Origin of the sequence: Edaphobacter sp. (assembly GCF_028283685.1) — a bacterium.
GTDB lineage: Bacteria > Acidobacteriota > Terriglobia > Terriglobales > Acidobacteriaceae > Edaphobacter.
This window is the reverse complement of the sequence record NZ_JAPWKF010000001.1, coordinates 346,029-461,371: the sequence shown is the minus strand read 5'-3', so window position 1 is coordinate 461,371 and position 115,343 is coordinate 346,029. Positions and strand designations below refer to the sequence as shown.

Below are 115,343 nucleotides of genomic sequence, written 5' to 3'. Positions count from 1 at the left end.
CTTTTGTGCCGGCTTGGAACCAAGGAGAGATGCGATGAGGCTGTACCAGATGGCGGACCACGTCCGCTACGGACTGATGAATACCGAGGAGTTGCGCGAGACATTTCTAATTGAGGAGCTCTTTGAGCCCGGCGAGATCGAGTTCGCCTATGTCGACCTCGACCGCACCGTCATCGGCTCGGCTGTGCCGACGGCCTCTCCGCTGAAGCTTGAGACAGATCCCGATCTGCGTGCCGATTATTTCCTGGAGCGCCGCGAACTGGGCATCTTGAACGTCGGCGGTGCAGGCAGCGTGACCGTCGATGGGAAGACCTTCGACCTCGACAAGCTCGACTGCCTCTACGTCGGACGCGGCGCCAAAGACGTTGCCTTCTCCAGCAAGGATGCCGCAAATCCCGCCGCCTTCTATCTGCTGAGCTACCCTGCCCACGCCGAGTATCCGACCGCGATGGTCAAGTTCGCCGACATGAAGCCGGTCGAGCTGGGCGCGGTGGAGACCTGCAATAAGCGCAAGATCTACAAGGCCATCTTCAAAGACGGCATCAAGAGCTGCCAGCTGGTCATGGGCTTCACCATGCTGGAGTCCGGCAGCAACTGGAACACGATGCCGCCGCACACCCACATGCGCCGCAGCGAGGTCTACTTCTACTTCGACGTAGACCCGGCTCACCGCGTGCTGCACTTGATGGGACCGCCGGATGCAACCAGCCACCTCGTCGTCGCCGACAAGGAGGTCGTGGTCTCGCCGGGCTGGTCGATCCACGCCGGCGTCGGCACGAAGAACTACACCTTCTGCTGGGGCATGGGTGGTGAAAACCAGGCCTATGACGACATGGACGGCGTTGCTATCGCCGAGTTGAGGTAAGCGGCGTTGAGCGAGTCTGGTACAGCAGGGCTAAACATTAAGCCGAAGAATGCGTGTCGCTGGGATGAACTGAGTCTTGGCGAAGTGATGGTCAGGTTCGATCCCGGCGAAGAACGTATCGCTGTGACGCGCAACTTTCGCGTCTGGGAGGGCGGCGGTGAGTACAACGTCGCACGCGGTCTGCGGCGATGCTTCGGTCAGCGGACGACGCTGGTCACTGCGGTCGCAGATAATCCGGTCGGTCGTCTGCTCGAAGACCTGATGCTGCAGGGCGGCGTCGATCTCTCCCACCTCAAATGGGTCGAGTACGACGGCATCGGTCGCGCGTCGCGCAACGGCATCTACTTCCTTGAGCGCGGCTTCGGCAATCGCGGCGCAATGGGAATGATGGACCGTGGACATACCCCGGTCTCGCAGATGAAGCCCGGTGACATCGATTGGGATGCAATCTTCAACACCGAAGGTGTGCGATGGTTTCACACTGGCGGGGTCTACTGCGCTCTCTCTCCGAGCACCGCTGAGGTCGCCAAAGAAGCAATGGCCTCCGCCAAACGGCATGGCGTTGTCGTCTCGTTCGACTGCAACTACCGCCCGTCGCTTTGGAAGGCCTCGGGCGGACGCGCCGCAGCCTGCAGACTCAATCGCGAACTGGCGCAGTACGTTGATGTTCTCTTCGGACACGAGGGAGACCTTCTGGACACCTGCGCTGCTGCCTCCGGTCCACCGTGGTACGACAGCGAAAGCTATGAGGCGATGTCCAAACGCATTCAGGAGAGCTTCCCGGCGATCAAGGTCATCGCAACGACGATCCGTCGTCCCCGTACCGCGAACCGTAATGACTGGGGAGCCTTTGGGTTTGCCGAAGGAAATGTCTTCGAGAGCGTAAAGTTCGACGATCTGGAGATCTTCGATCGCGTCGGCGGCGGCGACTCCTTTGCTGCAGGCCTGATCTACGGCCTGATGGAGCACAAGGGGCTGAAGTGGGCGCTCGACTGCGGCGTGGCGCATGGTGCGCTGGCGATGACGACTCCCGGAGACAGCTCCATGGCGACGCTGGGTGAGGTAGAACGGCTCATGGGCGGTGGTTCAGCGGCGGTACAGCGGTAGGATAGAGAGACTATGAAGAAGGCAGAAGTTCTAAAGAAGATGCAGGAGATCGGCCTGGTTCCGGTCTTGCGGGCCGAGTCGGTCGAGAAGGCGCTGGCACTGGCCGAGGCAATCGCAGCCGGCGGTGTGACCGTGCTCGAGATCACGATGACGGTTCCAGGTGCGATCCAGGTGATGCGCAAGCTCTCCGAGCAGCGCCCCGACATTCTCATCGGCGCCGGCACCGTGCTGGACCCCGAAACTGCGCGCGCATGCATCCTTGAGGGCGCGAAGTTCGTCGTCAGCCCGGCGCTCAACCTCAAGACAATCGAGATGTGCCAGCGGTACTCGATCGCCGCACTGCCCGGCTCTCTGACGCCAACCGAGATTGTCACCGCATGGCAGGCAGGCGCCGACGTTGTGAAGGTCTTTCCGGCCTCAGCAATGGGCGGAGCGAAGTACCTCAGCTCCCTGAAGGCTCCGCTGCCTCAGGTAGAGATGATTCCTACCGGTGGTGTCTCGTTGGCGACCGCCAGGGACTTCCTCGAAGCTGGAGCCTTTGCTTTAGGTGTCGGCGCTGACCTTGTGAATACAAAGGCGATGGCCGAAGGCAAGCCCGAGATTGTCACTGAGAGCGCGAAGAAGTACCTCGCGATCGTGAAGGAGTTTCAGGAGAAGGCCAGCTAATCTGCCTGAGTCCTCAAATCTAAATGGCCCGGAAAGTTACCTCTCCGGGCCATTCTTTTGTTTACAGCAGACAAGTCCTCCAAAGAAGCTAGTCGGCACTGAGGGGCTGAAGAGGTCCCGCGAGATCAGGCCTGACATCGAGCTCCTGATCTTTGTACTGCAACTCGTACAGCTTCCAGTACAGACCGCGTTGAGTCAGTAGCTGCTGGTGAGTGCCTCGCTCGCGAAGCTTTCCCTTGTGCATGACGAGGATGGTATCGGCGCGCTGGATGGTCGACAGCCGGTGAGCGATGAGGATCGAAGTCCGGCCCGTGATCATGCGCGACAGAGCCATGCGAACACGCAGTTCGGTGTCGGTGTCGACCGAGCTGGTAGCCTCATCGAGGATGAGGATGCGTGGAGCGTGCGCAAGCGCCCGGGCAAAGCTGATCAGCTGTTTCTGACCAGTGGAGAGTGTCGCTCCGCGTTCGCGGACCGGCTCCTGAAACTGTTGCGGCAGGGTACGAATGAAATCGCCTACGTTGACCTCGTCGCAGGCACGTTCCAGCTGCTCGTCGGTGATCCAACTGGAGCCGAGACGTACGTTGTCGGCGATCGTTCCTGTGAACAGGAATGGGTCCTGCAGAACCACCCCGAAACGCTGCCTCAGTGTCTTGAGATCCTGCCGGCGTACGTCGACGCCATCGATGAGAATCTCTCCGCGCTGGATGTCGTAGAAACGCATCATCAGCCCGGTGATGGTCGTCTTTCCTGCACCCGTGTGGCCGACGATCGCAGCCGTCTCGTCGGGCTGGATTTCGAAGGAGACGCCGCGAAGAATCCATTCGATATCGGGGATCGCTTCAAGCTCTTCCGAGGTGGTGGCGGAGGCGATCTGAGCCTGCTGATCCGGGTTCAGGCGCTGGTAGGTAAACCACACGTCGCGAAACTCGATGCCCCCTGACCCATCGCCTGCGACGGGGGCCGCAGGCGAGACGATGTCGGAGCTGGTATCAAGCAGCTTGAAGACGCGCTCGGCGGCAGCCATCGCCGCCTGCAGAATGTTGTACTTCTCACTCAGATCCTGGATAGGACGGAAGAAGCGCTGGGCATACTGGATGAACGCTATGAGGACGCCGAGCGTTACGGTTCCGAACAGACTGGTCTGCACTGTGCCATCCGGGCCGTTGAACGCATGCGCAGAGAGCCAGTGAAAGTGTTCTGCGTTCAGCACGCTGATGCCGCCGCGCCAGATGACAAGCGCAATGGCGGTTGAGCTAAGCAGCTCGACGATGGGATAGTAGAGCGCATAGGCAAAGATGGCGTCCGACCACGCCTTCTTGTTTTCGGCGTTGACCTCGGCAAAGTCATCGAAGGCGCGGCGCTCGCGGTTGAACAGCTGCACGATGGCCATGCCCGAGACGTACTCCTGCGTAAAAGAGTTGATACGCGCCGTGGCCGAACGCTGGCGTCGGTAGCTGTCTCGCACATGCTTGCGGAAGATCTTGGTGACGTAAAGAATGGCCGGAATCACCGAGATGGTGATCAGGGCCAGTGGCCAGCTCATGCGCAGCATAATGATGATGATGAAGGCAAGAACGAAGACGTCTTCGAAGATCGCCAGCACGCCAGAGGTAAACATCTCGTTGAGGGCGTCGACGTCCGACGTGACACGGGTAACCAGGCGCCCTACTGGATTGTGATCGAAGAATGCAGGCGACATGCGCTGCAGATGGCGGAAGATCTGGCTCCGAAGGTCAAACATAATCTTCTGGCCGGTCCACTGCATAAGGTAGGTCTGGATGAACTCAAGGATGAAGTTGAGCAGCAGCGCGCCCAGGTAGATCGCCGCAATCTGGGTAATGCCGACCATCGGTGAAGGATCAAGATGCCGCGCGAGCCACGAACGATTCCCGGCGACCGCACCGCTCATATAGTTGTCGACCGCAACTTTGACGAGAAACGGTCCGGCAACGTCGGTAGCTGCCTTGATCAGGATCGCAACAGCGGAGAGGACGACCTGAAGCTTGTATGGCCTGAGGTAACGGAGCAGGCGGCGCATCAGGCGGCTGTCATAGGCCTTTCCTGCCACCTCGTCGTCCTGCTGCGGCTTCTTTGCAGGCTCCTTCTTTGCGGATTTCGCTTGGTCGGCCATCTTTCCATTCTAGATGCTGGCTGGCGGCTGCAGATTCAAGCGGTTTCGTCGAAGTGAGCAGGGAAATGCCGTACCGGAGCGCTCAGGCATGAAAAAATAGAAGGGAGGCTATTGTGGACCCGAATCATCCGGTGGGACTCTATCTTGCGGTACCGTTCTGCAAGGCGAAGTGCAGCTTCTGCAACTTCGCATCGGATGCCTTTGCGCCTCAGCGTATGGATGCCTACGTCGATCGCCTATGCACAGAGGTCTCTCTGGCGAGAGATGCAGCAGCGGCCAAATGTGCGATTCTCGCCAGGACTGCCGACTCCATCTACTTTGGCGGAGGCACTCCCAGCCTGCTTTCGTCCGAACAGTTCCGTAGAATCTTCACGACTCTTGGCGGCCACTTTGATCTTGCCGACAATGCCGAGACAACGATCGAGTGTGCCCCCGGTCAGCTGAGCGATGAGACGCTGGACGAACTTCTGCGGCAGGGCGTCAACCGCATCAGTCTTGGCGTCCAGTCGTTTCTCGACAGGGAGGCCGCAGCCGTAGGTCGCCTGCACACAGGCAAAGAGTGCGAATCCGAGATACAGCGGCTACGTTCGGCTGGTATAGCGGAAGTCTGCCTTGATCTGATCGTCGGCCTTCCTCATCAAACGGAGAACAGCTGGCGCGAATCGTTGCAGCGTGCCATTGCCAGCGGAGTCACCCATATCAGTGTCTATATGCTTGAGGTCGATGAAGACTCCCGGCTCGGCCGCGAGGTGATCGAAGGGGGCGCACGATACGGTGCGGCAGCTGTTCCTGATGAAGATACGGCTGCCGCATGGTACGAACTGGGCTGCTCGCTGCTCGAAGCAGCCGGAGTGCATCAGTACGAGATCTCAAACTTCTCACGCACAGGGCACGAGTCGAGGCACAACAGCAAATACTGGCGCAGGCAGCCCTACATCGGCTTTGGGCTGGATGCCCACTCCATGCTGCTGACAGATGGTGGCGCGGTGAGGTTTCAGAATACGGATGACCTCGACTCGTATTCTCAGGATCGCGGACCATTAACTGTCATGCCACGCAGCAAAGTGCCCACGGCAGAGTACCTGACGCGCGAGGCAGCCTTTGAAGAGTCGCTGTTCTTAGGGCTAAGGATGAGTGTTGGAGTCGATATAGCTGTCCTCCGGCATGATTACGGCGACTTGCTGGAGCGGGTTATACCTTCCGTGAAAGAGATTGAAGCTGCCGGATTACTTACGGTAAAAGATGGCTGGATGCGTCTGACACAGAGTGGCCGTATGGCCTCCAACGAAGTCTTCAGCAGACTGTTGATCGCTGAAGCGGTGGAAGCATGAAGGAGGATTGTCGAATGATCGATCTGCGAAGCGATACGGTAACCAAACCAACCGAAGCGATGCGACGGGCGATGGCCGAGGCGGAAGTCGGCGATGATGTCTACGGTGAAGACCCCACGGTGAACCGGTTGGAGCAGGAGGCGGCAACGGTCTTCGGCCGCGAGGCTGCGATCTTCGTGCCCACAGGTTCAATGGGAAACCAGATTGCCATTCGCTTGCACACGCAACACGGCCAGGAGGTCATCTGCGAGTCGCGGTCGCATGTACTCGATTGGGAGATGGCCATGATGGCGGCCTTCTCCGGTTGCCAGGCGCGCATGGTGGAGGGAGATAGTGGCATCCTCACCTGGGACAGGATCAGCCGCGCCTTCGGTCCAAAGATGTACTTCCGGCAGACGACCGGATTGATCTGCATGGAGAACACGCACAACATGGCGGGAGGAACCGTGACACCGCTCGACGTCATGCAGGAGGTATGGAGCGGAGCCGCGAAAGCAGGCCTGCCGGTTCACCTGGATGGCGCGAGAGTCTTCAATGCGGCCACGGCGTTAGGTATCGATGTTGCGACGTTGACCGAGGGATTCGACACGGTGATGTTCTGCCTGTCGAAGGGGCTGGGAGCGCCGGTAGGGTCGATGCTTGTCGGCAGCAGTTCTGCAATTGAAAAAGCCCGAAGCATCAGGAAGGCGCTTGGCGGAGGAATGAGGCAGGCCGGTATTCTTGCTGCTGCCGGCCTGATCTCCCTCAACGAGATGCCGAAGCGGCTCGCGGAGGATCATGCCAATGCACGTCTGTTGGCGAAGTCCGTGGCAGATACGGCTTCGGCCATTATTGATCTCGATCGTGTGCAGACGAACATCGTCATCTTTACGCTCAAGGACGATGGCGATGCTGCTGCTTTCACCGCCGCCCTCAAGGCGCGTGGAGTGTTGGCAAGCGCGATTGGACCACACACCGTCCGCTTCGTAACCCACTACGACGTAAGCCGCAAGATGTGCGAGGAGGCTGCGGGGATCGTCTCGCAACTGCTGGCGCAGCCGGTCATGGCATAAGCACAGGCGAAGACGGGTACGGCCTGAGGTTGTGCCTCAGGCTCGTATCGACATCGCGTGGTGGAAGATGTTGTTCGGGTCGTAGGTGCGTTTTACGTTCTGCAGGAACGGATAGAGTTCGCCCGTTCCGTAGTAGAGCTGATGCCAGAAGTCGTGCTGCACCATGTCCGCGTCCGGGTAGTTGATATAGCAGCCTTCATAGCGATCCCCCCAGAACGGTGTGCCCGCATAGCGTGCACGATCCCCGATAGCGGGGTAGAGATCGGTATAGAAGTCGCGGATCCATTGAAACTGACCGGCATCCTGCTTTGGGTCCCGCCATGACGCGATGAACTGCAGCTTCATGATGGAATTGCGTTGCGGGGAGCTGGTCTCTTCGTACTTCACCTGCTGGTTCACTGCTGCCCCGAAAGAATCGCAGAGCACCGTGTTGCTCGAAAGATCGACGCCGGGAATCTCGCGTGTGAGGTGCTTATAAAAGCACGCGGCCTCATCTGCGGAGAAGGCTCGCTTCATAAATGTCGATTTGTATTTATGGCGTTCCGTGCTGGGCGGACCACCGGAGCGGCCGCCGCCACCGTGCGAGTCGATCCAGGCGATCTTCGAGACGTTATGCTTTGCCAGGCAGACGGTCTCGCCGGGATGATCCGGCTCGGCGTGATGCAGCGCCATCGCCGGATGCTTTGAGATCTCGGCGATGGGCTTGCACTCGTCGAAGACAGCCAGGAACTCGTCGAGAACTCGCGTGTCTTTCACGGTCCCGTCAGGATTCGTGAAGTTGACCGACATCGAGAGGTGGCCTGAGCTGCTATGCGAAAGATTGAAGATGGAAAAGAGGCCCCAGGTGTCCTTATCCTGACCACGCGTCTCCCAGTAGTTGCTGAACAGATACAGCAGGCGAGTAAACCGCTCCTGCGTCATGCTGTCCCACGAGAAGCTGATGCCTCCCCGGAGAACCTCGACGGGAGCCTTGGGAAGCTCTTCGAAGTGAAAGTTGGTGACGATACCGTAGTTTCCGCCCCCGGAGCCTCGGCAGGCTCGCAGCAGATCGGGGTGGTTCTTTTTGTCCGCGCGAAGGATCTGCGCCTTGCCTGCATGATCGACGGTGACGATGTCGACGGCCGATACCCAGTCCGGGGTAATGCCATGAAGCCGCGAAAGAAGGCCGAAGCCGCCGCCAGAGATATGTCCACCGGCACAGACCGGCGCGCAGGTGCCGCCCGGGATGGTTACCAGGTCACGCTTATAAAGATCGGGATAAGCCCGTCCGAGTGGAGTACCCGCTCCCAGACGATACTTCAGGCCGTTCGGCAGAGGATCCGTACCAGCGATGAAGCTGATATCGATGATTGCGCCGCCGGGGTTGTTATCCGTGAAATCTTCATAACAGTTGCCACCGGAGCGGATCGTGGGACGTATGCCCGCATGCACGAAGCGTTCGAGGGCCTCGGCAACATCCTCGCTGCTATCGCATAGAGCGATACGGCTGGCGCGATCGGCAACCGTTGCAGGAAAGCGTGCGTTCTGTCCGTGGCTGAGCCTTTCGAATCGCACGTCGTCAGGCGAAACAATCTCAATGGACATGGAATGATCCTTTGATGAAAACCATAGCAGGTGTGAAACAGAAGGGTGAATAAGGCAATCGCCCTAGAGAGGGAAACGCGCTGAAGGCTACAAGAAAACGACAGCGCCACACATACTCGTGTGACGCTGCCATTGGTCGTTCGTTAGATTAGCGGTTTGCGGCGTGGGTGTTGGAAGATACGCGAAACTGCTGGTGCAGCGTAGCCTCGGAGCTGTCCCCCATCCATAGGTCGAAGCTTCCCGGTTCAATTGCCTGGGTCTTGGTCTGGGGGCTCCAGAAAGCAAGATCTTTGGTGTCGAGCAGGATTTGAACCCGGCGGTGCTCATGTGCCTTTAGAACGATGCGCTGAAAGCCCTTCAACTCACGCACAGGACGCGAGGCGCTTCCGGCCCGCTGATGCGTGTAAAGCTGAATGATGTCGCTGCCTTCGCGGTCGGATGTATTTTCGACATCGACCGAGGCCGTCAGGCTTGCACCCGCGACAACATCAGGCTTATCAAGCGTGAGCCCCGTGATGGAGAAGGTTGAGTAGCTGAGACCGAAGCCGAAGGGATAGAGCGGTGCGCTCGTCCCATCCCAGTAGCGTGTCTCCGGATGATCCGGGATCTGGGTCAGCTGGCGTGCGTAGAAGATCGGAACCTGTCCGACGTCAACGGGCCAGGAGACGGTAAGCTTGCCGCCTGGATTGGCCTCGCCAAAGAGAAGGTCGGCGACAGCATTGCCTCCTTCGGAGCCGGGATACCAGATGTTGAGAATGGCAGGTACATGCTGCGAGGCCCAGGTGATGTTTAGAGGGCGCCCGGTCATCAGGAGCAGGACGATCGGCTTGCCCGTGGCGACAGCCGCCTCAAGCAGCTTTTCCTGTTCACCAGGCAACACCAGGGTCGAGCGCGAGGCGCGCTCTCCATTCATGTTTTGCGCCTCCCCAAGAGCCAGGACTGCCACATCCGAGCTCCGAACCAGATCGATGGCGTGGTCGAACTCCTTCTTGCGTTCTGCTTCTGTCGTTAGCTGTGGCTTCGGGCTGGGAAACTGCGAATCAAAGATGGAGGGCTGTACCCGCTCAATCTCAACTCCTTTGGTGCTAAGCAGTTTTGTCGTCGACGGCAGAGCATGCTGCAGGCCGTCGAGCAACGTGACGGTCGATTTGACATCACCTGCCAGGCTCCAGGAGCCGAGCGTATCCGGCTTGCTGTCGATCATAGGACCGATCAGCGCGAGGGTGCGGACGTCCTTCTTCAGCGGAAGAAGGTTGTTGTCGTTCTTAAGCAGAATGGCTGTCTGCGTGGCCGTGTGCCGCGCTTCGGTACGAATCTCAGGCGAGCCAATGACCGTCCTGGAGCGATCCACATCAACGTAAGGATTCTTGAAGAGACCAAGGTCGTATTTGGCGATGAGGATTCTTCGTGTCGCATTGTCGATGGTCGTGAGCGAAACCTTGTGCTCGCGTACTGCCTGCGCCAGGTGATCGCGGTAGGTGTGACTGGTCATCTCCATGTCGACGCCTGCGTTGACGGCGCGTACGGCAGCATCCTCGTCATCAGAGGAGAAGCCATGCGTCGTCAGGCTCTTAATGGAATCCCAATCGCTGACGACAAACCCCGGAAACTTCCACTGTGTACGCAGCGTGTCGGTGAGCAGGAATTTATTGCCGGTTGCGGGCACGCTGTTGAGGTCCATATAGGCGCTCATCACTGAGCCTGCACCGGCATCCACGGCTGCGTGATATGCCGGCAGATAAACGTTGTACAGCTGGTTATCGGAGATGTCGGACGAGTCATAATCACGTCCTCCAACCGCAGCACCATAGCCTCCAAAGTGCTTGACGCAAGCGATGATCGAATCGTTCGAGGCAAGGTCCGTGCCCTGAAAGCCGCGAACCTGCGCAGCGGCGATCTTTGAGCCAAGAAAAGGATCTTCTCCCGCGCCTTCCATGATGCGTCCCCAGCGCGGATCGCGGGCGATGTCGACCATGGGAGCAAAAGCCCAGTCCACTCCCACGGCCCGAGCCTCTCGCGCGGCGAGCGATTGCGCTCGCTCGATCAACGCAGGATTCCACGACGACGCCATTGCCAGCGGGACAGGGAAGATGGTGCGGAAGCCGTGAATGACATCAAAGCCGACGATCAGAGGGATATGTAGCCGCGACTGCTCGACAGCGATCTTCTGCAACCGGTTCAACTCAACCGGATCGGTGACAAAGAGCAATGAGCCGACCTTGCCTTCGGCAATCTGCTGCTCAACACCGGTGCCGCCGTCAGAGTTCATCGCGACCTGGCTCATCTGGCCGACCTTTTCTTCAAGCGTCATCTTCGCCAGCAGCTTGTTGGCAAATGCAATAGCTGCGGCAGGCGGCGCTGGCGGAGCCTTCTGGGTAGATAGGCCCTGCGCCGGCAATGAAGGCACGGCAAGAACTGCAAGGAGAATAGCCGCGGTTGCGGACTCAAAGAACTGCTTTGGAGAATGGTGAGGCAGATTTAGAGAATGCATGGACCTCTCGAAGAGTTATGGCGTTGGCTGCCAGATATAAGTCGCCAATGTAGACGGCTTGAGCGACGTGGTGAAGGTTCGCCCAGCCCAAGTTACACGGAACGATGTATTTTGTGCGAGGTTGTTGAGGGCGATCAGCACGATGGTGCGATCGGGATTTTGATAGGCAACGGTTTCAAGACTCTTATCCCCGTAGGAGTTGGAAGCAATCCGAACTGCTCCTGGCTGGACAAACTTACTCGCGTGCCCCAGCGCGTAGAAGTCGCCGGTATAGGTCACCTCAGCTGGCGATACGTGCAGATCGAGTGTTACGAGAGCACGACAGGTTCCGCAGCCGCCGGAGTGCGGTCCATGATCGGAATCCAGCACCAGCCCCCACAACGAGACTGCTTTCGCCCAGTTACGGGTCGATTCGATCAGCAGATGCGACGTCTTGATCAGCGCAGGCTCGCGATCCCATGTGCCGCCGGAGCACTCCGTCAGCCAGATGCCTTTTTCCGGAAACTCCTGATGAATCTTCTCCTGTGCCGTAACCTCACCGCCATAGCAGTGAAGCGCCGATCCAGCGAGATAAGGGGAAACCGATGCATCGGAGAGCAGCGAAAGAGGATACTCCGGATGATCCCAGTTGTGGTCGTAAGCGAGAATCGCGGTCTTGAGACCGTCATGCTTCAGCTCCGGGCCAAGATATTTTCCGATGAGCACGGCAGCCTGCGTCGCAGGGAGAAAGGTCCCCGGATAGTTCTTCGTCTCGTAGAGCGGTTCATTCTGCACGGTGAGATAGCGAATGGGAACACCGGCCTTTTGATAAGCCTGAATTGCTCGCGTGAGGTAGTTTGCGTAGAAAGGTAACGCTTCATCCCGTAACTGCCCGCCGTCAAGCGATCCCTTGGTCTTCATCCACGCTGGTGCGCTCCACGGACTGGCCATGACGGTGATCTTCGGATTCAGAGCAATCGCCTGCCGTGTGATCGGCAGGATCGATTCCCGATCGTGTTCGATCGAGAAATGTTCAAGGTTGCGATCTTCGCTTCCTGCAGGTACATCGTCATATGTCGATTCAGAGCGCGACAGATCGGTAGAGCCGAACGGTTGACGCAGGAAGCTGAGACCGATTCCTCGGTGAGGATCGAACAGGGCTGACATGACCTTGTTACGCGTGGCCGGTGATACCTGCTTGTCCAAAAGCCATGCTGTTCCGTCAGTAATCGATCCGCCAAATCCTTCCATCGTCTGGAAGCGCTGGTGATCGTCGATGGCGATGGTCATCATGTTGTCAGCGGATAATTTTTTTTCGGAGGCAAACTTTGCAGCTGGCTGCGGCGCCAGTTTAGTGTGAAGGTCGGCTGAAGTCTGATAGGAAGCGACCGTCTGCGCACCGGCTGCGGGCACAAAGTAAAACAGGAAAGCAACGGAGAATATTTGATGTCGGAGCAGCACAAGACCTCGAAACGCTGAACGAAATGAAAGAAGAGGGCTCCCGTTGTGTTGGGAGCCCCATGAAATTGCTCTTGCTGCTTAGAAGTAGAGCTTCGCGGCAAGTTGAATAACGCGAGGTCCACCCGGTCCGGCAGGATTGAAGCTGGAGGTCGGCTGCCCCCAGTTCGAGTCCTTGGAAACCGACAGCGGAGTATACGTGCCGTTGCCGCTATAGCCGGGCAGCGTCACATTCGCGTTGTAGTCGCGGGATGCGAAGTTGGGGTGGTTGAGGATGTTGAAGAACTCGCCACGGAGCTGGAGATAGCGTCCTGAACTCTCCGGACCGATGTTGAAGTTCTTGAAGATGGACTGATCCCACGTGACGAGTCCGCCCTGGCGCAGGCTACCTCGGGCAGAGAGTGTGGGGTGACCGATGGTTGGCTGGATCAGGTTGCCGCGATCGTCCACACCGACAAAGGCCGGTGCGACTTTGCTCCACTGTGAGCCGCCCGTAAGCTGGTTGGCAGGGTACCAGAGCGGGTTGATGACTGGAGCGCCGCTCTGAATGCTGGCAAGGCCGGAGAGCTGATAGCCATCGGTAATATACGATGCCCAGTGTCCGGCATGAAGGGCCTTCGAAAACTCCGGCAGGCTGTAGACATAGTTGATAGCAGCGACGTGGCGGCGATCATAACCGGCAACACCATAGCTGTACTTGCGCGGGTTGAACGGATCGACGAAGCTCTCGTCTGCCGTCGAGGTTGTCAGAGACTTCGACCAGGTATAGAAGCCGCCGAAGGTCAGGCTGCGGTTGTAACGCTTCTGCACGGAGACCTGAAGCGAGTTGTAGCTGGAAGTGCCGTCGAACTTGTAGTACTCCAACTGGCCATAGCCCTTATACGGGGAGAGGTAGTTCTGCGGATACGCGTACTGTCCGCTGAAGCTGTAACCGGCCGCAGCATACTCGGGCGGAAGATTCGGTTCGACGGTCGGGACGACACCGCCCGCGAAGTTCGCAGGATTCTGCGCTGCTCGGGTGAATGTCGTTCCGTAAGGAATGGTGTTGAGGTCGCGTGCCGTAACCTGGTGGCGTCCCACGTTACCGACGTAGGCGACGTCCAGCGTCACTCCGTTAGCCACCTCGCGTTGTATGCCGAGCGAATAGCTGTAGGTGACCGGCACCTGCCCGGAGACATCGGCGCCATAGATGCCGTTAAGAACGCCAGTGTTCGCCGCGACTGCAGACGAGGAGATCTGCGCGATGGTGCTGTTGTAGATGTTGGGGGTTGTCACGACTGCGGGATTGCCGAAGACGGTGTTGAAGACCAGGTTGCCCTGTGAGCGATCGTGCGATGTGCCGAAGCCGCCGCGAATAACTCCCTTGTGATCGCCATAGAAGTCCCACGCGAAGCCCACGCGAGGCTCAGGCATGATGCCCTGGGCGTTCCAGCCACCCTTAGGCAGCGTGCCATTGTTGGAGTAGGTCATTCCGTTCAGCGGATTGCCGCTTCCAGGAACGACGTTGCCGGTGGTATCGATTGTGACAGCGCTGGCCGCGTTGTAAGCGGACGGCGTAAACAGGGCGATCTGGTTGTGAGCATCGTACTGCGGTGGGATATAGACAAAGCGAACGCCGTAGTCGAGAGTGAAGCGTGGAGTTACCTGCCAGGTATCCTGCGCGTAAAACTCGACCTGGTTATAACGGAAGTAGCCGACAGGACGTGCGCTGGACTGGTCGAAGTTCTGGAAGTAGCCCAGCAGAGCGCTGGCAATCGGAGAGCCCTGGTTCGAGCTGACACCGGAGACGCATCCGCCCTCGCCGGTGGAGCAGTTGCTGAAGCTGAACTGACCGTTCGAATTTCCCCATGCAACCTGGTCCTTGCGCGAACGCTGGTAGAAGGCGCCGAACTTGAGGGTATGGCTGCGGTAGATCCAGGTCAGATTGTCGTTGACGTTGATCGTTGTCGCAGCCTGATGCCAGGGGGTCGCTCCAAAGTAGCTCGACGCATAGTTGGCGCCGTTACCGCTGAACCCCAGATCGGGAATCGAGGTGTCGGGCGTTACCGAGTAGAGCAGCGGCAGGCTGATGTTGTTTGCACCCACCGACAGGTTGCCGTTATTGCCTTGGACGCGCGAGCTATAAACGCTCGGTCCGATACTGACTTCGTTCAGCAGGTTGGAGCGCAGAGTGCTGGTCAGGTCAACAGACAGATTCCAGCCGGGCTGCTTGTTGGTGCAGCCGCCGGGGATAATCAGCGTGCCCGAGCAGGGAAGACCGAAGCTGCCGATGGGGCCATCCTGCATGTCACGGTTATTGATATAACGGGCAAAGATGCGCTCGTTCGGGCTGATCTGGTAATCGACGCGGCCAATGTACTCGGTACGTGGATGTGTTGAAGAGAGCGGGTCCTGCCGGTTATAGCTGTTGTTGCCGGTCACGTTCGGCAGAGGATACAGGCTGTAGATCTTCTGGATCTGGGCGAAGGCAGCCTGCTCGTCTGCATTCATCTGCCCCGCGGTGATCCTGTTGCCCGCAAACTGGGCTCCCGTGGCTGGGTTGTAGATCTGGAGCGGATTGCCGCTGCTGTCGACGCTCTGCGAGAAGTCTCCCGTACGTTCGGCGGAGGTCGGCGTGCGGTACTGGATAACGCTGCCGGGAACCAGCTGCCGGTAGTACTCGTTCGAGAAGAAGAAGAACAGCTTGTCCTTAATGATCGGACCGCCGATCTGGTACCCGAAGGTGTTGTAGCGGAAGAGCTGCTTGGCCGTGTCGTTGTGATTGCTCACCCAGTCATTGGCGTTCATACCTTCGTTGCGATGAAAGAAATGAAGGTTTCCGTGGAAGTCGTTGGTGCCGCCGCGAGAGGTGACCACAATCGATCCGCCTCCGGCCTTGCCAAACTCAGCCTGGAAGTTAGAGGTCAGCACCTTCACCTCTGCGATGGCGTCGGTGTTGATCGTGACCTGGGTGCCGCCGTTGTTGCCGGTGTCGACGTTGGATGCTCCATCCACGTTGAACTCGTGTTGATTGGCGCGGGTACCGTTAACCGAATAGGTATCGAGGCCGCCCGTGCCCGAAGCACCGAACGCGCCTACTCCCGAGACTCCCGGGATAACCCGAAGAATATCGAGAACATTGCGGCCATTGAGAGCGATGTCGTTCATCTGTTTGCCGGTAATCAGGTCGGACCGCTCACCGGAGTTGGCCTGGATCTGCAGTTGGCCGCTATCTGCGTTGACGTTCACTGTGGTGGCTTCAGCTCCAACCGCCAGGACGAGAGAGCCGGCATTCAGCCGATCCGTCGAGTTCAGAACCACACCATCCTTGACCAGGGTCTCGAAGCCCGTGGCGATGATGGTGAGTTGATACGTGCCGGCAGGCAGGTTCGGAATAGAGAAGGTGCCGCTATCGCTGGAGACAACGGTTCTGGTGACACCGATGTTCCGGGCTGCAGCAACGATCTTCGCCTTGGGAATGACGGCTCCGGACGAATCCTGCACAGAGCCGAGGATCATACCCGAGGTGACCTGAGCACCGGAAGGCAGGCAGATACCAAAAACGAATAGAATAAGTGCGGCCCATATAAGGTGTGCCGAAGATGCTGTTCCGAGTCGGACGGCAGATGCTGTTCTCGGCTCGGATGTTGTTGTTTTTATGCTTTCCAATATGGCCTCCAAATACGTGAAACAAAAGCGTCTCGAACAGTAGGTATCGCGGTATACGATAGTCCCGATGATTGACCGATTATTTCGGTGATGGTTTTCTGATGGAAGCTAAGTTGTTTACCCTTGGCAGTTTAGATGGTTAGATGTTTGTGATTGGGCAAGAGAAAAATACGCCTTTCCGGGCCGGAGAATGGCTCATCATCCCCGAAGCAAATGTCCTCAGGAAGGACGGGGACCAAGAGCGCCACGTCGAGCCAAAGGTCATGAAAGTGCTCCTGACGCTGGCAGCACGACAGGGCCATGTCTTTACCAAGGAAGAGCTCATCGCCGCAGTTTGGCCGGACACCTTCGTCAGTGACGATGCACTGACCCGCTGCATCTCCATCCTGCGTCGGGTCACGGAAGACGATCCGCACGAGCCGCGCTTCATTCAGACGGTCCCAAAGAGGGGGTATCGCCTGGTAGCCCCTGTATCGGAGATTGAAGAGCCGCAGATCGAGTCGGCTCCGGGACACACGGCTGCTGATTCTGGCATGGATCATGCCCTGACGGATGATGCTTCCACGCCCGGTTCAGCTATCGCACTGGAGCCGCAGCCGATTGCGATAGCTCCATCTCCGTCTGCACATTCGAAGCAATACGTCCTGTTGGCTTTGGCCGCATGTATGGTCATCGGAGCGGGAATCGTCGCCTGGTGGTTGTGGCAGCGGTTCCATCCATCACAGGTGGATGCCGCCATGCTGAAGACGACGGCCTTCACCGGCGATGCGGGCGAACAGACGCAACCGGTCTTTTCGCCCGATGGAAGATCCATTGCTTATGCCCGGACCTCACCCGGCGACGGATCAAGGCATATCTATATTAAGGAGATAGGCGGCGAGACCTCCCAGGAACTTAGCCGGGATGAGGTGGAGGAGTTTAGCCCGGTATGGTCGCCCGATGGCCGAGAGATTGCTTATCTTGGGCGATCGGATACGGGGTTGGGAATTTATATCTCGGCGCTCGGTCCGTCAGGCCGGCCGCGGAAGGTTTTTATCCCGCAACAGGCCAGCAATTGGGAGCAACGGGCACTCTCCTGGTCGCCGGATGGAAAGACGCTGGCGTTCCCCGATCATATGGGAGATTCAGCCAGCTCCTCGATCTATCAGTTGGAACTGGCCAGCCTTCGCACGCAAGCCATCACGACGCCCCCACCGGGCTCTGAGGGCGATCTCGCTCCAGCCTACTCTCCGGATGGGAGGTATCTGGCCTTTATACGAGCAAGCGAGACGGCGGTTCGCGATATCTACTATCGCTCTCTGCCCGACGGTCCGGTGCATCAACTCACCAGCGACCGCATGAACATCGATAGTTTCGCCTGGGACCGAGATGGTCATCACATCATCTTCTCCTCCAACCGTGTGGGACGGTTTTCGCTTTGGCGCATAGGGCTGAAGGATTCAAATCCGGTGCGCATGCCGGTTGGAACAGAGGATGCAACCGAGCCTGCCGTGGGGCCTTTACCTGCGCAACTGGCCTATACACGTGGATCGGCGCTGTGGAGCGTCGATCGAATCCGGCTCGGAACGGATAATGAGTCTCCGCAGGACACGGTGCTCTCTTCCACCCAGGAGGACTCTGCGCCAACACTGTCGCCGGATGATGCGTGGTTCGCCTTCCAATCACGCCGCTCTGGAAACCAGGAGATATGGATCTCGTCGATCGCGGGCGATCAGCTACGCCAGCTGACTTCAGCGAACGGACCAGTGACAGGCAGCCCGTCATGGTCCCACCACGGTGATCAGATCCTGTACGACTCGCGCCCGGATGGACACTCGCACATCTTCGTGATCGCAGCAAAGGGCGGAGCGGCGAAGCAAATTACCTTTGGCGGGGTCAACGATATCGTCCCGCGCTGGTCTGCGGATGATCAGTCCGTTTATTTTCGCTCGAATCGAGGCGGCCGCTGGCAGGTCTGGCGCGTTGCGGTAACGGGAGGAGAGCCGCAGCCGGTAACACGCGATGACGGGATGGCTCCACAGGAGTCGCCGGACGGGCAATGGCTCTACTTCACGCGCGGCGATGAATCCGGTCTTTGGAGGATGCCTGCAAAGGGCGGGGAAGAGACATTGATCTCATCGGCACCTGTAGCCGGCTATTGGGGATACTGGCAAGTGATGCCGCAGGGAGTGTTCTACCTGGATACGCGGGAATCTCCTGCGGCGATTCGCATTCTCGATCCCGATACGCGCCAGTCAAAGACCTTTGCCGTATTGCGCCTCACGCCCCCTCCTTATCAGGGCCTGACGGTCTTCAAGGATGGCCGATCGATTCTGCTGACTCGTGAACGAGATATCGGCCGCCATATCACCTTGGTGGAGAGTGTTCGTCCTTGAGCCAGTTACTCGCCGATTGGGGGAGTCGCTGCAAGCCAGCCTGAGAGAAACAAAATTGCGACCATGATCAGTGACTCGTAACGGATGGTTCGCTCGAGCTTCGGTGCAATAGTCGCATCTGCTTGGAGCCGGTCAATCAATCTCCGATTGGCAAAACCCAATCCGAGTACAACAAGAACAAGAACAAGTTTGGCGATCAGGATCCGTCCCCATCCGCTGGCAGGGATCTGTCCGATCGCACCACCTGATCCCAGCCATATGTTCGCGACGCCGCTGAGTAGGACAAAGCATAACGCCACCGTTGCCTGACGCGAGAGACGTGTTGCTGGCCGATGCGATATCGTTACGCGGTCCTGCGCCAGCGACAGTATGCCTGCAACAATCACACCGCCTGACCACATACCCATCGAGACAAGGTGCATCCATTGCACCCATTCGCGCAAGGCAAAATCGCCGTCTGAAGATGCATGACCCGTTGCAGCGCGGAAGACGGACAGCAGCAGGAAAGAGACTGCACTCGCGCCAACAAGATATCGGCTCGCGCCTGCGATAGAGAGGATCGCGATCAGTAATGCAGCCCCGCACTGCGGGATAAGGATACGTCCCGCATGAGTCGCAAACATGACATCACGCAGCTGCTGCCTTACGGAGGATAAACCTGCGTCTCCAGTCATGGTCGCGGTCAGCAGATAGCTCTGCACCAGCAAGATGACGCAGAAGAGACCGGCAGCAAGGGCAAGCAGCTTTATGAGGCGCTTACAGACAAAAGAGCTGTGGCCTCCCCATAAGGCGGCAAAGAGACTACCGCAGATCAGGCTGAAGGCGAGATCTGCGCTTCCGTTACTAAAGACGGTTAGACGCAGTATCCATGTGCTGCCTTGGATGCTCATTTCACGCTGAACTTATACTCTCCCTGCATACGGTGGCCATCAGGAGCGACGGAGACCCAATGTACGAGGTAGCCCCCCGCAGAGAGTGCCGGAACCGGAAGCGTGAGCGTCTTGGCGTCTCCGGGATCACCCTGCGAATGTTCCGTCTTGATGGCCACGCCAGCTTCACTCGTAAGCGATAGTGAGCTGAACTTAGGTTCGACTGCTTCGGTGAATGTAACGACGATCTTCTGCGGAGCTGGTCCAGTCGATTCCGCTGCTGGCACCATCGCCTTGGGACGAGCATGCGCCCAGCTGAGAGAGGAAGTGAATAGCAACGCTGTGGTGAGAGCGTAAGGCCGAAACCGAAATGACATGGTGCATTCCTTTCAGAAGTGTTAGCTGGCAAGCATAGTGAATTCGGCGATGTACAGCTGGTTGTTCGCGCCACGAAATTGAAGCCACAGCTTATAGGTGCCTGCTTCTTTGATTGAAACATGCAGCATCATCTCGGGTGGAGATGATGCGCTGTCGGGAAGTGTAGCCACGGGTTTGGACATATCCATGTCGCCACCCATCGCCATGGGATGCACATGGACGTAGGAGAGGTCCTTGTCGTTGAGAAAAACAGCGTGAGCAGGCACGCCTAGGTATGGATGAAGGTCCTTCGCCGGCTTGCCGTCTTTCAGGATCTCAACGTCGATCATCTCCATCTGACCGGAGTGAAGACGTACGGTCGAGAGGTCGACCTCATACGGCCCCACATGCACTCCCATACCGGTTGGCGGCAGAACGCGAGCACCAGCGGGCTTGTCGTTGCCTACTGGAAGATCGAAACGGAAGACCTGATGGTTGAGGTTATTTGGCTCTCCGTCCACGTATACGTGATAGATCGCAGGCGTGGCGAACTTCTGCGTGATGGTGAAGTGGCCGTTAGGCCCCAGTTGTGGATGAATATGCAGAAATGTTCTGAAATCGTCGCTGACAAGAACGACGTGCAGCTTTTGGGTCATCTCCACCTGGTAGCTCTTAATGGGCACAGTGGAGTGTTGCGGGGTCATCCAGAAATCAAGTTTCTGTTCGAAAGGGTTGGTTGCGAGATGCGTAACCCTAAGAAATCCGTCTGTCTGGGGAGCCTCGCCCTGCAGTGCGGAGATACCTTTTATGGTCTCAGCCCGAGAGATGGAAAGGATAGAAACAAAAACTACAAGACACTTCGACAGCAGCGCTTTCATGCAGTACTCCGCTAAGGACCCTGATGGATGTGTTGACTTGCGTGTGAGGTCTGCGCCATGCAGAAACAGCGTGAAGCACGAGGTTCGCCGCTGTTGATTTGGCTCGGTGAGATTCAATATAAGCAAACGCTAGCTTCTTGTCGAATAAGAAGATGCAGTAAGTCAGTGATGTAGATTGTCAATCGAATGATCGAATTTATTGATGATTGCTGACTCTTGACATGGCATGGAGCAGCACATACGCTGAAAATCATCACGCCGCACAATTCATAAGACTCATCCCTGCTGATGCTGTCTTTCTCTTATTCCGCAGGCGCTTCAGTCTCCGTGGATCAGACCTGTTTGCTGTAGCTACTAATAACTCAACAGTTCGTCATTGCGTGTGTAATACCTTATTTTTTATCGGAAATAGTTTTGGAAGCCCACTCGTTTTTGTGGAACAGCTACGAAAAATCATTAGGAGTGCTGCGACTGGATGCGATCTGGATGGATGTCCTTGTGTGTGATGGGCCTTCTTGTGGGAACGGCCGCGTGCAATAAAAAAGAGACGAAGACGCCTTCTACGACCACAAAGGCCAAACTTGGAGTGAATCCGTACGGAACCTCGGGGCAAAAGCCCGACATGAGCAAAGTGCCGGCCGACCTGCAGAAGGTCTTCGCGTACATCGATGGCCATATCGATGATCACGTCGAAAATCTGCAGAAGTGGATCCAGCAGCCTTCGATCTCTAACAGCGGAGAGGGAATTCCTGAATCGGCAGAGATGGTGAAGGGCTTCTTCGATAAGCTGGGATGTCAGACGACGCGTGTGTATGACGTCGGCATTACGGAGTATGGCTCCCCAGGAAACCCTGTCGTTTATGCCAAGTGCGATGAAGGCGCGCCGAAGACGGTGGCCTTCTATTGGCAGTACGATACGATGCCGGTGACGCAGCCTGACCTCTGGATCTCGCCACCGTTCGATGGAAAGATCGTCGAAGGTAAGGTTGCTGGTCTGCCGGATATCCCGCGGGTTCTGATTGGCCGCGGAGCGACGAACTCCAAAGGGCCGGAGATGGCGCAGTTGAACGCCTTGATGGCTTACAAACAGGTGATGGGCAAGCTTCCCGTCAACCTGATCTTTATCGCCGAGGGAGATGAGGAGCGCATGGATATTGGTCTGCGCAAGTTCATCTCCGATCACTCTGACCTGTTGAAGGAAGCAGATGCCCTGTATGCAGGCGGTCCCTCCGAAGGCTGCGTCTATGTCGAACTGACGACAAGTGGAAAGAGCTGGGGTCGCGGTCCGGTGGAGAGCGACGTCCATGGCGTGATGAAGCGCACGACTGACAGTCCCGCATGGCGCCATATTCATATGTTGGCGTCGTTGACCTCTCCCGACGGAAATACGCCGCTGATCGATGGCTTCTTTGACAATATGGAGAAGCCAACGCCGGAGCAAATGCAACAGCTGCGTGACCGTGCCGCCAAGATGGATCTGGCGAAGATGGCCAAGGCTCAGGGCGTTGCACGCTACATGTCTGATGATCCTGTCGAGGTCCTGAAGGACGGGCGCTTCGGAACCAGCTTCAATCTTGACGGTATCTGGGGCGGCAATATGTACGCTGGTGGCGCTGGCGCGATCTTGCCGAACAAGATCACGTCAAAACATAACTTCCGATACGTACCAAAGATGAGTGGTCCTGATCTAATCAAGAAGCTTCGAGCCCAGCTGGATAAAAACGGCTACAAGGATGTCGAGATCAAGCTGATCGGCGATGTCCCCTGGTCGCGAGGTTCGTCTCTGGATACAGACATTACCAATGCGCACAAGAAGGCTTCGGTGATGCTCGGTCTGTCAGGCGACGACAACCGCTTCATGATGGCCTCTCACTACAACCACATGGGTGAAGATAAGCCTCTGGGTGTAGCTGAAGCCGAGGCGACTGGTGGTTACTGGCCTTCGTATCTCTTTGCCGATGGTGAAGTAGGTCAGAAGGTTGGCACCGTATCGATCCCGATGGGCATGGGAGCCCGCGGAGGTGCCGGAGGACGGGCGCACGCCGCAAACGAATGGTATGCCATCGAAGGCAAGAAGTGGGATAACGGTATGGCGGGCGCGGAAAAGATTGTTGTTGCCAGCATCTGGGAGTATGCGCAGACGACGACGGTTGCTCCAAAACCAAAGACGACGGCTGGCAAATAGCCCAGCGAACGTGGTACCCGGCGCAGAAAGATTCGCGCCGGGATTCCGCTCCTTGAAGGGATGGCGATCTTCATGAACCCTGTGATCTCAGTTCGAAATCTCACGAAGACTTACCACGTGGGCGAGCATCAGGTTAACGCTCTGCGCTCGATCTCCCTGGATGTTCAGGCAGGCGAGTTCGTCTCGGTTATCGGCCCCTCTGGTTCAGGTAAGTCGACGTTGATGCATATCCTCGGCTGCCTCGATCAGCCGACGAGTGGCCAGTATTTTCTGGATGGACGAGATGTCTCGCATTTGAGCGACGATGAGATATCGCTTGTCCGAAATAAACAGATTGGCTTTGTCTTTCAAGGGTTCAATCTGCTGACCCGTACCTCGGCTCTTGAAAACGTCGAGCTACCTCTCTTATACGGAACCGGAAACATTACGGCAGCTGAGCGCCGCAAGCGTGCGATGGCGGCCCTCGCATCCGTAGGTCTGGAGTCGCGCTACGATCACCACACCAACCAACTCTCAGGCGGCCAACAACAGCGCGTGGCAATTGCACGTGCCCTGTTAAACAATCCCTCCATCCTCCTGGCGGATGAGCCCACGGGAAACCTCGATAGCAAAACAAGCATTGAGGTGATGGAGATCTTTCAGTCATTGCAGAAAGAGCGTGGCATCACCATCGTCCTCATCACCCACGAGATGGATGTGGCAGAATATGGATCGCGCATCATCAGCTTCAAGGACGGCAACATCATCTCTGACGTTACAAATGAGAGCCGTCGTCATGCGAAGGGGGAACTCGATGTGCTGCCTTCCGTTGCGGAAGGAGTCGCCTAGTGTCCCTCGGCAATAGCTACATCATCGCGTTAAAGGCGCTGCGTCGAAATAAGATGCAGACCGCTCTGACGATGCTTGGTATGACGATTGGTGTTGCGACCGTGTTGACCATGATCGCACTCGGAAGCGGCGCGCAAAAAGCGATCCAGGACCAGGTCAAAGCCGCAGGAATGAACATGCTTGTCGTCACCGCAGGCAACTACCAGGCGCAGAGAGAGAAACCGCCGGACGATGCGATTGAGATGGGAGCCGTTCGCAACCCGGAGGTGAACGGGCATCCTCATCTGCAATTGGCCCTCTTTCACCCGGAGGATGATCCATTCGCCATTCACGATCACCCAACCGCGCGCCAGAGGCTCGGGGACTCCGAAGCTGGACTCGGTGCAGCAGCCACACTGACGATCGAGGATGCGAATGCGATCCGCAAGATCAACGGTGTGCAGTATGCCTGCGAAGGCATTCACGAGAACGTCCATGTCGCTGACGGAGATACGCGCTGGTTCACTCGTGTGCATGGAGATGACTCGTCGCTGCCGAATATCCGCCGCGCCTGGAGCTTCGTACACGGCGACTTCTTCAGTGCCCGTCAGCAACGAAAGAATGAGCAGGTCGTGGTCCTGGGCAACATCGTTGCCGCGAAGCTTTTTGGCGATGTAAACCCGGTTGGCAAGACGGTTACGCTCTGGAAGCAGCCATTCAAGATTGTTGGCGTTGTGACCAGTTCGAGCTGGATGGTGACTCCGGAATCCGGGGATGACCAGTTTGACGCCGTCTATATTCCCGTGACGACAATGCAGAAGCTTCTGAACCTCTCAAAGCTGAACGATATTACGGTCACCACGAGCTCTACCGGCGATGTCACTCGTGTCTCGAAGACAATCGTTACCCTGTTACGTTCGCGTCACAAGATTGGTGGTAATACGCCGGATGATTTCACCGTGGCCAGCCAGGCTAGTAAGGCCTTAACCAAGGGAGGTCTGCGGCCGGATGTTGCCTCCGCCGTAACGGGCAATGCAGCTGGGCTGGAAAAGGTCACGCTCGATCAGCTAGGAAAGACTCTGGATAAATCGAGCAAGACCATGACCGCGCTTCTTGCAAGCATCGCAACTGTGTCCCTAATTGTGGGCGGCATCGGAATTATGAACATCATGTTGCTCTCCGTGACGGAACGCACGCGCGAGATTGGTATCCGCCGCGCTGTTGGTGCAAGGGCTACGGATGTCTTGCTTCAGTTCATTCTTGAATCGGTCACGCTTAGCGTCGTTGGGGGCCTTCTCGGCATTCTGATCGGCGTTGTAGCTGCCATCGCCATCTCCCATGCCGTGCAGTGGTCGACCAGCATCTCACCTCTGGCCGTCGCCCTCTCGTTTGGTATCTCGGCTGCTGTCGGCATCTTCTTTGGCTACTATCCGGCACGCGAAGCCTCTCGCGTTGCGCCGCTGACTTCGTTGAGGTTTGAATAAATGCTCAAGAAAAGTTTCAAGATCGCCGTCAAAGCATTGCGAGCGAACAAGCTGAGAACAGGACTGGCTATGCTCGGGATGACAATTGGCGTTGCCGCTGTGTTGACGATGTTCGCCCTTGGAACCGGTGCACAGCAGAGTGTATCTAAGGACGTAAAATCCGCGGGTACGACTCTCATCAATATTCGTGCAGGCAACTTTACTCGTGGCGGGGAAGAATCAAAGATCGCGACGGGGCTTGGTTCTGCGACAACATTGACCACCGAGGATGCCGATGCCGTGCGTGCGGTCAGTGGCGTGGCACACGTATCGCCCGTATCTCGCATGCGCGGCTGGGTGGCTGGTGGCGGTGACAGGAGTTACACGCAAATCTATGGTGTCGGTTCAGAGTATGCCGAGATGTATGACTGGGGCTTTGAGAAAGGGAAGTTTTTCAAGCAGTCCTCCGTAGACTCTGCCGAGAATGTTGCCGTAATAGGAGCTGCACTTCGCGACACACTCTTCCCGGACTCAAATCCGATTGGGGAAGAGATAGAGATTCACGGTGAGATCTTCAAGGTCAGGGGCGTGTTCAGCACCAGCGACGAAGAGCAGTCTCAGATGGCGGTTGTGCCATACACCAAACTGCAAAAACTGCTGGGTGTGAGCTATCTTTCAAACATCATGGTCTCCGCGGACCAGGCGGGTAATTCTTCACAGGTCGCAACGGACGTCATCCCGGTCCTGCGGTCGAGACATCACCTTGATACAGCTCGCCATTCAAGTGCGCCTGCAGGTCTTGGCGGTCTTCAAGGTGGTTCTATGGCTGGCGCAACACCTGATGACTTCACTGTTAAGACGCAGGCCTCCGAAGCTCTGACAAAGGGACTTAATACTTCTGTTGCCGCATTCATCCTGGCGAACATGCCGCAGATGGATCAGGTCAATTTACAGGAGATGTCCGGCACGCTAAGCCGCGCGGGGCAGACGATGACGGCCTTGCTGGCGGCCATCGCAACGATTTCGCTCATTGTTGGTGGAATTGGAATTATGAATATTATGTTGGTCTCTGTAACAGAACGCACACGTGAGATTGGCATCCGAAGAGCCGTAGGCGCGCGTTCTTATGACGTGCTGATGCAGTTTCTCGTTGAAGCTGTCACGCTGGGGATGGCTGGCGGTGTGCTCGGCATCATACTGGGCTTTCTTGCATCCTTTGCTATCACCAAAACGCTTGATTGGGATGCGACCGTGTCCCCTCAGGCTGTTGCTCTTGCATTTGGAATCTCTGCCGCAACAGGAGTCTTTTTTGGTTTTTATCCTGCTCGTCGTGCAGCAAAGCTTAACCCTATCGAAGCACTGCGTTTTGAGTAGAACGTGACAGAGATCTCGTCCATCCAGAAGAGCACTTCGATCGCATGGCGTTCGCTGCGCCGAAATAGGTTGCAGACGATTCTGACCATGGTCGGCATGACCATCGGCGTGGCTACGGTGCTCACCATGATCGGATTAGGGGCGGGAGCCCAGTCTGCGATCCAGGACCAGGTCCGCGCAGCCGGTATGAATGTCATCGTCGTCACGTCCGGGAACTACAAGATGCAGCAGCAGTGGACAAGCCAGGGAGAAGCGGAAGAGCCCGCAGCCTACAGACCCGAGCACGATAAAGCACACATTCAGACGATGGAATTGCGCTCTCTGCCCAGACCTCAATTTTATCTCCACTACGTCTGGCAACCCGGGACGAACCCAACAATGGGCCTGGCCCAGCGTGGAGAAAATGCAGCAGGTCTCGGAGCCTCCGATAAGTTGACGCTCGCTGACGCTGATGCTGTCACGAAGCTGCAGGGAGTGCAATATGTCTCTGCGGGAGTGGCGGAGAACGAGCTAGTGACGGCCGGCGACCGCACGTGGTTTACGAGACTGCATGGTGAGGGAGCCGACTTGCCACGGATACGGCGATCGTGGATCTTCGCCAAAGGGAAGTTTTTCAGTGAGTCGGATATTGATCAAGCTAAGCCCGTGATCGTACTCGGCAGCATTGTGAGTGAAAAGCTCTTCGGTAAGACTGACCCTATTGGGAAAGAAGTCTTATTTCATAAGGCAACATTCAAGGTTATTGGTGTCGTCGGGAGCGGTAGCTGGATGGTACCGGCGGCCCCAGGAGACGACCAATTTGATGCGGTGTACATCCCCGTGACCACTGGACAGCATATTCTCCAGCGGAAGAGCCTTGCCACGATCACAATCTCTACGGCATCCACGGGCGAAGTCAATCGTGTCACCAAGGCGATTATGGTGCTCCTACGGGAGCGTCATCAGATTGCTCCCAATGCAGCCGAGGATTTTATCGTATCGAGTCAGGCGAGAAAGTCGCTCGCGAAGGGGGGCATGCGAACTGATATTGCGCGGGCTGTTACAGGGAACGTCAATAATTTAGATAAGGTAACGCTGGAACAGCTAGGGAAGACGCTGGACCGAGCAAGCCGAACGATGACAGCGCTGTTGGCAAGTATCGCTTCAGTCTCTCTGATCGTCGGTGGCATCGGCATCATGAACATTATGTTGCTGTCCGTAACAGAGCGCACGCGGGAGATTGGAATTCGTCGCGCTGTTGGAGCGCGCTCCAGCGAGGTCATGCAGCAATTTCTTATGGAGGCGGTGACGCTCAGTTTGACAGGAGGACTTCTCGGGATCGTCATGGGTATTATGCTCTCCTGGATCATTACAAGAATGATTCAGTGGTCGACTAGCATCTCCATCTTGGCCGTCGTGCTCTCCTTCGGTATCTCTGCTGCTGTCGGAATTCTCTTCGGTTACTATCCCGCGCGAGAAGCGTCCCGGGTTAGTCCGATGACGTCATTGCGTTATGAATGAATTCAACTCCAGCCAAACGATGAAAGGCGCGGTGACAGATCTTTTACCACCACGCCTTTGACTAATTAGTAGGCTTTGTAAGTGTTGGATACTTGATGCCGAGCTGCTCGAGATAGGTTCCATACTTCGCTGAGTCGTAATAATACTTCTGCATCTCGGGACGATATTTTTCCATGGTTGTCTTGTTCATCCATATTGCAGGCTTGTCCTGTGGCCGCACCAGTGGCTGGTACTTCGCGTCTTTTGTCTCTACATTGGCAAAATAGTCTTTCGCGGCAGCCAGTAATTCGGGATGCGTCATCAGGTCATAGAGCGTCATGGCTTGCACCTTTGCTCCAGAGATAACTCCCTTATGAGCAATGGGAGTTGCCATGGCGATTGCATTGGACCAGTTATGTCCTGGAAGATTGGGAATGTTGGCCGGATAACGCAAAACAATTGTGGGCGCATTCCAGGAGATATCGCCGATATCATCCGAGGCTCCTCCCATGGCGGCATTTGGACTAGGGGCGCCCGGGGTTTTCACCTCGGTATCGAGGCCGACCTGAGGCACGCCTAGCTCTTTCTGTACTGCTTTCGCGAGGGCTTGATCGTCATCAGACCACTGCGGCATCCCGACGGCTATAGCGTTAGCGTTCAGATCGTCAGCTATGGGTTTGCTAAAGTATCCAGGCCACGCCGATCCAAGAACGGTAGCATCCCACGTCGTCTGAGTCATCGTTGCGGCTCCTGTCGCCATGCGATCGCCATCGTTCCAGAGCCCCTTGATGTGCTCATAGTCGAGCTCTCGAAAGTAATACCAGACTGAAGCATTCGGCGGAACCACGTTCGGCTGGTCGCCTCCATTTGAGATCACATAATGCGAGCGCTGTTGCGGACGCAGATGTTCGCGGTGAAAGTTCCAGCCGGTGTCCATCAATTCAACAGCATCGAGGGCAGACTTGCCCCTCCAGGGCGCTGCTGCGGCGTGAGCGCTTTCTCCGTGAAAGTTGTATTGCACCGAGATGAGGCCAGTCATGCCGCTTTCGCCCCATGATGTCCCGAGGTTTGTCGCGACATGTGCAAACAGCACTGCGTCGACATCTTTGAAGTAGCCGCTGCGAACGTAGTAAGCCTTGGTCCCCAGGAGCTCTTCCGCAACACCCGGCCATATCTTGATGGTTCCATGCAAATGATTCTTGACCATCATGTCTTTTACTGCGAGCGCCGCAAGGATATTCAACGGTTCGCCGGAGTTATGGCCCTCACCATGGCCTGGTGCGCCTGGAACGATCGGATCATGCCACGCCACGCCAGGCTTCTGGGATGCCTGGGGAATGCAATCAATGTCAGAGCCTAACGCGATTACCGGTTTACCTTCGCCCCAGGTTGCCATCCAGGCTGTTGGTATTCCTGCGATACCGCGATCAATCTTAAAGCCGTTCTTCTCGAGAATGCCTGTGAGATATTTCGATGTTTCAACTTCCTGAAAACCCAGCTCACCGAATGAAAAGACGGTATCAACCATCACCTGAGCCAGCTTGGCATTTTTTTCTACGTTCTGAGCGAGAGCCTGCTTTTCTGGAGTCAAAGAGGTCTGGCCGGGGCAGATGCCCACGGCCAGAACAGGAAGTAGCAAAAGCGTTGCACCGATAAACTTCACTACGTTTTCTCCCGTTGCGATGATTGATGGCTAGAAGAGAAGTCGGAGGCTGAACTGCAAATCTCGGGGAGTGTTGGCCTGGGTGATAGCGCCAAATCCCGTTGCTCCGTACTGAACTCCCGTCGTGAGTGGGTTCAAGAAGTTGGGGTGATTGAGAAGGTTGAATGCTTCGGCACGGAACTGTCCACTCAGGTGTTCGTAGATAGGGAAGGTACGTGCAAGTGTAAGATCAAGCTCCGTGAACTTGGGACCGGTGATGATGTTGCGTCCGGCATTGCCGAAGCGGGTAGTCGGCGCCAGGGTGAAGGCATTGACGTTGAACCATTGCTGAACAGTTTTCGGGCCGGCATTCGGATCTTGCCCCGGCACAATGTTCGGACGATCAGCACTGGCGAACGAACGGCTGTTGTTGCTGGAGCTATCCGTGATCGTGAAGGGGCGGCCGGTTTGAAAGGCAAAGATACCCGAGACCTGCCATCCGCCGAGAGCTGCGGCCCCCAGACCATTCTGCAGCCAGGGCTTGCCCTTGCCGAACGGAAGCTGTGCAACAGGGCTGAAGGCGACGCGGTGAGCAACGTTGAAGTCCGACAGTCCGCGCTCAGCTTTTAAGTTATAGATATTTTGCGGTGAGCCGGAGGAGTTGGAGCCGGAACCAATACCGCCTCCGCCATCGATTGACTTGCCCCAGGTGTACGAGAGGATGAACGTCACACCGTTCGCATAAGTCTGCTTAAGACTGTTCTGCCAGGAGTGATATTCAGAGTTCGAACGTGTGTCTTGATTCGATACCGTAGAGAAATTCGGGTACGGGCGCATTGTCTGAGTCGTCGTTGCGCCCACCGCGAGATTGTTGACATTGATCTGATTCAGATTAATGCTCAGCGGAAGCTTGGTTCCCTTTGAACCAAAGTACGTTGTCTCAAAAACCATATTTTTCCCGAACGCCTGCTGCACCCCCATGCTCCACTCCGTGATGTATGGTGTGCGGTAGTTTGGATTCACGCCGAGAGGGGACAGAGATGGACTGCAGTTCGTCTGTCCGCCGTAAGAGCAGGCCGTTGCGGCACCAGCGAATGGAGCATCGAGCGAAACGGTGTTGATGCTGCTTGCAGTGCTGGCAGTTGAGGTCGAGGTGCCGACGATGCGGTACGGATACTGCGTCCCATACGTCAGGAACTGGTTGTAGAGAAGCGGCGTGTTATAAAACGTTCCTGCTGCAGCCTTAAGAACTGTCGTGTCCGTCTTGAAGGGCTGCCAGGACATGCCCACACGAGGAGCGTAGTTGTTGTAGTCGTAGTTGTAGAGATGTTTGAATGCTCCCGTGTTCGAAGCGAGGAAGCTCTGTGTGCTGAGATCAAAGCGTGAAACGGTGCCATTCGGTGTATAGACCGGCGCATCCAGCTCCCAGCGCAAACCGTAGTTGATCGTGAGGTGCGGTGTTACCTTCCAGTCGTCCTGCACAAAAAGGTGGTTGCCGAAGAAGTTTAGATAAACCGTTCCCGCCGTTGTACCGATGGTTGAGGTGTACGAAAGGCCGAGAAGAAAATCGGCCATGGAGTCGCCGGTCGAGCCAATATGCGTATTGCCATTTACCGACATGATATTGGCATCGTTGACGGAAAAAGCGCCGCGGCCAGATGACGTAATCAGATTGATTGAGCGTGCGAGCAGAAGATCAATGCCTGCCTTGATCGTGTGAGCTCCCTTGCTCCAGGTCACGGTATCCACCAGTTGATAGTGGTTATCCCAGCGATTCTGTGGAAGGTTCGTAGCGCCGCCGATTGTCGCAAAGCCGGAGATTGCAGTATTCGGCAAACCGTTATTGTTTTGATAGCCGGGCTGACTGAAGTAAGGACCTCCAGGCAGACCGGTATACGCCGCGCCGATGGCCGTGTTGTCCTCCTGGATACGAGGCTGCTGCAGGCGCTGAAAGCCTGCACGGAATTCATTCAGTAGGGTGGGTGTAAGGATGCGATCGTAGGTGACGTTGATTAGCGTCGAGATCTGGTTGGTAAAGCAGCCGAATTTCGGAACAACGTACGACGAACAAAGTGAGTTGGACGGCTCGAAGGCAGGATCCTTGAAGAGATTGAAGCTGCCGTAGATGTTGTCCTTGTCTGAGATCTTATGGTCGACACGTGGCCGAAAACTCATTCATGTTCTCAGTGCGCGTCTCCTGGAAGTTGTAGTTCAGCGCGGGGTATTTGCCTGCAAGGGTATTGAGCGAAGGCACAGGGAACCCAAGGTTGGCAATCGTTTGGCCGGCGACTGCACCAACGGAGCTCCACTGTCCGCGCGTGTTTCCGGCGAGGGCGGTCGTTAGGTTGTAGCATCCAGTGCCGCAATTGGGGGCGAGTGCAGCTCCGGTGCGTGGGTTGTAGAGAGTCTTGCCGACGTTGAAGATGCCATTCAGCATATCCGTGGTAGGAACGGTTGACTGCGCCGTGAATGCCTGACGAATGCGCTGACCCTCATAGCCGAAGAAGAAGAACGTACGATCCTTCCAGATTGGCCCGCCAACGGTGCCACCGAAGGTGTTCTGCTTGAAGGACGGTTTATCTGCGCCTGCAGCGGTAAAGTAGGGGCGAGCATCTGTCGCCTCATTTCGAATAAATTCATAGGCCGAGCCATGGAAGCTATTCGTGCCTGACTTGGTGATGACGACAACCTGGCCGCCAGCCATTCGGCCATACTCTGCGGGATAGACGCCAGTAAGTAGACGAAATTCCTGAATCACTTCGACCGATGGGCGAAAGGATGGTTGCGCTACACCCATGTCGTTGTTGAAGATGCCGTTGAGCGTGAACTGATTGGAGATCTCGCTTGCGCCGGCGATATTGATGCCGCCACGGAAGCCGAGCGTCGAGTTTTGTGCCGGCTGATACGCGGCAGGAGAGAGAAGTGCGAGCGAGTAGAACTGCCGGTTTGCGAGAGGGAGTTCTACGATCTGCTTGTTGTCGACCAGTGTTCCGTTAGAAGAGGTCTGCGTCTGAAGAAGAGGCTCGCTTGCTTCGACATTCACCGTGTCGTTCGCGCCGCCTATGGTCAAAGAGACAGGAATCTCTTTCGTATCACCTACGTTGAGCGTAATGCCCGTGAGATTCTTCGTGGCGAAGCCGCTCATGGTCGTCGACAGTTCATACTCTCCGGGCTGGAGATTGGTGATTGTGTAGAGGCCGCTGCCGTCTGTCGTTGCTGTGCGCACTGCGGCTGTGCCCGTATTCCTTGCGGTCACCGTTGCGCCGGAGATTGCGGCGCCCTGGATGTCTTCGACGCGGCCTGTTAGCGTCGCATTGACGGTCTGTGCAGAGAGCGGCTGGACGTATGCCACGGCACACAATAGAAGGAGAAATATAGAAATAGACCTGCAGCTTATGCGTCTAAGTGACGACATCGCGGATGCCTCCAGATTGTTGAACGTGAATCAAAAAGAGGTCTATCGACCGCTCGTGTTTTGTGCGGATTGCAAAAAATACGACTGCGATTTCAGTGACAGCAGATACAGCTACGGCGAACGCCTGAGTGACAGGCTGAATAGGCTGCGACAACGAACATCAGGGTTCGTTGTATGGCGAGGTGCCATGAAGAGGTATGGTTTAGCTTCCGAGGGTTCGGAATATTTATAGCTATAACAAACGCATTACGATCCGTAAAGATATATTCATCAAGTATTTCCAGATAGCTTCATTGATAGAAGAGCTCATGCATATTGATAAAAAAAATAGAATGCGCAGCGTTGGTTCTGTCTTCATATTGCTTCTGCTGACAGACTGTAGGCATGCGAAGCAAAGTGAAATCGTCGTCGACAAGTACCTGCGCGTAGCTGTAGCTCTGAGCGAGCGGGATCCTGATGCACTTGATTACTATGTCGGGCCGAAGGAGTTGTTGAAGGCCGTGGAGAAATCTCCTCCAACATTGAGCGATATCGCGCTGCAAATCACTCAGCTCCAGAAGGAGCTTCCTGCCAGTGGAATGGAGCGCGCCCGTCGCGATGCATTGGCAGCACAACTCAATGCGATGGCCTTGCGGGTGCAGGCTCTACAGGGCAGGTATGTGAGCTTCGATGCAGAGAGTCGTGGATATTTTGATATAGAGGCGACGCCGTATGACAAGCAGCAAGAGCGAGTGGCTATTCGGTAAAGAAATCGGCGAAAGAATTGGATATGGAGCAGGGAACTATGCAGCGTACGATGCCCGATTCATCGTCTCACCAAAGCGTGTTCCCGCAGTCATGAAGGCAGCGCTCGCAGAATGCCGTAGGCTGACGCTGCAGCATATAACGATGCCGCCAGATGAATCTGTCGAATTGGAGTACGTCGTTCATAAGCCGTGGAGCGCCTTCAGCTCCTATAAAGGAAACAATCACAGTGTGATCGAGGTTAATCTTGAACTTCCTCTGACCGTCGACCGACTCCTGGATCTCGCTTGTCACGAGGGCTATCCGGGGCACCACGTCTTCAACACGTTGCGCGATCAATCTGTAGTAAAACGAATGGGCTTTCGCGAAGGGCAGGTGCAGCTGACATTCTCCCCACAGTCCTTCGTTTCAGAAGCTGCAGCGAGCTATGCCCCCGAGATGGTTCTCGACGAACCGACGAGGATACAAATCGAACGTAACCTCTTATTTCCGGCTGCGGGCCTCAAGACTGATGATGTCGAGCGGTATATACATGTGCAGCGGTTGATTGAAAGTCTGCACTCCGCAGAGCCGGGCATCGCTCGTGAATATCTCGACGGTCGATTAGAGTTTGTTCGGGCACTCGGGGCACTAGAGCATGAGTTATTGATGGAACATGGTGAGTCTACACTCCTCTATCTCAATGAATATCGTAGCTATATGCTTACCTACACCGTCGGCAAGGACCTAGTAGAACGATGCGTTGAGCAAGGAGCAAAAGAGCCAGTCAGTAGATGGATGCGATATCAGAAATTGATGACGCAGCCGGAAAATAACCTCAGCTATTGTGCACATCATGTTTGACTCCATGCAGTAAGTCGAAATAGAGTCAAACTCACTTGACCGTTTCCATTCATCCTCACGAGGACAATTCATCATGCCTGCTAAGCGCGCGCCGTTGTGTCTTCTAGCATCTCTTGTTGTCTTGACTGGGTGTTCCAGGAAAAGCCCATCACCTGCTAACGTTACGACCCATCCGAAGTTAGGAATACGGGCGCAAGCGGACGAAACAATTCATCCCGATTTGACTAAAACTGCTCCAGATCTGAAGAAGGTTTACGACTACATTGATCAAAATATCGATGATCATGTAGTCGATTTTCAGCACTGGATTCAACAGCCATCGATCTCCAATAGCGGAGAAGGAATTCCCGAGTCCGCGGAGATGGTCAAGGGGATGTTCGATAAGCTCGGATGCCAGACAACGCGTGTCTACGATGTCGGCATAACGGAATATGGATCGCCGGGCAATCCGGTGGTCTACGCCAAATGTGATGAAGGCGCACCAAAGACGCTGGTCATCTACTGGATGTATGACACTATGCCGGTGACGCAACCTGACCTCTGGATAGCACCTCCCTTTGAGGGCCGTATTGTGGACGGCAAGACTGCAGGCATCGATCCTTCTTTCAAGAAAGTCCTCATCGGTCGCGGCGCGGTGAACTCCAAGGGACCGCAGCTAGCACAGCTTGAGGCCTTCATGTCGATGCGAAAGGTGCTGGGGAAGCTGCCGGTCAATCTGATCTTTGTGGCCGAAGGCGACGAAGAGCGTATGGACATCGGTCTACGAAAATTTGTGAAAGACCACCCGGAGCTCTTCAAAGGAGCGGATGCGATGCTGCGCTTCTCCGGCCAGAACAACGGTGGAGGCGCAAATATATCCGGTGGCTCAGAGGGGTGCGTCTACGTCGAGCTGACCACGAGCGGCAAGAGCTGGGGACACGGTCCGACAGTCTCTGATATCCATGGCTCATGGAAGCGTTCCGTCGACAGCCCTGCCTGGCGTCACATCAAGATGTTGGGTTCTCTGATCTCCGATGACGGCAACACACCGAAGATAAATGGCTTCTTTGACAATATGGTTCCACTCACAGCGAGTGAAACTGCACAATTGAAGAGTGCATCCTCCAGGTTGAACCTCAAGTCGGCAGCAGACAATCTTGGTGTCGCCAGATTCATCTCCGATGATCCATTCACCATGATGAAGATGTCGCGATTCGGAACAAGCTTTAATCTCGACGGCATATGGGGAGGCAATATGTACGCTGGCGGGGCGGGAGCGATCTTGCCGAACAAGATTACGTCAAAGCACAACTTTCGTTACATCCCGAATATGAAGGGAACGGACATCGTGAAGAAGCTCCGGGCCCAGCTTGATAAGAACGGTTACAAAGACGTCGAGGTAAAGCTGATCGGCGATGTGCCATGGGCAAAGATGGGCTATGACACTGACATCGCAAGAGCCATTACGCAAACGTTCGATGATTTCGGCATCCCATACGCGCAGCCGTCACCGGAGGAGACTATTCTCGGCGGCTATTGGCCTGCATACCTGTTCTCAAATCAGGCTGTAGGCGAGCGCGTCGCTACGGTCGAAATGCCCATCGCTGCGGGCGGTGCAGGAATGGGAGGACGGGCCCATGCGGCGAACGAATATTACATACTTGAGGGCGCCGGCAAGGTTTATGGGTTGGCCGGGGCAGAGAAGTCTGTTGCCGCTACTATTTGGCATTTTGCAAACATGCCCACGAAAACGGTCACTCCTCAATGAGGGTGACCGCGGTCATCTGACGATGGTCCGCAGTTTCGTTTTTAGAAATTTAGACGCTCCGCTCTAAAGCCTAAAAAGGCACTTAGCGCTTCTATCTGGTATCGGCCGGAAGTCAGGCATCAACGTGAGTTGTCGCTCGACGGCGATAAAATCTGTGGTCGCATGCACCACAGCGAAAAGCGCAGATATCCAGCAATCGGAGGAGGTTTTCCCAGCTTTTGCGATGGGAACGATAGACCTTATCACGGTGGCAGAGTGGGCAGAGCATCGGTGACTCCAAAAGTACAGGCAATAAGTTGCGAAAGGAGATACAGGAGGAAATAACGCTTCCTTTCGCCAATGTTACTCCAGCGCAAGCATTTAGCACCATCAATAAAATGAGCAGCGGCTAAACCGCAGAGGCAGGATGCTCATCTCGGGCTTCAAGCCTCCGTAAATGCATAACTATTAAATGCCTGTAGTCCTCCAGTGGATGCAGATATCGCCGATCTTCCAGTCTTCCATGTTGAAGACCTCACCATGGGAGAAGAGAAGAAGCGAAGACCCTGCGGGCGACGAAAAAGGAAGCCCCGACCGGAAACACGGGGCTTCAGGCGGGGGCTGCTCTTGCTACCGAAGTAGGATGCGTTTTTCATCCATAAGGAAACCCTGTCTCCTGTACTGGAGCATGGAGTTGAATGGATACATATCCATTGACGGTCGACTGATAAGCCGTTTCATCAACCGGCTTATCAGTCTTGGTGCTAGGCCAAAAATTTACGACGCGCTATCTGAGCAATTCCGAGTAGACCGGTGCCGAAGAGCGCCAGGGTGCTGGGCTCAGGTACCGGGGACGCAGTTGCGGCAGTTGACGCGGAGAAGGTGGTTACAGTTGTATCCGGCTGCCCAGCCACATACTGGGAAGAGAACGTAAATGTGGCCGGCCCTGACTGGCCATCAAACACTCCAGTGCCAGTGAAGTAGCCGATACCCGTGAAGGTCAGGCATGTGCTACCTAAGTTGCACCCGGATGTGCTTGAGAGACTATTTGCCACATACCCGGCGTTGTACTGCGTCATCTCAAGTGTGAAGGTTTCACCGTTCCCCGTCACCGAGAAAATAGGAACTGTGCCCGACGGAAAGAGATTGGCTGGTGGGGTGTTTACGCCCATCTGGTAAGGCAGTGCTCCAGGAAGAAACGTGATGACGTCGCCCTGAGAGAGATAGTTGGCGAATGTCCCGCCAACCGTGCCGGCAACGGCTGCATCCCCAAAAGTGATGGAGGAAGAGGTGAAAGAATCGGTTCCGTTCGAACTAAAAAACCCACTAATGGGGTCTGCATGGGCGACAACGACACTGCTGATCGCCAAAGCGGAAATTACCACAAGCCGCTTTATCATGAGCGCTCCTAATACTGATTGATATTTGCGTCCGAGAGATGCTCTCTCGCGAAGGTATAACGCAATTGCAATGCCAAATCCCGGCCGCAATAAAATGCACTGCGCGTTCTACCTAAAGGCGGCTATTTGGTCCTCTACAATCTCGATTGATTGTTTTATGCAAAAAAATGCACAAATTTGAGTATTTACTTTCCTGTCAGCTGCTTGTACAGCGACGAATGGCAGTCCTAAATCTGCTCCAGGGACTCCCAATGTCAGCCCATCATTCTGTTTGTATCGGACGAATACTCGCCGGTGAGACGGGTCTGCTCGCTGCGGTAAGTCCCCACCCGTCACAAGTTTCTATAGCAGCGCTTTCAACCATCATGTGGCTTTTCACCCTGCTGCCCGCGAGATCATGTTGATCAGCATGACCCTCACGTTCTTCCTTTGGTAGCGCAGTGGAGACCTTGCGCTGAATGGTATGAGAGCAGCAGCATCCGGCCCTGGATACGCACAGTATGCAAGACATTGAGCTTGCCCTTGCCGCCGCGCATTGGGATCAGCGGTTCAATTCAGCCCGAGCGACGGGTATGACCAAACATGATCCGTCGCGCTCAATTGTGCTTGGACAAGCCTCTAACGGGAGGTGTATCGTGTCCCGACATAAATCGGAGGAACGAAATGCGGCCCTATTTGCTAACACTTTGCTTGAGTCCGCTCCTTGGTCTGATTGCCGCGCTAATCGTTTTTTCGCGCGATAGAAAACATCATTTGTAGCAAGATCCCTTCGCGCATTTCTTTCAGTTCCACGCAGAGGTTGTGCGCAGCATCGTGCACGTACCTTTAGCGGGACTACCCACTGCACCGTACAAGAGAAGAACCTTGCGCCTGGATGCCCGAAGCGATACGAAGGATAGGTTCGGGATACCCGAAAATAACCGTTTGAGACATAAAGCTCACTAACGGTGCCTTAAAGAAGCTTAAACTCCGATGGCCGCTAATAGCCTGCAATGCAAGCACTTGCGGAATCCTATTCATTCTCGGGGTTTAGAAATTATGGCGGAGAGACAGGGATTCGAACCCTGGATACCTTGCGGTATACACGCTTTCCAAGCGTGCGCCTTCAGCCACTCGGCCATCTCTCCGCGATGGGTGGGCTAAATCAATACTATACGCAAAACGGCTCCGGCAAAAGGGAACACGCCTGGAGAGTAAGCATGAGCCGTTTCGAAGTCTTTATACGAGAGAGAAAGTTCCTCGTGAACGTATCGCCTGCCACCGTGTCTTGGTACACCTCTGCCCTCAAGTGGCTTCCTTCCGAAGAGCCGACGCAATCCGAACTAAAAGAGGTCGTGCTGCGTATGCGAGAACGCGGCCTCAAGGAAACCGGCTGCAATGCGGCCATACGCGCAATCAACTCATACTTGCATTGGGCGAGTGGTGCCGAGAGAAAATGCGGGGCTGGATGTGCCCACCCCCATCTTCTATGGGGTTTGGGCATTGATGTTTTGCGTGATATTGCTTTGGCTGCCAAGGGTCAGCGGTGTCCCTTGAGTCAGGTAACGACGCAGCGTTAATGGGTCATTCCAGTTGATAGTCCAACCATGGTCAACCGAAATAAGGATGTATTGTCCTGGCACAATGCTCTCAAAGTTGAAGCTTCCGTCCGTGTCGCTTTGATCGAGTACGACCCTCCCAAAAGATCCTGGATCATCGAGTCCAGCCGGAACCAGTAGCACGACAGAACCGACACACGGCCTGCCGCCTGAACTGGACTTGCCCCTGACGGATGCCATACCGCTGGCAGTACGCAGCACGAGCGTGACATTGCCGCCGTGCACGTTGAGATAACGCCCGCTGATCTCAGCCCCTTCAGCTGCAAGGCCTGTCAGATAGCGATCGCGGGATTGAGCAGCAATTTCATATCGTCCTGCAGGTACTTGGAGCGAAAAGCCGGAATCCTTTCGGCGCACGCCTTGGCCTCCACGCTGCATGATTCCCATACCCATTCCGGGGATAGTGCCAAATCGCTGTCCGGTAGTCGTATCGATCAACGTCACAAACATCGGCGGCTGACCATCCTCGTCATCATGCCCTTCAAACTTCAGCGTCAGATTCGCCAGATCCGTAGAGTCCTGCCGCAGATCGACTAGATGCGTTGTGCCCTGGGTCAGCTCGACCACGGCATCCTTGGCATCCTGTACGGGACCCGCCATGCGGATGCGGTAGGTGCCTGGAACAAGCCCGTCAACGTCGATCTGGCCCTGCGAATTCAGGCGAGTCGTTACCTGAACAAAGCGTTGGCCCATGCTTTCGGGGTCATCGATGCGCTCGATGAGTGGAAACGCCGCCCGGGACAGATTGCCGCTCTGCTCATCTCCTGAAGGCGCGATCAATTGCAGATGAATCGCCGGTATCGGTGAAAGTTGCACGTCCGCCCTCTGCTCATCGCCAGGGCCCAGGGTGATGAGCTGCGCCTGAGAGGCGTCCGTGACGCCGGGAAACCATGTTCTTTGATAGGCCACATCCAGATCCGCTTGTTGTGTAGACACTGAATTATTCGTTGCGGTCTGTCCAGAGGGGCCCCTTCGCTGCGTGGTCGAGGTATACCAGGGCCGCGCCTGCACGCTGATGCGATAGCTGGTGGGCAGTAAACCGGCGAACTCATAAACTCCCCGATCATCAGTTTGCGTAATGCGGCGGTAGGAGTTGTTTTCGGCCTGAGCGCTGCCTGGTAGAGGCAGTGGACGCGCAGCTAATTCCACCGTGGCATTGCGCACCCCCTCACCTGCTTCATCCAGGATGGTTCCGCTGATACGTCCCTGGGGAGGCAGGCGAAAGGTGAGATCGTAGGTCGGTGCACCGGCTGTCAACACGACCGCGGAAGAGTACATTCCGTGAGCGTCATACGACATCGCCACATAGCCCGTCGCCGATGCCGTCAGATGCCATGCGCCGGAGGAGGGCACCTCCAGAATGAAATGACCTCGTTCATCCGTTGTTGCTGAGACGGAAGAGGACTGGCTACGGCCTAATGTGCGGCCGGATCGAAAGCGGTCCCTAAGCGAGGCCTCAAGATGACACTCGCGCACGGGACTTCCTGTAGCAGCATTCAGAACAACACCCGCGATGCGAAATGACGGTGCCGCTGGCGAGGCCCTCATCATGATCGAAATGGAAGCCAGCAAAAGAGAAAACACGATGCGGCAGGCCTTCATCACGGGTGCATCTCCGCGGCAGGAACTCCATCGATATCGACGGAGGCTTTACCGCCGGTGGTGACCGTAACGGTATTCAGATACGAGGCGTAGGGTTCCAGCATGGCAGAAGAGTGATAGTCCACCTGACTCCTTACCTCAAAAGCGATGGCGCGGTAGCTGCCGGGCGGCAGGGAATTGAGACTGAAGCTCCCATTGCTTGCACTGTGCACGGAATAAAAAGGGGTCGCGGAAGGGAAGTTGGGAATCAGGTAGACCCACGCCGATTGCAGTGTGCCTCCAATGTTAACCGTGCCGCTCAGGCTTCCAGTCTGATTACTGACCGTGACGATGATGGGAGAACTTCCTGCTCCTGGAGCAACCAGCATCTCCTGTTGGAGCAGATCGGCAGAGCCGTAGCTGGCAGATTTAATGAACCAGGTGCCACCGCCGCGGCTAAACAGCCGATAGCGCCCAGGTGTTGGTCGAAAGCTGTCTCCGCTGTACGGCGCCACGCGCATGGTAGACGGAATCTGGTCCGCAGGGCTGAGATGCAGGCCCAGTTGCGCCACCGTAGGGAGTGGCACATTATCGGACGTAGACTGGCTGTCCACCACGAGCTGAACCGGAATAGCCGAAACAGACACAAAATTGAGCGTCACGCCTTGCGAACCTGGACCACTCACCGTCACGGATGCCTGGGCGAATTCTACGCCGTCTGACCGCATCCTCATTGCCGTCAGCACATAGCTTCCGCTCGGCATCTCAATAGCCGAGTTTGCACCGTTTCGGACCAACGGAACGGGAAAGACTGCGCCTGTCTCCGTTGCAGCGGTCAGAGAGGCATATCCGCGACCACTATCAGGCTCCAGTCGAATCGGGATCGTGAATGTCGGAACCGGATCGGCATGGAAGTCCGCATGTTCTTCCTGCCCGGATCCGACATGCAGATATCCTGAGTTTCCACTTGAATTATTCGACGGATACATCTGTGGCAAAATGCTTTGCCCTGAAGTTGTCTGACGTGTGCCGGAGGATGTTTCGAGTCGATAATCTCCTGCAGGAACGACAATCCTGTACTCTCCGCGGGAGTTGGTTTGGCGGGGAGGCATTGGAATCCACTGCTGTCCCTGGTCGGTATAGAGACTGCGCTGCGGCGTAATCAGAACGTCGGGAACCGGCGCGCCGTCCCGGGTTGTGACCGATCCCGTGATGAGGGCCTCCGGGTAGAGCCTTACGGTGACTGGCATCGCCTGCGTTGGCTGAATGGAAAGCGTCGACGCAGACTCTCCGTCAGGAGAACCGTAGAAGCCCGGCTTGTTCACGCGGAGGGTCGTAGCCGTCCCGGCCGATTCCGTATCGAAGTCGAAGTGTCCCTCATGGTCGGTCAGGACCGCCAGGTCATTCATCTGAACCAGGGCACGAAAGACAGGTGATCCCGAACTCGCGCTGATGACCTGGCCTGAGATCGTGACAGGGCTCGAACTCGAAGCTGAAGTGAGTGTCGAATTGGCGGCAGGGGCTGTCTGAGAGCTGGCTGCCTGCGCACAGAGCAGCAGAAGCCACCAGACAGTTTGTGTCCAACGTCGAGCGGAAGGAAGAACCAGTAGCGACATGTTCAATCGCGGTCTAGAGGAGTTACCAGCTATCAGCTATATAGACGCTATTGCCGTCGTTTCTGGCCCATAGCGTTAACAGGTATTTAGATAAAGACTCACCATACAGTCAATGTCCGATAACACATATTATGTACAGTTGGTGTGTAGCTGCAAAGTAGGAATGTCCGGTTTCTGCGGGTGGCGGAGCCAGCGTCATCCATAAGGCCCGAGGCCGCGTTTCGAACAACAAGACTCTGGAAGGCATCCGCGAGTACGCGGTAGAGCTCGTGCGCGCGAAGTATGCTGACTTCGGTCCATCGCTTGCCGCTGAGATGCTCCTCTCTAAGCACGACCTCACGGTCTCCCGTGAGACGTTGCGCAAGTGGATGATGACTGAGGGGCTGTGGCGATCCCGCAAGCAGCGCCGCAGCTTTCATCAGCCCCGGTTGCGTCGTGAAGCGTTCGGAGAGCTGATCCAGATCGACGGCAGCGACCACCGTTGGTTCGAGGACCGTGCTGATGCCTGCACGCTGCTGGTCTTCATCGACGATGCGACGAGTAGGCTGATACATCTCCAGTTCGTGCGAAGTGAGAGCACGGACACCTATCTCAGTAGAGCCTACGGATGCCCCGTGGCTTTTTACTCGGACAAGCACACAGTGTTCCGCATCAACCGGTCTAGCACTCCGGGTGGAACCGGCATGACCCAGTTCGGTCGCGCTTTGGCCGAGTTGAACATCGAGATCATCTGTGCGAACTCGAGCCAGGCGAAGGGGCGCGTAGAGCGCGTGAATCGCACGCTTCAGGACCGGTTGGTCAAGGAACTCAGACTTGCGGATATCTCGAACATCGAAGCCGGGAACGCTTATCTGCCTGGCTTCATGTCGTCGCATAACGAGCGCTTTGCCGTCACTCCTCTCCGCACCGACGACAGGCACCGGCCTCTCTGCATTTCGATCGACAAGCTCACCGATATCTTGTGTCATCGCGAGCAACGCTACGTGGGCAGCCAACTGACATTGACCTACGACCGTAAGCGAATCATCCTGGAACGAAACCCCACGTCCGAGGATCTCGGGGGCAAGTACGTCGACGTCTATGACTTCCCGGACGGCCGATTGGAGGTGCGTTCGAAGGGCCTCCTGCTTCCCTACCGCATCTTCAGCAAGGACCAGAGAGTCAGCCACACTGCGATTGTCGAGAACAAGCGCCTAGGCCATGCCTTGGCCCTGATCAAGGCACGGCAGGACAGCCATTTCGAGGCCAAGGTAAAGACCAACAGTGAGAAGGGCCAGTATCAGAAACGCGGGCGCCAGATATACGGGCCGGACTATGTTCCCAAAATCCCCTCCCAAGCAGAACCAGCGTCCGAAACAACCGCTAAGGAAGCGTAACGTTCGATTCGCGCCCTCTTGTAAATGTGCTCGTTGACAAGACTGACGCTGGATGAGTGCATTGCCCTGTTCTCGTCACTTGAGAACGACTGGCTCGGACGCTTTACTTCCGATATGGCGACTTATCAGGATGGAATGACTAAACGCTGAGAGGCGGCCCAACTCGTTCGAGCCCATAGGCTCTCACAACTTCGGGGTCCGTGGGCAGCTTGCCTGTCTTCCCGAAGTCACGGAAGAACTCCTCCATTCGCCCGGCTGGTGTAAAGGCGATCAGAAGCTTTCCCGGCGTCTCGCCGACCTGTGCCCAAACATGCGGAACTTTTCTCGGCATGAGCACGGAATCGCCGGGCTTCAACGTCAACTTCTGGTCTCCGATCTCGACGCGGAATTCTCCCTCCATCGCGTACAGCCATTCATCCTGAGCCGGATGCACATGGCGGTACGGACCACCTTTCGTGAGGTTGGAATGTTCCATGATGAAGAGACCACCTTCGGTGTCGGCAGGAGAAGCCTTGAAGGCTATCTTGCTGAAGCCCAGTGTGTGCATCTCGCCCAAGCGGTCCGCACCAGCAGCAACCGTCTGTGCTTTCGGTCGCTCCTGCACCGACTGTGCCAGAGCGATAGAAGGTACAGAGAGCACGCCCATCTTCACAAAATCACGTCGTTTCAAGATGCCTCCTAAGAGTCATCGACTTTGATATGAAGCGGAGTCTAGCACCCAACGGGCGTCCGCACCAAGACCGCGCTTCCGATGCAATACTTCCGGATTGGTGACAAAAGCCGATTCATGACTGATAAGGACTAGGTTTGCATTGCTGAGGTGCAACCACCCTCGAAGCCTTTTGGGTGACGCAATCAAAGATCATCTCGCGCCCGCTGCGTCCGTTTTCGCGATTACTCGAAGACTGCATCGCAGTGTGGAAGGAAGCAACTTGCGGTTGCTGTTCGATTAACCGCAGATGCCGCTTCCCCCCTAAACACGCTCGTTGAACTTACATTTCTTGTTCCCACCAGCCGCGGGTGTTCACGTTAGCGGCGTCAGCGAGAGCCTCCAGCGCTACGATTTCCTCGCTAGATAGCGCAATGGCTCTGGCTCGGATCAGGCCACCGATGTAGCTGGGCTTGGTGACACCGATGATCGGCGTCGCGCCCTTGGCGATGGCCCAAGCTGTCGCGACATCGGGAGCTGTCGCGCCCTGCTTCTGGCCGACGACGGCGAGTTTGTTCGTCAGGGCCCTCAGCTGAGACAGCATGCCGTTGTAGGTTTTTGCTCGGTTGCTGCCTTCGGGCAGCGGGTCCTCTGGACTGTATCTTCCGCTCAGAGCGCCCTGTTCGAGCACCATATAGGCGAAGAACGGAATGCCCTGGTGGCGGCAGTAGTCCAGGATCCCAGCGTTTTCTGAGTTGCGGTAAAGGAGGCTGTAGTGGTTCTGGATGGCTTCTACTCGAAACCCGGCTTCTCCGAGGATCCGGTTGGCGAGCTCAATCTGGCCCAGGTTGTGATTCGAGACGCCAACGTGTTTGACCTTTCCGCTCTTGAGCAACGGGATCAAATAGGGAGTCCACCGCGCCACATCTGCTGGGTTGTGAATCCAGTAAAGGTCGATGTAGTCGGTGCCGAGGCGCGCCAGACTCTGCTCCAACATGTCCGCCACCGGATCATTGCCGGTTTCAGCAGCCTGTGGGGTGAACTTCGTCGAGAGTTGGTAGTCGCTGCGGTTGTAGCGCCTCAGTACCTCCCCGAGTACGGTTTCTGAACGGCCCATGCCGTAGACAATGGCGGTGTCCCACAGAGTGAAGCCGGCCGCATGCGCTTTGTCAGCAACTTCTTCCAGACCAGCCCGAGTCAAGGTGCTGCCGAAGTAGCCGTCACCCGTTTCGCCGCTGTCGCCCCAAGCCCAGGTTCCCAGTGCGATAGGGGGGATTTTCAGATCATCGATTGCCATGTTTGCTCCTCAATTGTTCTGCCGCCAGGTGCGCTGTGATCCAAGGCGACGCTGCCATCATGAGGTGCGGCGAAGCCAAACCGTTAGCCTGATGCGCCGGGATTTATGCCCAATCCTCCAGCAGGTGTGTTTTCCATTGCTGCTCCTTTCGCGATTGTGCGAAGGTCGTCTTATGGAGAAAGCGACCGAAATCTCTGCGGTGATTGCCCGACACGTCTCGAAGGATGGCCTCCACGCCACCCCAATTGAACGGCTGACGCTTGCGCGGTCCTCCACGGTGACGATGCCGATGCCGAATGTCTACCGACCGCAACTGTGCCTCGTCGCACAAGGACAGAAGGAGGTCACGTTGGGTGACCGCGTGTTCAGGTATGCGCCGGGTCGATATGGGATCGTGACTTACGATCTGCCGGTCACGGGCCAGGTGGTCGAGGCGACACCTGCTAAACCCTATCTTTGCCTGTTCCTCGATTTCGATCCTGTCATGCTGGGAGAGCTGGCATCACGTGTGCCCGCGCCGCACGGAACCCCTTTCCAACCCATAGGCAAGACTGTGTCCGACGCCGATCCCGATCTCCTCGATGCGGCACTACGTCTGGTGCGCCTGTTCGACGATCCGGCTTCGCTACCTGTGCTCGGCCCGCTTGCTGAGCAGGAGATTCTGTATCGCCTGCTCGCCGGTCCGGACGGCGCCAGGATGCGTTACATCACCACCAGTCAGGGCCGGGTTGCCCAAGTCGGCCGCGCCATCACCTGGATTGGGCAAAACTTCCGAGAACGATTCAGCATGGAACGGCTCGCCTCGGAAGTAGGTATGAGTCCGTCGAGCCTGCACGAACATTTTCGCGCCGTGACGGCTTTGACGCCGCTTCAATTCCAGAAGCAGTTCCGTCTACAGGAAGCGCGTAGCCTGATGCTGGTCCAGGACCTCGACACCTCGACTGCGGCCTTCCGCGTGGGTTACGAAAGTCCATCGCAGTTCAGTCGCGAATATCGCCGCCACTTTGGAGAGCCGCCTGCACGCGACATAGCTCGGTTAAGGGCTTCGCCGGACTTGGCAGTCCTAGCTTGAGTGCAGCTTGCCGAGTTCGGGATTAACGCTTAGCTTCTCTCATTCATGACATGCCGCCGAGCGACTGGCGCGAAGCGCATTGACCAACAAGGATGATTTGCTCGACCCTCGCGGCCCAATCTCCAAAGAACACATAGCTACCAGGAAATGCCGTTCTCGCCAGTTGTGGATTGATGACGATATGCCGACTTCGCGGTACTAATATTTTTGCCAATCGAACATATACTCTGCACATGATTCGATTGGCCACTTCTGTCGTCTTTTCTCTCGCCTTACTCGCAAAGCCATTCTTTGCATCGGGACAAGACCATTCACATGAGGTGGATCAAGTCTTCGCCGCATACGCCCAACCGATGAATCCGGGATGTTCTGTCGGCATAGTGCATGGTGGAAGATTCGTCTATCAAAAATCGTATGGCTCCGCGAGCTTGGAACTCGACGTACCCCTGTCACCTAAATCCGTGTTCTACGTAGGGTCTATCGCGAAGCAATTTACCGCTGCCAGTATCGTACTCGCTGCCGAACAAGGCTATCTCTCGCTTGATGACAATATCAGGAAGTATATTCCGGAGCTCCCCGCTTACGGCCATGACATCACTCTGCGAGAAATGCTTCAACAGACTAGCGGTTTTCGCGACTTCTTCGATCTCATCTATTTATCCGGCCATGACTCGTCCGAGTTCAATACACCAAGCGAAATCTTTGGTCTTATCAAGCGGCAAAAAGGATTGAATAATGTGCCGGGAGCCGAGTGGATATACAGCAATACGAACTACTTTCTTCTCGGCATAGTGTTGCAACGCGCATCGGGTAAGACGCTTGCCGCGTTCGCTGCCGAGAATATCTTTCGGCCGTTGGGGATGAAGGAAACAAGCTTTTACGATGATGCCTCCGTAGTGGTGCCCGGACGCGTGGCCGCATATAACGCCGGACCAAATGGCCGCTTTCTTGTGAATTGGTCCACGAACTACGCGGTAGTTGGTGGCGGGGGCCTGATGACTACAGTCGACGATCTGCTGCGATGGGACAACAACTTCTACGCGAACCATCTCGGGAAGGGGACGCTGCGAAAAGAATTGGAAACTCCCGGTGTTTTGAACGACGGCAATAAAATTTCCTATGGAATGGGTCTTATTCCTGGTAATTATCGCGGACTGCCGATCATAGAACACAATGGCTCGAATTTTGGCTACACCGCCGATCTGTTGCGTTTTCCTAATCAGAGATTCACCGTCATTACTCTGTGCAACGTTTCGAACGCGAACCCCGAAGAAAAGTCTCGTCAAGTTGCTGACCTTTACTTGATGACAGAAATGCAGCCGGACTCCACTCCAATTGACGCTGTTGACAAGCATCTACCGCCTCCCGATTCTTTTGCTGGCCAGTACTTCGATCAGCGCACACGCACGATTTACTCCTTTACTTCATCCAACGGCCATCTGCGAGCATGGGGTTCGGACCTAAGGCGTAAGAATGCAAACCAGTTCTATGACCTCTTTGGAGATCTATTCACATTCGAAGGCTCAGGAACCACAGCAAGGGTCACGCTGGATATGAATGGCGAGAGGTATTTTGCCGGGACACGTCGGGACGAGATTCATCTGGACAAAACAGCCTTGCAATCGTTCGTCGGCAATTTCAAGAGTTCGGAATTGGATGGCGCAGTTCATTTAGCGGTCGAACACAACAACCTAATTTTTAAAGCTGGGACAAATCCTCCAATACCGCTTGCGCCGATTGCTAATGACGAATTTCACGCCGGAAGCAGTTTTTGGGTTGTATTCCGGCGCAACAAACGAGGACAGGTGTCAGGGCTCAGGTTGTTCATGCCATCGGCACGCGGACTTGAATTTGTGCGAAACGATTGAGCCACTCGTTTGAAATCTCAACTCATCGTAGAAATCGAATTAGTCCTGATAAACGCCGTTCTGGGCAGTTGTGGATTGATGACGATAAGCGGACTTGTCGATACTAATCTTGAACTATGGTTACAACTATACCTATCGATGCTGAGATCGGGTCGCCAGTCCTCTTGAGGGTGATGACACACTACAGATGGAAAACGTTCGCTCGTTGCTGCGCTCTGACTTTGTTGTCACTGATCGTTCCGCTGCGCTGCGAAGCGCAGAGATCAACCAGCAGTGCCGCGGACGACGTTCCAAAGCCCGCCATCTCGGCGATCCTGAAACTCTTCACGACATATGAAGTTGTAGCTTTGCCCGCAGCCCATGGAGAAAAGGATGAAGATGACTTCATCTTGTCGCTCATTCGAAGCCCACGCTTCCCGGATAAAGTCAACGACATCGTCGTTGAGTGTGGCAACAGGCGGTACCAGTCGATCCTTGATCGGTATATTGCCGGGGAGAACGTCTCATTCACCGAGGTGCAGCATGTTTGGCGCGACACAACTCAGGCGATGTGTGGGGAGTCCGGCTTCTATGAGGAGCTATATCCCCTGGTCCGCTCATTAAATCAGCGCCTTCCTGCTGGTAGTCGTTTAAGAATCATCGCCGCAGATCCGCCGATCGACTGGACGAAGGTTAAGAGCTTTGAGGACACGAAGCCCTACCTTGATCGAGATGGAAGTATCGCCTCAGCAATGGAAGACGAGGTGCTTTCACGACATCGCAAGGCTCTGATGCTTTTCGGAATCTTCCATCTGCTTCACGTCAGCGGGTCAGGGCAGGGCGATGCCGTCACGAGGTATGAGCGTCATTTTCCCGGCAAGACGTTCGTCATCAGCGGGCTTGGCTATTACGGTCTCAACAACGAACGGCTTCCCATCTCAAAAGCAGCGCTGGAAGTTGGCCCGCTTCTTCTGGAGACAAACAACACCGGTCTAGGCGGTCTAAGCCTGGGTGATTTCCTTCCGACCCTGCCGACCATGGATCGAGAATGCAATGTTGTCGATCTGGCTCACCACCAAACAAGGGGTCTCCTCGATGCGTTCCTGTATCTTGGACCACAGAACTCTCTGCTCAAAGAAACTGTTCCAGCAGACATCGTCCTTGACCAGGCTTATAGAACAGAATGGTTGAGACGCCAACAGATTTCTGGGATGCCGGCCCCACCTACACTTGCGGAAGCAAACGGGGAAATCGTCGAGAGTGCGAAAAATCCTGTGCTAACCCTTCCTCACAGTCCCCCTGTCTCTGAGCAGATGGCGTCTCGGTGGCGCCAGGGATGTTTAGATCGTGCAAGAATCCAGCAAGCCAAGCCGAACTGAACAGCTTCCACAAGCGGTCGCTCATTCCTGGGACTCTAAACGCCCTTCCCGCAAGTAATCCGCCGCTGCTTCCGCGCTCAATGAGTGAGTTGCCCTGTTGTCGCCAGTTGAGCGTCGAAGTTGCGAAAAGCTGATTTTTCAAGAATCACTCGTTGTTGCTGAACAGCAGTGCATTTTATCTTTGCTCACTTGAGAGATAGTGGACAGGGACTGGTGGCGTCGTTCGGCGACATGTCTCGACTATGTCGTCTACTCCGCACGCAGCGCACGCGCCGGGTCCACTGACGCCGCCCGCCGCGCCGGCACCAATCCCGCCAGACAAGCCGCTACCACCAGCGTCCCAACCACTGCGGCAATCACGCTGGCGTCCATGTTTGCTACTTCATAGAGCTGCGACTGAAAGGATTTGATGTAACGCACACACAGCCCAGCCACTGGAATCCCAACGATCAAACCAGCCAACGTCTGCAGCATCGCTCCGCGCAGCACCATGCCGACTACTCCGCCACGCGTAGAACCCAACGCCATGCGTATGCCAATCTCCTGTTTCTGACGCTGAACGCCATACGCGGTCACGCCATACAGACCCACGGCAGCTAAGACCAGCGCCAGCAGCCCAAACAGCAGCGTCAGGTGCGCAATCATTCTCTCTCCGGTCAGGTTCGCCTCTATCTGTTCCGTGAACATCTGATAGTGGTCGACGGATAGGTTAGGGTCTACGCTCGCCAGGGTCTTTCGCACCTGCGCCTCCAGTCCCGGAGTTGTGGCCTTCATCTGCAGCACAATCTGGCCCGCATAGAGCGATGCGTCAAGGTCTTTCGTCGACCGTGAAGGCGACTGCTGCAGCATCGGACTGAAGTACATCGGATCTGGCAGGTCGCGCGCGCTTTGATATCTCGTGTCCTCTACGACGCCCACAATCTCGAAGTCGCCCGCGTTCTTAATATCGTTCGCGCCAAAGTGCTGCCCAATCGGATCTTCACCCGGCTTGAAAAGCTTCTTCACAAACGCCTCGTTGACCACGGCAACTCTCGGTGACGTCGCTGTGTCTGCTGACGTAAAAGTGCGCCCGCGAATCAACCGCTGCCCAATCGCCTTGAAGTACTCCGGGCTGGCCCGGTCAAACGACGTCGTTACTTCCTTTCCTGGCATCGGAGCAGGCTGACCCTGCACATAGACGTACCAATTCCAGTTGGAGCCACTCAGCGGCGTATAGAGTGTCAGTCCTGCATGCTCCACTCCCGGCAGCGCGTGAAACTTGTCCTCTATCTGCTGATAAAGTCCCTCAAGGCGCTCCGGCTTGTACCCAGCCTTCGATGGACTCACATCTACGATCACGCGGTTGTTCGTCACCAGACCCAGGTTTTGGTGTTGCATTCGGTCCAGGCTCTTGCCCAGCAGCCCCGCGCCAATCAGCAACACCACGGACAATGCGGCCTGCAGGACCACCAGAGACCGTTGCAGCAGCGAAGGTTTGTCCCGAGTCGAGCGGTTCGTCCCGCGCATCGCATTCGCAGGCTGTTCCCTTGACCCCATCCATGCGGGAGCGACGCCGAAGATCAAACCTGTCAGCACGGACACGGCAAACGCAAATCCCAGCACAGGCAGTGACGGCAGAGCGCTCACGGGCATCTCCGAACCGTGCGTGAACATCACCTCCATCAGCAACTTCGTCCCCGCGTACGCCAGCATCACGCCGGCCATGCCGCCCAGACATGCCAGGACCACGCTCTCGACGATCATTTGCCGCATCACACGTGCCCGTGCCGCACCCAGCGCCATGCGTATGGAAACTTCCGACCGCCGCGCCAGACCTCGCGCCAGGACCAGGTTGGCAATGTTCGCGCAGGCAATCAACAGCACCAGCCCAGCCAGTCCCAGCAACAGATAGAGGCTGCTCGCAGTGTTATGCTGCATGCTCGCTATGCCCCCGCCACCGGGAGTGAGTACAACGTGCGCCTTCGCCAGCAGCTTCTGCCCACGCACTGTTTGAAATCCCTTCAGCTGGGCAAGCGACTGCCGCAACAGCACGCTGACCTTCTCCTGGAGCGCCTCCTGCGCCACTCCCGGCTTCACCCTTCCAATCAGAAATAGCCAGCCCACATCTGGGCTGTTGCGCACGCCATAGAACCCAAGGGTCGGCTCCTCGGAGATCGGAAGGTACAGGTCCGGCGGAGTGTCGGTCATTCGATCGCCATAGAATCCGGGCGGCGTGATCCCAACAATGGTCACGGGATGCGTGTTCACATAGAAGCTGCTGCCCACAACCGAAGGGTCGCCCGCATAGTCCCGCTGCCATGCCCGGTAGCTCAACATCGCCACAGGCTCTGCTCCATCCGCATCATCGGCAGGCGTCAGCGTGCGTCCTGCATACGATTTCACTTCGAATGTCGCGAAGTAATTGCCCGAAACAAACCTTCCAAAGGACGAGTGAGATGCTGCATCGCCCGATGCTCTCCGCGCCGTCAGATCTGCTAGGCCGCCCTGTGTCGCTGCCAGTTGCTCAAACTCCTCTGTATGGTCGCGAAGATTCTTATATGTCTCATACGGAAAGATGGAGTAACTGTCGGCGCGTGAAGACGAAACCTCATTCAAATAACAGCAGTCTTCATGGTCACCCAGGCGCACCAATGTTTTGGGATTCGCCACGGGGAGATTCTTCAACAGCACCTCATGCACCAGAGTAAAAATTGCTGTATTCGCCCCAATCCCCAGCGCCAGTGTCAAAATAGCCGTTACCGTAAACCCTGGTGTCTTCCAAAGTTGCCGCAGCGCAAACCGCACATCCTGTACCAGACTTTCCAGCCAACCCCATCCCCACCGCTCACGAGTCACGTCCGCAACCAAAGGCACATTTCCAAACTCACGCATAGCCTCTCTCCTCGCATCTTCAGGTGTCGCACCCGCAGCCACGCGGTCCGCCGTCGCCATCCGCAGATGGCCCTCAATCTCGTCCCTTAACTCTCTCTTGCGTCCGTCGAACAGGCTCATAGCGCACGCTCCTTCGCGCTCATAATCGCCTCAATTGTTGCGACCATCTTTCCCCAGCGCTCATAGTCGTTGGCTAGCTGCTTTTTCCCGAGCGCGGTGATCCGATAGAATTTCGCGCGCTGGTTCGCATCGCTTTTCTTCCACTCCGCCGAGACCCAGCCTGCACGTTCGAGCCGATGCAGAGCCGGATAGAGCGACCCCGTCTCCACCTGCAGCACCTCATTCGAACTCGCACGAATTGCCTGGCTGATACCATACCCGTGCTGGTCGCCCCACTGCAGCGTCTTCAAGACCAGCATGTCCAGCGTTCCCTGCACTAACTCAATCCGGTTCTGATATCCGCTCTTCGCCATAGGCTGTAGACCCTCTACATCAAGGATGTAGACAATCTACAGCAACACACGAAAATTCAGCAAGTCGATCATCAAAATTTCAGGGCAGATTTCCGAAAACACCCTTTCGACAACTTGGACCCAAGGTCGCACTCAATGCAGCCTCGGCTGATGACAAATCGCCAATGTGCTCATCGAGGTCGACTTACTAATGGGAAATGGGCTTGCTGGAAGTGATCGCGCTTGATTTCCGTGGGCGGGCGTTTACGGAGACTGATCGCCGATAGACGTCGAATAAGCTCTCGCAGTGAAGGGTATAGCCTATTTCGGGAGCACCACACCTGCTGACCAGGGTGGCACGATGCCGTTCATGCGAGCATAGGCAATCAGTTGCCCCATGTGCTCATTATCGTGACAGATGATGCGCAGGTACATTCCGTCTACGCTTACGGCCTCTCCATATATCTTCACCTTGCGCTGTCGATCGCCAGGCTTCAGTTGGACTCGCGCTGCCTTCACTGCCTCAAGAGACCTCCGCAAGTAGGCCATAACCTCCGGCTTGGACACGATCCTTTTCTCCACATCATTCGACTCAAGCTCGGGTGGCATCTTCGGTCCGGTCACGCTCAGCAGATAGTAGTTCGACTGAGCGATGTGCATAAGCACTTCGCTCACCGAGCGCACTCCCGGCTCCGGCCGCCAACTGTACTTGTCAGCCGGAATCGCCTCCGCGAGCGAGACGAGAAGGCGTGAAACGTACCGCCACTCCCCGTCGTATCCGTGCCAGATACCCTCGTTGGCAGCCGCATCGGCATGGCTTTGGGCTTGTAGTGTGTAGGCGCCAAAAAGAAGAGCAACGAAAGTCAGCCTTCTGAGCATGCCCATACTCTAGCAGGCTATCTGATAGTGGATTGGTCCTCATAGGTCGGCAGGTCGTCAGTGATTTCCAACTCCCGACAAGGGCATTTCTCGGGGCTAATAGTTCTAAGTAAGCTCGAGCCCCTCAATGAGCGCTTTGCCCTGAAGGCGTCAGTTCAGTCCATTGAGATCCAAGTTGCTTTCACTTAGGGCAATATCGGTGAACTGGAACGAAGCATCCGAATTGTCCAATCCGTGTGGGGAATCTTACTCGAGGACAACAGCTCCACTTCTCTGTCGACGCTATAGTCAACTCGCCGAATGATTGGCGTGTCATCGTCCAGGAGTAGATATGACGCTCGTGGATCACCATCGAAGGAAAGACCGACACTTCCCGTATTGATGAGAAGCTTCAGAGTTCCGCTTAGGGACCTGATGGATGGTATGTGTACGTGCCCTAAAACAACAATCGGCCTTTCAAGTCCACTGTAGATCTGACAAATCTCTTCGTTGGATGCATTTGTTGGAGCAGCCTTCCAACAACTCTGCGGTGTCGCGTGAACAATCGCAAAGCCCTGCGCTGCAATTGCGTAGGGAAGCTCCCGTAGCCATGACAAGTGTTCAGCACCAAGAAGATCCCGAGTAGCGGCGGCCATCTCCCGAACGGAGGACCAAAGGGCCGGAGGAGCCGAAGATTGAGTGGCAAATTCCTCTAAACTTTCCGGCCAGCAAAGCATTTGATCGCCGTTCCCCATAACCCCTTGCCAGCCCAGATCGCGAATCTGATCGACTATTTCACTAGGACAGGAGCCGCCATCAGCAAGATCGCCGCCGTGGAACACCAAATCGGGAGCCGCAGTTTTGATGTCCGCCACGACAGCGTCGAATGCGGTAAGGTTTCCGTGGATGTCGGATAGGATTGCAACTCGCATTCGCTCTCCCTATTACCCATGATCCCCTACAAAATACCCTATTGGCTGGCGCTGGTTCACGCGAAGAGTGCGTCGGTGAGAGCATTATCGCCAATGCGCTCATTGACACTGGAATAGTACCGATATGTCATAGTGCAAGTCGGCATATCGGAATTAATCGTCATCGTTGACGCAAGATTTTTCGCGCGGCCCGTGGCGGATGGAAATGTGGAAATCGCCAAGGAACAGCGATTCCACACATTTCCACCGCACGACGACTACTATTGATCTTGGACAGTTCTACTTTGTTCCCGCTGAGACAAATCAACTTTGCAGCAACATGATGTTCGGCGGCGTAGATTGGCAATCCCCACGTGCCTGTAATGAGTTCCCCACGCCAATCAATGAGTTGTCCAACGAAACACCGTCATCGAGTACGGTGGCAATGCATACGGTACCCCAGGATTGAAATTGCCCAGCGTTGAACCGCTGATCGCCACATTGGCCCTGGTCTCATTCGTGTCCGTAATCTGCTTCGATGTGAGCTGGCTCATCTCAACTTGCCCGCTCGGTGCTCCCGTCCCCGAAAAGCTGACCGGTAGACTTCCAGTACGGCTCAGGTTGAAGACGATCAAGCTGCGGTGCGTCCCATCCGTGAATGCAAACGATTGCAGGAGATGCGCCTCATCGAGCTCCGCGTCATCATTGGCGCTCTTTGGCTGGTGCCACGTCGGATTCGCTCCGTTGATCTTCGTCGTCAGCATGGTCGGCAGAATCGCCTGGTTGGCAAGCTGCTCCGCAAGAAACTGCGGCCGCCTCAGATTGGTCGCCCCACCGATGTCAACGACTGTACCGAACAACGGTGTCGTCTGATCCTGACCCGTAGCCGAGTTCTTCAAGGAATTCGAGTATCCGGTCAGCGCCCACACCGACTGCGTCTTCACGCCAAGATCGCGCATCATCAAAAGCATATGGTCAACCAGGGCCAATCCAGCTCCAAGCGACGGAATCGCCTTGTTGAAGCTCGCCTGGTCTGCTGATCCTCTGGTCGTGTGCAGATTGACCTCATAGACAACAACCTTTGCCGGCTTCTTTGCCTGGCCTGCAGCCTTCACCTGCTGTGCCATATATCCCTGCTGCGTGCTGTCGACCATCTCGGGCTGAGCGAACATCGGGCCAAAGATCGCTTCGTTGCTCGCCGCGTCGTTAAACAAAGTAAACAGGTATGGTGCCAGGGCGATACTGTCGTAGCCGTCGCTGTTGGAGAGCTCCTGCCCTGTCAGCCACGTGTTGACGGCCTGTCCTCCTATAACGAGGTCAAACTTGCCGGACTGATAGCTCGGTGAGCTTCGCGCTGCGAGAAAGATCTCCTTAGCCCGCTTACCGTAGGTCGGCCCGTCAGGGATGGAGGAGCCCGGAAAGATCGGAGCATTCCACTGCTCATTTCCCAGCTCCAGGTGTATGACCGGAAACACCGATGTCCACGGAGCCGTCTGGCCGCGTGCCGCACGCTTCGCGCCATAGGGGGTTGTCGAAGCTCCGCCTAGGTACTCGATCAGGTGGCGAGCCTCGTCCGGCGAGATTCCCGGTGGCATGTTGTAGTAGGGCTCGGCACCCACAACCTGGCACAGCTGCAGAAACTCATGCAGGCCAATTGCCAACTCTTCTGCCTGCTTGCCGCCGGTGCTTGCCCCTGCTCTCTGGCGAGCCATCGGAGGAGCGATCAGGTTGTCGATTGTGCTGCCCATGCTGGCTTCATCGTTATAGCGAAGCACTCCGGGATGCAGATCCTTGAGTGTTGCGACTACCTCATCGCGAAAGACCGTCGGATTGTCCTTCGACGTCGATGCCAGACTGACGTCGTCCAGCAGGATGCTGGCACCGGAGATATTGAACTTCAACGCCACGTTTCCTGGCTCGTCACCGGAATCGTTCGCATTGAAATCGAAGCTGTAATCGTTCCACTTGTTCGAGAGCTTGACCTCTTTCGAGAAGAACGTTGTGCCCTTCTTCGATTGTCGCCCCAGAGATAGATGGAGCTCATTATTTCCTTCAACGCCCTTGGCTCGAAACGTGAGCCGATACGCTCCATTGAGGCGAACAAAAGAATGGTCGGCGGAGGTATCGAAGTACGAATCGATCTCGGCGAAACGCCCTGGGCCATTCGCCGAGATCCTCAACGCCTGCTTCCCTTGCGTCGACGGTGAGAGGTCATTCGTCTCCGCGGAAAAGACGCCGCCGCCTGATGTATTCACCCACCACCCTGCCTCGGGTTCTCCCGGAATTGTCTTGCGCACGATCACGAAGTCGTCAACTGCCGGTGGATGCGATAAAGGAGCAAAGCCGATCGTCGCCCCCTGGTTTGAGATCTGCGCTTGCGCCGGAAGGCTCATCGTCACCTTGCCGGATTGCCCTGCTGCCGCACCGGAGATGAACTCGAAGTCCGCGCCCTGCATAAAATTCGCCGGCCACGCCCCCCACTGGTTCCAGTCCGTGCAGGTAATCTCCGTCACCGATTTACAGCGAAGGATGCTCTGCCAGATCTCGCCCTCGAACCCCGGGTTGCGATAGATCAGGTTCCGCATCACCTGGCCCGAGTCGTAGTAGTTCTGCGCCGGAAGATTGATGCCCAGACGCTTCACCTCGTTCTGAGCCACACTGCCGTCAATGACGATCGTCGTCGGCCCACTGCTGTTCTTCTGCTCCGTCGAGAAACTCTTCTGAGCCCCCGCATGATGGCATCCCACCGTTGCGAAGACAAACGCCAGTGCAGCTGCGGTCGTAACGGCATCGGACAGAAACGTAATGTCTCCCCGGGGCTTCCACTTGCAGATCTGGGAGACCGTGCTGTTTCTTTGGTGGCCAGTGAGTGAGGCAGACGAAAAGAGGGGCATACGCCTCCAGAGTACAGGCAGAAGAGATTCCGCGCGACAGACTCTTTATCAGACCGGCCACACGCGCTTGACCGTTCCCGACAAGATCCACTGCCTCTCGTCGGCATTTAGAAACGGTGTGTTGACGCTGTCCCGGTACAGGCGAACGCGGTCGGCATACGACACAAGCTCTGGCTTGATCGGCCAGTCCGTCCCCCACATCAGGCGATCGGCTCCAAACGCATCGCGAATCTTTGCCACCATCGCTCCGGCATCGGGGTACGGATACGGCCGATGCGAAAGCGACCACATGTGCGAGATCTTCACGAACACTCTCGGATAGCGCGCCATCGCCATGAGTGCTGCCAGACTCCCCGGGTCGTCGACGGGACAGTCCGCCATGTGATCGATCACCACGGTCAGCTCCGGATGCCTGTCGATCAGAGGCACAACACTCCCGAGCCTGCTGACCGGCAGCAGCAGCGTCATCGGCACCTTCAGCGAGGCGCATCGTCGCCACAGCGGCTCCATCAACGGGCCGCCAATCCAATCGCCGCGAGCATCTTCAGCTGGGCTCAGGCGAACACCATGACATCCGGCCTCCGTCCATCGGCTCAGATCGTCCGGCGCGGAAGGAGCCTCCGGATCGACCCGGCATACGCCTGCGAAGCGTCCGGGGTAGCGCCGCAGCACATCGACAAGATAGCGATTGTCCCACTTGTAATGGATCACCTGGATCAGCACCGTACGCTGGATGCCGTTATCGCTCATCTTCGACAGCAGCGCCTCTGCTGAGGCATCGATCTCCGGAACCGAAGCCCCCGGCGCGAAAGGAAAACTGCGGCTGTCGTTGCCCCAGACATGAACATGCGAGTCAATCGGCACTTGCACTCCGTCAAAACGAAGCGCCAATGCCCCAACTCCCGCTGCACAGAAATCCCGTCGCGTAAGCATGGCCCAGTGTATTCATTCGGCGTGGCCGATGAGAAATGCCTCGGCTAAAAATGCGTCAACGCAGCAATCTGCGTCGCATACTCCGGCCAGCGGGCCGTCAACTCCTCGCGGCCTGCACTCTGATAGTCCTCGTACTCGAACCCCGGAGATACCGTGCAGCCTAACAGCGCCCAGTTCCCTCCTGCCACAAGACGCGATCCCTGCCATACTCCTCCGCGGCACCACCACCTGCGGCCTATGCCCTTGAACCAGATCATTGCCAATGACGAGGATCTCCCCGCTGCCATCGGGCTTCAGTTGCAGCATTTCGACCGGGTCGCCCGCATAAAAGTGGAAGACCTCGTCCGAGATCAGGCAATGCATTTCGCTGAAGGTCCCGGGTTCCAGCAGATAATAAATCGCCGTCGAAGTGCGTCGTGCGCCATGATAACGGCTCTCGGCGAACGCACCTGCCGCCAGCATCTCATCCGCAGCATACGTCTGCACAAACCATCCGCCCTCACGCGGATGCGGCTCCAAACCGAGGAGCGCTTTGACCTCGTTCGCTGTCATCCTTCTTCCCTCGCGTATCCTGAAATTGACTCTCTCATTCTATTCAGGCGGACCAACCACACAGGGATGCGTTCACGACTCGAACACTACTTCGGTTTTGCGGAGCGAGGCACCAACTGGCGGACGGAGATTCTGGCCGGCTTCACGACCTTCATCACGATGGCGTACATCATCTTCGTGAACCCCGCCATCCTGAGCGAGACCGGCATGCCCATCGCCTCCGTCACCGCGGCAACGTGTCTTTGCGCGGCGTTCGGCAGCATCCTCATGGGAAGCATCGCCAACTATCCTCTTGCCTTGGCGCCCGGCATGGGATTGAACGCCTACTTCACCTACACCGTCGTCAAAGGCATGCACGTTCCCTGGCAGACCGCGCTCGGAGCCGTCTTTCTCTCCGGCGTCATCTTCCTGATCCTCACCTTCACCGGCATTCGCCAACTTCTCCTCAGCGCTATTCCGCATCAGCTTCATGCCGCGGTCGCCGGGGGCATCGGGCTCTTCATCGCCTTCATTGGATTCCGCAATGCGGGCATCATCGTTCCCAGTCCCGCTACCACCGTTGCTCTCGGGAACCTGCGCTCCCCTGCCACGGCTCTTGCCCTCTTCGGCCTCATCCTGATCGCCGTGCTGCAGGTCTTACGTGTACGTGCGGCGATGCTGATCGGCGTACTGGGGACGATGGCCGCAGGCATCGCTTTGCATCAGGTGCATTGGCAACCGACGCCCTATAGCCTGTCCGCTCTCCGGCAGACTGCATTCCACCTCGACATCCCCGGTGCCATTCACATCGGTGCAGCTGAGATCGTCTTCGTCTTCCTCTTCGTCGATCTCTTCGACAACATCGGTACGCTCGTCGCCGTCTCCAACCGGGCCGGTCTGACGACACCCGATCATCGCATCCCTCGTCTCAACCGCATCTTCCTTGCCGACGCTGCGTCCACCATCGTCGGTTCTCTCACTGGAACCAGCACCGTCACCAGCTACATCGAGTCCTCAGCCGGCGTCGCCGCAGGCGGACGCACCGGCGTCACCGCCATCGTAGTAGGCCTGCTGTTTATCGTGGCCTTATTCCTCGCGCCTCTGGTCGGAGCGATACCCAGCTTCGCCACCTCTCCTGCCCTGATCCTGGTCGGTGGCCTGATGCTTACCGGCCTCGGCCAGATCGAATGGACAGAACCGGCAATCGCCATCCCGGCCTTCCTCACCGTGACAACCATTCCGCTGACATGGTCCATCGCCGATGGCCTCAGCTTTGGCCTCACCAGCTACGCCGCGATCGAGCTGCTCACCGGCAAAGCAAAGCGATCCAGCTGGATGCTCTATCTGCTGGCGCTGCTCTTCCTGTTGCGCTTCTTCTATCTTCGCCACGGCTAAAAGAAAAAGCCCCGACGCATCGGGGCCTCTCTGTGAGTTGCGAAAGAGTCTATCTCACGCCCAGCGACGGAGCCGTACGCGGAGCGGTTGCTCCCGTGGTAACGCCATCCTCAACCGCCTGGTACGAGATGACGGTCTTCAGTGTCTCGTACGGAATTCCGTTGAGCGGCAGCAGGTGTCCATTCACCGACAGCATCGGAGTCTGCTCCACGGCAGCATCCTGTGCCAGCTTGATGGAGGCCTCGACCGCATTCTTCGCCTCCACCGTATTTGCGCAGGTGTCGATAGTCGCAGCATCGAGTCCGGCCTTTACGACGGCATCTTTCAGCGTCTTGTCGCCCATCTCCGGTGTGAGCGATGCCTGGTTATCGAATACGGCAGAAGCATACGGGAAGAACGCGTCATTCTTCTGCTTGGTTACACAATAGCCATAAGCCGCAGCCTTGAACGCAAACGGGTGAATATCCACCAGGGGAAAGCTCTGGAAGACGATGCGGGCATTTGGGAAGTCCTGTGCCAACCGGTCCATCGTCGCCTGCGCCTCCTTGCAATGCGGGCACTGCAGATCGGCAAACTCCACCAGCATCAGGTTCTTGCTGGCTGAGCCGCGGTACGCTCCGTCGGCGCGTTCCTGCAGCATCTTGCGCGTATCTTCAAACGGCTTGGCGCCAAAGCTGATGACGTTCGCTGCGTCTGCGATGGCATGCTTGCCGTCCGGTGTGACGAAGAAAGAGGTCGACGCAACCTTGCCGGTGGAGTTCTTATCCGTCACAAAGACCACAACCTTGCTCACGCCCGGGGCTGAAGTCGTCTGAATTGCCTCAACGCGCCAGATGCGATTCGGATCATATCCCCAGAGAGCTGTCAGAAAAGAGTTAACCGTATCCACCGTCGGCGTTGCGGCGTTAAAGAACTTCGGATTCACCGGCGGAAACGGATCGGTGTGTCGCGACGAGTCCAGGGTCTGCAGCTCCAGTGGCTTCGCTGCAGGCGCTGCAGGTGCCGCCTGAGCTGGCTTGGTCGCTGCACCGGTCTGCGCCAGAACATATGCAGGCGCACCCAGCACTGGAGCCAGTGCCATCGCAAAAATGAATGCTCTCTTCAAAAGTAACCTTCCTTTACTGCCGCCTCATGCCGGACGGATTGTTTCCTGTTATTAAACCTGAACCTTGACGGCAATGGGAAACCGGCGGCCCATCCCGAAGGACTTCTGCGTCACCTTGAGCACGGGAGCAGCCTGCTGACGCTTGTACTCGCTGCGTTCGACCAGCTTCAGCACCGAACGCACCAGTTCGAGATCGGCCTTGCACTCTGCCGCAATCTCTTCAGCGGACAAATATCGCTCAATGTACGCCGTAAGAATCGGATCGAGCACCTCGTAAGGCGGCAACGAATCCGTGTCGAGCTGCCCTGGCCGCAGCTCAGCCGAGGGCGGCTTCTCCAGCGTGTTGTGTGGAATCATCTCCTTCGTCCGATTGGCATAACGCGAGAGATCGTAGACGCGCGTCTTATAGACGTCGCCGATCACCGCCAGGGCGCCCACCATGTCGCCATACAGCGTGCAGTATCCCACCGCCATCTCGCTCTTGTTGCCGGTCGTCAGTACCAGTGCGCCAAACTTATTCGACAGTCCCATCAACAGCGTGCCGCGTATACGCGGCTGAAGATTCTCTTCCGCCAGGCCGAACGTGGTCCCTTGGAATAGAGGTGCCAGCACCTGCTGAAACTGCGAGAAGATGTCGTGGATCGGCAGCAGTTCGAATCGTATGCCGAGGTTCTTCGCCAGATCGCGGGCATCGTCAATCGATCCAAGCGAAGAGTACTCCGTTGGCATTCCAATGCCCACGACGTTCTCCGCTCCAAGCGCCTCCACGGCGATTGCCGCCACCAGCGCGGAGTCGATGCCTCCGCTTAGCCCGACGAGTGCCTTGCTGAAGCCGCACTTTCTCACATAGTCGCGCGTTCCAAGGACAAGTGCTTGCCATATCTCTGCTGTGTCGTTACACCCCAATGCAGTCGCAGGCTCTGCCTTCGTGATGTCGACCACCACCAGGTCTTCGGCAAAGCAGGCTCCACGCGCCAGCACCTTTCCTTCAGGCGAGATCAGAAGCGACGAACCATCAAAGATCAGGCTGTCATTGCCGCCGACCTGGTTCACCATCAGCACGTAGGCCTTATGTCTCTCGGCGATGGCCGCCAGCATCCTCTCGCGGACAACAGGCTTTCCCTGCCAGAATGGCGATGCAGAAAGATTGACGATGACCTTCGGCAGATCGCCGCCTGTCGTCTCCCCATTCCACTTCTGCATCAGCGTGTCGACTGGGTCAACGGGATACAGCTGTTGCGGCCAGAAATTTTTGTCGTTCCAGGCATCCTCGCAGATGGTCACCGCAATCGGCTGACCGTTCACTTCTGTCAGCGCTTGCGAGGTGGCCGGCTCAAAGTAGCGCTGTTCGTCGAAGACGTCGTAGAACGGCAGAAGCATCTTCTGCTGCGTAAAAGAACGCCGTCCGTCCTTCAGGAGGACAGCGACGTTCCGCACCTGCTTCCCGATATCGTTCTCTGTGGCCAGCACACAGCCAACCAGCAGTGCCGGACGTCCCGCCTCGGCCGTCCATGCCGCAATCTCGTCCAGGGCTTTGTCCGCACGCTGCAGAAAGGATTCTTTTTCAAGAAAGTCAGCAGGCGGGTAACCGCAGACACACAACTCCGGAAATACGGCCAGGTCTGCACCCTGCTCCCCTGCACGGGCCGCATATTCGAGAATCTTCTTCGTGTTGCCGGTGAAGTCTCCCACCGTGGGGTTGATCTGGGCAAGCGCTATCTTCACATCCCCAGTCTAATGCCAGCCGTTGGAATACGGAATCGGGTTAGCTTCCCGTTCCGCTGAAGACCACGCCCACGGTGCGAGCCAGAATCTTCAGGTCGAGCCAGAGACTCCAGTTCTCCACGTAAGCCGTATCGAGCGAAATATAGCTGTCGAACGATGGGTCCTGACGAGCTTCAACCTGCCACAGGCCCGTGATTCCGGGCAGCACATTCAGTCGGCGCAGATGCGTCAGGTCGTACTTCTCTACCTCGTGGGCGATCGGAGGACGAGGTCCAACCAGGCTCATGTCGCCGCGCAGCACGTTGTAAAACTGCGGCAGCTCATCCAGCGAGTACTTGCGCAGCCGTGCGCCGATCCGTGTAATGCGGGGATCGTTCACGATCTTGAAGAGAATGCCATCGCGCTCGTTCATATGCGCCAGCTGTTCCTTCAGCTTGTCCGCATTCTGCACCATCGTGCGGAACTTGTAGCAATGGAAGGTTCTTCCCTTCCGGCCCACACGTTGCGCGCGGTAGAAGATCGACCCCTCGGAGTCGAACCGGACCGCAATGGCGATCGCCAGCATGATCGGCGAAAGGACTGTCAGCGCAAGCGCCGAAAGCGCGATATCCAGCAGTCGCTTGATCAGGAAGGCGCCGATCTGGAAGTCACGGCGATGCAGCGGAATCGTCGGAAACTGCCCGATGTACTCTACCGGTGCATTCCAGGCGAGGCCGTCATACAGGTCAGGAACCACGCGCACATCGATGCCCGCCTGCCGCGCCTCTTCCACCATGCCGATGACAAGTTTCTTGTCGCCCGGAACAGAAAAGAAGATCTCGTCGACAAAGAGCGAACGTGCCAGCGAGAGGCAGTTGCGCACATCGCCGATCACATCGGCATCGCCGCTCTCAGCTTCGCGCTCTGTCAGAGCGACAAATCCCTTGAAGCGAAATCCCAGGTGCTCCAGCGAATCGAGATGATTGCGCAGCGCATGCGCCACGCGTCCCGCGCCGATGATCAGCACATTCCTGGTTTCGATACCCGCACGATAGCGGCGATAAACCACGCGGCGCCAGAAGGCGCGTCGCACGCAGAGCAGTACAGCGGTAAACAGCACCGTCAACATAACGACGGCACGAGAGATGGCCGCACCTTCAAAGAGATACAGGGCTCCACACAGCAGCAGGCCTGCCGTCAGGACTCCCTGAATCGTCATACGCTGTTCATGAAGGCCGCTGCGCAACTGAATCGGGCTGTAAAGCCCATACGAGCGCATGAAGAAGATGACGCAGATCGCGAACCAGCCGAGGAACAACATCAGGGCACGCGTCGTCACCTGGATGTGGTGAGGCATGATCGACCACAACGTAGACCCTGCCGGAACACTGAGATTTAACCGTAGCGCAATAAGGGCCGCAAGCAGAACCGTCATCAGGTCAAGCGAAGCCCATATCGAACTTGTTACAGAAGGACGCCGAAAGAAGCCAAATGTGGTTCGTGAATGATTTCCCCTGCCCGTGGTGCTGTGTCCCGAGACGATAACCTGTTGTAAATAATCTGGTGTCGCCATGAACGAATGCCTTTCAGCTTGCTAGTACCTTGAGGTTTAAACAGTCGGTAAGACGGCTGTAAACGGATACAGACCTTCCCCGAAGACTTTCAGTCGTTCAATATGCATCCAAGGTAAGATTCGAAAGGATATGCGCCGAACTCACCATTTCTCAGGCAGTTGCACCTACACGCATCTCAAGGATAACTGGCTCTTGGGATGGGATGCAACTGGAAATGGTCCAAATTGAACTACAAAATTTACTCATGAGATAACACCTAAGTGTGATTGGAAAGGTGCGCTGAGAGTTGCCAGCCGATCCGGAGCGAGTTGTTTTTTTTCCCGCGCCCTTTCACCTGCAAAATCAAAGACCTGGCATCACCAGCTCATCGAGAGCTAAAAATTCTTTCAAAATCGGGTCTTCACTTTTTTCCATTTCTTCCATCGTCCCGAAGAAATGAGCCCGCCCTCCATGTAAAAACACCACGCGGTCCGCAAGCTTTTTTGCAAAGCGCATATCGTGCGTGACGACGATGCTCGTCAAATGAAGCTGCTCCTTAAGCCGCTCAATCAAATCGCCCAGCAGATGCCCCATCAACGGATCGACCATCGTCGTCGGCTCGTCATACAGAATCGCCTCCGGCTGCGCCGCCAGCGCTCGCGCAATCGCGATCGATCGCTTCATCCCCGTCGAAAGATCCGATGGCAGCAGATTCTCCATACCCGCAACGCCCACCATCTCCAGAAGTCCCTTCACCACCTGCAGAATCTGCTCTTCGGTCATATCGCCGCGTTCGCGCAGGGGAAACGCAACATTCTCCCCCACCGTGATCGAATCAAAGAGTGCGCCGTTCTGGAAGACCATCGTCACCTTGCGGCGAACCATCTGCATCTCCGATTCCGTATAGCCCGCAATGTTGTCCCCTGCCACGCGGATCGTTCCTTTGTCCGGCTTGAGAAATCCCATCAACATCTGCAGCGACACCGATTTCCCCACGCCGCTCCGCCCCAGGATGCAGAGCGTCTCGCCCGGCATCACGCAGAAGCTCACGTCTTCCAGAACAACCAGCTTGCCGAAAGACTTCGACACATGCTCGAAGGAGATATACGACCCAGGCTTATCGCGAACGTCAGGAACGGCATCCGCGGCAGCCTCATTCTGCTGGGCCGCCCGCTCCATGAAATCTTCCACCACCGGCGTCAACTCGGCAGGCAGCTCAGCCGTCAGCGGAACATCCTCCGCTGCGATGTGCTTTGCCCGGTCGTCGGAGATGTGCGCAGAGCCTTCCGCGTCAGTCGATTGCACAACATTCCGCTTGTCCATCTCTGCGGCGCTCTTGGTCGTGCTCTCTGTCGTCTGCCCGACCGACGCGCCTGGTATCTCTTCCCTCATTGCCATGGCCTCACGTTATTGTTGCATCCCCCGGCTCAGGGAGCGAGCAGCTCAGTCGTCTCTTCCATCGCGGCAAAATCCTGCGGCGTATTCACATTCGCAAACCACAGCCGCCGCATCTCCCACTGCCGTTCTGTCACCTGCGACTCCAGCTCCGCGCCACCGCCATCGAGAAGCAGCAACACGTCTCCCGTAGCGGCTCCGCGCATCTCCGCCAGGTCTCTCCCCGCCTCCCGCAGCGCCGGGTACAGTCGCATGAGCGACTGATCGAGAGCCGCGGTGATGTAAGGCGCCACACTGCGATGCAGCAGGCACAACGCCGGTTGGGGAAAGCCCTCCGCCTCAAACAAGGCGACCGCCGCCTGCTCCCGTCTGAGCGTGCTCTCGATCAGCCACCGCAGCAGTCCGGTCGGCACCAGCGGCATATCCACCGCAAGAAACAAACCCCAATCCGTCGTCATCGCCTGCAAGGCAGCTTCAACGCCGCCAAGCGGACCGCAGCCCGCGCGAAGATCGACGACCAGCTCTCCATATCGTGCAAGCTCCGCCGTATCGCTCAGGATGCATACACGCTCCGTAACCGCCGAAAGCTTCGCCGCCGCCCACGCCGCAAGCGGCCGGCCACCGGCTTCAAGCAGCGCCTTGTCGCGCCCCATCCGCGAGCTCTTTCCTCCCGCGAGTACGAAGCCCGTGACGCGGCTCTCTGCCATCAGGCTCCCACGCTGGCAAAGAAGCGAATCAGCGATTCGATGCCGCGATGAAAGTTGGCCAGGTGAAACTTTTCATTCGGAGCATGCAGGTTATCGTCCGGCAGGCCGAAGCCCATCATCAGCGTCGGAATCTTCAGCTCGCGAACGAAGTCTCCCACAATCGGGATCGAACCACCGCCGCGAACAAACACCGTCTCCTTGCCGAAGACCTCGTGCATCGCCTCCGTCGCCGCTTTCACGTAAGGGTTGTCGGTCGAGACGACGATCGGATCACCCGAATGGATCAGCCTCACCTCAACCTCAACCCCCTTCGGCACAATCGACCCCACAAAGGCCTTATAGGCGGCGAAGCTCTCCGCCGGCGTCTGATCCGGCACCAGCCGCATGCTCACCTTCGCAACCGCCTTCGCCGGAATCACCGTCTTGGCTCCAGCTCCAATAAAGCCGCCGGGCATGCCATGAACATCCAGCGTCGGCCGAGCCCAGGTCCGCTCCAGCACGCTGTACTCTGCTTCGCCCGTCAGCTCCCGCGAGCCCACCTCGGTCTTCCGATAGTGCTCCTCGTCAAAAGGAAGCGCCTTCCACGCCTTCAGCTCATCCGCCGTCGGCGCGGCAACCTTGTCGTAAAAGCCCGGAATCTGCACTCGGCCCTGCTCGTCCTTCAGCTTGCTGATGATCTGTGCCAGCGCGACAAAGGGATTCGGCGCCGCGCCTCCGTACATACCGGAGTGCAGGTCGGTCTTCGCTCCGCGCACCTCGATCTCCGTGTAGATCATGCCGCGCAGCCCCACGCACAACGTCGGCAGCTCCGGCGCGAACATCTCTGTATCGCTCACCACGGCCACATCTGCCTTCAACTGGTCGCCATGCTCGCGAACGAAGCTGGCAATTCCCTCTCCGCCGACCTCTTCCTCGCCCTCGACAATCACGCGCACGTTAACCGGCAGCTTGCCGCCATTGGCCGCAAACAGCGACTCCAGCGCCTTCACATGCATCCACATCTGCCCCTTATCGTCGACCGCGCCCCGCGCATACAGGTTGCCGTCTCTCTCTGTCGGCTCAAAGGGAGGCGTCACCCACTCCTCCAGCGGCTCCGCAGGCTGCACGTCGTAGTGGCCGTAGCAAAGCACCGTGACCGCGTCCTTCCCTGCCTTCAGCCAGTCGGCATACACCAGCGGATGTCCACCCGGATGCTGCGCGGACGCGGTCTCAATCAGATGCACATTCTCCATCCCGATCCGCGATAGCTCCTCCGCGACAAACTGCGCCGCAAGCCGCACATCCCCCGCATGCTCCGGCGAAGTGGAGATCGAAGGGATGCGGAGAAGTGCCTTCAATTCCTCCACAAACCGCGCGCCATTCTCACGCGCAAACGCAACCGCTCCTGACTCCGATGCCTGCATAGCCTCATACCCCTCTGGCTGCCGGCTGTGTAGCTTCCGGGCAGCAACCTACCAAGTATAAGCAAGCAGCCGCGTCTTCGCGGAGCGTTCTAGGCCGTCTCTCCCAGGTTGGTCAGGCAGCGTTGCAGCAGCGCATTCAGCGCGGCCATCTCCCTCTCGCTGATGCCCTGCCACATCCTCTCCTGGATCCCCGCGGAAAGGCCATCGACCACCTTGGTCTGCCGCCGTCCTGCCGCCGTCAGATGCGCCGTCAGGATGCGGTCGTTGGTCTGCTCCTTACCGCGCACAATCCATCCAGCGGCCTCCAGCTGCGCAAGAACCGTCTGCACGCTCTGCGGTGTGATGTAGCAGCTTCGCGCCAGCTCCGCGCCCGAACTGCCCGGCGTGTTGCGGATCGCCAGCAGAAGCTGAATCTGAGCCACCGTCACGCCGCGCGGCTTCAGCTCCTCTTCCACCTGCAGGCGAAACTGCATCAGGATGCGTTTCATCCCGACAACCGTCTGCTTCATCAGGGCCCGTCGTGAGTTCGAATTCGCTTTCTTTTTCGGGACAGACATATCAGTCTCCTGATAATATCTCAGGAACCTGATATGTCTACAGCTGTTGCACCCGCCATCCCTTCCGTCTGGAAGCCGAGCCACAACCCGTGGGCCGTCGCCCTGACCGTGACGCTCGCCACCTTCATGGAGGTGCTCGATACCTCCATCGCCAACGTCGCCCTGCCCCACATGGCAGGAACGCTTGGTGCCAGCCAGGAAGAGGCGACCTGGGTGCTGACCAGCTATCTCGTCTCAAGCGCAATCGTTCTGCCCGTCTCCGGCTGGCTCTCCAACCGCTTCGGCCGCAAGCGCTTTTACATGACCTGCGTGGCGCTCTTTACCATCTGCTCCCTGCTCTGCGGCATCGCTCAGACGCTCCCCATGCTCGTCATCGCCCGCATCCTGCAGGGCGCAGGCGGCGGCGGTCTCGCGCCCAGCGAGCAGGCCATCCTCGCCGATACCTTCCCCATCGAAAAGCGCGGCCAGGCCTTCGCCGTCTACGGCATGGCCGTCGTCGTCGCTCCCGCCATCGGCCCGACCCTGGGCGGTTGGATCACCGACAACTTCAGCTGGCACTGGATCTTCTTCATCAATCTCCCCATCGGCCTGATCTCGCTCTATCTCTCCAACCGCATGGTCGAAGACCCGCCGCACCTCAAGGCGCGTATGAAAGAAGCCCGCAACGAAAAGGTCGACTTCCTCGGCCTCGGCCTGGTCGCCGCCGGTGTCGGCTTCCTCGAGTTCACCCTCGACAAGGGGCAGGAGAAGGACTGGTTCGGCTCGCCGATGATCGTCACCTGCGCCGTCCTCGCCGCCGCCATGCTCCTCGTCTTCGCCATCTGGGAGTGGAATCACACCCACCCCATCGTCGATCTCAAGCTTCTTAAGAATCGCAACTTCGGCACCGCCGTCTTCCTTCAGCTCATCCTCGGCATGGTGCTCTTCGGCAGTACCGTGCTCATCCCGCAATATCTTCAGGCGCTGCTCGGATACACGGCGGAACGCGCTGGCATGGTGCTGTCCCCCGCAGGCTTCGTCATGATGATCATGATGGCCATCGCCGGACGCCTGCTGGGCAAAGGCGATCCACGCATGATGGTTGCGATCGGATACCTCATCACCGCGGCGGGCATCTACAACCTCACGCGCCTCGACCTCAACACCAGCTTCGCCACCGCGACGCTCTGGCGCATGCTGCAGGTCATCGGCTTGCCGCTGATCTTCATCCCCATCAGTACGCTCAACTATGTCGGCGTGCCTGCCAGTAAGACCAACCAGATCTCCAGCCTCTCCAACTTCGCCCGCAATCTCGGCGGCAGCGTCGGCACAGCGCTTCTCACCACCTTCATCGCGCGCACGGCACAGGTCCACCAGGTTGCTCTCGCGGCGAACGTGATCCCCGGCAGCGTGCCCTATAACCTCTACATCAACTCCATCAAGCAGCAGTTGCTCTCAAGCGGCATGTCGGCCGCGCAGGCCACGCAGCTGGCCATCGGGCAGGCCTACCAGGATATGCTGCGTCAGGCGTCGATGCTCAGTTACAAGAACGCCTTCTTCGGGCTCTCCTGCATCATCCTCTGCCTCACGCCCCTTCCCTTCATCATGCGCCTGCCGGAGAAGCGAAAGGCCGTGGACCCGGAGCTGATGGGCGGCCACTAGCGGACCGGGCGGTCGTTCATCAGCTTCAGGGCATGCGTAAAAGCGGATGGCTCGACCGCCACCGCTCCCTGATACGGCCGAGCCAGATCTGCGATCGCCGCCAGAGCCGTCACAATCACAAACGTGAGCGCAGCCACCTGGCAGTAGTGCAGCCACTTCTTGTCATTGCCCAGCAGGCAGGAAGAGACGATCGTCGCCGCTCCGCCGATCAGCAGCAGAAGCCACAGCAACCGCGGTACCTCGCTGCTCCGCTGGAGATCCCGCATGTTCTTGCGCTCCGCCAGGTTCGCCATGGCGTACTGGATATGGTCGATCGTGTTCGTTGCGAGCGTGGTCGTCGGCTCGGCCTTCGCCAGCACGCGCCACATCTCCTCGACCACAACGCCTGCCGCGCGGTCATCGCTCATCCGCTGCATCGCCGGCCACTCTTCGTCCACCACAACCCGTTCATAGCGCTGCGCCAGCACCTGAATCTGGTTATTCTGTGGCGACGGCAGGCCGTCCGCCAGCCGGTAGACATTCAGCATCGAGGTCGCTTCCAGATTGGCGTCAATCTGCGCCGCCCGAAATCCCTCCCACACCGTGTACAGCATGAAGCCGAGAATCACGCCGTACGTCGTTCCCAGCACCCCCAGCTGCCAGGCCGTGACCTCATTGATCACCTTGCGATTCGTAATCGGCCATATCCGATTGAGCAACGAAACCAGCAGCAGCGATGCAGCCACGGAGGAGCAGATCAGGAGACTGTTTTCGGTATAGCTCAGCATCGGTTCCGTTCACCCGTCGAAATCTATCCGCAAGTATGCCTGATGCCCTCGCGCAGCCGGGCAACAATTCTTCCCGTGGCAGTCTACTTCGCCGGATGCGGTCGTGCCGCAACCACCATCAGCTCAATGCGCCCCGTTGGGATCACCAGCTGCGCCACCTGCACCGTCGCGCGCACCGGCTTGTTCGGCTGCTCCGGCGTGCCGAAGAACATGCGATAAGCCGCATTCCAGCCATCGAGATCCATCCTGTCGCCCTTGGCCGGGTCGCCCGACAGAAAGGCCTGCATCTGCACGATGTCGCCCAGCCCCAGGCCCACCCCCTTCAGCTGCTTTTCAATCTCCCGGATCGCCGCGATCGACTGCGCCTTGGTGTCCCCGTTGTATCCCGCGGGCGTTCCTCTGGCCTTGTCCGCCGGATAGTCCACCGGAGCCATCGTTCCCGAAAGATAGGCCGTATCGCCCACCCACACCACCGAGCTGATGATCGACTGCGGGCTTCCGATCCGCTGGACCGGACCGCTCTGCGCCACTCCCGCGATCGTGCCGGCAAGCACCATCGACAACGCTGCAAGAACTCTGTTTCGTCTCATGAACTCACCCCGTTGCTTCACAGACTATCGGGCATCACAGACGCCTGCTGTCAGCGTGTCAGCCCGGCAGTTGTTCCGTGACCTGTTCGGCGTGTTCCTCATGATGGCGCCCGTGACGTCTGCGATGAGCAGAGACCGGCTCCGGAATATGAATCCCCAGGTTCTTCGCCAGCTCCTGTGTCGTGTACAGATCATGGGAGACCGGAAAGCCCGCATCCCTCCACGCCTTCAGGCCGCCGTCGAGAATCCACACCCTGCGGGCTCCCTTGCGGCGCATCGCCACCACCACCCTTGCACTCACAATCTGCTTGCGCGACGAGCAGTAGACCACCACGCTCAGATCGTCCGGAAGATCCACCTTCGGCGTGGCGCGCATCCTCGCCGGATCAATCCTCGCTGCTCCCGGAATGCCAGCCATATCGCCGTCGATGTCCTCAAACTCCAGCAGGTCGATGATCGCCAGCCGCTCTCCTGACCGCATCTTCTTGTCCAGCGCTGCCGCGCTCAGCCGATGCGTCCTCAGGTAGCTCATCATCCGCACAATCAGCGCGCCGCGCCAGCCGATGTACAGCAGCAGAGGAAGCCCGATAAACAGGCCCACCAGCTTGCCGAAGTGCTGTGCCGCCGTCACCGCGACATCCAGCTGGTCATGAAAAATCACGCCGATGAGCACATACATCGTCGTCCACAGCAGCGCTCCCAGCCCGTCAAAGAGCACAAACTGCGTGACCGTCGCCCCCTCCGCCCCGGCCAGAGGAGGCGTAATGCCATCCATCACCGGGATGAACTTCGCGATGGCCAGCATGCGCAGGCCCCAGCGCTCGAAGATCTTATGCGCCCGCTTCGAGCTCCTTCGCGGGTCCGAGCTCAGCTTGCAGACGATACGAACCACGCGGCTTCCCCAGCGCCGCCCCAGCCAGAACCACACGCCATCCCCTGCAAGACAGCCCAGGACGCTTGCAATCACGATTGGCGCAATATCCAATCGGCCTTCGACCGCAATCGCCCCCGCAGCGATCAGAATCAGCGGGGCCGGCAGCGGCAGACAGAGCTGACGAGCGAAGACGACGATCAGAATCCATGGGTAGGTAAGCTGGGGAGAGCCCATCATGCGGTTACGCTCATTATAGAAAGCGAAATAGAAAGCGAAGTGCTTATATCGCCTCCGGGAGGCACGAATCCCGAAATGTACCCCTCGCCGCAGAATCGTTGCCTCTGCCGCCGTCATCAGAACCAGTTACACTGTTAAAGGGTCGGAATGCGTACCCACGAAGGACACAGGTTTTGTTCAACTCAGTCATAGCAAAAGTCTTTGGTACCAGTAATGAGCGCGCCGTCAAGCGCCTGATGCCCATCGTCACCCAGATCAACGGACTCGAGCCGGCCATCCAGTCGCTCACCGACGAGCAGTTGCGCGACAAGACCGTCGAGTTCCGTAAGCGGATCGCCGATGCCATCTCCGGCATCGAAGACGCCGACGAGCGCAACACCGCCGAAAAGGCCGTCCTCGAGCAGATCCTTCCCGAGGCCTTTGCCGTCGTCCGCGAGGCCGGCCGTCGTATCGTGCAGATGCGCCACTTCGACGTCCAGATGATCGGCGGCATCGTCCTGCACTCCGGCAAGATCTCCGAGATGAAGACCGGCGAAGGTAAGACGCTCGTCGCCACCCTTCCCTGCTATCTCAACGCCCTCGCAGGCCATGGCGTCCACGTCGTCACCGTCAACGACTACCTCGCCAAGCGCGATGCGGAGTGGATGGGCAAGATCTACGGCTTCCTCGGCCTCTCCGTCGGCGTCATCGTCCACGACCTCGACGACGCCCAGCGCCGTGCCGCCTATGCCGCCGATATCACCTACGGCACCAACAACGAGTTCGGCTTCGACTACCTGCGCGACAACATGAAGTTCGAGATCGCCGACCAGGTGCAGCGCGGCAACTACTTCTGCATCGTCGACGAAGTCGACTCCATCCTCATCGACGAGGCCCGTACCCCGCTCATCATCTCCGGTCCCACCGACCAGACCACCGACAAGTACGCCCGCGTCAACGTCATCATCCCCCAGCTCGAGGCGGGTGAGCTCATCGAGACGCTCGAGACCAAGACCTGGACCGGCGACTTCGTCGTCGACGAAAAGTCCCGTGCCGTCACCGTGACCGACGAAGGCTGGGAGAAGATCGAAGGCCTCCTCGGCATCGGCAACATCGCCGACCCCGAGAACTGGGACCTCAAGCACCACGTCGAAGTCGCCATCAAGGCCCACGCCCTCTACAAGCGTGACGTCGAGTACGTCGTCAAGGACGGCGAGGTCATCATCGTCGACGAGTTCACCGGTCGTCTCATGCCCGGCCGCCGCTGGTCCGACGGTCTCCATCAGGCCGTCGAAGCCAAGGAAGGCGTCTCCATCCGCAAGGAAGACCAGACCCTTGCCACCATCACCTTCCAGAACTACTTCCGCATGTACAAAAAGCTCAGCGGCATGACCGGCACCGCCGAGACCGAAGCCGCCGAGTTCGACAACATCTACAAGCTCGACATCGTCGTCATCCCCACCAACCGGCAGATGCTGCGCATCGAGCACGCCGACGTCGTCTACCGTACGGCCAAGGAAAAGTACTTCGCCGTCGCCGACGAGATCGCCCGTCTGCACGAGAGCCGCCAGCCCGTCCTGGTCGGCACCACCAGCATCGAGAAGTCCGAGCTGCTCTCCGATATCCTCAAGCGCAAGGGCGTCCGCCACGTCGTCCTCAACGCCAAGTTCCACGAGAAGGAAGCCGAGATCGTCGCCCAGGCCGGTCGCCTCGGCATGGTCACCATCGCCACCAACATGGCCGGCCGCGGTACCGACATTCTGCTCGGCGGCAACGCCGATTTCATGGCCCGCCAGGATCTCGTCCGCAAGTCGCAGGCACGCGCCGTCTCCGCAGCCGAGGGAGCCATCTCCCCCGTCGCCGGACCCGGCATGTTCCGCTTCTACTACCAGTCGCAGGAGTTCGAGACGACCCAGGCCGCCTGGGATGCAGCCGTCGCCGCTCACTCCACCGCCGCACAGACGGAGCGTGACGCCGTCAACGCCACCGGTGGTCTCTTCATCATCGGCACCGAGCGCCACGAGTCCCGCCGTGTCGACAACCAGCTGCGCGGACGCGCAGGCCGTCAGGGAGACCCCGGAGCCTCGCGCTTCTACCTCTCGCTCGAAGACGACCTCATGCGCATCTTCGCCCGCGAGTGGGTCTCCACCCTGCTCCAGCGCCTCGGCATGGAAGAGGGCGTCCCCATCGAGAGCGGCATGATCTCCCGCCGCATCGAGGCCGCGCAGAAGGCCGTCGAAACCCAGAACTTCGAGTCCCGCAAGCACGTCCTCGAGTACGACGACGTCATGAACAAGCAGCGCGAAGCCGTCTACGGTCTCCGCAAGCAGCTCATGGAGGGCGTCGACCAGAAGCAGCTCATCACCGACGACTATCTCTCCACCATCCTCTCCAACCTGCTCGACGAGAACGCCCCCGAGAAGCTTCATCCCGAGCAGTGGAAGACAGAGGCCATGTTCTCGCAGCTCTACGATCTCTTCGGAGCGCATCTTGAGAACGAGGTTGATGTCACCGCGCTCAACCGCCACGATCTCGGTGAGGCCATCTTCGACAATCTCGGCGCCCGCTACGCCATCAAGGAGAAGATCCTCGGCTCGCAGGCCATGCGTTACCACGAGCGCGTCGTCATGCTCTCCGTCCTCGACGGACTCTGGAAGGATCACCTCCTCCAGATGGATCATCTCAAGGAAGGCATCGGACTCCGCGGCTACGCCCAGCAGGATCCTCTCGTCGCCTACAAGAAAGAGTCCTTCGAGATGTTCGAGACCATGATGCTCCGCTTCCAGGAAGACACCATCCGGCACCTCTTCCGTATGCAGATCATCGGTCCCGACGGCAATCCCATCGAGAGCCTCGATCAGCTTCCGCCCGACTTCCGCACGCCCGGAGAGGTTCCGCAGCAGCCGCCCACGCTTGAGGCGGAGGTGCAGTCCCTTCCCGCAGAGCAGGCGGCGGTCATTCCGATTCCCACTCGCGCCCCGTCGACCACCATCGACCAGCTTGAGCGTGAGTTCCAGCGCAAGAAGGAGCGCGAGCTCGAGCTGGCTCGTGCCGCCGGAAGCTCTGCTGCCGCCTCCAACGGCAACACCCCGCGCGTCACCGGCGACAAGGTGGGCCGCAACGATCCCTGCCCCTGTGGCTCCGGCAAGAAGTACAAAAAGTGCCACGGAACCGAAGCCTGAGTCCGGCAGTTTCGCGCAAATCAAAAGGGCGGCAGGATTAATCCTGCCGCCCTTATCTTTTAAAACTCCCTACAGCTTCTCGATATCGTCCAGCAGCAGCTTCGCCTTGGTGGCCAGTGTCTTTGCCCCTTCGGTATCGCCCGACTTCAGCGCGTCCTGCGCTTGCTTCTGGAAGTTCCTGACCTTGCTCAGCTGCACCTTCTCCGCCTCGACCTTCTGGATCGGCAGGGCGTTGATCCTGCGCTCATTGGCGGAGATCAGGCCCGCCGCCTCCTGCTGCGCGCGCGGACTCGTATCACCCCCCGAAGAGAGTGAGCCTAGCGAAGGCGCAGCGGTGTTGTCCGCCGGAGCCGACTCCGGTGTGCTCTGCGCAGGCGGCGTCACAGCGGCCGCCGGTACTGGTGGCGCCGAGCGTCTCCGCCTCAGCCTCAGCTTCGAATAAGCCGAAGCCGTCGGAACCGCTGGCAGCCTGACCACCGGAACCTCGATCTCTTCAGGCAGCGGCGGCTCTGGAATATCCAGTAGATCCACCGGCTGCGTGATCTGAGGCAATGGAGGAAGGACCGGCTTATGCCGGCAACCAGTGAGACCCAGCAGCAAACCAAAGACAACAAATAAACGTCTGCTTCGAATTCTCGTACCGTACTGCATCAGACGTGCTCTCCTACGGTTTTCCGGCCAGCACCTGCTGCAGTCTTTCTTGTTTCGGCTGCAGCACCTGCCGCCATCGGCAATCGCAGTGTAAAAATAGTTCCACGGTCCAGAGCTGCCGGGTCCGGGTTAGAACGGACGTCCAGCGCTCCTCCGTGTATCTGCAGAATACGGTACGTGAGCGCTAATCCAATTCCACTTCCGCGTGGTTTTGTTGTGAAATAAAGTTCGAAGATCCGCGGAAGGACATCTGCGGGAATTCCCACTCCCTCATCCGCAACCTCCACGACACCGAACGGATGCTCGCGTCGCATCCGCACCCGTATATTTCCCCCGTCAGGCATGGCCTGCATCGCGTTCAACAGCAGGTTCAGCACGGCCTGGCGCACCAGCTCCCCATCGATGCGAACCATCACCGGCTCCACGGGAGCATCCGTGATCACACGCACCCCGTTCTCCTGCATCTCCGCCGACGTCAGATCCACCACCGCCCCGATCACCTTTCGCAGATCGTGCTCGCGCAGATTCAGCTCCATCGGCCGCGAAAAGTCCGCCAGCGTCTGCACCACGCGATCCAGCCGCTGCATCTCGTTAGCCAGAATGTCGACGTGCCGCTGTGCCCCGCCCAGCGCCCCCGGTCCCGCCGCCGTCAGCTTGCTGCGCAGCAGTTCCAGGTGGACCACCATCGCGTTGATTGGATTCTTGACCTCATGCCCCACGCCCGCCGTCAGCCGTCCAATCGCAGCCAGGCGGCGCGCGATCTCCAGCTCCTGCCCCAATTGCATCATCGATTCGATATCCCGCAGCGTCAGCAGCGTTCCCATGCTTCCGCCGCCCAGCCCATCGTCAATCCGGTCCAGCGAGATCTGTACCTGCCTGCCGTCCTCGAGCGTGACCTGCTCCGCCGTCACCTGGTCGCCCCTCGCAAACGCCCTCAGCACAGCCGCTCCCAGCGACGTATTCCGCTCGAAGATCTCCTCCAGCTGCATGCCCACCATCTGCTGCTCCGGCCGGTTCAGGAAGTAGGCGACCGCATCCGAGACCATCACGGCGCGGTCGTCCGCAGTAAACATCAGCACGCCGTCGCGCAGGGTGTCGAGCATCTGGTTCAGGTTTGCCTGCAGCGCCGTATAGCCGGCCTCCTTCGACCGCATCTGCTCTCCCAGCCGGTCAATCGTCTTCGAGACGCGGGCCATCGCATCGGCATCGCCTTCGCTGGCCTCCGGCGTTGGTGCGGCAGCGGTCGTCCCTGCCTGCATCAGCTTCTCCAGCTGGCGGCTGATCATCTCGATCGGCTGCAGCGCACTATTCGCCAGCAGCGCGGCAAACATCATCGCCGCAATGGCCGCCAGCAGCGCAAACAGCGCCGCGGCCCTCAGCCAGGGCTCATACGAGTTCTTCAGGAAGGTGGATCGCACGCCGACATGCACGATCAGGAACGGCATCTGGTTCCGGTCCAGCGACTGAACTGTATCCAGAACCCGAGGCTTTCCGAAGACCTCGCGGATCTGGTACGCAATGCTTCCCGTCTGCAGGCTCTCCAGGCTGTTGCGGTGGTTGATTGGCTGGTTGATGGCGTCGGGGTCTGTGCTCACCAGCGTAATGCCGTGCGCATCCACCACGCTGACATCCTGCACCGTCGGCGAGTAACGCACGATCGCGTTCATCACATCGCTCAACGGCAGATGGCTCTTCAGCGACTCCTTCACCGCCGCATCGAAGGCCGCATCCGTATTGTCCGACGGAGGATTGGCCCGCAGGCCCGTCTCCACCGCCTGGCGGGTCATCAGCACCACCTCGTGCGCCAGCACATCGTTGGCGGCTGCCGTCTGTTCGATGCGCTGCCGCAGCAGCTCACCCACAAACAGAATCGACAGCACAGCCACGATGGCAAACGTCACGGCGGTAGCCGATACCACCAGCTTCGTCTTCAGGCGCATGGCTATTCCACCGCGGAAGCGTTATTCGAATATTCCTTCAGCTTATTCTGCAGCGTCTTCGAACTGATACCGAGAATCTCGGCCGCTTTCGTCTTGTTGTTGTGCGTCGACAGCAGCGTCTTCAGAATCAGCTGCCGCTCTGCCTCGTCCACGGTCGTTCCCACCTCGACGCGTACCGTATTTTTGTCTTCCAGGTAGCGATCCATCTCCTTGACGCGGACGCCGCCATTGCTCTCCTGACCCTCGCCGGGAGCAGCAAACCTTCCACTCTTCGTCATCACCGGGAACGACCCCGCCTCGCCGAAGTTCGGAGGCAGATGTTCAATCCCCAACAGACCACCGCCCGCCAGGATCGTCGCGCGCTCAATCGCATTGCGCAGCTCGCGGACATTGCCCGGCCACACATACTCCTCCAGCCGCTTCAGCAGGCTGTCTTTTATGCCGGTCACCGTGCAGTTATGCCGCTCATTCATGTCGCTGATCATCTTCTGCGCGATCGCCGCAATGTCCTCCGTATGCTCCCGCAGCGGCGGCATCTGGATATTGAACACGTTCAACCGGTAGTACAGATCCCCACGCAGCTCGCCTGCTGCCACAGCAATTTCGGGATCTTTATTCGTCGCCGCCACCACCCGCACGTCAACCGGCGTCTCCACCTTGGAGCCCAGCCGGCGCAGCTTCCTGTCTTCCAGCACCCGCAGCAGCTTCGCCTGGGTCGCCGCCGGCATCTCGCCGATCTCGTCCAGCAGCAGGGTGCCCTCTTCCGCCAGCTCAAAGCAGCCCGCCCGGCGCTCCACGGCGCCCGTAAAGGCTCCCTTCTCATGGCCGAAGATCTCACTCTCGATCAGCGTCTCCGGAATAGCCGCGCAGTTGACTGCCACAAACGGCTTGTTCCGCCGCGAACTCAGCTCATGCAGAGCGCGCGCCACCAGCTCCTTACCCGTGCCGCTCTCGCCCGTCACCAGCACGCTGACGTTCGACGGAGCCACCCGCTCAATCAGGGAGAAGATCTGCTTCATCCGCTGTGACGTTCCCACCAGCGGCCCCAGCATTCCGGTATCCCGCTGCTTCCGCTTCTTGGCCTCAAACTCCGTATCCGAATCGGTATCGTGCTGCAGCGCGGCGTTTTGCAGAATCATACGCAGCCGCATCGGGTCCACCGGCTTCGGAACATAGTCGAACGCTCCGGTCCGCATCGCCTCCACCGCCGATTCAATCGATCCCTGCGCCGTCATCATGACCACCGCCATGCGCTCCGGGAGATCGGCCAGCCGGCGCAGCATCTCCATCCCGTCCATGCGCGGCATCTTCAAATCGGTCACGACGATCGACGGCTTCCAGCTCTGGACCTTCTCCAGGCCCTCCACGCCGTCCGCCGCACCCTCGGCCCGATAGCCCCAGCTCTCGATCAGCTCGGTCAGGCCCGTTCGTGCATGTACTTCATCCTCGACGATTAAAACCTTCTCCAAATCCTGTCCTGCTTTCCCCTGAGAAGCTGTGAGTGGCCGGTGCCTACTACGATGCTCCTTAAAGTTAAAGTGTACCGCCGGGGAAACCGATTAGACACCCCTTTGACAATGCCTGCGGCCCATCGCCGGAACCAGGCTCCCACGCCGCACCCTCCCGCTTTCGCTCCCTCCGGACTCCACGGTATCCTTATCTCATGCTCGATCCAGAGATTACGGCCGAAGCCTACCAGCAGCTTCGTAAGCAGGACAGCGCTCCCCTCCTCTTAGACGTTCGCGAACCATGGGAGGCGGAGTTGGCAAATATTCCCGGTTCCACCCTCATGCCCATGGGAGATATTCCCTCCCGTGCCCACCAGGAGCTCGACCCCGACCAGCCCATCGTCGTTCTCTGTCACCACGGCGCCCGCTCGCTCTCCGTCACCATGTGGCTCCGCGATCAGGGTTTCGACCATGCGCAGTCCCTGGCAGGCGGCATCGATCGCTGGTCACGCTTCATAGATCCCGGCATCCCACGCTACTAGTCCACTTACGTCATTCTCCCCGAATCGGCAGCTGCAACAGCTAATTTGCGCGTCATCTAGCCGCGGCCGGAAAAACTGCATCCTAACGCGCAGGGAGGCAGTCGTGACGGAGTCTATGCAACAGGGGCAGAGTGACCAGCCTGCGTCAGCCGGAACATCGGCATCGCAACACCCTCCATCTACAGAAATCGGCATCGGAGCCGGCATCAACTCTCACGAAGAGGCCTCCGCCCTGCTGGCTGCAATCGTTGAATCCTCAGACGACGCCATCATCAGCAGTACCCTCGAAGGCCGCATCACCAGTTGGAACAAGGGCGCCGAGCACATCTTCGGCTACTCGGCATCCGAAATGATCGGACACTTCACCTCCGACCTCGGCACCGAGAGCGCCATCGAAGACCCCGCCACCGTTCTCGAAACCATTCGCCGCGGTAAACGCGTCGAGCACTATGAGACCCTCCGCCGTCACAAGGATGGCTCCGACATCCTCGTCTCCCTGACCGTCTCCCCCGTGCGCGACGCCTCGGGAAAGATCATCGGCGCCTCCAAGGTCGCCCGCGACATCACCTCCATGCGCCGCGCCGAGCAGTCGCTCCGCAACGCCGACAAGCTCGCCCTGGCAGGCCGCCTCACCGCCAGCATCGCCCACGAGATCAACAATCCCCTTGAGGCCATCACCAATCTCCTCTTCCTTCTCCAGCAGGAGAGCCTCTCCGAAGTCGGCCGCCACTATCTCAACCTCGCCCAGAACGAGCTCATGCGCGTCTCGCACATCGCCTCGCAGACTCTCGGCTTCTTTCGCGGAGCCCCCGGCCCCACCATCTGCCAGATCTCCGAGATCATGGAGAGCGCCATCGCCCTCCACGCCGGCCGGCTCATCGTCTCCCACGTCGCCGTCGAGACCAGCTATCAGCCCGTTCCTCCCCTTCTCTGTCATCAGGGAGAGATGCGTCAGGTCCTCGTCAATCTCGTCACCAATGCGCTTGACTCCATGCCCGGACAGGGCCGCCTCCTCCTGCGTATCCGTCCCGGTACCGACACTCACTCCGTAGAGCACGGCATCTGGTTTACCGTCGCCGACACCGGCGTCGGCATGAGCGGCAACACCATGCGCCAGGTCTTCGAGCCCTTCTACACCACCAAGGGGACCACCGGGACTGGCCTCGGTCTATGGGTCACCCAGCAGATCATCGCGCGGCACGGCGGCCACATCGCCTTACGCAGCTCCCAGACCGCCGAGCGGCATGGCACCGTCTTTTCCATCTTTCTTCCCTACGGAGTCGAAGCGTCTGCCGGCTGGTCCGGCGACAACGGAAAGACCGTCCCGCCCGGCGGGCCTGGGTCCTCCGGTGAAGGCAATTCCCCTCTGCCGCACGCGAATGCTGCTATTTCGCCCGGGGGTGAGTCTCGTCGTAGACCCGCTGCACCTGGCCCACCGTCAGCTGCGTATACCGTTGTGTAGTCGAAAGCCGCTCGTGTCCCAGCATCTCCTGGATCGCTCTCAGGTCAGCGCCCTCTTCCAGCATGTGCGTTCCAAACGCATGGCGCAGCGTATGCGGATGCACATCGGCAGCCAGCCCGCGACTCAGCGCAATCGCCTTCACGATTCGCCCTACACTGCGCGTCGTTAGCCTGCAATCGCCACGCATCCTTAGATTCGTCAGCAGCGGTCCCTCGTGGACCAGCGCTCCCTTACCCGAAGCCGTCAGCTTGGCCTCCCGGACCGGAAGATAGGTCCGTAGCGCAATCGCCGCCTCGTCGCCCAGCGGAACCAGCCGCTCCTTGCGTCCCTTGCCGCGGACAAGGATGGCGTCATCGCCCCAGCGCACGCTGTCCACGTTCAAACCCACCAGCTCCGAGTTGCGAATCCCGCAGCCATACAGCAGCTCGAAGATCACCCGGTCCCGCTCCGGCCACGCGATCGCCTCGCCATCTGCCGTTCCCTGCTCGCTATCGCCACTTCGCTCGGCAGAACGCCTCTCTTCAAGCGAGTTCAGTACGCGGTTAACCTCCTCCACGCTCGGCACGCGCGGAAGGTGCTTCGGCAGCTTTGGCGTACTCACCAGCAGCGCAGGATTCTGCTCCACCAGTCGCTCCTTCGCCATCCACTTGAACCAGCTCCGCACCGCGGCCAGTGCCCTCGCCGCGCTCGCCTTCGTCAGGCCGCGCTGATACAGCACCCCAAGGTAGGCCCGTATATGCAGATGTTCCACCACCTTCACCCCGGCATCCTTGCCCAGGCTCTCTTCCAGGTAGACTGCAAAGTTTTTGACCTCGCGCGCATACGCCCGCACCGTGTGCTCCGACGCCCCGCGCTCGTTCGCCAGCATGGAGAGAAAGCGCTCCGCGAGCTCGACAAACTCACTCCGCTCCGCCATGGCCTACTCCGCCACCTGCAACAGGCGCTTTCCCCGCGGATGATGCATCCGGTGCACCTGCTTCAACCGGCCCAGCGCAAGATGCGTATACACCTGCGTCGTCGCGATATCGGCGTGACCCAGCAGCGTCTGCACGCTCCTCAGATCTGCGCCATGCTCCACCATGTGCGTCGCGCAGCTGTGCCGCAGCTTGTGCGGACTCGCCTTGGTCCCGGTCGGCGAAGCAGACCGCACCATCTCCCACACCCACTGCCGCGTCAACGGCTTGCCGCGCACGCTCAGAAACAGGGCGCGCTGCATTCCAGCCGTCACCAGCTCCGGCCGTCCCAGCTTCAGATATCTCTCCAGCGCCTCGATCGCCGTACGTCCCAGCGGTACGATCCGCTCCTTATCGCCTTTGCCGCGCACCAGCGCCTGACCGGAATCGAGGTTCAGATCCTCCACATGCAGACTGCAGATCTCCGCAACCCGCAGACCGCCCGCGTACAGCAGCTCCAGGATCGCGTGATCGCGCAGCGCCAGACCATCGGCATCAGCCACCTTCGCCGCCGCGCCCGTCCGGTCCAGCATCTCCGTCATCTCCGACTCCGCCAGGCTCTTCGGCAGAACCTTCCAGCTCGCAGGCGACTCCACATTCACCGTCGGATCATGCGTAATCTTCTTGTCCATCAGCAGCCAGCGATAAAAGCCGCGCAGAGCGCTCAGCTTCCGTGCAATCGAACGCGACTCCACGCCGTTGGCCCGCAGTCCCTGCATAAAGCTGCTGACATCGTCCTGGCTCGCACTCGCCAGCACGCCGTTGTGCTTTTCAATATGTTCGGCAAACTGCTCCAGGTCGCGCTGGTAGGCCTCGCACGTCGCCGGTCGCATGCCCTTCTCCACACGCAGATAGGTCATGTACTCGCGAATCGTCGCGACGTTCCCCGTACCCTGACCCCATGTCTGCATAGCCCGATTATGCTCCGTTTGGCCGCCATCGAACCATCGCCCTCCCCCTGCGAACCAACCTAGCTAAGAACCCGCCGCTGTACTCCTCGAGGAAAACTCAGCTGAAACTCGCCACGTATCATCGCTGCACCCCGACCGGGAGGTCTCCATCATGCCGTCCATCGAACTCCCCCTTGCCCTCGGCGTCTTCCTCTCCACCGCCGCCACCGACGCCGTCTACGTCCTCTTCAACTCCGCCGTCGCCAGCCACCGGCGCGTCCCGGCAGCCACCTATAGCAGCATCTGGTATCTGCTCTCAGCCTTCGCCGTCATCAGCTACACCCAGCACTGGATCTACGTCTGCTTCGCCGCCGCCGGCTCCTGGATCGGCGCCTACTTCTCCATGACCTTCCTCAACCGCGAACGCCACGCCTCCAGCCCCAAACCGCCGCAATAACCCATCCTCCAGACGGTCCCGCCGACTGCTAAACTTGATGCAGTCATGTTCGAGAATCTTTCCGATAAGCTCCAGCGCTCCTTCAAAAACCTCCGCGGCCAGGGCACCATCACCGACGAGAACGTCTCCGACGCCCTCCGCGAGATCCGCATCGCCCTGCTCGAGTCCGACGTGAACCTCGCCGTCGTCGACCAGATCATCGAGCACATCCGCGAACGCGCCATGGGCTCCCAGGTGACCACCTCCCTGTCGCCCTCCGAACAGCTCGTCAAGATCGTCCACGATGAGCTCGTCAACATCCTCGGCAAGGACACCGCGCGCTTCCAGAAGTCCTCGCAGCCGCCCAGCGTCATCCTTATGGCTGGCCTGCAGGGCTCCGGTAAGACCACCACCTCCGCCAAGCTCGCCCAGTGGCTCAAGAAGGCCGGCCACCGGCCCATGCTCGTCTCCGTCGACGTCTACCGCCCCGCCGCCCGCCAGCAGCTCAAGGTCGTCGCCCAGTCCATCAGCGCCCAGCTCTACGAGGGCAAGATTGACGCCGCCACCCCCGGCACCGACGACGTCCTCCGCCTCGCCAAAGAGGCTAAGCGCGAGGCCGCCAACTTCGGCTGCGACATGCTCATCGTCGACACCGCCGGACGCACCGGCATCGACGCCGTCCTCATGGACGAGATGGCGCAGCTCAAAAAGCTCCTCTCGCCCTCCGAGATCCTCTTCGTCGCCGACGCCATGACCGGACAGGACGCCGTCAACTCCGCCAAGGCCTTCAACGACAGCCTCACCATCACCGGCGCCATCCTCACCAAGATGGACGGCGACGCCCGCGGCGGCGCTGCTCTCTCCATCCGCAACATCACCGGCGCGCCCATCAAGTTCCTCGGCACCGGCGAAAAGCCCGACGCCTTCGAGCCCTTCCACCCCGACCGCATCGTCTCCCGCATCATGGGCCACGGCGACATCGCCACCCTCCTCGAGCGCGCCGAATCCACGCTCGACAAGGGCAAGGCCGAGGCCTTCGCCAAGAAGGCACTCTCCGGCGACGGCTTCACCCTCGAGGACTTCCGCGACCAGCTCCGTCAGATCAAGAAGATGGGCTCCATGAAGTCCATCCTCAAGATGCTCCCCTCCGTCGGCCCCTTCGCCGGCATGTCGCAGGCCATCGACAACGTAGACGAAGGCCAGTTCACCCGCGTCGAGTCCATCATCAACTCCATGACCTCCCGCGAGCGCGCCGACCACGAGATCATCAACGGCAGCCGCCGCAAACGCATCGCCGCAGGCTCCGGCACCACCGTGCAGGACGTCAACAACCTACTCCGCCAGTACGGCCAGATGCGCAAGGTCTTCAAAACCATGGGCAGCGGAGGCGGCATGAAGGCCCAGCAAAGAATGATGAGTCAGCTACAAGGCCGCCAGAAGTTCGGCAGGTAGAAGGTTCACCGAAGGCGCGGTCATCAAACCAGCGCCGGCTTCCATCCACTATGCTCGCCGTTAACGGCTCCATGGTCACCTCGACATGCGACCCCAAAATTCCCAACCATTTTTTGCTAACAAATTGCAGTAACAGAAGTGTCATCCTGAGCGAAGTGGTTCGCGGCATTTTGCGAACCACGCAGTCGAAGGACCTGCGGTTGCTTTTGCCGTTGGCTCCCCAACGCCTCAAGCCTCACCGAACATCTTCACCGGCTTCCCCCACTCCTCACTCAAATCCACCCAGGCCGGATTCTCGCGTTCAATCAGCCAGATCTTCTTGGCGCGCGACCATCCCTTCAACTGCTTCTCCCGCGCGATCGCATCCTGAACAAAGGGATGCGCTCAAACCAAACCAGCCGATTGCAGTTGTACTTCTTCGAGTACCCTTCGAATCGCCCCTGTTTATGCTGTTCAACACGAAGCTCCATCTCGCTCGTCATACCCACATAAAAGTTATGACTCCTGCTGGCCACAATGTAGGTGTAGTACATCGCCTCATTCATTGAGCCCAGCATAGCAACCGCATCGAGAAGCAACCGCAGGCCCTTCGACTCCGTATCTAAAACTCGTCATCAATCGGGCATCTCTATCATTAACAAAGCACGAGCCGCAGTCCTAAACTATCCCCATGTCTTCAAAGATCACCGAACCCGAGATCTCCCTCCTCGTCGACACCTTCTACTCGAAGGTCCGCCTCGATCCCGACATCGGCCCCATCTTCAACGCCATCGTCGGTGACTGGCCCCATCACCTCGCCACCCTCAAGGACTTCTGGTCCACCGTCCTGCTCACCACCGGCCGCTACAAAGGCGACCCCATGATGACCCATCTTCAGCTCCCGCTCGACCCCGACCACTTCTCCCGCTGGCTCGCCCTCTTCGCCGAGACCGCCCACGAAGTCCTCCGGCCAGCGCACGCCGCCACCGTCATCGCAAAATCCCAGCGCATCGCCGAAAACTTCAAGGCAGGCATCGCCCTGCAGCGATCCACGGTCAGCTGAACCACGCGGTCAGCTAAACCACGGCGCGCCGACCGCCATCAGCGTCTGCCGGTCGTCCATCCGGCAGCCAAAGATGCCTTGCTGGTCTCTCGCCATCGGCGCTACCCTTCCCGAATGCGGCCTCTTCGCTACTCCATCAACGTCACACTCGACGGATGCTGCGACCACCGAGCCATCGTGCCCAGCGAAGACATCCATCGTCACGCAGTCGAGAATATCCAGCAGGCCGACGCCCTCCTCTTTGGCCGGGTAACTTACGAGATGATGGAGGCAGCATGGCGGTCTCCATTACCCGCGGGAGCAATGCCCGAATGGATGAAACCCTTCGCCCGCACCATCGACGCGGCAAAGAAGTACGTCGTATCCAGCAGCCTCAACAAAGTCGATTGGAACGCAGAACTCCTGCGCGGAGATCTCAGTAAGGCCGTTCAGCAGCTCAAGCAGCAACCGGGCAATGGACTCTTCGTCGGAGGCGTAAAGCTCCCGCAGGCACTGGCCGAACTAGGCCTGATCGATGAGTACGAGTTCGTAGTACAGCCCAGGCTCGCAGGCCACGGACCAACATTGTTCGCAGGGCTATCGAAGCCTGTCGACCTGACGCTCGTAAGCCGCCTGGAGCTCAGCTCAGGCGCGGTTGCGATGCGGTATGAGCCGAAAAGATAGCCATTGGCTTGCTCGTTCTAATTCAGGACAGGTGCCGCACACATGCCGGGTGCCCCATACATGCCGAAGGCATGTGTGGGTTCATTCGAGCAAAGCTCGAACCGCCTTCTTTAAGAGAATCACTTCAGCCGTGCCAAAGCCCAACATCGATCAACTCCGCCGAAGGGCCGGAGTGAAGCCCCAAAAGGGCAAAACTAATCGCCAGTCACAACAGACGACGCGAGCCTCACCAATCCCTGTCAAGCCCCCAAATTAAACCAAATTCTTCAATAAACCACCTATCGCAAACAAAACACTAAACTTGCCAGACGAAAACAAACATCTCTCAACTGGCATATTTCCCACCTCAACTCTCTAAAATAGAAGTAGTCGCAAATAACAAAGCCCCGGCAGCTGCCGGGGCTTCTCTACTTAACGCAGCAAACCATTTCATTTCAATATTTTGACTGGATCATACGAAGATTCCCCAGACATTCCACCGTTTGGCCACCAACCTGCACCCGAGGTCCAGACCTAAATTATCTATTTTCAATATTTTGACCCGAAACAAGGGGGGATACCATGATCGATCAGCCGAACGAAGCTCTGCACAACAACGACAACCCGGCCAGCAAACACCAGTGCCACCACATCTTCCCCGACAATCACCGCTGCGGCAGCCCGCGCATGCGCAACGAGCAGTTCTGTTACTTCCACCACGACTACCGCCGCCCCGTCGTCGCTCCCCAGGAGCGTTACGCCCGCACCTCCAGCTTCTCCCTCTTCACCCCCAGCAGCCACGAAGCCATCGAAGAGTCCCTCGGCGAGCTCCTCTCCCGCATCGCCGCCAACCACATCGACGCCCGCCGCGCCGGCCTCCTCCTCTACGGCCTCCAAATCGCCGCCACCAACCTGCGCTCCACCCAGAGAATCCAGGCAGCACAAACCGGCCCCGCACCTGCTCCAAACCCGGCAACGGAAGAACCGCTCTCCGCGGAAATCACCCGCATCCAAACCCAGAGGCAATGAAAAACAAATCGCGAAGAATTCATACTTCGCCTTACACTGTTGTCGAACCCCGAAAAGCACAGGACGACGATTTGGATATTCATTCCCTACATGTTGAACATGTTGTCTCCCTTGTTCTCTTTACCCTGCTGACCTTCGCCAACTCCTGGCATTACAAAGGCATGAAGGGTGTGAACTGGTTCTGCGGCTACAGCCTCTTCGTCCTCATCGGCGCCATCGCCGTCGCCCTGCGCGGCCACATCCCCAACTCAATCTCCATCCTCGCCGGAACCATCCCCGTTGCCGTAGGCTACGCCAGCCTCTGCCTTTGCCTGAAAGACTTCTTCGACCGCCCAACCTGGCACGTTTACATCCATGGCACCCTGCTCTTTTTGATGACCATTGCCATGGTTGAATATGGCGTCCTCCATCCTGATACGGCCCGCCGCCTCGTCGTCTACAGCATCATCCTCTTCTTCCAGCAGCTCTATCTCGCCGCTCTCCTCCTGCAGAACCGCAACCCATCGCTCAACATTCCCGCCGTCTGCATGCTGCTCATGGTCTGCGGCCTCGCTCTGAGCAACCTCGTGCGCGTCATCGGTGTCACTCTCCACGGCGCCCCTCGCGACTACCTGCAGGCAGGACCATTCCTCGCCTGGCTCGTCATCATCAACTCCTGTCTTCAGGGCGGCATCATGATCGCCTACGTTTGGATGACCGCTGCCATGCTTCGCGGCAAGCTGGAGGTCCAGGCATCCACGGATCCCCTGACCGGCGCTCTAAACCGGCGAGGCATTGAGCTGGCCGCCGAGCAGCGTATCCTCGCCTGCCGTCGCGATCATCAACCCCTCTCTGCCGTCGTGATCGATCTCGACGACTTCAAACACGTCAATGACACCTACGGTCATCACTGTGGAGACGCAACCCTCATCGCCGTTGCAGCCTGCCTGCAGCGAGGAATCCGTCCGCGTGACATCCTGGCCCGCATCGGCGGAGACGAGTTCGCTATTTTGCTGCCAAATACGCCGCACAACGAGGCCCTTGAGATTACCGAGCGGCTGAGAACGGCTGTCGCAGCCACGGACATCATCTACGGACAGACGCGCACCCGCGTGACGGCCAGCTTCGGTCTCGCCCAGCTGGAAACCTCGGAAGAGAACTGGGAGCAGCTATTCCTCAACTGCGACAAGATCCTCTACGACGAAAAACGTTCCGAGCGACACCGCAATACGACGCGCACAGCTTCAGCCCACACCCTCGAGATCCTTCCCCACTGATGCCCTGAGAGTCAGGCAAGACATTTAGCTGAAATTGAATCCGCAACAATCCGCTACCTTATGTTTATGCGTCGTCTCTGTTCTTCTCTGCTCGCACTCGCGCTGTCGCCTGCCTTCTGTGCACCGTCTCAGGCTCAAAGCTTTCCCGACATCAAGCCAAATCCTGCACAGCTGCACTGGCAGGATTTGGAGATCGGTGTCATCATCCACTTCTCGACCAACACCTTTTTGAATCGAGAGTGGGGCGACGGGACCGCATCGCCGTCCACCTTCAATCCCACACACGTCGATACCGACCAGTGGATGCAGGCCGCCAGGGCTGGCGGAGCAAAGTACGCTGTCCTCGTTGCCAAGCATCACGACGGCTTCGCTCTCTTCCCCAGTTCAAATACTGACTACTCGGTGAAGGCCAGCCCGTGGCTCAACGGCAAGGGAGATCTTGTTCGTCTTGCCTCTGACTCCGCACATCAGGCAGGCCTCGGCTTCGGCGTCTATCTCTCCCCCTGGGATCGCCACGACAAGCGTTATCCCGATCCGGCCGCCTATGACAAGTACTACCTCGCACAGCTGACCGAGCTGTCTACTCACTACGGTCCGCTCGCGGAGTTCTGGCTCGATGGCGCCGGTTCCGCAGGCCGTACCTATGACTTCAACAAAATCATCGAAGAACTGCGCACCTACCAGCCCAACACCGTCGTCTTCGCCGACACGGCGCTCTTCAAGGATGCCGATGCCCGCTGGGTTGGTTCGGAAGATGGCACCGTGCCGTACGAGAACTGGAACGTCATCGACCGCGCCGGTTATCTCCGCTGGCGCCCCGTCGAGGCCGATACCCCACTCCGGAAACTGCATTGGTTCTGGCATCCCAACGATGAGGCCTCCCTGCTTTCGCTCAATGAATTACTCGACATCTACAACAAGACCGTCGGCCGCGGTGCGCAGTTGATGCTTGGCCTTGCGCCTGACAACACAGGCCTGCTGCCCGAATCAGATGCCAACCGCCTGCGCGAATTTGGTGAGGCGGTTCAGCGTCTCTACGGCCCTGCCAGCAACCTGGCGGTGAAGACGCCACACACGCTGAGCGAGCCTGCAGCCAGGTCCGCTGTCGACAATGATCCATCGACCTTCTGGTCCGCCCCTGCACGTCACGCCACGCTCGAGCTCAGCTTTGCCAAGCCCATCACCTTCGACCGCGCTCTCACCATGGAGTGGCTCAACGAAGGTCAACACGTTCAGGAATACAGCATCGAGGTCTGGCAGAACGGAGCCTGGAAGACCATCGCTCACGCTCAGGCGATAGGCCACAAGAAGATCGATATCTTCCCGGCCGTTACCGCACAGCGTGTTCGCCTCAACCTGCTGTCCACTGTGGGTTCCGCTGGCATCCGAGAGTTCCAGATTTTCAACGGATCAGTCACGGCGCGCTAGATCGAACCGCAAAGATGTTCTCCCGCCGTACCCCCGGCGCTGATTCTGCATCCTAGCTAAGGGACGACTGACTTTCGCCACGATAGGAGAACAAAAAACAATGCTTCTTCTTCTGATCATTCTGATCTTGCTGTTTGGCTTCGGTGGCTATCGCATGGGACCAGGTCTCGGCTACTACGGTGGAGGAGGTCTAAGTCTTATCCTGACCATCGTCCTCATCCTGCTGCTGCTGAAGGTTATCTAAAATAGCGATGCGGCCTGCGAAGATTCTCTATGCAGGCCGCACTCGTTTTCAGTTCCAGCTTAGCGCCGCCTGCTGGTGTTGCCCCCCAGTAGCGACCCCAGAACACCACGAATAATCTCGCGGCCTACCGTGCTCCCCATCGTGCGAGCCGCGCTCTTGACCATTGCCTGAACCACCGTGTCTCCACGCCTTGTGCCGCCCCCTCCAAGAACGCCTCCCAGAACACTTCCCGCAGACCCCAGCCAGCCACCGTCATGCCCTTCAGGCACAGTTCCAGCGCCGGCGCCGCCCGGTGCAGGCGCTGCAGAAACCGTGGACGCAACGACCTTGCCCTTCAGCCTCTCGTAAGCCGACTCGCGATCCACCGGCGTCTCGTAGACGCCTGCGACCACCGAGCTTTTGATGATCGCGGCGCGCTGTTCCGGGGTGATTGGCCCAATCTGGCTGTGTGGCGGGCAGACCATCGCCCGCTCCACCACTCCCGGTATGCCCTTCACATCAAGGAACGAGACCAGCGCCTCTCCAACGCCCATCTGCGTGATCACCTGTTCCACGTTCAGCTTCGGGTTCTCACGAAACGTCTGTGCCGCAGCCTTCACCGCCTTCTGATCCTTCGGCGAGAAGGCCCGCAGCGCGTGCTGCACGCGGTTTCCCAGCTGGCCCAGCACAGTGTCCGGCACGTCGATCGGATTCTGTGTCACGAAGAAGACCCCGACACCCTTCGAGCGAATCAACCGCACCACCTGCTCGATGCGCGACTGCAGCACCGAGGGCAGATCGTTGAAGAGCAGGTGCGCCTCATCGAAGAAGAAGACCAGCTTCGGCTTCTCCTGGTCACCGATCTCCGGAAGTTTCTCGAACAACTCGCTCATCAGCCACAGCAGAAACGTTGCATAGAGCTGAGGAGACTGCAGCAGCTTGTCTGCTGCAAGAATGTTGACGACGCCTTTGCCGGAGCCATCCGTCTGCAGCAGGTCTTCGATGTTCAGCGCAGGCTCGCCGAAGAACTGGTCGCCACCCTCCTGCCCCAGCGTGACGAGGCCGCGCTGAATCGCGCCAATGCTTGCCGCCGAAATGTTGCCATAGCTCGACTGATATTCCTTGGCATGTTCCGAGACGTGCTGCAGCATCGCCTGCAGGTCCTTCATATCCAGCAACAGCAGGCCACTATCGTCGGCGATCTTGAAGACCAGCGTCAGCACGCCCGCCTGCGTCTCATTGAGATTGAGAATGCGGCTGAACAACAGTGGTCCCATCTCGCTCACCGTCGAGCGCACCGGATGACCTTCCTTCCCGAAGACATCCCAGAACGTGACCGGGCAGCCGGAGAAGCTCCACTCGCCCAGGCCGAGCGACTTCACTCGCTCATCGAACTTCGGCGAGCTTTTGCCGGGCTGGCTGATGCCGGAGAGATCGCCCTTCACATCTGCCGCGAAGACAGGCACGCCGATCGAGCTGAGCGCCTCGGCCATCACCTGGAGCGTCACCGTCTTCCCCGTTCCGGTCGCGCCGGCCACCAATCCGTGGCGGTTCGTCATCCCGGCCAACAGGTAGAGTTCATCGGTCCCCTTCGCGATCATCGGCATCTCAACCATCTCTGTTTTGCTCCTTAATCTGCTTCGTCAGTCCTTTCACAATATCGCATCCTTGCACTTCTCCCCCGACACCGCTAGAGTGGTGCTGCCTGTCCACTCCCATGAAAGCGAACTTCCAGCAATGAAACTGACGCGTCGCGACTCACTCAAGCTTTTCGCTGCTGCCACCCCGAGCTTTGCCCTTCGCCCGGCTCGAGCCTTTGCCGCCGATCTTCCCATCGCTGCGGGACCTTTCCAGGGCACACGCTCCTCCCTCGCTGGCTACAAGATTCCCTCCTGGTTCGGCGAGGCTAAATTTGGCATCTGGTCGCACTGGGGGCCACAGTCGGCCATCGAGGACGGCGACTGGTACGCACGCAACATGTACGTGCAGGGCTCGGATCAGTACAAGTACCACCTCAAGACTTACGGCCATCCCTCCAAGGTCGGCTACAAGGATCTCGTGCCGCAGTTCAAGGCTGCGCGCTGGGACCCCGATCATCTGATGGATCTCTATGTCAAAGCGGGAGCAAAGTACTTCTTCTCCATGGGCGTGCATCACGACAACTACGACATGTGGAACTCGAAGTACCAGAAGCGCTGGAACGCCGTCGCCACTGGTCCCAACAAGGACATCGTCGGCATCTGGAAGAATGCGGCACGCAAACGCGGCCTGCGCTTCGGCGTCTCCGAACACCTCTCCAACTCCTACGACTGGTTTGCGACGTCCCACACCAGCGACTCAACCGGCCCGCTGGCCGGCGTGCCGTACGACGGCGTGCTTCCCGCATACGCCGATCTCTACCACGACTACACCGGCGAGCCAGCCGACTTTGTGAAGACCGCGAAGGCCATGGGCCGCGTCGCTCCCACCCGCTGGAAGCAGGAATACTTCAACCGCATCAAGGACCTGCTCGATCAGCATCAGCCCGATCTGCTCTACACCGACGGCGGCATTCCGTTCGAAGAGTACGGCCTTTCTCTGGTGGCGCATCTCTACAACCTCAGTGCCAAAAAACACGGTGGCAAGGTTGAATCCATCTACTTCAGCAAGACCATGACCGACTGTGAAAACGGAACCTGCGCCCTCGATCGCGAGCGCGGCGTCCTTGATGACATCGCGGCCAATCCATGGCAGACGGACACCTGCGTCGGCGAATGGCATTATCGCCGTGGCGTCAAATACAAATCGGCGAAGAAGGTCATCGACCTGCTTGTCGATATCGTCAGCAAGAACGGCAACCTGCTGCTTAATTTCCCGCTGCCCAACTCCGGCGAGCTCGATCCCGAAGAAGTCACGACTCTCGAAGGCATCACCGCGTGGATGCAGATCAACAGCGAAGGCATCTATGCCTCGCGCCCGTGGAAGATCTACGGCGAAGGTCCCTCCACCAAGGTCGTCATTGCCAAGAACGGCAAGGAGTTCGATCCCAATGAAGGCAAGAAGCCGGACCTCGGCGCCCAGGATATCCGCTTCACCACCAAGGGCAAGACGCTCTATGCCTTTGTGCAGGGCTGGCCTGCGGGTGAGGCCGTCGTGACCTCTCTCGGCACCGGCAGCCCACACGCGCAGAAGGTCGTCGGAGCGCACATGCTCGGCTACAGTGAGTCGCTCAAGTTCACGCAGAGGGCCGACGGCCTGCACGTCACCATGCCATCCACGCGGCCGGCCTCAGCCGATATCGGCATCGCGCTCAAGCTGACTGTGGCCTGATCGAACAGAACGCGCGTCGCAGCGCAGCAGGAACAAGAGCAACTGTTCCGCTGCACTGCAGACGCAATCAGGCGTGTTTCACCATCTTCACGATCTCAATATGCTCCCCGTTGCCGACCGGAACCTGCGCCCGCTCGACCTCCCTGTAGCCTTTGAGCTTGTATAGCTTCATGCCGGTCAGTGTGCTCCCCATCTCAAAGCTTCGGAAGCCTGCAGCGACCGCGGCATCTTCAGCGGCCTTCAGGATCAGGCTGCCCAGCCCCATCCGCGCAAAGTCTGGATGGACAAAGATCGCCCGCACCTTCGCCGCGTCCGTTGCAGGATTCAGCAGCTCCGGCTCAATCTTCTCCACCTGGCTGTCACCGCCGTACAGCGTCTTCCGCTTCGACCATCCACCGCATCCGGCAAGCTCACCGCTCTCGGAGAACGCAAGAAAATAGGTGCCATCCGCGATCAGCTGGGTGTCCGTCGTAAATACGGTCTTCAGCGAAGCATCAATTTCGGCAGGCGAGTAATCCCCTGCCTGCAGGTCACGTACGGAGGCATCGATCACCCGGCGGACTGCAGGCATGTCCTCATCCGTCGCCATTCGTAATCTGAAGTTCATATCAACAAGTCTACGGAATCGGTTGCTGGATGACAGCCGCACGATCTACACTCGGCCCATGCGCCGTCCGTACGTTGTTCTCGCCGCCTTCCTGCTTGTGCTTGCCTCTCTCACTGCATCGGCCCAGCAGTGGGCGAAGACCAGGCTCGACGCCTCGCCGCGCCATCGCGAGTACGTCACGCTCAAGAGCAACGGCCGTAACGTACAGGCCTTCGTCGTCTACCCCGAGGTCAGCGGCAAGGCGCCCGTCATCATTCTCATCCACGAGATCTTCGGCCTCTCCGACTGGGCCAAGGAGATGGCGGACGAACTAGCGGCAGCAGGCTACATCGTCGTCGCGCCTGACCTGCTGTCCGGCGCCGGGCCCAGCGGCGGCAACTCCGACTCCTTCACCAGCATGGATGCCACGACCAAGGCTGTCTCCGGCCTGAACCCGGATCAGGTTCTCTCCGATCTGGACGCTGCCGCCGACTATGCCAGGAAGATCCCCGCCTCCAACGGGACCTTTGTTACGGTCGGCTTCTGCTGGGGAGGCGGCAAGTCGTTCGCCTTTGCCGCGCATCGCAAAGACCTGGCCTCGGCCTTCGTCTTCTACGGTCCTCCGCCTGCCGACTTCTCGACCATCACGGCTCCTGTCTATGGCTTCTACGCTGGCAACGATGCACGCATCGGCGCCACGGTTCCCGCAACCATTGAAGGCATGAAGGCCGCTGGCAAGAAGTATGAGCCCGTGACCTATGACGGTGCGGGCCACGGCTTCATGCGCGCAGGAGAAGACCCAACCAACACCAATCCTGCCAACGAAAAGGCGCGCAACGAAGCCTTTACCCGGCTGAACACGCTGCTCAAGGCGCTCCCCGCAGCCCATGCCTCCTGGGCTGTACCGGCGACTACGCCGGTACAGGCTGCTGGCAAGGCCCATGCGACGGAATCCACGCCTGAGTGTCATTCCACAACCGCCGGTTCCATGTAAGTGATCCCGCTCACTGTCCCCTTTGCTCTGCGGCTGCGATAATAGAGTTCGTGGCCGCATCGCTGAATAACAAATCGCTCCACACGCCGCTCCAGGAGCAGCTCGACCTCATCACCCAGAACACCCGTGCGCTGGTTCAGCCCGAGCGCCTCGCATTCTCGGAACGCATGGTCGCCGAACTGTTCTCGACTGGAATTGAAGACCGTATTCTGCAGGCCGGAGTTGCTCCATCGTTCAGCCTTCAGGACGGCCATCATGGCAAGACGGTCAACTCCAGCGACCTGCTGGCACTCGGCCCTCTCGTCATCAGCTTCTTCCGCGGCCGGTGGGATCCCTACTGCATGACCGAGCTTGAGAACTGGCGCAATCTTTACTCCGAGCTGCGCAGCCGCAGTGCGCTCTTCGTCGCCATCTCGCCGCAGACCACGCGTCAGAACGCTTTTACGATCGATCAGCATGGGCTGCCGTTTCCTCTGCTCACCGACCCTGGCTGTGCCGTGGCGGAGCAGTTCGGCCTCGCGCATTCGGTCTCGCAGGAGCATCGCCGCTACTTCCAGTCCATTCTGGTGAACATTCCCTACAATAACGCCGGCCTGAACTACCAGACGGCCACCGAGGAGAGCTGGCGTCTTCCCCTGCCCGCGGTCTACATCGTCCGTCAGGACGGCAGCATCGCCTTCGCCGAGGCGCACGCCGACCACCGCGTTCGCACCGAACCGGCCGACGTCTTCGCCGCGTTGGACGCGCTCTAGGCTGAATCGAACCGTACGTTTCAAGGCAAAAAGAAAAGGCCCCGGAGTTATCCGGGGCCTTCGTCTGCCGAAAAACGTTACTTGCCGCTGCGATAGCGATTGATCAGGTTTGTCGTGGAGCTGTCATGGGCCAGCTTCGGCTCATCTTTCGACTCCAGCTCGCCCAGGATCTTCGTGGCCAGAACCTTGCCGAGCTCAACGCCCCACTGATCAAAGGAGTCGATGTCCCAGACCACGCCCTGCGTAAACACGGCATGCTCGTAAAGCGCTACCAGCTTACCCAGCACCGCAGGCGTCAGCTCATCGACCAGGATCACATTCGAGGGACGGTTGCCTTCGAAGACGCGATGCGGCACCAGCCAGTCCGGCGTTCCCTCCGCCTTCACCTGCTCAGCCGTCTTGCCGAAGGCCAGCGCCTCGGCCTGAGCAAAGACATTGGCGAGCAGCATGTCATGATGACGACCAAGCGGATTCAGCGACTTGATAAAGGCGATGAAATCACAGGGGATCAAACGCGTTCCCTGGTGAATCAGCTGATAGAACGAGTGCTGTCCGTTCGTTCCCGGCTCGCCCCAGTAGATTGCGCCGGTCTGGTAGTTCACGGTCGCGCCGTCCAGCGTCACATGCTTGCCGTTGGACTCCATCGTCAGCTGCTGCAGGTACGCCGGAAAGCGCTTCAGGTACTGCTCGTACGGCAGAACAGCCTGTGTCTGCGCGTCAAAGAACTCCGTGTACCAGACCGTCAAGAGACCCAGCAAGGCCGGCATGTTCTTCTCGATCGGAGCCGTGCGGAAGTGGACGTCCATCGCATGGAAGCCGGCCAGCATCTCGCCGAAGTTCTTCGGACCGATCGCGATCATCGTCGACAGGCCAATCGCCGAATCCATCGAATAGCGGCCGCCGACCCAATCCCAGAAGCCGAACATGTTCGCCGTATCGATGCCGAACTTTGCAACCTCCTTCGCATTGGTGGAGATGGCGACAAAGTGCTTCGCAACCGCCTTCTCATCGCCCAGCTTCGCCAGCGACCAGTCACGCGCCGTGTGCGCGTTCGTCATCGTCTCCTGCGTGGTGAAGGTCTTCGACGCCACCAGGAAGAGCGTCTCTTCCGGATCCAGATCGACCACGGCCTCGGCAAAGTCCGTGCCGTCAACGTTCGAGACAAAGCGGAAGGTCAGGTCGCGCTGCGAGTAGTGCTTCAGCGCCTCGTACGCCATCACCGGGCCCAGATCCGAGCCACCGATGCCAATGTTGACGACGTTCTTGATGCGCTTGCCGGTGTGGCCCTTCCACTCGCCCGAGCGAATCTTGTCGGCAAATCCAGCCATCTTGTCCAGAACCTCATGGACGGCGGGCACGACGTTCTCGCCATCGACCACGATGGTTGCGTCTTTTGGAGCGCGGAGCGCAGTGTGCAGAACGGCGCGGTTCTCCGTGATATTGATCTTCTCGCCGGTGAACATCGCCTCGGTGCGCGCCTTCAGTCCCGATTCCTCGGCCAGGGCGATCAGAAGCTTCAGCGTCTCATCCGTCACACGGTTCTTCGAGTAGTCGAGGAAAAGCCCCTCTGCCTCCAGCGTCAACCGTTCGCCGCGACCGGGATCGGACTGAAACAGCTCCCGCATATGCTTGCCGCGAATCTGCTCAGCATTGGCCGCAAGCCCCTTCCAGGCTGCTCGATCGGTAAGAGGTACAGTCTTTGTTGCCGTCATACGCTTCACTTCTCCTTTTTGTGTCCCGCTGCCTCGCGTCGGAATGCGTCTGCTCTCTAGTGTAAGACCGATACGCCTCTTCCATGTGCTGGCCCTCATGCGTAAGACGCCAAAGCAAGTCTGTTTACGAAAAAATGATATGTTTTGCCTGCTCTCGCGTCTGAAAGAGAAAGAGGTCGATTACCGCTCGCCGTAGCCGAAATCTTGCATCGTAAAGAGTCGTGCGGTTATCGTATCTATTAACCGGCTATCGCCCCAGCCCTGCTCAAGCCTGCGATAGCCTGCCAGGAAGGGATCCATGAGCTTAACTACTCGCCCCGCGACTGCGCCTTCACTGCCTACTGCCACTCCTCCTCCCTCGCCACCGGTTAAGCAGACTCCCGCAGCATCGCTGGATGTCTACACTGGCGACCCCAATTTCATGACCTCCCTGGCGCGCGGCCTCATCGTCATTCAGGCCTTTACCCAGCAAAACCCGCAGATGACCATCTCTCAGCTCAGCATTCGTACGGGCCTCTCCCGAGCTGCGGTGCGCCGTTGTCTTTACACCCTCACCAAGCTCGGTTTTGCCGGTGCAGAAGACGGCTCGCGCTACTCGCTCCGTCCGCGCATGCTGACGCTCTCTCACACCTACACCGCCTCCAACACGTTGTCCTCCGCCGCGCAGCCCATCCTGGAGCGGATGTCTGCGACCCTGCGAGAGTCCTTCTCCGTGGCTACGCTTGATGGCGAAGACATCGTCTACGTCGCACGCAGTGCCGTCAACCGCGTCATGGCGGTCGATCTGCACATCGGCAGCCGACTCCCGGCATACTGCACCAGTATGGGACGCATCCTGCTCGCTTACCTGCCGCCCGAACAGCTCGAGGCATACCTCGCACGCGCCGTGCTCACGCCCCACACCACGCGCACCGTCGTCTCCGTCGAGCGCCTGCGTATGCTGTTGCGCACCATTCGCCGTAACGGCTATGCCATCTGCGACCAGGAGTACGAAGTCGGTCTCCGCTCGGTGGCTGTTCCCGTCTTCGCCCCCAGCGGTCGAGCCGTCGCGACGATCAACCTCAGCGGAAATGCGCCCCGCATCTCAACTCTCGAGATGCAGACACGCTTTCTGCCCCACCTGCGTAACGCCGCAAACGAGCTCTCCATCTTCCTTCGCTGAAGGATGTTGGTTTTCAAAAGGAAAAGGCCCACCATCCGGTGGGCCTTTCTGTCCTGATACCCGATTCGCAAAGCTTAGCCCATCGCCGGCGCTATGCAGCGGACAAACGCCGAAGCCTCGGAAGCCTCGATGATGACCTCGCCGACACCCTCCGGGATCACGATCGCCTTACCGGGCTCCAGCTCAATCTCTTCTCCCGGGGTGATCACCGCGACCTTGCCCTTCAGGCCCACAACGCATCCCGGCCCGGAGAAGCTGATCTTGCGCTCCTCGTCCTTCTCCAGATCGAAGCGATCGACGGTGAAGTACTTCTGTTCGATCAGGCGTGTGAAGCCGTCCATCTCCCGTGCCTCGACCTTGCCAGCTTCGGTGACCGGACGAATCACCTTGAGTCCCTGCTCAAGATGGAGCTCACGCGGGCGGCCGTAGTCATACAGGCGGTAGGTGATGTCGCTGGTCTGTTGCGTCTCCAACAGAACGCAGCCGGGCCCGATCGCATGCACGGTTCCGGCATCGACAAAGAGCATGTCGCCCACATTCACCGGCACCCAGACCATCAGGTCTTCCATCGTGCCGTCTGCGACCGATGCCGTAATCTTCTCCGGCGTGGACCCCGGCTTCAGGCCAAGCGCCACTGCAGCTCCCGGCTCGGCTTCCAGAACGTACCAGCACTCCGTCTTTCCGCGCGTTCCGCCCGAAGCCTTCGCCTGTGCGTCATCGGGATGCACCTGCACCGAAAGCTTCTCGTTCGGGAACAGCAGCTTCACCAGCAGAGGAAACTCACCGCCCAGGTCCGTCGAGAGTGACTCCAGTGTCCTGCCCTCGAACTCACCCTCTTCCACCACACACTGCGGTCCTGTCAGCCATGCCTCGCCTACAAGCTCGGTGGTGCCCGTCTCGCTGTACCACGGCTCAAGGCTCTTCTTGCCCCATGGTCTCTCGCTGAACCAGGGCTTCAGCCGAAACGGTGCTACCTTCGTCGTCGTTGCCATGCCTTATGCTTCCCTTCTTTTCAACTTCAGGAGCCCATCTGTGGGGCTCATCCACTTCTAGAATAAGCCTGTTCGCGGCAGCAGTGAAGGTGCGCCCAACATCCATGCCGTTGCCCTGCTTCGCGCAGGGCGAACATTCGCAATAGCCGCTTCGAAGTACGCTAGGTCTACTTCTCAGAGGCCTTGCGCAGCGTGTCTGCAGCCGATTCCGGCGTAATGTCTCTCTGTGGCGATCCCAGCAGCTCGAAGCCGACCATGAACTTCCGTACCGTCGCCGAACGCAGCAGCGGCGGATAGAAGTGCAGGTGGAAGTGCCACTCCGGATGCTCCTCGCCGTCATATGGCTGAGGATGCAGGCCCATCGAGTAAGGAAACGGTGTATCGAAGACCTTGTCGTATGTCGAGGTCACCGCCTTCAGGATTGCTGCCAGGTCATCGCGCTCCGCCTCAGTCATCGCCTTCAGATCCGCGACATGACGCACAGGAAGGACCATCACCTCGAACGGCCACACCGCCCAGTACGGAACCAGCGCGACAAAGCTGCTGTTCGAAGCGACCACGCGCTCGCCTCGCGCCACTTCCATCTCGCGATACGCGCACAGCAGGCAGCAGCCATGCTCCTTGAGGTAAGCTGTCTGCGCTGCCAGCTCAACCACTGCCTCATTCGGCAGCGAACGGCTCGCCCAGATCTGTCCATGAGGATGCGGATTGCTTGCGCCCATCATCGCGCCGCGGTTCTCAAAGACCTGGACGTACTGAATGTCGTCGCGCGCTCCAAGCTCCTGTGTCTGCGCATCCCATAGATCGACGACCTTGCGGATATCTGCGACTTCCATCTTCGCCAGCGTCAGGTCATGGCGCGGCGAGAAGCAGAGTACGCGACAGATACCGCTCTCACCCTCGGCGACCAGCAGACCTTTGCCGTCCTCGTCTTCGTGGAACTGCGGAGCATCCGGTTTGAGCGCGGCATAGTCGTTCTCGAAGACATAGGTGCTCGTGTACTCGTCCGTACGCAGGCCGCCCGCCCGCATATTGCCCGGGCAGAGATAGCACTCCGGGTCGAAGCTCTTGACCTGCACCTGCGCAGGCTTCTCCACTTGCCCCTGCCACGGCCTCTGCGTTCTGTGCGGCGAGACCAGCACCCACTCTCGCTTCAGCGGGTTATAGCGGCGATGCGGATTCTGCTGTGCCAGTTCGTTCACTTTGCTTCTCCTTTTGCAGCCAGGGCCAGTGCGCCATCGGAAGGAGACGAGACGAAGCAGTCAGCTTTGATGCCCGTCGCCTTCTCATATTCACTCTTCACCTGCGCGACGAATCTCTCCGTATCCTGCGTCCGTACGACATTCACCGTGCAGCCGCCGAATCCTCCACCCGTGATGCGGGCTCCGATGCATCCCTCCTGGCGAAGAGCGATCTCCACCAGCGTATCGACCTCAGGGCAGCTCGCAGCAAAGTCATCGCGCATGCTCGCGTGCGCAGCAACCATCAGCGCGCCGAAGCGCTTCAGATCGCCGGCGTGCAGCGCCTCACGTGCCTCCAGCACACGTCCGTTCTCCGAGATGATGTGGCGGCAGCGCAGGTAGCTCTCCACCGGCATCTTCTCGCGGCACTCCTCCAGCTCTTCGAGGCTGGCATCGCGCAGCATCTCGCGCCCAAACACCTTGCGCAGTACTGCCTGCCCTTCCTCCACCTCGTCGCGGCGATTGCCATAGCCGCCCGTTGCAACCGAGTGCCGGACCATCGAATTCGCAATCACCACGCGGATCTCCTCCGGCAACGGAAGCAGATCGTAAGCCAGCGAGCGCGTATCCAGCATCATCGCGCGATGCTCCACGCCTCCCGCAACGATGAACTGGTCCATAATGCCGCTCTTCGCGCCAACATATTGGTTCTCTGCACGACGGCAAAGCGTTGCCACCGTCTCAAGCGGCAGCGTCACGTCTGACAGCGACAGGATCGCCAACGCGACTGCGACCTCGATCGAAGCCGAAGAGCTAAGCCCCGCGCCTAGCGGCACATCGCCCTCGAGGCTCATGTCGAAGCCGGAGACGCTGATTCCCTCCTGTTTCAAGCTCCAGACCACGCCCGCCGCATAGTCGCTCCAGTGTCCCTGCGGTGCCCGTTCGAGTGAAGCGATATCCAGGCTTCTGCTTTCACCGTAGTTGGCCGAATAAAACGTCGCCTGTCCATCGTTGCGCGCACTGATCGCGGCGACGGTGCGAAACTCGATCGCCATTGGCATCACCAGGCCGCCGGTGTAATCCGTATGCTCGCCAATCAGATTCACCCGCGCAGGAGCGGAAAACAGCGTTCCCGCAACGCCAAATCGTTCCATGTGCGCCGCGCGCACTTTCCCTTCAACTGCCGTCATGTACTGCACCGAAAACGATGGATTCAAAACCTAGTCCATCCTACACGCGACAGCGGGACTACTCCTCCCGAAGCACCTCGAGCGGCTTCTGCCCCAGAACGCGGAAACTCGCAGCCCAGCCGGTAAAGATCGTCATCGCGGACGTTGCCAGTAATGCTCCCAGCGTCCACCCCCAATGGAAGTGATACGTCACCGACATCCTGCTCAGCAGCATACGTGCAATCACGTTGGCGAAGCCCACCCCCACAATGCCCGAAACCAGCCCAAGCACGGCGAATTCCACCGAAAAGACCGCGCCTATCCGGGCGCGTGTCGCACCCAGAGTCTTCAGCACGACCACCTCGCGGATTCGCCGATAGCGCGTGCCCGCAATTGCGCTCGCAAGAATGACGACACCCGCAAAGACGCTGAAGGCCGCCAGAAACTGGATCACATACGTAATCTGAATGACGACCGAGCGGACCGTCTCCAGAGCCTGCGCCACGTTGATAACCGTCACCGTCGGGTAGCTCTTGAACAGGGCCCGCTGCACCTCACCCACACGATTCGGATCGACGTGGGCGCCGCCGTACCAGACAGTAGGAAGATCTTTCAGCGTGGCCGGATTCAGAACGAACTCCGCGCGAGAGAACGTATGTTGCCCATCGCTCTTTGTCAGTGCGCTGACCGTCGCCGTGAACTGCTCATCCTGTGCGGCAAAAGTGATCTTCGAGCCGGGATGAACGCCAAGCCGTTCCGCTGTCCTGGTACCGATCGCGACGACAGCACGTGTCTCGCCCGCCTTCCACCACTCGCCCTGTGTCACCGTCGTTCCCTCTGGCGGTGCATCGAACGAGGTCAACGAGATGGTCTGCAGCATGCGCTTGGGAAAGTTCTTCAGCTTCGCCTCGCCGGCGGGCACGCCATCGATGGCGATGATGCGCGACGAGACCACCGGCAGAAACTCCGGATCTGCATTGACCGCAGGCTGTCCCTTCAATAACGTGCGAACGCCCGCGACTTCGTCACTCGTAATGTCGATCAGAAAGACATTGGGAAGATTAGGGGCACTCGAAATATGCAGCTCCCGAACCACCGCCTGCTGCACCAGGAACACCGCTGTAATCTGCATCACGCCCATGCCGACCGCGGCCAGCAGCGCCGCAGAGGGATTACCCGGACGATAAAGATTCGCCAGTCCATGTCGCACCGCCGAGTGCAGCCGAAGACGTGTGCGCTGCAGCAGCCAGCGCAGAGCAGCCAGCAGCGCGGCGCATGAGGCCAGCAAAACCGCCAGAACCACCACGAGGCCCAGCGAGAAGACCTCACCAACCATCGCTGAATCCGACAGCGTCGTGGCTATCGCCGCCAGCCCGGCCAGAATCAGCACAACCGCTCCCGCCTGCGAGGCATTCTTCGAGAGCTTGCGGAACAGCGCCGTCACGAAGGGATCATTGCTCTCCTCCATCGCGCGGCGAAAGATCAGCACCGGCCGCACGCCGCGAATATCGAGCAGCGGCGGCAGAGTAAACAGCAGCGTCGTCAACAGGCCCGCGCCCAGCCCGGTAAGAATCGTTCGCACCTGCAGATGAACGGCTGTCGGCACGTCGAGCAGCTTCCCGAGAAAGTATGGAAACGCCATCTGCACCGCGGTGCCCAGCGCAATCCCCAGCGTCGCTCCTAGGAGTCCCAACAGAAGCGTCTGGATGACATAGATCCTGATGATCTCGCCGGAGCCCGCGCCCATGGCCTTCATGATGGCGATCGTATCCAGTCGTTGTTCGAGATGTGCGCGCATCGCCATCGCGACACCCACCGCTCCCAGCACCAGCGCGACAAGGCTCATAAGGGACAGCAGACCTGTGGCGCGATCAAGCCCCTGCGTGAGCGCAGGATTGGTCTCGCGATAGTCGATCACCTGGGCTTCTGGAAGCAGCTTCTCCAGCCGCTCCTTGAGGGCAGCAACGTCCGACTCCGAGATCGGCGCGCCATTGCCGGGCTTCGGCACGCGGAAGAGATAGCGCTGTCCAGCATGACTGCCAGGCGCCAGCAGGCCGCTCGCATCGAGGCCATCCTGCGTGATGAACACGCGCGGCCCCGCGGCGAAGTTGCCCGAAAGGCGATCCGGCTCATTGGTGACAACTGCCACAATGCGGAAGATGTGATCGCCGATCTTCAACGAGTCGCCAACCTTAAGATTCAGCCGTACCAACAGATCTTCAGCGACGACCACCGTATCGTCACGCAGCATCGTCTTCAGCTCACCCGCGGGCTGCAGGTCGACTGAGCCGTAAAAGGGATACTTCTTCGGATCGACCGCCTTCAGCGAGACAAGCAGCGGATCGAGCGTCTTCGCCGAGCTTGCCATCGACAACAGCTCCGTCACCGGCGTTATCTCGATATGCTCGTCCGCGATCTCCTTCAGCCCTTTTTCTTCCTTCTCCGTCGGCTGCTGAAACATCCGTGCCGACAGATCAGCAGCCATGATCGAACGTGCGCGATCCAGCAGCGCGCCCCGGAAGGAGGACGAGAATCCTCGCACTCCCGTAAGAGCGCCGACGCCGATCGCAATCGACAGGACGACGAAGAAGAACTTGCCGCTCGATGCGCGCATCTCCTGTCGCGCAATCTTCAGTGCCGTGCGATACGAGAGCGAGGCCATCGCTAACGCACCAGCTCTGCGGCGCGTTCGCTGCGCTCATCGGAGACGACCAGACCATCGCGCAACACGATCCGGCGATCCGCGTATCCTGCCAGTACAGGATCGTGCGTTACCAGAACCAGCGTCGTTCCTTCCTTGCGGTTCAGGTCCAGCAGCAGCTCCAGTACATGCGATCCATTCGCCGTATCCAGGTTGCCCGTCGGCTCATCGGCCAGCACGATCGGAGGCTGCAGGATAAAGGCCCGCGCCAGCGCCACACGCTGCTGCTCTCCGCCGGAGAGCTGAATCGGATAGTGATCCATCCGGTCGCCCAGGCCGACATTTTCGAGCAGCTGCTTGGCGCGCTCAAGTCCCACGGCGAAGCTGGCATCATCGGCGTTCAACTCATACGGCAGCAGGACATTCTCCAGAGCCGTGAGCGTAGGCACCAGCTGATATGACTGAAAGACGAAGCCCACAGTACGCCCACGCACCTTGGCCAGCCTGTCCTCCGGAAGATACGAGATCGCCGTGCCGTTCAGATGAACATTCCCCGACGTCGGCGTATCCAGCCCCGCCAGCAACCCCAGAAGCGTCGACTTGCCGCTTCCCGACGATCCCATGATGGCGACAAACTGGCCGCGCGGCACGCTAAAGTCGATGCCCTTCAGAATCGACACCGTCCGCGAACCGTTGCGAATCGACTTGTGCAATCCCTCTACCGCAATCACTGTCTCTTCAGGCACCCTGGCACTCCCGTCGCTGCAACGTCATTCTTGATAGATTCATAGGTATGCGCCGCGTCGCAATTGTTCCTATACTAGCGGTTCTGCTGGCCACTCTCGGCGGCTGCCGCGCGAAGACCACTCCTGCTGCCCAACCAGCTGACAGCACTGCGTCCGGCGCCGAAGCTCCAGTTGCGGCTACCCCGGCGCCGGTTCAAAGCGATCTGACACAAGATCCTCGCCCCCGCATCGTCTGCTTCGGCGACAGCCTCACCGCCGGGTACGGCACCGAGGTCGGGCAAGCCTATCCCGATGCCCTGCAGAAGGACCTGGACGATGCAGGCTATCACTATCGTGTCGTCAATGCAGGCGTCAGCGGCAACACCACCAAGGATGGCGTCGAGCGAGTCGATCATGTTCTGAAGCTGAAACCCGCCCTCGTCGTCGTGGAGTTCGGCGGCAACGACGGCCTGCGCGGTCTGCGGATCGCGGACACCCGCGCCAATCTCGACAAGATCGTCTCCACGCTGACTGCAAGCGGGACTAAGGTCGTCCTGGCCGGAATCACACTGCCCCCGGACTACGGCCCCGACTACATCCGCCAGTTCAACGAGACCTATGCGCTGCTGGCAGATAAATATCGCGCGCCGATGCTTCCCTTCCTGCTCAAAGGCGTCTTCGGCGTCGACGGCATGATGCAGGCAGACCGCACCCACGCCACCTCCGCCGGCAACAAGATCGTCGCGCAGAACGTACTCGGTCTGATTCAGCCGTTGCTCAAGAAGAAGTCTTAGCCCATTACGACGATCGGCTGCATCAGCGTCCCAGCGACGCGGCGGCCAATCGCCATCAGGTCCACCGGGCTGGTAAAGATGCGGATGAGCGGAGCCGAAGAAAAGTCCGGCAGATTCACCTGCATCCCATTGCGCAGCCGTCCCGCCGTCTGGTCGTCGACCGTTACCGCAGGCATCTCCGGCAGGATCGTTCGAGGATGCGGCAACCGCGCCACGACATCCGCAGCCGACAGCTCCTTCAACGCATCCATTGAGATCGCTTCCGCCAGCGAGAACGGCCCCGCATGCGTGCGCCGCAGCGAGGAGAGATGCGCTCCACAACCAGCGATCTCGCCTAGCTCGTGCGCCACGGAGCGGACATACCCACCTGCCGACACACGCATGGTGAACGTCGCCTCATCTCCCTCCAGCGAGGTTAGCTCGAAGTGATGAATCCTGATCCGGGCGGGTTTGACAGGCACTTCCGCGCCTGCGCGAGCCAGCTTATACGCCGGCACGCCGTCAATCTTCTTTGCCGAATACGCAGGCGGCATCTGGTCCACATCGCCATGAAAGCGCCCTGCCAGCGAGCGCAACTCTTCCAGCGTCTGAGTCAACGGCCTTACAGGCGTCGCGGCCTCGCCCTCGGCGTCATAGGTGTCGGTCGCGTAGCCGAAGCGAATCCTGCCGTCATACTGCTTCTCGGCCGCGCCAAAGAACTGCGCCAGCCGCGTGTACTTTCCCAGCAGCAGAGGCAGCACGCCAGTGGCCATCGGATCGAGCGTACCCATATGCCCGATCGAGCGCTCACCGGTTACTCTGCGTACCACCGAGACCACGTCGTGAGACGTCATTCCGGCGGCCTTGTCGATTACGATCAGTCCATTCATTCCATCGACTAGTTTACGGCTTAAAAGCTGCTGCCGTTACGCCGAACCAGGGAAAGAAACTCGTTCCGCGTCTGCAGCTGCGATTTGAAGACGCCCAGCATGGCCGACGTCACCGTCGACGAGTGCTGCTTCTCCACGCCGCGCATCATCATGCACAGATGCTGTGCCTCCAGGATCACAGCCACTCCCTGCGGATGGATTGCCTCCGTGATGGCCTCGCCGATCTGCCGCGTCAAACGCTCCTGCACCTGCAGTCGCCGCGCGAAGACATCCACCAGCCGCGGAATCTTGCTGAGTCCGATTACCTTGCCATTCGGCACATACGCTACATGCGCCTTGCCGAAGAACGGAAGCAGATGGTGCTCGCACATCGAAAAGAATTCGATGTCCTTCACGATCACCATCTCGTCGTAATCGACGTCGAACAGCGCCGCGTGCAGCACCTCGGTCACGTCCATCGTATAGCCGCGCGTCAGGAAGGCCATCGCCTTCTCCATGCGCTCGGGGGTGCGCAGAAGGCCGTCGCGGCTGGGATCCTCGCCGATGCGGGTCAGGATCTCGCGGTACAGATCCTGCGTGGAGACGTCGGAGAGTGTTACGGCCTCAAGCGTGCTGTTATTGCTGGCCATGGTGTGGGCCTTTCTTAAAGTGTTCCGGTCGCGGGTATCTCGCCGCCGGCATAGTCGAAGGAGTTGTTACTCGTCTCTTCGACATGAATCCGCTCCAGGCGAGCCAAAGCAAAGCTCGCGAAGATGCGGTGGACTTCAATAGATAGATTCTCCGTCGTCGACACCTGATTCGCAAATTCCGGCAGCGTATTCAGATTCATATGGTCGAAGCGCTCGATCAGGTGGGTCTTCGCAAACGTATCCAGGTCAGCCAGATTGCAGACCATCCCCGTCACCGGGTCTACCTGGCCGCTCAGCGTGACCTCGACGGTGTAATTATGGCCGTGACCATGAGGATTGTTGCACTTGCCGTAGACCTCGCGATTGCCCGCCTCGTCATATCGGTTCGTGTGCAGTCGATGCGATGCGCTGAAGTGATAGCGTCGCGAGAGGTAGGCCTTCATGACGCCTCTCCATAAAAGTCTGCGAAGAGGTCTGGCATCTCGTACACCCGCACGCGATGCAGCTTCGCGTTGGGGATCTTACCCGCCAGCCGCTGCCAGATCGCAATCGCAATATTCTCTGTCGTCGGCTGGCTTTCGCGGAACTCCGGCACCTCAAGATTCAGGTGGCGGTGATCGTAGACGCTGACCACCTCGCGCTCCAGGATGTCCTTAAGCTCCTTCAGGTCCACCACAAATCCCGACACCGGATCGACGTCTCCCGCGACCGTCACCTCAAGCGTGTAGTTGTGGCCATGTCCATTGCGATTGGCACACTTGCCGAAGACGCGGAGGTTCTCCTCCTCGGTCCAGGAATCGACCCAGTAGTAGTGCGCGGAAGAGAATTCTGCTTTGCGGGTTAGAAAGATCATCTGTGCTCTCATTCATTTAGACGTTTTACGACGGCCGCCGGATGCATCTCAGCGCCCCACGCGATAACTGCGGCCCTTCCAAACCACCTCGCGCTGCACGCGGTGATGGATCGTGCTTCGAATCAACAGAAAGACAAACAGCGGCACACCAAGGATGGAGACTGCGACATCAAGCGCCGGAAAGTTCGATCGCGCCACTCGGGCATAAAAGCGCCAAAGCGTCCGCACCCAGATCAGCAGAAGGGCTCCCTTCTGCCAGCCGACCAGCCACGGCAAAGCGACGACCACCAGCGGCAGGCCGAAGAACAGCGCAACATCCAGCACGCGCCAGGCAGCAAGATAGACCGGCTGCGGAAACAGCAGCGCCAGGTTCTTCGTCCATCCCTCCACCATCTGCCCCGTCGTGCGATACATCTGTGTCGACAGCGCCTCTGGTGCATAGCGAAACCGGATGGGATGCTTGTTGCGCTTGAAGTTCGTCGCCAGGGCAACATCCTCGAGCACCTCGCTGGACACCGCGCGATGACCCCCGACCGCAAAGTACGCCTCGGCCTGCACCAGCAGAAACTGGCCGTTCGCCGCAGCGATCCGGCGTTCGGGATCGTTGACCTCTTTCATGCTGTAGACGCTGGCCAGTTCGGAGAACACCAGCGGCATCACCGCATGCTGCCAGAACCCCTTGACGATCTGCCGCGGAGAGTAAGACAGCAGCTCTGCATCATGTCGCTCCGCCTCACGGATCGACCGGGACAGGTCATTCGTCTCATGGACGGTATCGGCATCGGTAAACAGGAGCCACTGCCCCCGCGCCGCCTGAGCGGCCAGCCAGCAGGCGGCGTTCTTTCCCGTAAAGCCTCCGCTCTCCGTCAGGTTCAGCGCCGGTGCATCCAGCACCGTGATTCCTCTGCTCCTCGCCGCAAAATCATCCGCAATTTGGCGTGTCCGGTCAGTCGAATCATCGTTGACGACGATCAGCTCCCAGTGCCTCCCCAGCTCGAATCCCGGCTCCGACTGCGAGACGAGCGAGCCCAGGCACGCCGCCAGCGATGCCTCCTCGTTGCGCGCCGGAACGATGACAGTCAGCTCCATCTCCTCCGCGCCGCTCTTCTTCTCTGCGTCTTGGGTCACGACTTCGTATTATAGAAACGAGGAGCATACGGTGCGTAGAGCGGTTCTTGGTCTAGGGTTGCTGTTGACAGTTGCAGGTTGCGATCGCGGGCAGCATCCCCAGCAGGTGAATAAGCCTGCACCACAATTTACCGTCAGTGATGGAACGCAGTCCGCCGATCTCGCAAAGCTGCGTGGCAAGGTGGTTCTGCTGAACTTCTGGGCGACCTGGTGCGCTCCCTGCATCGACGAGTTACCCAGCCTCATGGAGCTCCAACAGCGCATGCCGCAGGTCGCCGTCATCGCCATCAGCAGGGACGAAGACCCGGATGTCTACAAGCGCTTTCTCTCCAAATACCAGCTCAACCTGCTGACGATCCGTGACCCATCACTCAGGATTCAGGATCTCTACGGCACCGTGCAGATCCCTGAAACCTACGTGATCGACCGGCAGGGCAACCTGCGCCGCAAGTTCGTGTCTGCACAAAACTGGACCAGCCCCGAGATCATGGAATACCTCTCAAAGCTCTAGCTGCGCGATCCGTTCACTGGCAGAAAGATCCTTCGGACATCGTAGCTGCGCATGCCGGCACGTCGCGCAGCCTCAAGTCCCTCGTCAGAGTCTTCGAAGACCACGACACGTTCCGGACGCACCCGCATCCGTTTCGCCGCCTCCAGGTAGACATCCGGCGCAGGCTTCGCGCGTTCGACGTCGTCCGCCGTGACGATCGTATAAAACAGAGGACGCAGCCGCGTCGCAATCAGCGTTGCCTCAACGTTCTTGCGCATGCCGTTGGAGGCGACGGCCATCGGGACTGAACCGAACCACTGCCGGGCGATATCCGCGACAGCCTTGATCTCCTGGATGAAGTTCACGCCTGCAAGATACGCCTCATTCGTACGTTCGTAGAACTCGCGCCGCTCAATAGCAGGAACCCCGAAGTCCTTCTCATAGGCCGTTAGAAGATCGTCCGGGCCGAGGCCATGCCGCTGGTGGTACCAGTCGTCCGGTATCGTCAACTCGAGCGGCATCAGGGCCTGCTGGATCGAATAGAGATGCGTAGCCGCGGTGTCGACCAGTGTCCCGTCGCAGTCGAAGACCAGTGCATCGAACGTGCCCTTTTCGAGAACGAAGGCCATAGGGTTCTGAATCCTGCTCGCTGGAAAGATCAACGTACGCCCCTCAAACCTGGAAATGAGCTGCAAGCAACACAAACTACAGACGTTGAGCCGGGGATTCTCAACCTGTTTAAATCCTACACCCCGGACATCACAACAGAATGACGCCGGGGTGCTCGGGTAGATCGATCGATGTTTTTGCTGCTACTGGTTGACGCCGCTGGCCAGGAAGCCGCCGTCCACCACCAGGATCTCCCCGGTGATAAAGGCCGACGCATCGCTTGCCAGGAAGATTGCCGAACCAACCAGCTCCTCCGTTTTGCCGAAGCGCCCCATCGGCGTGCGCATCAGCAGCTCCTTGCCGCGATCGCTTTCGTCCAGCAGCTTCTGGTTGAGCGCCGTGCGAAAGACTCCCGGCGCAATGCCGTTGACAGTCACGCCGCGCGAGCTCCACTCCACCGCCAGCGACTTGGTCAGCGCGCCCACCGCAGCCTTCGACGCCGCATACGCCGTCACTTCTTTCAGCGAGACAAACGTGTTCAGCGATGCGATGTTGATGATCCGCCCATAGCCGCGGTCGAGCATATGCTTGCCGAAGATCTGGCAGGCGCGCAGCGTCCCCGTCACATTCGTGTCCATGATGTCGTTCCACGTCTCTTCCGACACCGTCAGCGTCGGCTCGCGCTTGATCTTGCCCGCCGAGTTGATCAGGATATCGACCTTGCCGAACTCCTTGACCGTTCCCTCCAGCACCGCCTCCAGCGAAGCCCGGTCGCCCACGTCTGAGGTCAGCCGCAGTGCACGACGGCCCTTGGCCTCAATCGCACGCGCAGCCTCTTCCACCTGCTCGGCACGCCGCGAAGTCGCCACCACATCTGCGCCCGACTCGGCCAGTCCGACCGCCATCGCCAGGCCAATTCCTGAGGTACCACCTACTACAACAGCAGTCTTGCCGGTCAGATCAAACAACGGATGCGCCATCTAAAACGTCCTCTCTGTGTCTTACTTCGTTTGAACGCCCGGCAGCAGCGACAGAATACGGTCGACCACCTCATCAGGCGTTCGATCATTCACTATACGCAAAGCGTCCTGCGGTGGCTCCAGCGTATCCAGCTGGCTCTTCAGCAGGTTCGGATTCATGAACTCGTGGTGACGCGCCGCCAGTCGCTCCGAGATCAGCTCCTTCGAGCCGTCCAGCCAGACAAAATGCAACACCTCGTCAGGCATTCCTGCAGACAGCGTGACGCGATACTTCGCCTTCAGTGCTGAACAGGCCAGCACGCCGCTCTTGCCCTCGTCATGCCATCCACGCATCAGGCTGTTCAGCGTCTCCAGCCAGGGCTGGCGATCGTCATCATTCAACGGATGCCCCGCGGCCATCTTTTCTTTGTTGGCTGCAGGGTGATAATCATCGGCATCGGCGAAGACTGCGCCCGTCTTCTGGGCCAGCAGCTCGCCGATGGTCGATTTGCCGGAGCCTGTGACTCCCATCAAAACAACGATCATTAGCCTCAACCGTCCTCTCGACCTACGATCCCAGGAAGACCGGGCGGATGTGACGATCAAACAGGTTCGTGGTCACGTTGCGTGCCACAACCTCTTCGTTAGCCTCGAGCGCCTTCAGGTAGCGATCGCCCATCTTCGCCGCAACCTTGAAGCCGACGTGCAGCAGCTGGCGCAGGCTCGGGTTGTATGCCGGGTTCGACTGGTCATGGCGCAGCGCCGAGACATACTGCTCGCTCGTCCATCCGTTGACCTCTTCCGGGCTGGGCAGCTTCGTCGGGTCGATGTCGATCACCGTTGCATACGGTGCGCAAAGCTCCTCGCGATGGCCGTAGGCTTCGCGGTAGACCTCCTTGGCGATCTCCAGGCCCGAACCGCCCGCCTCAGCCAGACCTATCAGCTCTTCCAGCCAGGTCGTGCCGGCCGTCTTCAGATGAACGCCGGCGCCGGTACGCGTCACTGCGTCGTGAATCGCCTTGTAGATCGAAAACTTGTCCGAGCCCGAATGCACGCTCAGCTTCAGGTTCGCAGGCAGACCGTAGGTCTTCACGGCAAACGCAATCGCTGCGATGTCTTCGTTGAACTCACGCTCGAATTGGGCGACATCGCCGACGTAATCGACGCCCTTGTTAAACCGCCCCGTGAACTTGGGAGCGATGGTCTGGATCGGAATCTTCTCATCGGCGATGGCGGCAAGAATAATCAGCAGCTCCACCGGCGTCTGCGGTGCGTCCGTCTCGTCCATCGAGACCTCGGGTACGAAGTTGCCCTCGCCCTTCTTCTCCGCGATAAAGCGATAGATCTTGCCCGCATCCTGCACCGCGGCCAGAAACTTGTTCGCCACTGCGGTCACAAACGCCTTGTCCGTATGGAACGGCTCTGCGATGCCGGGGATCGTTACGGTGCCGATCAGCTCTGGGTGGCGTCCCACAAAGGCCTCGACATCGGCCGCATCGGCAGGCTTGCCGATCATCTCGGCCACGTCGATGGTGTAGAAGTTGCTTGGCTCCAGGAAGCGCTCTACTG

At 58.5% G+C, this 115,343-nt stretch carries 92 protein-coding genes, 1 tRNA gene and 2 pseudogenes (1 of these 95 only partly in view); 37 read left to right on the top strand and 58 right to left on the bottom strand.

The annotated features are described in order from the left end of the window. Positions 1 to 34: 34 nt before the first annotated feature. The 3 genes from kduI (at position 35) to eda (ending at position 2,638) form a co-directional block, all read left to right on the top strand. Positions 35 to 865 (top strand): 5-dehydro-4-deoxy-D-glucuronate isomerase, encoded by an 831-nt coding sequence (gene kduI, locus PW789_RS01860; protein ID WP_299370656.1) that lies wholly within the window; start codon positions 35 to 37, stop codon positions 863 to 865. Positions 866 to 949: 84 nt separating this feature from the next. Beyond that, positions 950 to 1,972, top strand: coding sequence for a PfkB family carbohydrate kinase (locus tag PW789_RS01855; protein WP_367182473.1), 1,023 nt, complete (start codon positions 950 to 952; stop codon positions 1,970 to 1,972). A gap of 12 nt (positions 1,973 to 1,984) precedes the next feature. Beyond that, entirely contained in the window at positions 1,985 to 2,638 is a 654-nt protein-coding gene (gene eda / locus PW789_RS01850; RefSeq protein ID WP_299370652.1) for a bifunctional 4-hydroxy-2-oxoglutarate aldolase/2-dehydro-3-deoxy-phosphogluconate aldolase, read from the top strand. 88 nt (positions 2,639 to 2,726) lie between these two features. On the opposite strand, the gene PW789_RS01845 is transcribed toward eda, so the two are convergent. Further along, a complete protein-coding gene (locus tag PW789_RS01845; RefSeq protein ID WP_299370651.1) occupies positions 2,727 to 4,772 on the bottom strand; it encodes an ABC transporter ATP-binding protein in 2,046 nt (681 codons plus the stop codon). Positions 4,773 to 4,885: 113 nt separating this feature from the next. Between PW789_RS01845 and hemW the strand changes: the two genes are divergently transcribed. Next, complete coding sequence (gene hemW, locus PW789_RS01840; protein ID WP_299370649.1) at positions 4,886 to 6,103, top strand: radical SAM family heme chaperone HemW; 1,218 nt, start codon at positions 4,886 to 4,888, stop codon at positions 6,101 to 6,103. Between the two features lie 14 nt (positions 6,104 to 6,117). After that, positions 6,118 to 7,155: a low specificity L-threonine aldolase gene (locus PW789_RS01835; RefSeq protein WP_299370647.1), complete on the top strand. Its 1,038-nt coding sequence runs from the start codon at positions 6,118 to 6,120 to the stop codon at positions 7,153 to 7,155. 36 nt (positions 7,156 to 7,191) lie between these two features. Here PW789_RS01835 and PW789_RS01830 read toward each other — a convergent pair whose 3' ends face one another. The 4 genes from PW789_RS01830 to PW789_RS01815 form a co-directional block, all read right to left on the bottom strand. Further along, positions 7,192 to 8,739, bottom strand: a complete 1,548-nt coding sequence (locus PW789_RS01830; protein WP_299370645.1) for a BBE domain-containing protein — start codon at positions 8,737 to 8,739, stop codon at positions 7,192 to 7,194. Positions 8,740 to 8,887: 148 nt separating this feature from the next. Next, complete coding sequence (gene bglX, locus PW789_RS01825) at positions 8,888 to 11,146, bottom strand: beta-glucosidase BglX (RefSeq protein ID WP_299370643.1); 2,259 nt, start codon at positions 11,144 to 11,146, stop codon at positions 8,888 to 8,890. A 99-nt stretch (positions 11,147 to 11,245) separates the two neighbouring features. Then, positions 11,246 to 12,502: a glycoside hydrolase family 30 beta sandwich domain-containing protein gene (locus tag PW789_RS01820; RefSeq protein ID WP_299370641.1), complete on the bottom strand. Its 1,257-nt coding sequence runs from the start codon at positions 12,500 to 12,502 to the stop codon at positions 11,246 to 11,248. 246 nt (positions 12,503 to 12,748) lie between these two features. Beyond that, on the bottom strand, positions 12,749 to 16,165 hold the full coding sequence (locus tag PW789_RS01815; RefSeq protein WP_299370639.1) for a carboxypeptidase regulatory-like domain-containing protein: 3,417 nt from the start codon (positions 16,163 to 16,165) through the stop codon (positions 12,749 to 12,751). A 293-nt stretch (positions 16,166 to 16,458) separates the two neighbouring features. Here PW789_RS01815 and PW789_RS01810 point away from each other — a divergent pair, with 293 nt between their 5' ends. Then, positions 16,459 to 18,690 (top strand): DPP IV N-terminal domain-containing protein, encoded by a 2,232-nt coding sequence (locus PW789_RS01810; protein ID WP_299370637.1) that lies wholly within the window; start codon positions 16,459 to 16,461, stop codon positions 18,688 to 18,690. Between the two features lie 5 nt (positions 18,691 to 18,695). Here PW789_RS01810 and PW789_RS01805 read toward each other — a convergent pair whose 3' ends face one another. The 3 genes from PW789_RS01805 to PW789_RS01795 all read right to left on the bottom strand — a co-directional run bounded on the left by PW789_RS01805 (position 18,696) and on the right by PW789_RS01795 (position 20,620). Then, a complete protein-coding gene (locus tag PW789_RS01805; protein WP_299371596.1) occupies positions 18,696 to 19,391 on the bottom strand; it encodes a CopD family protein in 696 nt (231 codons plus the stop codon). Between the two features lie 185 nt (positions 19,392 to 19,576). Next, entirely contained in the window at positions 19,577 to 19,936 is a 360-nt protein-coding gene (locus PW789_RS01800; protein WP_299370635.1) for a copper resistance protein CopC, read from the bottom strand. A gap of 21 nt (positions 19,937 to 19,957) precedes the next feature. Then, positions 19,958 to 20,620 carry a hypothetical protein gene (locus PW789_RS01795; protein ID WP_299370633.1) on the bottom strand — a complete coding sequence of 221 codons (663 nt, stop codon included), beginning with the start codon at positions 20,618 to 20,620 and terminating at the stop codon, positions 19,958 to 19,960. Positions 20,621 to 21,416: 796 nt separating this feature from the next. On the opposite strand from PW789_RS01795, the gene PW789_RS01790 reads away from it, so the two are divergent. The 5 genes from PW789_RS01790 (at position 21,417) to PW789_RS01770 (ending at position 28,123) form a co-directional block, all read left to right on the top strand. Then, positions 21,417 to 22,979, top strand: a complete 1,563-nt coding sequence (locus tag PW789_RS01790; protein ID WP_299370631.1) for a M20/M25/M40 family metallo-hydrolase — start codon at positions 21,417 to 21,419, stop codon at positions 22,977 to 22,979. 117 nt (positions 22,980 to 23,096) lie between these two features. Further along, entirely contained in the window at positions 23,097 to 23,807 is a 711-nt protein-coding gene (locus PW789_RS01785) for an ABC transporter ATP-binding protein (RefSeq protein WP_299370629.1), read from the top strand. After that, the gene (locus PW789_RS01780) at positions 23,807 to 25,270 is read left to right on the top strand and encodes an ABC transporter permease (RefSeq protein WP_299370627.1); all 1,464 of its coding nucleotides are present in this window, start codon (positions 23,807 to 23,809) and stop codon (positions 25,268 to 25,270) included. The genes PW789_RS01785 and PW789_RS01780 overlap by 1 nt, the downstream gene beginning before the upstream one ends. Continuing rightward, positions 25,271 to 26,623 (top strand): ABC transporter permease, encoded by a 1,353-nt coding sequence (locus PW789_RS01775; RefSeq protein WP_299370625.1) that lies wholly within the window; start codon positions 25,271 to 25,273, stop codon positions 26,621 to 26,623. Positions 26,624 to 26,626: 3 nt separating this feature from the next. After that, the gene (locus PW789_RS01770) at positions 26,627 to 28,123 is read left to right on the top strand and encodes an ABC transporter permease (RefSeq protein WP_299370623.1); all 1,497 of its coding nucleotides are present in this window, start codon (positions 26,627 to 26,629) and stop codon (positions 28,121 to 28,123) included. Between the two features lie 61 nt (positions 28,124 to 28,184). Here PW789_RS01770 and PW789_RS01765 read toward each other — a convergent pair whose 3' ends face one another. The 3 genes from PW789_RS01765 to PW789_RS01755 are packed head-to-tail and all read right to left on the bottom strand — an operon-like array spanning position 28,185 to position 33,096. Further along, positions 28,185 to 29,765, bottom strand: a complete 1,581-nt coding sequence (locus tag PW789_RS01765; protein ID WP_299370621.1) for an amidohydrolase — start codon at positions 29,763 to 29,765, stop codon at positions 28,185 to 28,187. A gap of 30 nt (positions 29,766 to 29,795) precedes the next feature. After that, complete coding sequence (locus PW789_RS01760) at positions 29,796 to 31,919, bottom strand: hypothetical protein (protein ID WP_299370619.1); 2,124 nt, start codon at positions 31,917 to 31,919, stop codon at positions 29,796 to 29,798. After that, the gene (locus tag PW789_RS01755) at positions 31,891 to 33,096 is read right to left on the bottom strand and encodes a carboxypeptidase-like regulatory domain-containing protein (RefSeq protein WP_299370617.1); all 1,206 of its coding nucleotides are present in this window, start codon (positions 33,094 to 33,096) and stop codon (positions 31,891 to 31,893) included. Before PW789_RS01755 ends, PW789_RS01760 begins: the two co-directional genes overlap by 29 nt. A gap of 371 nt (positions 33,097 to 33,467) precedes the next feature. Here PW789_RS01755 and PW789_RS01750 point away from each other — a divergent pair, with 371 nt between their 5' ends. From PW789_RS01750 to PW789_RS01740, 3 genes are all read left to right on the top strand, one after another. Next, the gene (locus tag PW789_RS01750; protein ID WP_299370615.1) at positions 33,468 to 33,905 is read left to right on the top strand and encodes a hypothetical protein; all 438 of its coding nucleotides are present in this window, start codon (positions 33,468 to 33,470) and stop codon (positions 33,903 to 33,905) included. Then, entirely contained in the window at positions 33,871 to 34,746 is an 876-nt protein-coding gene (locus PW789_RS01745) for a hypothetical protein (RefSeq protein WP_299370613.1), read from the top strand. The genes PW789_RS01750 and PW789_RS01745 overlap by 35 nt, the downstream gene beginning before the upstream one ends. A 73-nt stretch (positions 34,747 to 34,819) precedes the next feature. After that, positions 34,820 to 36,493, top strand: a complete 1,674-nt coding sequence (locus tag PW789_RS01740) for a M20/M25/M40 family metallo-hydrolase (RefSeq protein ID WP_299370611.1) — start codon at positions 34,820 to 34,822, stop codon at positions 36,491 to 36,493. Positions 36,494 to 37,236: 743 nt separating this feature from the next. On the opposite strand, the gene PW789_RS01735 is transcribed toward PW789_RS01740, so the two are convergent. From PW789_RS01735 to PW789_RS01720, 4 genes are all read right to left on the bottom strand, one after another. Beyond that, positions 37,237 to 37,872 carry a PEP-CTERM sorting domain-containing protein gene (locus tag PW789_RS01735; protein ID WP_299370609.1) on the bottom strand — a complete coding sequence of 212 codons (636 nt, stop codon included), beginning with the start codon at positions 37,870 to 37,872 and terminating at the stop codon, positions 37,237 to 37,239. 1,039 nt (positions 37,873 to 38,911) lie between these two features. Further along, positions 38,912 to 38,999: transfer RNA gene (locus PW789_RS01730), tRNA-Ser, on the bottom strand. 339 nt (positions 39,000 to 39,338) lie between these two features. After that, positions 39,339 to 41,072, bottom strand: a complete 1,734-nt coding sequence (locus PW789_RS01725) for a collagen binding domain-containing protein (RefSeq protein WP_367182472.1) — start codon at positions 41,070 to 41,072, stop codon at positions 39,339 to 39,341. Beyond that, positions 41,072 to 42,667 carry a hypothetical protein gene (locus PW789_RS01720; RefSeq protein ID WP_299370605.1) on the bottom strand — a complete coding sequence of 532 codons (1,596 nt, stop codon included), beginning with the start codon at positions 42,665 to 42,667 and terminating at the stop codon, positions 41,072 to 41,074. Before PW789_RS01720 ends, PW789_RS01725 begins: the two co-directional genes overlap by 1 nt. Positions 42,668 to 42,849: 182 nt before the next feature. On the opposite strand from PW789_RS01720, the pseudogene PW789_RS01715 reads away from it, so the two are divergent. Beyond that, positions 42,850 to 44,043: pseudogene (locus tag PW789_RS01715) on the top strand (ISNCY family transposase); the annotation flags it as partial. 139 nt (positions 44,044 to 44,182) lie between these two features. Here the strand turns inward: PW789_RS01715 and PW789_RS01710 are convergent. Continuing rightward, entirely contained in the window at positions 44,183 to 44,713 is a 531-nt protein-coding gene (locus tag PW789_RS01710; RefSeq protein ID WP_299370603.1) for a cupin domain-containing protein, read from the bottom strand. Positions 44,714 to 45,035: 322 nt separating this feature from the next. Continuing rightward, entirely contained in the window at positions 45,036 to 45,989 is a 954-nt protein-coding gene (locus tag PW789_RS01705) for an aldo/keto reductase (protein ID WP_299370601.1), read from the bottom strand. 172 nt (positions 45,990 to 46,161) lie between these two features. Between PW789_RS01705 and PW789_RS01700 the strand changes: the two genes are divergently transcribed. The 3 genes from PW789_RS01700 to PW789_RS01690 all read left to right on the top strand — a co-directional run bounded on the left by PW789_RS01700 (position 46,162) and on the right by PW789_RS01690 (position 50,287). Beyond that, complete coding sequence (locus PW789_RS01700; protein WP_299370599.1) at positions 46,162 to 47,061, top strand: AraC family transcriptional regulator; 900 nt, start codon at positions 46,162 to 46,164, stop codon at positions 47,059 to 47,061. 233 nt (positions 47,062 to 47,294) lie between these two features. Then, complete coding sequence (locus PW789_RS01695) at positions 47,295 to 48,929, top strand: serine hydrolase (RefSeq protein ID WP_299370597.1); 1,635 nt, start codon at positions 47,295 to 47,297, stop codon at positions 48,927 to 48,929. Between the two features lie 173 nt (positions 48,930 to 49,102). After that, positions 49,103 to 50,287 carry a hypothetical protein gene (locus tag PW789_RS01690; RefSeq protein ID WP_299370595.1) on the top strand — a complete coding sequence of 395 codons (1,185 nt, stop codon included), beginning with the start codon at positions 49,103 to 49,105 and terminating at the stop codon, positions 50,285 to 50,287. A 249-nt stretch (positions 50,288 to 50,536) separates the two neighbouring features. Here PW789_RS01690 and PW789_RS01685 read toward each other — a convergent pair whose 3' ends face one another. From PW789_RS01685 to PW789_RS01650, 8 genes and pseudogenes are all read right to left on the bottom strand, one after another. Continuing rightward, positions 50,537 to 53,278 carry an ABC transporter permease gene (locus PW789_RS01685; RefSeq protein WP_299370593.1) on the bottom strand — a complete coding sequence of 914 codons (2,742 nt, stop codon included), beginning with the start codon at positions 53,276 to 53,278 and terminating at the stop codon, positions 50,537 to 50,539. Further along, positions 53,275 to 53,631: a PadR family transcriptional regulator gene (locus PW789_RS01680; RefSeq protein ID WP_299370591.1), complete on the bottom strand. Its 357-nt coding sequence runs from the start codon at positions 53,629 to 53,631 to the stop codon at positions 53,275 to 53,277. Before PW789_RS01680 ends, PW789_RS01685 begins: the two co-directional genes overlap by 4 nt. Positions 53,632 to 53,931: 300 nt before the next feature. After that, positions 53,932 to 54,489, bottom strand: a complete 558-nt coding sequence (locus tag PW789_RS01675; protein ID WP_299370589.1) for a DinB family protein — start codon at positions 54,487 to 54,489, stop codon at positions 53,932 to 53,934. 185 nt (positions 54,490 to 54,674) lie between these two features. Then, positions 54,675 to 55,400, bottom strand: a complete 726-nt coding sequence (locus PW789_RS01670) for a metallophosphoesterase family protein (protein ID WP_299370587.1) — start codon at positions 55,398 to 55,400, stop codon at positions 54,675 to 54,677. 380 nt (positions 55,401 to 55,780) lie between these two features. After that, positions 55,781 to 58,273, bottom strand: coding sequence for a hypothetical protein (locus PW789_RS01665; protein ID WP_299370585.1), 2,493 nt, complete (start codon positions 58,271 to 58,273; stop codon positions 55,781 to 55,783). A gap of 48 nt (positions 58,274 to 58,321) precedes the next feature. Beyond that, a complete protein-coding gene (locus PW789_RS01660; protein ID WP_299370583.1) occupies positions 58,322 to 59,137 on the bottom strand; it encodes an amidohydrolase in 816 nt (271 codons plus the stop codon). A gap of 113 nt (positions 59,138 to 59,250) precedes the next feature. Beyond that, complete coding sequence (locus PW789_RS01655; RefSeq protein ID WP_299371593.1) at positions 59,251 to 59,463, bottom strand: cupin domain-containing protein; 213 nt, start codon at positions 59,461 to 59,463, stop codon at positions 59,251 to 59,253. Between the two features lie 34 nt (positions 59,464 to 59,497). Beyond that, a pseudogene (locus PW789_RS01650) lies at positions 59,498 to 59,758 on the bottom strand (cupin domain-containing protein); the annotation flags it as partial. Positions 59,759 to 59,824: 66 nt separating this feature from the next. On the opposite strand from PW789_RS01650, the gene PW789_RS01645 reads away from it, so the two are divergent. Beyond that, positions 59,825 to 61,132, top strand: a complete 1,308-nt coding sequence (locus PW789_RS01645) for an NCS2 family permease (protein WP_299370581.1) — start codon at positions 59,825 to 59,827, stop codon at positions 61,130 to 61,132. Positions 61,133 to 61,181: 49 nt separating this feature from the next. Here PW789_RS01645 and PW789_RS01640 read toward each other — a convergent pair whose 3' ends face one another. The 7 genes from PW789_RS01640 to PW789_RS01610 all read right to left on the bottom strand — a co-directional run bounded on the left by PW789_RS01640 (position 61,182) and on the right by PW789_RS01610 (position 69,556). Beyond that, the gene (locus tag PW789_RS01640) at positions 61,182 to 62,237 is read right to left on the bottom strand and encodes a DsbA family protein (RefSeq protein ID WP_299370579.1); all 1,056 of its coding nucleotides are present in this window, start codon (positions 62,235 to 62,237) and stop codon (positions 61,182 to 61,184) included. A gap of 51 nt (positions 62,238 to 62,288) precedes the next feature. Next, on the bottom strand, positions 62,289 to 63,962 hold the full coding sequence (locus tag PW789_RS01635; RefSeq protein WP_299370577.1) for an NAD+ synthase: 1,674 nt from the start codon (positions 63,960 to 63,962) through the stop codon (positions 62,289 to 62,291). Between the two features lie 40 nt (positions 63,963 to 64,002). Next, positions 64,003 to 65,514 carry a sugar transferase gene (locus tag PW789_RS01630; protein WP_299370575.1) on the bottom strand — a complete coding sequence of 504 codons (1,512 nt, stop codon included), beginning with the start codon at positions 65,512 to 65,514 and terminating at the stop codon, positions 64,003 to 64,005. A 343-nt stretch (positions 65,515 to 65,857) separates the two neighbouring features. Next, entirely contained in the window at positions 65,858 to 66,886 is a 1,029-nt protein-coding gene (locus tag PW789_RS01625) for an ABC transporter ATP-binding protein (protein WP_367182462.1), read from the bottom strand. A gap of 35 nt (positions 66,887 to 66,921) precedes the next feature. Further along, positions 66,922 to 67,596, bottom strand: a complete 675-nt coding sequence (locus PW789_RS01620) for a molybdenum cofactor guanylyltransferase (protein ID WP_299370573.1) — start codon at positions 67,594 to 67,596, stop codon at positions 66,922 to 66,924. Then, entirely contained in the window at positions 67,596 to 68,999 is a 1,404-nt protein-coding gene (locus PW789_RS01615; protein ID WP_299370571.1) for a dipeptidase, read from the bottom strand. The genes PW789_RS01620 and PW789_RS01615 overlap by 1 nt, the downstream gene beginning before the upstream one ends. Before the next feature lie 89 nt (positions 69,000 to 69,088). After that, complete coding sequence (locus PW789_RS01610) at positions 69,089 to 69,556, bottom strand: MarR family transcriptional regulator (RefSeq protein ID WP_299370569.1); 468 nt, start codon at positions 69,554 to 69,556, stop codon at positions 69,089 to 69,091. 33 nt (positions 69,557 to 69,589) lie between these two features. Here PW789_RS01610 and PW789_RS01605 point away from each other — a divergent pair, with 33 nt between their 5' ends. Further along, a complete protein-coding gene (locus PW789_RS01605) occupies positions 69,590 to 71,197 on the top strand; it encodes a DHA2 family efflux MFS transporter permease subunit (protein ID WP_299370567.1) in 1,608 nt (535 codons plus the stop codon). Here the strand turns inward: PW789_RS01605 and PW789_RS01600 are convergent. The 3 genes from PW789_RS01600 to PW789_RS01590 form a co-directional block, all read right to left on the bottom strand. Next, the gene (locus PW789_RS01600; RefSeq protein WP_299370565.1) at positions 71,194 to 71,964 is read right to left on the bottom strand and encodes a DUF4239 domain-containing protein; all 771 of its coding nucleotides are present in this window, start codon (positions 71,962 to 71,964) and stop codon (positions 71,194 to 71,196) included. The genes PW789_RS01605 and PW789_RS01600 overlap by 4 nt on opposite strands. 83 nt (positions 71,965 to 72,047) lie before the next feature. Continuing rightward, the gene (locus PW789_RS01595; RefSeq protein ID WP_299370563.1) at positions 72,048 to 72,554 is read right to left on the bottom strand and encodes a Rid family hydrolase; all 507 of its coding nucleotides are present in this window, start codon (positions 72,552 to 72,554) and stop codon (positions 72,048 to 72,050) included. Between the two features lie 58 nt (positions 72,555 to 72,612). Further along, positions 72,613 to 73,665 carry a VTT domain-containing protein gene (locus PW789_RS01590; RefSeq protein ID WP_299370561.1) on the bottom strand — a complete coding sequence of 351 codons (1,053 nt, stop codon included), beginning with the start codon at positions 73,663 to 73,665 and terminating at the stop codon, positions 72,613 to 72,615. Between the two features lie 173 nt (positions 73,666 to 73,838). On the opposite strand from PW789_RS01590, the gene secA reads away from it, so the two are divergent. After that, positions 73,839 to 76,826 carry a preprotein translocase subunit SecA gene (secA, locus tag PW789_RS01585; protein ID WP_299370559.1) on the top strand — a complete coding sequence of 996 codons (2,988 nt, stop codon included), beginning with the start codon at positions 73,839 to 73,841 and terminating at the stop codon, positions 76,824 to 76,826. 69 nt (positions 76,827 to 76,895) lie between these two features. Here the strand turns inward: secA and PW789_RS01580 are convergent, their stop codons facing one another. From PW789_RS01580 to PW789_RS01570, 3 genes are all read right to left on the bottom strand, one after another. After that, positions 76,896 to 77,378, bottom strand: a complete 483-nt coding sequence (locus PW789_RS01580; RefSeq protein ID WP_299370557.1) for a hypothetical protein — start codon at positions 77,376 to 77,378, stop codon at positions 76,896 to 76,898. A gap of 98 nt (positions 77,379 to 77,476) precedes the next feature. Continuing rightward, the gene (locus tag PW789_RS01575; RefSeq protein WP_299370555.1) at positions 77,477 to 79,417 is read right to left on the bottom strand and encodes an ATP-binding protein; all 1,941 of its coding nucleotides are present in this window, start codon (positions 79,415 to 79,417) and stop codon (positions 77,477 to 77,479) included. A 2-nt stretch (positions 79,418 to 79,419) separates the two neighbouring features. Further along, positions 79,420 to 80,886, bottom strand: coding sequence for a sigma-54 dependent transcriptional regulator (locus tag PW789_RS01570; protein WP_299370553.1), 1,467 nt, complete (start codon positions 80,884 to 80,886; stop codon positions 79,420 to 79,422). A 194-nt stretch (positions 80,887 to 81,080) separates the two neighbouring features. On the opposite strand from PW789_RS01570, the gene PW789_RS01565 reads away from it, so the two are divergent. Then, complete coding sequence (locus tag PW789_RS01565) at positions 81,081 to 81,407, top strand: rhodanese-like domain-containing protein (protein ID WP_299370551.1); 327 nt, start codon at positions 81,081 to 81,083, stop codon at positions 81,405 to 81,407. A gap of 103 nt (positions 81,408 to 81,510) precedes the next feature. Next, positions 81,511 to 82,869 (top strand): nitrogen regulation protein NR(II), encoded by a 1,359-nt coding sequence (locus PW789_RS01560; protein WP_299370549.1) that lies wholly within the window; start codon positions 81,511 to 81,513, stop codon positions 82,867 to 82,869. Here the strand turns inward: PW789_RS01560 and PW789_RS01555 are convergent. After that, a complete protein-coding gene (locus PW789_RS01555) occupies positions 82,793 to 83,785 on the bottom strand; it encodes a tyrosine-type recombinase/integrase (RefSeq protein ID WP_299370547.1) in 993 nt (330 codons plus the stop codon). The genes PW789_RS01560 and PW789_RS01555 overlap by 77 nt on opposite strands. Positions 83,786 to 83,788: 3 nt before the next feature. Continuing rightward, on the bottom strand, positions 83,789 to 84,733 hold the full coding sequence (xerD, locus tag PW789_RS01550; protein WP_299370545.1) for a site-specific tyrosine recombinase XerD: 945 nt from the start codon (positions 84,731 to 84,733) through the stop codon (positions 83,789 to 83,791). Between the two features lie 151 nt (positions 84,734 to 84,884). On the opposite strand from xerD, the gene PW789_RS01545 reads away from it, so the two are divergent. Further along, the gene (locus tag PW789_RS01545; protein WP_299370544.1) at positions 84,885 to 85,169 is read left to right on the top strand and encodes a hypothetical protein; all 285 of its coding nucleotides are present in this window, start codon (positions 84,885 to 84,887) and stop codon (positions 85,167 to 85,169) included. A 45-nt stretch (positions 85,170 to 85,214) separates the two neighbouring features. Continuing rightward, a complete protein-coding gene (gene ffh / locus PW789_RS01540) occupies positions 85,215 to 86,600 on the top strand; it encodes a signal recognition particle protein (RefSeq protein WP_299370542.1) in 1,386 nt (461 codons plus the stop codon). Between the two features lie 338 nt (positions 86,601 to 86,938). Here ffh and PW789_RS01535 read toward each other — a convergent pair whose 3' ends face one another. Beyond that, positions 86,939 to 87,082, bottom strand: coding sequence for a hypothetical protein (locus tag PW789_RS01535; RefSeq protein WP_299371588.1), 144 nt, complete (start codon positions 87,080 to 87,082; stop codon positions 86,939 to 86,941). Positions 87,083 to 87,270: 188 nt separating this feature from the next. Here PW789_RS01535 and PW789_RS01530 point away from each other — a divergent pair, with 188 nt between their 5' ends. From PW789_RS01530 to PW789_RS01505, 6 genes are all read left to right on the top strand, one after another. Continuing rightward, positions 87,271 to 87,642, top strand: a complete 372-nt coding sequence (locus PW789_RS01530) for a group III truncated hemoglobin (RefSeq protein WP_299370540.1) — start codon at positions 87,271 to 87,273, stop codon at positions 87,640 to 87,642. Between the two features lie 114 nt (positions 87,643 to 87,756). Beyond that, positions 87,757 to 88,305, top strand: a complete 549-nt coding sequence (locus PW789_RS01525) for a dihydrofolate reductase family protein (RefSeq protein WP_299370538.1) — start codon at positions 87,757 to 87,759, stop codon at positions 88,303 to 88,305. Between the two features lie 561 nt (positions 88,306 to 88,866). Next, positions 88,867 to 89,313: a hypothetical protein gene (locus PW789_RS01520; protein WP_299370536.1), complete on the top strand. Its 447-nt coding sequence runs from the start codon at positions 88,867 to 88,869 to the stop codon at positions 89,311 to 89,313. 71 nt (positions 89,314 to 89,384) lie between these two features. Further along, positions 89,385 to 90,569, top strand: a complete 1,185-nt coding sequence (locus tag PW789_RS01515) for a GGDEF domain-containing protein (RefSeq protein WP_299370534.1) — start codon at positions 89,385 to 89,387, stop codon at positions 90,567 to 90,569. A 60-nt stretch (positions 90,570 to 90,629) separates the two neighbouring features. Continuing rightward, positions 90,630 to 91,997: an alpha-L-fucosidase gene (locus PW789_RS01510; protein ID WP_299370532.1), complete on the top strand. Its 1,368-nt coding sequence runs from the start codon at positions 90,630 to 90,632 to the stop codon at positions 91,995 to 91,997. 100 nt (positions 91,998 to 92,097) lie between these two features. Beyond that, the gene (locus tag PW789_RS01505; protein ID WP_299370530.1) at positions 92,098 to 92,241 is read left to right on the top strand and encodes a DUF3309 family protein; all 144 of its coding nucleotides are present in this window, start codon (positions 92,098 to 92,100) and stop codon (positions 92,239 to 92,241) included. A gap of 59 nt (positions 92,242 to 92,300) precedes the next feature. On the opposite strand, the gene PW789_RS01500 is transcribed toward PW789_RS01505, so the two are convergent. Further along, positions 92,301 to 93,836 carry a helicase HerA-like C-terminal domain-containing protein gene (locus tag PW789_RS01500; protein ID WP_299370528.1) on the bottom strand — a complete coding sequence of 512 codons (1,536 nt, stop codon included), beginning with the start codon at positions 93,834 to 93,836 and terminating at the stop codon, positions 92,301 to 92,303. A 121-nt stretch (positions 93,837 to 93,957) separates the two neighbouring features. On the opposite strand from PW789_RS01500, the gene PW789_RS01495 reads away from it, so the two are divergent. After that, the gene (locus tag PW789_RS01495; protein WP_299370526.1) at positions 93,958 to 95,529 is read left to right on the top strand and encodes an alpha-L-fucosidase; all 1,572 of its coding nucleotides are present in this window, start codon (positions 93,958 to 93,960) and stop codon (positions 95,527 to 95,529) included. A 67-nt stretch (positions 95,530 to 95,596) separates the two neighbouring features. On the opposite strand, the gene PW789_RS01490 is transcribed toward PW789_RS01495, so the two are convergent. Further along, on the bottom strand, positions 95,597 to 96,100 hold the full coding sequence (locus tag PW789_RS01490) for a GNAT family N-acetyltransferase (protein WP_299370524.1): 504 nt from the start codon (positions 96,098 to 96,100) through the stop codon (positions 95,597 to 95,599). A 94-nt stretch (positions 96,101 to 96,194) separates the two neighbouring features. Between PW789_RS01490 and PW789_RS01485 the strand changes: the two genes are divergently transcribed. Together PW789_RS01485 and PW789_RS01480 are read left to right on the top strand one after the other, a co-directional pair. Beyond that, complete coding sequence (locus tag PW789_RS01485) at positions 96,195 to 97,109, top strand: dienelactone hydrolase family protein (protein ID WP_299370522.1); 915 nt, start codon at positions 96,195 to 96,197, stop codon at positions 97,107 to 97,109. A gap of 50 nt (positions 97,110 to 97,159) precedes the next feature. Continuing rightward, entirely contained in the window at positions 97,160 to 97,861 is a 702-nt protein-coding gene (locus PW789_RS01480) for a peroxiredoxin-like family protein (RefSeq protein ID WP_299370520.1), read from the top strand. A 77-nt stretch (positions 97,862 to 97,938) separates the two neighbouring features. On the opposite strand, the gene pgi is transcribed toward PW789_RS01480, so the two are convergent. Next, positions 97,939 to 99,573 (bottom strand): glucose-6-phosphate isomerase, encoded by a 1,635-nt coding sequence (gene pgi / locus PW789_RS01475; RefSeq protein ID WP_299370518.1) that lies wholly within the window; start codon positions 99,571 to 99,573, stop codon positions 97,939 to 97,941. A gap of 298 nt (positions 99,574 to 99,871) precedes the next feature. Between pgi and PW789_RS01470 the strand changes: the two genes are divergently transcribed. Next, a complete protein-coding gene (locus tag PW789_RS01470; RefSeq protein WP_299370516.1) occupies positions 99,872 to 100,735 on the top strand; it encodes an IclR family transcriptional regulator C-terminal domain-containing protein in 864 nt (287 codons plus the stop codon). A gap of 74 nt (positions 100,736 to 100,809) precedes the next feature. Here the strand turns inward: PW789_RS01470 and PW789_RS01465 are convergent, their stop codons facing one another. The 5 genes from PW789_RS01465 to PW789_RS01445 form a co-directional block, all read right to left on the bottom strand. Beyond that, positions 100,810 to 101,727 (bottom strand): type I phosphomannose isomerase catalytic subunit, encoded by a 918-nt coding sequence (locus PW789_RS01465; RefSeq protein ID WP_299370514.1) that lies wholly within the window; start codon positions 101,725 to 101,727, stop codon positions 100,810 to 100,812. Positions 101,728 to 101,894: 167 nt separating this feature from the next. Continuing rightward, positions 101,895 to 102,929, bottom strand: coding sequence for a UDP-glucose--hexose-1-phosphate uridylyltransferase (locus PW789_RS01460; protein WP_299370512.1), 1,035 nt, complete (start codon positions 102,927 to 102,929; stop codon positions 101,895 to 101,897). Next, positions 102,926 to 104,125 (bottom strand): galactokinase, encoded by a 1,200-nt coding sequence (gene galK, locus PW789_RS01455; protein WP_299370510.1) that lies wholly within the window; start codon positions 104,123 to 104,125, stop codon positions 102,926 to 102,928. Before galK ends, PW789_RS01460 begins: the two co-directional genes overlap by 4 nt. A gap of 31 nt (positions 104,126 to 104,156) precedes the next feature. Further along, complete coding sequence (locus PW789_RS01450) at positions 104,157 to 106,739, bottom strand: FtsX-like permease family protein (protein WP_299370507.1); 2,583 nt, start codon at positions 106,737 to 106,739, stop codon at positions 104,157 to 104,159. Between the two features lie 2 nt (positions 106,740 to 106,741). After that, complete coding sequence (locus PW789_RS01445; protein ID WP_299371585.1) at positions 106,742 to 107,449, bottom strand: ABC transporter ATP-binding protein; 708 nt, start codon at positions 107,447 to 107,449, stop codon at positions 106,742 to 106,744. Between the two features lie 62 nt (positions 107,450 to 107,511). Here PW789_RS01445 and PW789_RS01440 point away from each other — a divergent pair, with 62 nt between their 5' ends. Then, a complete protein-coding gene (locus tag PW789_RS01440) occupies positions 107,512 to 108,237 on the top strand; it encodes an arylesterase (protein WP_299370505.1) in 726 nt (241 codons plus the stop codon). On the opposite strand, the gene truB is transcribed toward PW789_RS01440, so the two are convergent. Genes truB through PW789_RS01415 form a run of 5 tightly spaced genes read right to left on the bottom strand, consistent with a single transcriptional unit; the run spans position 108,234 to position 111,716 of the window. Then, on the bottom strand, positions 108,234 to 109,106 hold the full coding sequence (truB, locus tag PW789_RS01435; protein WP_299370503.1) for a tRNA pseudouridine(55) synthase TruB: 873 nt from the start codon (positions 109,104 to 109,106) through the stop codon (positions 108,234 to 108,236). The genes PW789_RS01440 and truB overlap by 4 nt on opposite strands. A gap of 20 nt (positions 109,107 to 109,126) precedes the next feature. Continuing rightward, a complete protein-coding gene (folE, locus tag PW789_RS01430; protein ID WP_299370501.1) occupies positions 109,127 to 109,735 on the bottom strand; it encodes a GTP cyclohydrolase I FolE in 609 nt (202 codons plus the stop codon). A 14-nt stretch (positions 109,736 to 109,749) separates the two neighbouring features. Then, positions 109,750 to 110,178 (bottom strand): 6-carboxytetrahydropterin synthase, encoded by a 429-nt coding sequence (locus PW789_RS01425; RefSeq protein ID WP_299370499.1) that lies wholly within the window; start codon positions 110,176 to 110,178, stop codon positions 109,750 to 109,752. Beyond that, complete coding sequence (locus PW789_RS01420; RefSeq protein ID WP_299370497.1) at positions 110,175 to 110,588, bottom strand: 6-carboxytetrahydropterin synthase; 414 nt, start codon at positions 110,586 to 110,588, stop codon at positions 110,175 to 110,177. The genes PW789_RS01425 and PW789_RS01420 overlap by 4 nt, the downstream gene beginning before the upstream one ends. Positions 110,589 to 110,636: 48 nt before the next feature. Beyond that, on the bottom strand, positions 110,637 to 111,716 hold the full coding sequence (locus tag PW789_RS01415) for a glycosyltransferase family 2 protein (protein ID WP_299370495.1): 1,080 nt from the start codon (positions 111,714 to 111,716) through the stop codon (positions 110,637 to 110,639). Between the two features lie 31 nt (positions 111,717 to 111,747). On the opposite strand from PW789_RS01415, the gene PW789_RS01410 reads away from it, so the two are divergent. Further along, positions 111,748 to 112,227: a TlpA disulfide reductase family protein gene (locus PW789_RS01410; RefSeq protein ID WP_299370493.1), complete on the top strand. Its 480-nt coding sequence runs from the start codon at positions 111,748 to 111,750 to the stop codon at positions 112,225 to 112,227. Here PW789_RS01410 and PW789_RS01405 read toward each other — a convergent pair. The 4 genes from PW789_RS01405 to PW789_RS01390 all read right to left on the bottom strand — a co-directional run. Beyond that, a complete protein-coding gene (locus PW789_RS01405) occupies positions 112,224 to 112,835 on the bottom strand; it encodes an HAD family phosphatase (protein WP_299370491.1) in 612 nt (203 codons plus the stop codon). The two genes, PW789_RS01410 and PW789_RS01405, sit on opposite strands and share 4 nt — an antisense overlap. Positions 112,836 to 113,018: 183 nt before the next feature. Beyond that, complete coding sequence (locus PW789_RS01400; protein WP_299370489.1) at positions 113,019 to 113,795, bottom strand: SDR family NAD(P)-dependent oxidoreductase; 777 nt, start codon at positions 113,793 to 113,795, stop codon at positions 113,019 to 113,021. A gap of 21 nt (positions 113,796 to 113,816) precedes the next feature. Next, positions 113,817 to 114,320, bottom strand: coding sequence for a gluconokinase (locus PW789_RS01395; protein ID WP_299370487.1), 504 nt, complete (start codon positions 114,318 to 114,320; stop codon positions 113,817 to 113,819). Positions 114,321 to 114,342: 22 nt separating this feature from the next. Next, positions 114,343 to 115,343, bottom strand: the 3' portion of a protein-coding gene (locus PW789_RS01390) for a tagaturonate epimerase family protein (protein ID WP_299370485.1). 256 nt of this gene lie beyond the right edge of the window; the window shows 1,001 of its 1,257 coding nt (coding positions 257-1,257); its start codon lies beyond the right edge, outside the window — the gene reads right to left on this strand; it ends in the stop codon at positions 114,343 to 114,345.

Bases quoted from the DNA above. Each gene is read 5' to 3' on its own strand.
- kduI (WP_299370656.1), top strand. From the start codon at position 35: ATGAGGCTGTACCAGATGGCGGACCACGTCCGCTACGGACTGATGAAT.
- eda (WP_299370652.1), top strand. From the start codon at position 1,985: ATGAAGAAGGCAGAAGTTCTAAAGAAGATGCAGGAGATCGGCCTGGTT.
- PW789_RS01845 (WP_299370651.1), bottom strand. From the start codon at position 4,772: ATGGCCGACCAAGCGAAATCCGCAAAGAAGGAGCCTGCAAAGAAGCCG.
- PW789_RS01835 (WP_299370647.1), top strand. From the start codon at position 6,118: ATGATCGATCTGCGAAGCGATACGGTAACCAAACCAACCGAAGCGATG.
- PW789_RS01830 (WP_299370645.1), bottom strand. From the start codon at position 8,739: ATGTCCATTGAGATTGTTTCGCCTGACGACGTGCGATTCGAAAGGCTC.
- PW789_RS01820 (WP_299370641.1), bottom strand. From the start codon at position 12,502: ATGATGACCATCGCCATCGACGATCACCAGCGCTTCCAGACGATGGAA.
- PW789_RS01815 (WP_299370639.1), bottom strand. From the start codon at position 16,165: ATGATCCTCGGCTCTGTGCAGGATTCGTCCGGAGCCGTCATTCCCAAG.
- PW789_RS01810 (WP_299370637.1), top strand. From the start codon at position 16,459: ATGTTTGTGATTGGGCAAGAGAAAAATACGCCTTTCCGGGCCGGAGAA.
- PW789_RS01800 (WP_299370635.1), bottom strand. From the start codon at position 19,936: ATGTCATTTCGGTTTCGGCCTTACGCTCTCACCACAGCGTTGCTATTC.
- PW789_RS01795 (WP_299370633.1), bottom strand. From the start codon at position 20,620: ATGACCCCGCAACACTCCACTGTGCCCATTAAGAGCTACCAGGTGGAG.
- PW789_RS01790 (WP_299370631.1), top strand. From the start codon at position 21,417: ATGAGCAAAGTGCCGGCCGACCTGCAGAAGGTCTTCGCGTACATCGAT.
- PW789_RS01775 (WP_299370625.1), top strand. From the start codon at position 25,271: ATGCTCAAGAAAAGTTTCAAGATCGCCGTCAAAGCATTGCGAGCGAAC.
- PW789_RS01760 (WP_299370619.1), bottom strand. From the start codon at position 31,919: ATGAGTTTTCGGCCACGTGTCGACCATAAGATCTCAGACAAGGACAAC.
- PW789_RS01750 (WP_299370615.1), top strand. From the start codon at position 33,468: ATGCATATTGATAAAAAAAATAGAATGCGCAGCGTTGGTTCTGTCTTC.
- PW789_RS01745 (WP_299370613.1), top strand. From the start codon at position 33,871: ATGACAAGCAGCAAGAGCGAGTGGCTATTCGGTAAAGAAATCGGCGAA.
- PW789_RS01740 (WP_299370611.1), top strand. From the start codon at position 34,820: ATGCCTGCTAAGCGCGCGCCGTTGTGTCTTCTAGCATCTCTTGTTGTC.
- PW789_RS01735 (WP_299370609.1), bottom strand. From the start codon at position 37,872: ATGATAAAGCGGCTTGTGGTAATTTCCGCTTTGGCGATCAGCAGTGTC.
- PW789_RS01725 (WP_367182472.1), bottom strand. From the start codon at position 41,072: ATGAAGGCCTGCCGCATCGTGTTTTCTCTTTTGCTGGCTTCCATTTCG.
- PW789_RS01720 (WP_299370605.1), bottom strand. From the start codon at position 42,667: ATGTCGCTACTGGTTCTTCCTTCCGCTCGACGTTGGACACAAACTGTC.
- PW789_RS01705 (WP_299370601.1), bottom strand. From the start codon at position 45,989: ATGGCAATCGATGATCTGAAAATCCCCCCTATCGCACTGGGAACCTGG.
- PW789_RS01700 (WP_299370599.1), top strand. From the start codon at position 46,162: ATGGAGAAAGCGACCGAAATCTCTGCGGTGATTGCCCGACACGTCTCG.
- PW789_RS01695 (WP_299370597.1), top strand. From the start codon at position 47,295: ATGATTCGATTGGCCACTTCTGTCGTCTTTTCTCTCGCCTTACTCGCA.
- PW789_RS01690 (WP_299370595.1), top strand. From the start codon at position 49,103: ATGACACACTACAGATGGAAAACGTTCGCTCGTTGCTGCGCTCTGACT.
- PW789_RS01685 (WP_299370593.1), bottom strand. From the start codon at position 53,278: ATGAGCCTGTTCGACGGACGCAAGAGAGAGTTAAGGGACGAGATTGAG.
- PW789_RS01680 (WP_299370591.1), bottom strand. From the start codon at position 53,631: ATGGCGAAGAGCGGATATCAGAACCGGATTGAGTTAGTGCAGGGAACG.
- PW789_RS01675 (WP_299370589.1), bottom strand. From the start codon at position 54,489: ATGCTCAGAAGGCTGACTTTCGTTGCTCTTCTTTTTGGCGCCTACACA.
- PW789_RS01670 (WP_299370587.1), bottom strand. From the start codon at position 55,400: ATGCGAGTTGCAATCCTATCCGACATCCACGGAAACCTTACCGCATTC.
- PW789_RS01665 (WP_299370585.1), bottom strand. From the start codon at position 58,273: ATGCCCCTCTTTTCGTCTGCCTCACTCACTGGCCACCAAAGAAACAGC.
- PW789_RS01655 (WP_299371593.1), bottom strand. From the start codon at position 59,463: ATGATCTGGTTCAAGGGCATAGGCCGCAGGTGGTGGTGCCGCGGAGGA.
- PW789_RS01645 (WP_299370581.1), top strand. From the start codon at position 59,825: ATGCGTTCACGACTCGAACACTACTTCGGTTTTGCGGAGCGAGGCACC.
- PW789_RS01630 (WP_299370575.1), bottom strand. From the start codon at position 65,514: ATGGCGACACCAGATTATTTACAACAGGTTATCGTCTCGGGACACAGC.
- PW789_RS01625 (WP_367182462.1), bottom strand. From the start codon at position 66,886: ATGAGGGAAGAGATACCAGGCGCGTCGGTCGGGCAGACGACAGAGAGC.
- PW789_RS01620 (WP_299370573.1), bottom strand. From the start codon at position 67,596: ATGGCAGAGAGCCGCGTCACGGGCTTCGTACTCGCGGGAGGAAAGAGC.
- PW789_RS01615 (WP_299370571.1), bottom strand. From the start codon at position 68,999: ATGCAGGCATCGGAGTCAGGAGCGGTTGCGTTTGCGCGTGAGAATGGC.
- PW789_RS01610 (WP_299370569.1), bottom strand. From the start codon at position 69,556: ATGTCTGTCCCGAAAAAGAAAGCGAATTCGAACTCACGACGGGCCCTG.
- PW789_RS01605 (WP_299370567.1), top strand. From the start codon at position 69,590: ATGTCTACAGCTGTTGCACCCGCCATCCCTTCCGTCTGGAAGCCGAGC.
- PW789_RS01600 (WP_299370565.1), bottom strand. From the start codon at position 71,964: ATGCTGAGCTATACCGAAAACAGTCTCCTGATCTGCTCCTCCGTGGCT.
- PW789_RS01595 (WP_299370563.1), bottom strand. From the start codon at position 72,554: ATGAGACGAAACAGAGTTCTTGCAGCGTTGTCGATGGTGCTTGCCGGC.
- PW789_RS01590 (WP_299370561.1), bottom strand. From the start codon at position 73,665: ATGATGGGCTCTCCCCAGCTTACCTACCCATGGATTCTGATCGTCGTC.
- PW789_RS01575 (WP_299370555.1), bottom strand. From the start codon at position 79,417: ATGCGCCTGAAGACGAAGCTGGTGGTATCGGCTACCGCCGTGACGTTT.
- PW789_RS01565 (WP_299370551.1), top strand. From the start codon at position 81,081: ATGCTCGATCCAGAGATTACGGCCGAAGCCTACCAGCAGCTTCGTAAG.
- PW789_RS01555 (WP_299370547.1), bottom strand. From the start codon at position 83,785: ATGGCGGAGCGGAGTGAGTTTGTCGAGCTCGCGGAGCGCTTTCTCTCC.
- xerD (WP_299370545.1), bottom strand. From the start codon at position 84,733: ATGCAGACATGGGGTCAGGGTACGGGGAACGTCGCGACGATTCGCGAG.
- PW789_RS01545 (WP_299370544.1), top strand. From the start codon at position 84,885: ATGCCGTCCATCGAACTCCCCCTTGCCCTCGGCGTCTTCCTCTCCACC.
- ffh (WP_299370542.1), top strand. From the start codon at position 85,215: ATGTTCGAGAATCTTTCCGATAAGCTCCAGCGCTCCTTCAAAAACCTC.
- PW789_RS01535 (WP_299371588.1), bottom strand. From the start codon at position 87,082: ATGACGAGCGAGATGGAGCTTCGTGTTGAACAGCATAAACAGGGGCGA.
- PW789_RS01530 (WP_299370540.1), top strand. From the start codon at position 87,271: ATGTCTTCAAAGATCACCGAACCCGAGATCTCCCTCCTCGTCGACACC.
- PW789_RS01525 (WP_299370538.1), top strand. From the start codon at position 87,757: ATGCGGCCTCTTCGCTACTCCATCAACGTCACACTCGACGGATGCTGC.
- PW789_RS01520 (WP_299370536.1), top strand. From the start codon at position 88,867: ATGATCGATCAGCCGAACGAAGCTCTGCACAACAACGACAACCCGGCC.
- PW789_RS01510 (WP_299370532.1), top strand. From the start codon at position 90,630: ATGTTTATGCGTCGTCTCTGTTCTTCTCTGCTCGCACTCGCGCTGTCG.
- PW789_RS01505 (WP_299370530.1), top strand. From the start codon at position 92,098: ATGCTTCTTCTTCTGATCATTCTGATCTTGCTGTTTGGCTTCGGTGGC.
- PW789_RS01500 (WP_299370528.1), bottom strand. From the start codon at position 93,836: ATGGTTGAGATGCCGATGATCGCGAAGGGGACCGATGAACTCTACCTG.
- PW789_RS01495 (WP_299370526.1), top strand. From the start codon at position 93,958: ATGAAACTGACGCGTCGCGACTCACTCAAGCTTTTCGCTGCTGCCACC.
- PW789_RS01490 (WP_299370524.1), bottom strand. From the start codon at position 96,100: ATGCCTGCAGTCCGCCGGGTGATCGATGCCTCCGTACGTGACCTGCAG.
- PW789_RS01485 (WP_299370522.1), top strand. From the start codon at position 96,195: ATGCGCCGTCCGTACGTTGTTCTCGCCGCCTTCCTGCTTGTGCTTGCC.
- pgi (WP_299370518.1), bottom strand. From the start codon at position 99,573: ATGACGGCAACAAAGACTGTACCTCTTACCGATCGAGCAGCCTGGAAG.
- PW789_RS01470 (WP_299370516.1), top strand. From the start codon at position 99,872: ATGAGCTTAACTACTCGCCCCGCGACTGCGCCTTCACTGCCTACTGCC.
- PW789_RS01465 (WP_299370514.1), bottom strand. From the start codon at position 101,727: ATGGCAACGACGACGAAGGTAGCACCGTTTCGGCTGAAGCCCTGGTTC.
- PW789_RS01450 (WP_299370507.1), bottom strand. From the start codon at position 106,739: ATGGCCTCGCTCTCGTATCGCACGGCACTGAAGATTGCGCGACAGGAG.
- PW789_RS01440 (WP_299370505.1), top strand. From the start codon at position 107,512: ATGCGCCGCGTCGCAATTGTTCCTATACTAGCGGTTCTGCTGGCCACT.
- truB (WP_299370503.1), bottom strand. From the start codon at position 109,106: ATGAATGGACTGATCGTAATCGACAAGGCCGCCGGAATGACGTCTCAC.
- folE (WP_299370501.1), bottom strand. From the start codon at position 109,735: ATGGCCAGCAATAACAGCACGCTTGAGGCCGTAACACTCTCCGACGTC.
- PW789_RS01425 (WP_299370499.1), bottom strand. From the start codon at position 110,178: ATGAAGGCCTACCTCTCGCGACGCTATCACTTCAGCGCATCGCATCGA.
- PW789_RS01420 (WP_299370497.1), bottom strand. From the start codon at position 110,588: ATGATCTTTCTAACCCGCAAAGCAGAATTCTCTTCCGCGCACTACTAC.
- PW789_RS01405 (WP_299370491.1), bottom strand. From the start codon at position 112,835: ATGGCCTTCGTTCTCGAAAAGGGCACGTTCGATGCACTGGTCTTCGAC.
- PW789_RS01400 (WP_299370489.1), bottom strand. From the start codon at position 113,795: ATGGCGCATCCGTTGTTTGATCTGACCGGCAAGACTGCTGTTGTAGTA.
- PW789_RS01395 (WP_299370487.1), bottom strand. From the start codon at position 114,320: ATGATCGTTGTTTTGATGGGAGTCACAGGCTCCGGCAAATCGACCATC.